General features: G+C 50.5%; 101 protein-coding genes and 1 tRNA gene (2 of these 102 only partly in view). 43 read left to right on the forward strand and 59 right to left on the reverse strand.

The genetic code is table 11. The features are described from left to right. Nucleotides 1–483: the start of a serine hydrolase domain-containing protein gene (locus C8E01_RS06235; protein WP_243409454.1), read on the reverse strand. 672 nt of this gene lie to the left of the window's left edge; the window shows 483 of its 1155 coding nt (coding positions 1–483); the start codon lies at nt 481–483; its stop codon lies beyond the left edge, outside the window. Between the two features lie 142 nt (nt 484–625). Here C8E01_RS06235 and C8E01_RS06240 point away from each other — a divergent pair, with 142 nt between their 5' ends. The 3 genes from C8E01_RS06240 to C8E01_RS06250 all read left to right on the forward strand — a co-directional run bounded on the left by C8E01_RS06240 (nt 626) and on the right by C8E01_RS06250 (nt 5420). Then, on the forward strand, nt 626–1597 hold the full coding sequence (locus tag C8E01_RS06240; RefSeq protein WP_116542495.1) for an aldo/keto reductase: 972 nt from the start codon (nt 626–628) through the stop codon (nt 1595–1597). Between the two features lie 452 nt (nt 1598–2049). Next, nucleotides 2050–2346, forward strand: coding sequence for a GIY-YIG nuclease family protein (locus C8E01_RS06245; protein WP_116542496.1), 297 nt, complete (start codon nt 2050–2052; stop codon nt 2344–2346). 521 nt (nt 2347–2867) lie between these two features. Further along, nucleotides 2868–5420 carry a family 20 glycosylhydrolase gene (locus C8E01_RS06250; protein WP_116542497.1) on the forward strand — a complete coding sequence of 851 codons (2553 nt, stop codon included), beginning with the start codon at nt 2868–2870 and terminating at the stop codon, nt 5418–5420. 266 nt (nt 5421–5686) lie between these two features. Here the strand turns inward: C8E01_RS06250 and C8E01_RS06255 are convergent, their stop codons facing one another. The 8 genes from C8E01_RS06255 to C8E01_RS06290 form a co-directional block, all read right to left on the reverse strand. Continuing rightward, the gene (locus tag C8E01_RS06255; RefSeq protein WP_116542498.1) at nt 5687–6346 is read right to left on the reverse strand and encodes an SOS response-associated peptidase; all 660 of its coding nucleotides are present in this window, start codon (nt 6344–6346) and stop codon (nt 5687–5689) included. Nucleotides 6347–6464: 118 nt separating this feature from the next. Continuing rightward, nucleotides 6465–7055 carry a DUF1989 domain-containing protein gene (locus C8E01_RS06260; protein ID WP_116542499.1) on the reverse strand — a complete coding sequence of 197 codons (591 nt, stop codon included), beginning with the start codon at nt 7053–7055 and terminating at the stop codon, nt 6465–6467. A 29-nt stretch (nt 7056–7084) separates the two neighbouring features. Beyond that, entirely contained in the window at nt 7085–7795 is a 711-nt protein-coding gene (gene gntA / locus C8E01_RS06265) for a guanitoxin biosynthesis heme-dependent pre-guanitoxin N-hydroxylase GntA (RefSeq protein WP_116542500.1), read from the reverse strand. A 381-nt stretch (nt 7796–8176) separates the two neighbouring features. Beyond that, nucleotides 8177–8773, reverse strand: a complete 597-nt coding sequence (locus C8E01_RS06270; protein ID WP_133242733.1) for a hypothetical protein — start codon at nt 8771–8773, stop codon at nt 8177–8179. A 44-nt stretch (nt 8774–8817) separates the two neighbouring features. Then, nucleotides 8818–10302, reverse strand: a complete 1485-nt coding sequence (locus tag C8E01_RS06275; RefSeq protein ID WP_116542502.1) for a class I SAM-dependent DNA methyltransferase — start codon at nt 10300–10302, stop codon at nt 8818–8820. A 16-nt stretch (nt 10303–10318) separates the two neighbouring features. Then, the gene (locus C8E01_RS06280; RefSeq protein WP_116542503.1) at nt 10319–11938 is read right to left on the reverse strand and encodes a hypothetical protein; all 1620 of its coding nucleotides are present in this window, start codon (nt 11936–11938) and stop codon (nt 10319–10321) included. A 23-nt stretch (nt 11939–11961) separates the two neighbouring features. Beyond that, nucleotides 11962–13287, reverse strand: a complete 1326-nt coding sequence (locus tag C8E01_RS06285; RefSeq protein WP_116542504.1) for a restriction endonuclease subunit S — start codon at nt 13285–13287, stop codon at nt 11962–11964. A 1-nt stretch (nt 13288) separates the two neighbouring features. Then, on the reverse strand, nt 13289–16069 hold the full coding sequence (locus C8E01_RS06290; RefSeq protein ID WP_116542505.1) for a type I restriction endonuclease subunit R: 2781 nt from the start codon (nt 16067–16069) through the stop codon (nt 13289–13291). Nucleotides 16070–16227: 158 nt separating this feature from the next. On the opposite strand from C8E01_RS06290, the gene C8E01_RS06295 reads away from it, so the two are divergent. Together C8E01_RS06295 and C8E01_RS06300 are read left to right on the forward strand one after the other, a co-directional pair. Further along, nucleotides 16228–16425 carry a hypothetical protein gene (locus C8E01_RS06295; RefSeq protein WP_116542506.1) on the forward strand — a complete coding sequence of 66 codons (198 nt, stop codon included), beginning with the start codon at nt 16228–16230 and terminating at the stop codon, nt 16423–16425. A 116-nt stretch (nt 16426–16541) separates the two neighbouring features. Further along, the gene (locus C8E01_RS06300) at nt 16542–17057 is read left to right on the forward strand and encodes a RidA family protein (RefSeq protein ID WP_116542686.1); all 516 of its coding nucleotides are present in this window, start codon (nt 16542–16544) and stop codon (nt 17055–17057) included. A 376-nt stretch (nt 17058–17433) separates the two neighbouring features. On the opposite strand, the gene C8E01_RS06305 is transcribed toward C8E01_RS06300, so the two are convergent. Continuing rightward, nucleotides 17434–18249 (reverse strand): hypothetical protein, encoded by an 816-nt coding sequence (locus C8E01_RS06305; protein WP_116542507.1) that lies wholly within the window; start codon nt 18247–18249, stop codon nt 17434–17436. Between the two features lie 371 nt (nt 18250–18620). On the opposite strand from C8E01_RS06305, the gene C8E01_RS06310 reads away from it, so the two are divergent. Further along, nucleotides 18621–19298, forward strand: a complete 678-nt coding sequence (locus tag C8E01_RS06310) for a hypothetical protein (protein ID WP_116542508.1) — start codon at nt 18621–18623, stop codon at nt 19296–19298. A gap of 77 nt (nt 19299–19375) precedes the next feature. Here C8E01_RS06310 and C8E01_RS06315 read toward each other — a convergent pair whose 3' ends face one another. Together C8E01_RS06315 and C8E01_RS06320 are read right to left on the reverse strand one after the other, a co-directional pair. Then, a complete protein-coding gene (locus C8E01_RS06315) occupies nt 19376–20371 on the reverse strand; it encodes a DUF2382 domain-containing protein (protein ID WP_116542509.1) in 996 nt (331 codons plus the stop codon). A 102-nt stretch (nt 20372–20473) separates the two neighbouring features. After that, on the reverse strand, nt 20474–21145 hold the full coding sequence (locus C8E01_RS06320; protein WP_116542510.1) for an OmpA family protein: 672 nt from the start codon (nt 21143–21145) through the stop codon (nt 20474–20476). Nucleotides 21146–21800: 655 nt separating this feature from the next. Between C8E01_RS06320 and C8E01_RS06325 the strand changes: the two genes are divergently transcribed. From C8E01_RS06325 to C8E01_RS06345, 5 genes are all read left to right on the forward strand, one after another. Next, nucleotides 21801–22631, forward strand: a complete 831-nt coding sequence (locus C8E01_RS06325; RefSeq protein ID WP_116542511.1) for an SDR family NAD(P)-dependent oxidoreductase — start codon at nt 21801–21803, stop codon at nt 22629–22631. A gap of 51 nt (nt 22632–22682) precedes the next feature. Beyond that, complete coding sequence (locus tag C8E01_RS06330) at nt 22683–23351, forward strand: NAD(P)H-binding protein (protein ID WP_116542512.1); 669 nt, start codon at nt 22683–22685, stop codon at nt 23349–23351. A gap of 1192 nt (nt 23352–24543) precedes the next feature. Beyond that, nucleotides 24544–27735 carry a SusC/RagA family TonB-linked outer membrane protein gene (locus tag C8E01_RS06335; protein WP_116542513.1) on the forward strand — a complete coding sequence of 1064 codons (3192 nt, stop codon included), beginning with the start codon at nt 24544–24546 and terminating at the stop codon, nt 27733–27735. A gap of 69 nt (nt 27736–27804) precedes the next feature. Then, nucleotides 27805–29247, forward strand: a complete 1443-nt coding sequence (locus tag C8E01_RS06340; RefSeq protein WP_116542514.1) for a SusD/RagB family nutrient-binding outer membrane lipoprotein — start codon at nt 27805–27807, stop codon at nt 29245–29247. A gap of 91 nt (nt 29248–29338) precedes the next feature. After that, entirely contained in the window at nt 29339–30862 is a 1524-nt protein-coding gene (locus tag C8E01_RS06345) for a calcineurin-like phosphoesterase C-terminal domain-containing protein (protein WP_116542515.1), read from the forward strand. A gap of 40 nt (nt 30863–30902) precedes the next feature. On the opposite strand, the gene C8E01_RS06350 is transcribed toward C8E01_RS06345, so the two are convergent. The 3 genes from C8E01_RS06350 to C8E01_RS06360 form a co-directional block, all read right to left on the reverse strand. Then, entirely contained in the window at nt 30903–32726 is a 1824-nt protein-coding gene (locus C8E01_RS06350; protein WP_116542516.1) for a M64 family metallopeptidase, read from the reverse strand. Beyond that, nucleotides 32723–33118, reverse strand: a complete 396-nt coding sequence (locus tag C8E01_RS06355) for a hypothetical protein (RefSeq protein WP_116542517.1) — start codon at nt 33116–33118, stop codon at nt 32723–32725. Before C8E01_RS06355 ends, C8E01_RS06350 begins: the two co-directional genes overlap by 4 nt. A 141-nt stretch (nt 33119–33259) precedes the next feature. After that, on the reverse strand, nt 33260–33910 hold the full coding sequence (locus C8E01_RS06360; RefSeq protein ID WP_116542518.1) for an SIMPL domain-containing protein: 651 nt from the start codon (nt 33908–33910) through the stop codon (nt 33260–33262). 182 nt (nt 33911–34092) lie between these two features. On the opposite strand from C8E01_RS06360, the gene C8E01_RS06365 reads away from it, so the two are divergent. Beyond that, complete coding sequence (locus tag C8E01_RS06365; RefSeq protein WP_116542519.1) at nt 34093–34935, forward strand: endonuclease/exonuclease/phosphatase family protein; 843 nt, start codon at nt 34093–34095, stop codon at nt 34933–34935. Here the strand turns inward: C8E01_RS06365 and C8E01_RS06370 are convergent. The 3 genes from C8E01_RS06370 to C8E01_RS06380 all read right to left on the reverse strand — a co-directional run bounded on the left by C8E01_RS06370 (nt 34925) and on the right by C8E01_RS06380 (nt 40654). Further along, a complete protein-coding gene (locus C8E01_RS06370; RefSeq protein ID WP_165820576.1) occupies nt 34925–36205 on the reverse strand; it encodes a serine hydrolase domain-containing protein in 1281 nt (426 codons plus the stop codon). The two genes, C8E01_RS06365 and C8E01_RS06370, sit on opposite strands and share 11 nt — an antisense overlap. Before the next feature lie 786 nt (nt 36206–36991). After that, nucleotides 36992–38509 (reverse strand): DUF5723 family protein, encoded by a 1518-nt coding sequence (locus tag C8E01_RS06375; RefSeq protein WP_116542521.1) that lies wholly within the window; start codon nt 38507–38509, stop codon nt 36992–36994. Between the two features lie 258 nt (nt 38510–38767). After that, entirely contained in the window at nt 38768–40654 is a 1887-nt protein-coding gene (locus tag C8E01_RS06380; RefSeq protein ID WP_116542522.1) for a gamma-glutamyltransferase family protein, read from the reverse strand. Nucleotides 40655–40882: 228 nt separating this feature from the next. On the opposite strand from C8E01_RS06380, the gene C8E01_RS06385 reads away from it, so the two are divergent. The 5 genes from C8E01_RS06385 to C8E01_RS06405 all read left to right on the forward strand — a co-directional run bounded on the left by C8E01_RS06385 (nt 40883) and on the right by C8E01_RS06405 (nt 47109). Then, entirely contained in the window at nt 40883–42475 is a 1593-nt protein-coding gene (locus C8E01_RS06385; protein WP_116542523.1) for an AAA family ATPase, read from the forward strand. Continuing rightward, nucleotides 42463–43425 carry a hypothetical protein gene (locus tag C8E01_RS06390; protein ID WP_116542524.1) on the forward strand — a complete coding sequence of 321 codons (963 nt, stop codon included), beginning with the start codon at nt 42463–42465 and terminating at the stop codon, nt 43423–43425. Before C8E01_RS06385 ends, C8E01_RS06390 begins: the two co-directional genes overlap by 13 nt. Before the next feature lie 352 nt (nt 43426–43777). Beyond that, a complete protein-coding gene (locus tag C8E01_RS06395) occupies nt 43778–45187 on the forward strand; it encodes a DUF58 domain-containing protein (RefSeq protein ID WP_116542525.1) in 1410 nt (469 codons plus the stop codon). Next, nucleotides 45180–45755 (forward strand): hypothetical protein, encoded by a 576-nt coding sequence (locus C8E01_RS06400; protein ID WP_116542526.1) that lies wholly within the window; start codon nt 45180–45182, stop codon nt 45753–45755. The genes C8E01_RS06395 and C8E01_RS06400 overlap by 8 nt, the downstream gene beginning before the upstream one ends. Beyond that, on the forward strand, nt 45742–47109 hold the full coding sequence (locus C8E01_RS06405; protein WP_165820578.1) for an AMP-binding protein: 1368 nt from the start codon (nt 45742–45744) through the stop codon (nt 47107–47109). The genes C8E01_RS06400 and C8E01_RS06405 overlap by 14 nt, the downstream gene beginning before the upstream one ends. Here C8E01_RS06405 and C8E01_RS06410 read toward each other — a convergent pair. Continuing rightward, nucleotides 47070–48089 (reverse strand): AAA family ATPase, encoded by a 1020-nt coding sequence (locus tag C8E01_RS06410; protein ID WP_116542528.1) that lies wholly within the window; start codon nt 48087–48089, stop codon nt 47070–47072. The two genes, C8E01_RS06405 and C8E01_RS06410, sit on opposite strands and share 40 nt — an antisense overlap. A 742-nt stretch (nt 48090–48831) precedes the next feature. On the opposite strand from C8E01_RS06410, the gene C8E01_RS06415 reads away from it, so the two are divergent. After that, a complete protein-coding gene (locus C8E01_RS06415; RefSeq protein WP_116542529.1) occupies nt 48832–50007 on the forward strand; it encodes a pyridoxal phosphate-dependent aminotransferase in 1176 nt (391 codons plus the stop codon). Then, nucleotides 50004–51983 (forward strand): prephenate dehydrogenase, encoded by a 1980-nt coding sequence (locus C8E01_RS22100; RefSeq protein WP_116542530.1) that lies wholly within the window; start codon nt 50004–50006, stop codon nt 51981–51983. The genes C8E01_RS06415 and C8E01_RS22100 overlap by 4 nt, the downstream gene beginning before the upstream one ends. A gap of 207 nt (nt 51984–52190) precedes the next feature. Here the strand turns inward: C8E01_RS22100 and C8E01_RS06425 are convergent, their stop codons facing one another. The 5 genes from C8E01_RS06425 to C8E01_RS06445 form a co-directional block, all read right to left on the reverse strand. After that, on the reverse strand, nt 52191–53438 hold the full coding sequence (locus tag C8E01_RS06425; RefSeq protein ID WP_116542531.1) for a sulfate adenylyltransferase subunit 1: 1248 nt from the start codon (nt 53436–53438) through the stop codon (nt 52191–52193). 3 nt (nt 53439–53441) lie between these two features. Then, the gene (cysD, locus tag C8E01_RS06430; protein ID WP_116542532.1) at nt 53442–54347 is read right to left on the reverse strand and encodes a sulfate adenylyltransferase subunit CysD; all 906 of its coding nucleotides are present in this window, start codon (nt 54345–54347) and stop codon (nt 53442–53444) included. Between the two features lies 1 nt (nt 54348). Then, nucleotides 54349–55071 (reverse strand): phosphoadenylyl-sulfate reductase, encoded by a 723-nt coding sequence (locus tag C8E01_RS06435; protein WP_116542533.1) that lies wholly within the window; start codon nt 55069–55071, stop codon nt 54349–54351. Then, the gene (locus C8E01_RS06440) at nt 55037–55327 is read right to left on the reverse strand and encodes a DUF2061 domain-containing protein (protein WP_116542534.1); all 291 of its coding nucleotides are present in this window, start codon (nt 55325–55327) and stop codon (nt 55037–55039) included. Before C8E01_RS06440 ends, C8E01_RS06435 begins: the two co-directional genes overlap by 35 nt. An 84-nt stretch (nt 55328–55411) precedes the next feature. Beyond that, nucleotides 55412–55852, reverse strand: coding sequence for an RrF2 family transcriptional regulator (locus tag C8E01_RS06445; protein WP_116542535.1), 441 nt, complete (start codon nt 55850–55852; stop codon nt 55412–55414). Between the two features lie 213 nt (nt 55853–56065). Here C8E01_RS06445 and C8E01_RS06450 point away from each other — a divergent pair, with 213 nt between their 5' ends. Further along, on the forward strand, nt 56066–56743 hold the full coding sequence (locus tag C8E01_RS06450; protein WP_116542536.1) for a site-2 protease family protein: 678 nt from the start codon (nt 56066–56068) through the stop codon (nt 56741–56743). Between the two features lie 17 nt (nt 56744–56760). On the opposite strand, the gene C8E01_RS06455 is transcribed toward C8E01_RS06450, so the two are convergent. From C8E01_RS06455 to C8E01_RS06485, 7 genes are all read right to left on the reverse strand, one after another. After that, nucleotides 56761–57639 carry a universal stress protein gene (locus tag C8E01_RS06455; RefSeq protein WP_116542537.1) on the reverse strand — a complete coding sequence of 293 codons (879 nt, stop codon included), beginning with the start codon at nt 57637–57639 and terminating at the stop codon, nt 56761–56763. Further along, nucleotides 57636–59303: a BCCT family transporter gene (locus C8E01_RS06460; RefSeq protein ID WP_116542538.1), complete on the reverse strand. Its 1668-nt coding sequence runs from the start codon at nt 59301–59303 to the stop codon at nt 57636–57638. The genes C8E01_RS06455 and C8E01_RS06460 overlap by 4 nt, the downstream gene beginning before the upstream one ends. Before the next feature lie 20 nt (nt 59304–59323). Further along, the gene (locus C8E01_RS06465) at nt 59324–60472 is read right to left on the reverse strand and encodes a hypothetical protein (RefSeq protein WP_165820579.1); all 1149 of its coding nucleotides are present in this window, start codon (nt 60470–60472) and stop codon (nt 59324–59326) included. A 133-nt stretch (nt 60473–60605) separates the two neighbouring features. Then, nucleotides 60606–61046 (reverse strand): hypothetical protein, encoded by a 441-nt coding sequence (locus C8E01_RS06470; protein WP_133242734.1) that lies wholly within the window; start codon nt 61044–61046, stop codon nt 60606–60608. Nucleotides 61047–61272: 226 nt separating this feature from the next. Next, entirely contained in the window at nt 61273–61680 is a 408-nt protein-coding gene (gene uraH, locus C8E01_RS06475; protein WP_116542540.1) for a hydroxyisourate hydrolase, read from the reverse strand. A gap of 15 nt (nt 61681–61695) precedes the next feature. After that, nucleotides 61696–62241, reverse strand: a complete 546-nt coding sequence (locus tag C8E01_RS06480; RefSeq protein WP_116542688.1) for a heme-binding protein — start codon at nt 62239–62241, stop codon at nt 61696–61698. A 63-nt stretch (nt 62242–62304) separates the two neighbouring features. Further along, on the reverse strand, nt 62305–62874 hold the full coding sequence (locus C8E01_RS06485; protein WP_116542541.1) for a Crp/Fnr family transcriptional regulator: 570 nt from the start codon (nt 62872–62874) through the stop codon (nt 62305–62307). Between the two features lie 334 nt (nt 62875–63208). Here C8E01_RS06485 and C8E01_RS06490 point away from each other — a divergent pair, with 334 nt between their 5' ends. Beyond that, nucleotides 63209–63742 (forward strand): cysteine hydrolase family protein, encoded by a 534-nt coding sequence (locus C8E01_RS06490; protein WP_207774873.1) that lies wholly within the window; start codon nt 63209–63211, stop codon nt 63740–63742. Between the two features lie 60 nt (nt 63743–63802). On the opposite strand, the gene C8E01_RS06495 is transcribed toward C8E01_RS06490, so the two are convergent. Beyond that, entirely contained in the window at nt 63803–64912 is a 1110-nt protein-coding gene (locus tag C8E01_RS06495) for an LLM class flavin-dependent oxidoreductase (protein WP_116542543.1), read from the reverse strand. A 369-nt stretch (nt 64913–65281) separates the two neighbouring features. Here C8E01_RS06495 and C8E01_RS06500 point away from each other — a divergent pair, with 369 nt between their 5' ends. Beyond that, on the forward strand, nt 65282–66154 hold the full coding sequence (locus C8E01_RS06500) for a helix-turn-helix domain-containing protein (protein WP_116542544.1): 873 nt from the start codon (nt 65282–65284) through the stop codon (nt 66152–66154). A gap of 68 nt (nt 66155–66222) precedes the next feature. On the opposite strand, the gene C8E01_RS06505 is transcribed toward C8E01_RS06500, so the two are convergent. Further along, nucleotides 66223–66294: transfer RNA gene (locus C8E01_RS06505), tRNA-Glu, on the reverse strand. 138 nt (nt 66295–66432) lie between these two features. Beyond that, nucleotides 66433–67296 carry an SDR family oxidoreductase gene (locus C8E01_RS06510; protein ID WP_116542545.1) on the reverse strand — a complete coding sequence of 288 codons (864 nt, stop codon included), beginning with the start codon at nt 67294–67296 and terminating at the stop codon, nt 66433–66435. Nucleotides 67297–67481: 185 nt separating this feature from the next. On the opposite strand from C8E01_RS06510, the gene C8E01_RS06515 reads away from it, so the two are divergent. Continuing rightward, the gene (locus C8E01_RS06515; protein ID WP_116542546.1) at nt 67482–68804 is read left to right on the forward strand and encodes a type IX secretion system plug protein; all 1323 of its coding nucleotides are present in this window, start codon (nt 67482–67484) and stop codon (nt 68802–68804) included. 273 nt (nt 68805–69077) lie between these two features. Here the strand turns inward: C8E01_RS06515 and ychF are convergent, their stop codons facing one another. Together ychF and C8E01_RS06525 are read right to left on the reverse strand one after the other, a co-directional pair. After that, nucleotides 69078–70175, reverse strand: coding sequence for a redox-regulated ATPase YchF (gene ychF, locus C8E01_RS06520; protein ID WP_116542547.1), 1098 nt, complete (start codon nt 70173–70175; stop codon nt 69078–69080). 132 nt (nt 70176–70307) lie between these two features. Next, nucleotides 70308–70664, reverse strand: a complete 357-nt coding sequence (locus C8E01_RS06525; RefSeq protein ID WP_116542548.1) for a DUF3276 family protein — start codon at nt 70662–70664, stop codon at nt 70308–70310. 148 nt (nt 70665–70812) lie between these two features. Between C8E01_RS06525 and C8E01_RS06530 the strand changes: the two genes are divergently transcribed. Together C8E01_RS06530 and C8E01_RS06535 are read left to right on the forward strand one after the other, a co-directional pair. Next, nucleotides 70813–71223 (forward strand): septal ring lytic transglycosylase RlpA family protein, encoded by a 411-nt coding sequence (locus tag C8E01_RS06530; protein ID WP_116542549.1) that lies wholly within the window; start codon nt 70813–70815, stop codon nt 71221–71223. Between the two features lie 13 nt (nt 71224–71236). Next, on the forward strand, nt 71237–72148 hold the full coding sequence (locus C8E01_RS06535; protein ID WP_116542550.1) for a DUF58 domain-containing protein: 912 nt from the start codon (nt 71237–71239) through the stop codon (nt 72146–72148). A 1-nt stretch (nt 72149) separates the two neighbouring features. Here the strand turns inward: C8E01_RS06535 and C8E01_RS06540 are convergent, their stop codons facing one another. The 4 genes from C8E01_RS06540 to pyrE form a co-directional block, all read right to left on the reverse strand. Continuing rightward, the gene (locus C8E01_RS06540) at nt 72150–72782 is read right to left on the reverse strand and encodes a DNA-3-methyladenine glycosylase family protein (protein WP_116542551.1); all 633 of its coding nucleotides are present in this window, start codon (nt 72780–72782) and stop codon (nt 72150–72152) included. A 34-nt stretch (nt 72783–72816) separates the two neighbouring features. After that, nucleotides 72817–73857, reverse strand: coding sequence for a threonine aldolase family protein (locus C8E01_RS06545; protein WP_116542552.1), 1041 nt, complete (start codon nt 73855–73857; stop codon nt 72817–72819). Between the two features lie 369 nt (nt 73858–74226). Then, nucleotides 74227–74724 (reverse strand): metallophosphoesterase family protein, encoded by a 498-nt coding sequence (locus C8E01_RS06555; protein ID WP_116542553.1) that lies wholly within the window; start codon nt 74722–74724, stop codon nt 74227–74229. A 78-nt stretch (nt 74725–74802) separates the two neighbouring features. Next, the gene (gene pyrE, locus C8E01_RS06560) at nt 74803–75441 is read right to left on the reverse strand and encodes an orotate phosphoribosyltransferase (protein WP_116542689.1); all 639 of its coding nucleotides are present in this window, start codon (nt 75439–75441) and stop codon (nt 74803–74805) included. Nucleotides 75442–75550: 109 nt separating this feature from the next. On the opposite strand from pyrE, the gene C8E01_RS06565 reads away from it, so the two are divergent. Next, nucleotides 75551–76231, forward strand: coding sequence for an NUDIX hydrolase (locus C8E01_RS06565; protein WP_116542554.1), 681 nt, complete (start codon nt 75551–75553; stop codon nt 76229–76231). Here the strand turns inward: C8E01_RS06565 and coaD are convergent. From coaD to C8E01_RS06580, 3 genes are all read right to left on the reverse strand, one after another. Then, the gene (gene coaD, locus C8E01_RS06570) at nt 76185–76664 is read right to left on the reverse strand and encodes a pantetheine-phosphate adenylyltransferase (RefSeq protein ID WP_116542555.1); all 480 of its coding nucleotides are present in this window, start codon (nt 76662–76664) and stop codon (nt 76185–76187) included. The two genes, C8E01_RS06565 and coaD, sit on opposite strands and share 47 nt — an antisense overlap. 188 nt (nt 76665–76852) lie before the next feature. Further along, nucleotides 76853–77740, reverse strand: a complete 888-nt coding sequence (locus tag C8E01_RS06575) for a DUF3822 family protein (protein ID WP_116542556.1) — start codon at nt 77738–77740, stop codon at nt 76853–76855. A 65-nt stretch (nt 77741–77805) separates the two neighbouring features. Then, nucleotides 77806–78294: an NUDIX domain-containing protein gene (locus C8E01_RS06580; RefSeq protein ID WP_116542557.1), complete on the reverse strand. Its 489-nt coding sequence runs from the start codon at nt 78292–78294 to the stop codon at nt 77806–77808. Between the two features lie 37 nt (nt 78295–78331). On the opposite strand from C8E01_RS06580, the gene C8E01_RS06585 reads away from it, so the two are divergent. The 3 genes from C8E01_RS06585 (at nt 78332) to C8E01_RS06595 (ending at nt 80841) form a co-directional block, all read left to right on the forward strand. Continuing rightward, nucleotides 78332–78787: a PaaI family thioesterase gene (locus C8E01_RS06585; RefSeq protein ID WP_116542558.1), complete on the forward strand. Its 456-nt coding sequence runs from the start codon at nt 78332–78334 to the stop codon at nt 78785–78787. Between the two features lie 121 nt (nt 78788–78908). Next, a complete protein-coding gene (locus tag C8E01_RS06590; protein ID WP_116542559.1) occupies nt 78909–80315 on the forward strand; it encodes an ATP-dependent DNA helicase in 1407 nt (468 codons plus the stop codon). Between the two features lie 79 nt (nt 80316–80394). Next, a complete protein-coding gene (locus tag C8E01_RS06595) occupies nt 80395–80841 on the forward strand; it encodes a DUF1573 domain-containing protein (protein ID WP_116542560.1) in 447 nt (148 codons plus the stop codon). 77 nt (nt 80842–80918) lie between these two features. Here the strand turns inward: C8E01_RS06595 and C8E01_RS06600 are convergent, their stop codons facing one another. The 7 genes from C8E01_RS06600 to C8E01_RS06630 form a co-directional block, all read right to left on the reverse strand. Then, entirely contained in the window at nt 80919–81296 is a 378-nt protein-coding gene (locus C8E01_RS06600) for a DUF423 domain-containing protein (protein ID WP_229733880.1), read from the reverse strand. 55 nt (nt 81297–81351) lie between these two features. Next, nucleotides 81352–82269, reverse strand: coding sequence for a glycerophosphodiester phosphodiesterase family protein (locus C8E01_RS06605; RefSeq protein WP_116542562.1), 918 nt, complete (start codon nt 82267–82269; stop codon nt 81352–81354). 110 nt (nt 82270–82379) lie between these two features. Further along, nucleotides 82380–82835 carry a DUF2750 domain-containing protein gene (locus tag C8E01_RS06610; protein WP_116542563.1) on the reverse strand — a complete coding sequence of 152 codons (456 nt, stop codon included), beginning with the start codon at nt 82833–82835 and terminating at the stop codon, nt 82380–82382. A gap of 42 nt (nt 82836–82877) precedes the next feature. Further along, nucleotides 82878–83564, reverse strand: coding sequence for a YggS family pyridoxal phosphate-dependent enzyme (locus C8E01_RS06615; RefSeq protein ID WP_116542564.1), 687 nt, complete (start codon nt 83562–83564; stop codon nt 82878–82880). A gap of 182 nt (nt 83565–83746) precedes the next feature. After that, the gene (locus C8E01_RS06620; protein ID WP_165820580.1) at nt 83747–84799 is read right to left on the reverse strand and encodes a vWA domain-containing protein; all 1053 of its coding nucleotides are present in this window, start codon (nt 84797–84799) and stop codon (nt 83747–83749) included. Next, complete coding sequence (locus C8E01_RS06625; protein WP_133242735.1) at nt 84780–85691, reverse strand: hypothetical protein; 912 nt, start codon at nt 85689–85691, stop codon at nt 84780–84782. Before C8E01_RS06625 ends, C8E01_RS06620 begins: the two co-directional genes overlap by 20 nt. Then, on the reverse strand, nt 85684–86565 hold the full coding sequence (locus C8E01_RS06630; RefSeq protein WP_116542566.1) for a DUF58 domain-containing protein: 882 nt from the start codon (nt 86563–86565) through the stop codon (nt 85684–85686). The genes C8E01_RS06625 and C8E01_RS06630 overlap by 8 nt, the downstream gene beginning before the upstream one ends. 59 nt (nt 86566–86624) lie before the next feature. Between C8E01_RS06630 and C8E01_RS06635 the strand changes: the two genes are divergently transcribed. Beyond that, on the forward strand, nt 86625–87029 hold the full coding sequence (locus C8E01_RS06635) for a DUF4296 domain-containing protein (protein ID WP_243409455.1): 405 nt from the start codon (nt 86625–86627) through the stop codon (nt 87027–87029). Between the two features lies 1 nt (nt 87030). Here C8E01_RS06635 and C8E01_RS06640 read toward each other — a convergent pair whose 3' ends face one another. Further along, the gene (locus tag C8E01_RS06640) at nt 87031–87387 is read right to left on the reverse strand and encodes a tRNA-binding protein (RefSeq protein WP_116542691.1); all 357 of its coding nucleotides are present in this window, start codon (nt 87385–87387) and stop codon (nt 87031–87033) included. A gap of 184 nt (nt 87388–87571) precedes the next feature. Between C8E01_RS06640 and C8E01_RS06645 the strand changes: the two genes are divergently transcribed. Next, nucleotides 87572–89113 (forward strand): FAD-dependent oxidoreductase, encoded by a 1542-nt coding sequence (locus C8E01_RS06645; protein ID WP_116542568.1) that lies wholly within the window; start codon nt 87572–87574, stop codon nt 89111–89113. A gap of 71 nt (nt 89114–89184) precedes the next feature. Here the strand turns inward: C8E01_RS06645 and C8E01_RS06650 are convergent, their stop codons facing one another. The 4 genes from C8E01_RS06650 to egtB all read right to left on the reverse strand — a co-directional run bounded on the left by C8E01_RS06650 (nt 89185) and on the right by egtB (nt 93682). Further along, nucleotides 89185–89772, reverse strand: a complete 588-nt coding sequence (locus tag C8E01_RS06650; RefSeq protein WP_116542569.1) for a DUF922 domain-containing protein — start codon at nt 89770–89772, stop codon at nt 89185–89187. Between the two features lie 72 nt (nt 89773–89844). Then, nucleotides 89845–91185 (reverse strand): MATE family efflux transporter, encoded by a 1341-nt coding sequence (locus tag C8E01_RS06655; protein WP_116542570.1) that lies wholly within the window; start codon nt 91183–91185, stop codon nt 89845–89847. A gap of 219 nt (nt 91186–91404) precedes the next feature. Then, complete coding sequence (gene egtD, locus C8E01_RS06660; protein WP_116542571.1) at nt 91405–92412, reverse strand: L-histidine N(alpha)-methyltransferase; 1008 nt, start codon at nt 92410–92412, stop codon at nt 91405–91407. 4 nt (nt 92413–92416) lie between these two features. Beyond that, nucleotides 92417–93682, reverse strand: coding sequence for an ergothioneine biosynthesis protein EgtB (gene egtB / locus C8E01_RS06665; RefSeq protein WP_116542572.1), 1266 nt, complete (start codon nt 93680–93682; stop codon nt 92417–92419). Nucleotides 93683–93820: 138 nt separating this feature from the next. Here egtB and C8E01_RS06670 point away from each other — a divergent pair, with 138 nt between their 5' ends. After that, nucleotides 93821–94900, forward strand: coding sequence for an o-succinylbenzoate synthase (locus tag C8E01_RS06670; protein WP_116542573.1), 1080 nt, complete (start codon nt 93821–93823; stop codon nt 94898–94900). 103 nt (nt 94901–95003) lie between these two features. On the opposite strand, the gene C8E01_RS06675 is transcribed toward C8E01_RS06670, so the two are convergent. The 3 genes from C8E01_RS06675 to topA form a co-directional block, all read right to left on the reverse strand. Beyond that, nucleotides 95004–97793 carry a TonB-dependent receptor gene (locus C8E01_RS06675; protein ID WP_243409456.1) on the reverse strand — a complete coding sequence of 930 codons (2790 nt, stop codon included), beginning with the start codon at nt 97791–97793 and terminating at the stop codon, nt 95004–95006. A 307-nt stretch (nt 97794–98100) separates the two neighbouring features. Further along, nucleotides 98101–98799 carry an SIR2 family NAD-dependent protein deacylase gene (locus C8E01_RS06680; RefSeq protein ID WP_116542574.1) on the reverse strand — a complete coding sequence of 233 codons (699 nt, stop codon included), beginning with the start codon at nt 98797–98799 and terminating at the stop codon, nt 98101–98103. Nucleotides 98800–98975: 176 nt separating this feature from the next. After that, nucleotides 98976–101408 (reverse strand): type I DNA topoisomerase, encoded by a 2433-nt coding sequence (gene topA, locus C8E01_RS06685; protein WP_116542575.1) that lies wholly within the window; start codon nt 101406–101408, stop codon nt 98976–98978. Between the two features lie 167 nt (nt 101409–101575). On the opposite strand from topA, the gene C8E01_RS06690 reads away from it, so the two are divergent. From C8E01_RS06690 to C8E01_RS06740, 11 genes are all read left to right on the forward strand, one after another. Continuing rightward, a complete protein-coding gene (locus C8E01_RS06690) occupies nt 101576–102064 on the forward strand; it encodes a SixA phosphatase family protein (protein WP_116542576.1) in 489 nt (162 codons plus the stop codon). 94 nt (nt 102065–102158) lie between these two features. Continuing rightward, complete coding sequence (locus C8E01_RS06695) at nt 102159–102905, forward strand: ParA family protein (protein WP_116542577.1); 747 nt, start codon at nt 102159–102161, stop codon at nt 102903–102905. 132 nt (nt 102906–103037) lie between these two features. Continuing rightward, complete coding sequence (locus C8E01_RS06700; RefSeq protein WP_116542578.1) at nt 103038–107606, forward strand: HAMP domain-containing protein; 4569 nt, start codon at nt 103038–103040, stop codon at nt 107604–107606. Nucleotides 107607–107620: 14 nt separating this feature from the next. Beyond that, nucleotides 107621–108220 carry a chemotaxis protein CheW gene (locus tag C8E01_RS06705; RefSeq protein WP_116542579.1) on the forward strand — a complete coding sequence of 200 codons (600 nt, stop codon included), beginning with the start codon at nt 107621–107623 and terminating at the stop codon, nt 108218–108220. Nucleotides 108221–108255: 35 nt separating this feature from the next. Continuing rightward, nucleotides 108256–108618, forward strand: coding sequence for a response regulator (locus C8E01_RS06710; protein WP_116542580.1), 363 nt, complete (start codon nt 108256–108258; stop codon nt 108616–108618). Between the two features lie 54 nt (nt 108619–108672). After that, entirely contained in the window at nt 108673–109797 is a 1125-nt protein-coding gene (locus tag C8E01_RS06715; RefSeq protein ID WP_116542581.1) for a chemotaxis protein CheB, read from the forward strand. Further along, nucleotides 109794–111428, forward strand: a complete 1635-nt coding sequence (locus C8E01_RS06720) for a chemotaxis protein CheA (RefSeq protein ID WP_116542582.1) — start codon at nt 109794–109796, stop codon at nt 111426–111428. The genes C8E01_RS06715 and C8E01_RS06720 overlap by 4 nt, the downstream gene beginning before the upstream one ends. A gap of 12 nt (nt 111429–111440) precedes the next feature. Beyond that, on the forward strand, nt 111441–112088 hold the full coding sequence (locus C8E01_RS06725) for a chemotaxis protein CheC (protein WP_243409457.1): 648 nt from the start codon (nt 111441–111443) through the stop codon (nt 112086–112088). Nucleotides 112089–112322: 234 nt separating this feature from the next. After that, complete coding sequence (speE, locus tag C8E01_RS06730) at nt 112323–113651, forward strand: polyamine aminopropyltransferase (RefSeq protein ID WP_116542583.1); 1329 nt, start codon at nt 112323–112325, stop codon at nt 113649–113651. Further along, complete coding sequence (locus C8E01_RS06735) at nt 113623–114714, forward strand: agmatinase family protein (RefSeq protein ID WP_116542584.1); 1092 nt, start codon at nt 113623–113625, stop codon at nt 114712–114714. Before speE ends, C8E01_RS06735 begins: the two co-directional genes overlap by 29 nt. A 71-nt stretch (nt 114715–114785) precedes the next feature. Further along, nucleotides 114786–115118, forward strand: a complete 333-nt coding sequence (locus C8E01_RS06740; protein WP_116542585.1) for a phage holin family protein — start codon at nt 114786–114788, stop codon at nt 115116–115118. A 71-nt stretch (nt 115119–115189) separates the two neighbouring features. On the opposite strand, the gene C8E01_RS06745 is transcribed toward C8E01_RS06740, so the two are convergent. Next, nucleotides 115190–115343, reverse strand: partial view of a four-helix bundle copper-binding protein gene (locus C8E01_RS06745; RefSeq protein WP_116542586.1) — the end only. 179 nt of this gene lie beyond the right edge of the window; the window shows 154 of its 333 coding nt (coding positions 180–333); its start codon lies beyond the right edge, outside the window; its stop codon occupies nt 115190–115192.

Here is a 115343-nt window from a genome sequence, read left to right on the forward strand (position 1 = left end):
CCAGTTCGGGTTTTTGGCAGGGTCGATGGTGTCGAGTGTAAAATAACCCTGGCTGTCGTTGATGCTGGAGGTATGCGACAGCATCATCCGCAAGGTGATGACTTTATTCGGGTATTTTGGATTCCGCACCTGAAAGCCTACGAGCTTACTCACATCCTCATCCAAAGAAAGCTTGCCCGCTTCCACCAATTGCATCAGGGAGGTCACGGTAAAGGACTTGGAGATGGACGCGATCCTGAAAATGTCGTTGTTCGTGAGTGGCGTCTGGCTTTCAACATCCTTTAGTCCGAAGGACCTGGCATACACAATTTCCCCCTTCCTGACCACGGCCACTGACAGGCCGACCATGTCATGCTGCTGCATCAGGGCCTGTATGTCTGCCTCGGTTTTCCCGTCCTGCGCCTGGCCGGACAGGGTGAAGGCGATCACAGTAAATGTGGTGAGTGTGGCTTTCTTCCAGAGTTTTTTCAGCATCGTTGTCATGGTGTGTAGCTTTTGAGAAGTCCAAGATAAGCATCTCTCCCGGAATATTGTATTTGCCCGATGGATTCAGGCTGAAAGGACGACAACTCTTGTATATTTACTACAGTATGAATGCAGAACATCAAACAAAAAACAGACAGGTATGGAGTACAGAAGATTTGGCCGCACAGGCTGGCAGGTGAGCGAAGTAGGCTACGGGATGTGGGGGATGGCCGGCTGGACCGGTTCGGATGACCAACAGTCAAACCGCTCGTTGAATATGGCCGTGGAAGGCGGCTGCAACTTTTTTGATACCGCCTGGGGCTACGGCAAGGGCAAAAGCGAGCAGATACTCGGCCGTCTGCTCCGGCGCAACCCGGATAAGCGCCTGTATGTGGCCACCAAGATCCCACCCAAAAACATGAAGTGGCCTTCTAAAGCATCCTACAAGCTCGAAGACTGTTTTCCTGCCGATCACATCATCTCCTATACCGAGAAGAGCCTGCAGAACCTGGGAGTGGAGACCATCGACCTGCAGCAGTTTCATGTCTGGGAAGACAGTTGGGCAGAACAGGAAGAATGGCAACGGGCCGTGGAGAAGCTCAAAGCAGTTGGTAAAATTCAGCACATGGGCGTGAGCGTGAACCGATGGGAACCTGACAATGTGCTTCAGACCCTGCGCACCGGCCACATCAGCAGCGTGCAGGTCATTTACAATATTTTCGACCAGGCGCCGGAAGACAGGCTTTTCCCGCTTTGCAGCGAACTGGATATCGCCACCATTGCCCGCGTTCCTTTTGATGAAGGCACCCTGACCGGCACGTTCTCAACTGAAACTACTTTCCCGAAAGACGACTGGCGAAGCACTTACTTTGTGCCCGAAAACCTGAAAGCCAGTGTGGACCATGCCGACCGGCTGAAACCGCTTGTACCAACCGGGATGACGATGGCGGAGATGGCGCTGCGCTTTATTCTGAGTAATCCGGATGTGAGCACCACCATACCCGGTATGCGCAAAGCCCACCACGTGCAGGCCAATCTGCAGGCGAGCGATGGGAAAGGATTGCCAGATGAACTGCTGGCCCAACTCAAATCGCACCGCTGGGACCGCAAGCCGACGGAGTGGTCGCAGTAGGGGTGAGGCACAAATTCGGCTTGTTCTTTTTGTCATCCTGTAAGGATCTTGGTAGATCGTAGCTAAGGCCTAGCCTCTAAGGATAGGGTCTTCTTTTTTGGAACAAGTTTCCCCGAAGCCAGTTCGGGATGTTCCACTTAACAGAATGGCAGTAGTTCTTGACCATGATTTAATAAAGTGGAACTGTCCCCTTGAGGGGACCATAGGGGTGTTGATGGCCGGGGGGATGCAATGCAGGGACTATATTTGATACAATCTGGTCTACTGAAATCCCCTGTCATTCTGTTAAGAAACTTGGTTAAAGGGAGGTTAAGCCTATACTATGAGCTACCAAGATCCTTACAGGATGACAAAAAAAGTAGATACTTGCATAATGACAAAACAAGATCCTTACAGGATGACAATTATAGTGATGACAATTAAAATAGAATGCATCGGCCCTGTAGTAAACAATGAAAAGCCATAACTACTTTGTCTACATCACCACTAACCCAAGCAAGACGGTGCTTTATGTGGGGGTGACAAATGACTTGTTGTATAGGCTTGAGCAACACAAGCAAAACAGAGGCAAGCCTGAAACCTTTTCAGGTCGCTACTTCTGTTACCAGCTTGTCTACTATGAGCGTTATACCTATGTGCAGCATGCTATTGATAGAGAAAAGGAACTAAAGAGCTGGAGTCGTGAAAAGAAAATGGAGTTGATAAAAAGTGAAAATCCATACCTGCGGTTTCTGAAGGCAGATCCTTGATTTACAGCTTCTCAGGCTAGTTACCAAGATCCTTACAGGATGACAAATAAGAAGGTATAGAACAGCCTTAGCATCATATTAGCGTCGTTGTATTCTAATAATATTTGCCTTTAACACGCTGTCATTCTGTTAAGAAACTTGGTTAGAGGGGTGATAAGCCTATGCTAACCGCTACCAGGATCCTTACAGGATGACAAATAAGAAGGTATAGAACAGCCTTAGCATCATATTAGCGTCGTTGTATTCTAATCATATTTGCCTTTAACACGCTGTCATTCTGTTAAGAAACTTGGTTAGAGGGGTGATAAGCCTATGCTATCCGCTACCAGGATCCTTACAGGATGACAAAAGAGAATGTATAAGGTAGGCCTGGCATCATAGGAAATAGATTGACGTAACTCTCTATTAAAAAATCAGTGTCTTCACATTCATCCTGCGCTGTTGCCCTGCCAAAGGTTTAGGTTCTACGCATTTTATGCTATATTTCAGGATAGATTCACACGCCTGTTTATTTAGAGAACATGAGAAAGATCCTGACAATAGTAGTATATACCCTCTTCGTCCTGCTGTATACGAATGCCTTTGCACAGGAAAATAAGTCCCAATTCGACCCAAAAACGCTTCAACTGCAGTATGAAATAACAGACGGCAAGTACGAGAACAAGCCGCAGACACTGGCTATGCTCACCCTCACCAACACTGGAAAAGTGCCTTTGCCGGCGAGCGGCTGGACCCTGTATTTCCATTCCTTTCCTGCCCTCAAGCCCAAAACTGATAATGCACCGGTTAAGGTGGAGCATGTGAACGGCGACCTGCGCTACATAGCGCCGACGGCTGCCTTTAAGGAGCTGGCGCCGGGGGCTTCGCAGCGTATAGAACTTGTTTCGGGCGGGCAGGTCGTGAACGATTCCAGAACACCGCACGGCTTCTATTTGGTCTGGGACCAGGATAAGTCGAAAGGATATGCCACTGCGCAGATCACTGTGAAAAAGCCGGACCAGCCCTGGGTAGACTGGGTGCAGGCGAAGGACATCTATGAGCAAAACAAAATTATCACCAACATACCCGAAGAAAAGTTGACCAAGGTTTTCCCGACGCCGGCTGTCTACCACGAAACAGGAAAGCCTTTTACCATGACCGCCACAGTGCCCATTGTAACGGATGCTGCTTTCATGCGGGAGGCTGATCTGCTGGCAGACCACTTTGGCGATGTGTTCGGAAAGAAGCCGGTGATCAGTATGCTGGGCACAGGCAAAGCGATCCGTTTACAGCAGAAGAAAGGGCTGGGGCCAGAAGCCTACGAACTGCAGGTGAGTCCGCAGGAAGTGGTGATCGCTGCCTCTACGCCAGCAGGCGCCTTTTATGGTACCCAATCGCTGAAGACGCTGATCCCGGCTGAAGCTCTAACTAAAAAACAATCGGCTGTTTCACTGCCTGGCCTGCGCGTTTCGGATGAACCGCGTTTCGGGCACCGGGCCTTTATGATGGATGTGGCCCGCAACTTTCAGACAAAGGAGCAGGTGCTGAAGGTGCTGGACCTGATGGCGCTCTACAAGCTGAACGTGCTGCACTTTCACCTGAACGATGACGAAGGCTGGCGCCTGGAGATTCCGGGTCTGCCGGAACTGACGGAAGTGGGTAGCAAACGCGGCCATACCGTTGACGAAAAAAACCACATGCAGCCGTCGCTGGGCTCCGGTCCGGATGCGGACAAAACCAGCGGCAGCGGACACTATACCAAAGCCGACTACATCGAGATCCTGAAGTATGCCACGGAGCGCCACATCAAGGTCATTCCTGAAATAGAGACACCGGGACACGCCCGGGCCGCCATCAAATCGATGGACGCCCGCTATGCCCGCCTGATGCAGGAGGGGAAACCGGAGGAAGCAAAACGCTACCTGCTCCGCGACCTGAACGACAAATCGGAATACCGGTCTGTGCAGAACTGGAACGATAACGTGATCGACGTGGCGCTACCTTCTACCTATACCTTCCTCGAAAAGGTGGTAGACGAGATGCTGGCGATGTACAAGGAAGCCGGTGCCCCGATCCAGACCATCCACATGGGTGGCGACGAAGTACCGGCAGGGGTGTGGGAGAAATCTCCTGCCGTGCAGGCGCTGCTAGCGGCTAACCCGAAAGTAAAGAGCAAAGATGATCTCTGGGATTACTTCTTTGGTAAGGTGAATGACATGCTGGCCGCCCGTAAGCTATACTTGTCGGGCTGGGAAGAAATAGGCTTAACCAAGGTGAAGCAGAATGGCAAAAGCGTGTATGTGCCCAACCCGGATTTCAAAGGCAAGAACTTTCATGTGGATGTCTGGAACAACCTGTGGGGCGCGGAGGACCTGGCCTACCGCATGGCGAATGCCGGCTATAAAGTCGTGCTCACCAATGCTTCCAACCTATACCTGGACCTGACTTACCAGAAAGCCTACGAAGAGCCTGGCTTGTACTGGGCCGGCTACCTGGATCTGGACAAGCCCTTCTACTTCATCCCGTTTGACTACATGAAGAACCAGAAGGTAGACACCGACAACAAGCCGATCAACCCTGCAGTCTTTAAAGGAAAAGAACAGCTGACTGCCTATGGCCGAACGAACATTGTGGGTCTGCAGGCGCCGCTTTGGTCGGAGATGATAAAAACCCCGGAGCGGCTGGAGTACATGCTGCTGCCGAAGCTATTGGGATTGGCCGAGAGAGCCTGGGCACCTGATCCCGCCTGGGCCACCGAGTCCGATGCTGCCAAAGGGGAAGCTGCTTACAACCAAGCCTGGTCTGCCTTTGTGAACGTGCTGGGCAAGCGGGAGCTCCCACGATTGAGCCATTATGCAGGCGGTTTCCAGTACCGTATCCCTACTGCCGGAGCGGTGGTAGAAAATGGAAAAGTATTGGCGAATGTGCAGCTGCCGGGCTTCACCATCCGCTATACCACCGACGGTTCGGAGCCAACCGAAAAGAGCAAGGTATACACCGGCCCGATCAGCGAGAAAGGGGAGATCAAACTCAAGGTGTTTGCACCTTCAGGACGATCCGGCCGCGTGGTGACGGTTGGGAATAAAGCGAGTTGAGAGTTGGCTAGAAGTGTGGGCTTCCACTAACGAAACTACTCTCTGTATAAATCAGAGCCCGCTCAGTTTAGCTGAGCGGGCTTTAGTTTTTCTTTCTCTTGATAAAGATTCTCGGAGTTGGTTACAGACAGATTAAAACCTCTCTTGTCATTCTGTAAAGAATCTTGTTTGAAATAGAGGGCCCCTTCCCCCGGAGGTTAAGCCTATACTATTCGCTACCAAGATCCTTTCAGGATGACAAAAAGGAGAGGGAAACGCCCCTGTGGCTACAGGGAGTTCAGTATTTCCGGTACGTTGTTTTGGGCAGCGTTTACCAGGGGAGACACCGGATAGGCTTTCATTGCCTTTGAATCGTAGGGCTTGAGCAGCGATAGCAGCTCTTCCTGCGATTCATGTGCATCCAGCCAGAGTTCTTCTGCTTCCGGTGAAAGGATGACCGGCATGCGGTCGTGGATCGGCTTCACCAGGTCATTTGCCTCGGTTGTAATGATGGTGTAGGTATGCAGAATTTCCCCTGTGCTTTTATCCAGCCATTCATCCCAGAGACCGGCAAAGCTGAACGTATCTTCGTCTTTCAAAAGGATGCGGTAGGGCACCTTGCCCTGTTCCGTTTTCTGCCATTCAAAAAAACCATCTGCCGGCACCAGGCAGCGCTTCGAGTCCAGCAGTTTGCGGAAGGAGGGTTTTTCACCGAGGGTTTCGGCCCGGGCATTGATCGCGCGCTTCACCGCTTTGGCATCTTTCGCCCAGAAAGGCTGCAGCCCCCAGGAAAAGAACTGGATGACGTCCGGCTGCTCGTTCGTCACGACAGGCAGGTTCTGCGAAGGTGCTGCATTGTAATGGGAATCCTTCAGGCTTTTCGCCAACAGTTTCGCCGCTTTCGAGTTTCCCTTTGGTTTAGCTAGTACCGAGTATCTGCCGCACATGGTAAATAGGGTAGTTAGTATGACTTTAACTTTTACGATGGCTAAGTTAGAACAGGTGCAGCTATTTTGCTGCTTTTGTTACCTATCATGTCAGCAGTTTAAATGCTTACAGGTCGCATTAGCTTTGCGCCCTGATGATCTCATACTGTATGGGTTTGAAACTGTAGTTATTGGACTGCTCAGCAGAACAGGCCGTGAGCCCGACGATCAAATCCATTTTGGCTTCCAGCAGCACATAGTCACCCGCCTTGCTTGTAGGTGGTGCCACCGTTAATTTACCGTCAGCTGCAAACTGCACATTCATAAAGATGTTAAAGGCCGTCGGCACATCATCGGGCTCCAGGCCAAACGCTGCCAGGTTGGTGTAGAGGTTCTCAAAACAACTCGGGTGGTACTCAGGGTTCTGGTACATGATCTGAAACGTTTCCGGACTGCAGGGAGCCAACAGGAAATCGTTGCGGCCGTTCGTGTCTTCTAGTATTTCCATCATCTTGCGGCTTCGGTTGCTCCACAAGTGGTGGCCTTTGGTGATCAGAATGGTTTCTTCAAAGTCCAGCGTTTTCCCCGCTGACAACTTCTCGCGCTTGTCTTCGGCGTTGAAGAGTACCATATCGCTTACCTGCTCTCCCTGTGGATCGATCACCTTCAGTTTGTCTCCTTTGTTCAGTTTAAAGGCGGCGCCAGTTTGCCTGGCAATTGTTTCTATCATGTTGTTCGTTCTTTGTTTTGATCGCGTTATTATAGTTTACCTGCCAGGAAAGGGCACTTCCAACTGTCATCTACGTGGCGGCCACTGTACTGCGGCGCTTCCAAGCCCTCGCCGAAGTCGTTCAGCATCGGGTTTATAGTTCCGTCATAGGCGGCATCCCGCTCGCGTATTACTTTTTTCATGTTGTCATACACGCCTTTTTCGCGCAGCTGCTCAAACTGCCGGTGCAGGTTAAAGGCCATGGCGGTGTAGCCCAATGCCCTGGCTTTGCGGCTGGCATTGGGGTGTAGGCCCACCACAAAAAAAGCGGTGCCGTTATAGCTGAAGCTGAAGTTCGTATCATTTGGGTTGCTGCTCACCTCAGGGTCCCATGGAGCGGGACTGTCGTCGCTGTCGTGCAGGAGCTGCAGCTGTGCCCACAGGTTGTTCTCAAATGCCAGCTCGTCTGTAGGCTCCTCTTCTCTGAAAAAAGCCACCATGGTCATGTACTCGCTTTCGGATGCCAGGGTCTCGGCTATGTAGTGTTTCAGGTCGAGGCCCAACTGCCTGGTTGTTTCGGCTGTGGCCATCCGGTCATACACCCCGATGCGGAGCTGCTTTGAGTTGAGGGCAGCCTTGGCACCCACACAAGGATATTCTGTATCGCTTACTTTATCGGAAATGCTATTGTATAGGTCTTGGAGAGGTGCGCTGTCGGTGGTTTCCAGTTCTTCTGGTGTATAATATGTTTTGGTAAGCATGAAGTTCAAATAAAAGTGATAAAAAGAGGCTGTCCCTTTTCCAGGAGTAGCGCCTTCTAGTCAAAACAGCAGTAGCAGCGGGATGTTTGGGAAAAGCCTATTTCTGAGTCTACAAGGCTGTTGCCAGCCCATAAAATTGTCCTTTTCATCCAATCTGAGCTATAGCTGTTTTGGCATCATACTGACAGGTATGATAGGTGTGTATACTCGGATGGGCTTAAAAAGGTGCTATTTTAATGGCTGAATTTGGTGAAGGGAGGACGTTGAATGCCAGGGAAGTGTAGGACAATAGTCTAGCAGTATTATTACAGTAAAAAATGAAGAGCCTCTCCATTCCGGAGAGGCTCTTCATTTTTTACTGCTTCTGTAACTTACCTAAGCTTAATTTCGGCACATAAGGTTAGCTAAGCTACAAGTAATCGATGCTGTGTTTATACTTCTAAGAATTTCACCTTGTGAAAAACCTTCAACAGAATTACACATAATGTTCATAGTGAAAGTTGTACCAGGCATAGCTATCTTGAGTGACTTGGACTCTGAAGAGCTATTTACTGCATAATAGGTTTGGAAGCCATTGATATTAACTTTATAGATTGCAGCACACCCATTCCTTTTTACCAAAGTAGGAGAGAGGCCAGTTTCATCTAATAAAGAGTTGAAACTGCTTATCTCTAACTCATTGCTAGTATTTGGGCAACGTGTGAGCGTAGCTGCAAAGTCATAAAAATTATTAGTCTTTTTTTCTAATCTTCTAAGAGCAGCCTGATCATTAGAGTCATCTCTTTTAGCTTGAGAAATATCGTCTTTTAACTGATTTATTTTCCTAAAATATCGCTCACAATCAACTTCGCTAACATTGTTTGAAAATGTGCGAATCAAGCTGTTTAACTCATACTCTAAGTCATTTGCACTATTGCTTTTTAGTGTAAAGCTGGCAAGTAAGGAGATCAGGAATAGAAAGGGGATTATTTTCTTCACGTACAATTATTTAAAATTTTGTTAAAAAAATATCTTTAATAAAATTACTTCTCCAACGCCACTAAAATCGTTCTGAAACTCTCCAATCCCGCTTCCAGATTCTCAATGATATCCTCAGCCAGCACATCCGGGTCAGGCAGATTATCCAGGTCAGCCAGTGACTTGTCTTTTAGCCAGGTGATGTCGAGGCTTGTTTTGTCACGGGCGATGATCTCGTCGTAGCTGAACTTGCGCCAACGGCCTTCAGGGTTGGTTTCGGAGTTATAGGTTTCGGTGCGCTTGTGACGGTTCTCGGGGTTATACAGCGTAATAAAATCTCGGAGGTCTTCCAGCTTCAGCGGGTTCTTTTTCAGGGTATGGTGCACGTTGGTGCGGTAGTCGTATACCCAAATCTCTTTCGTCCACGGGTCTTTACTGCTTGGTTTGTTGTCGAAGAAAACCACGTTGGCTTTCACACCCTGCGCATAGAATATACCTGTTGGCAGACGCAGGATGGTATGCACATCGGTCGTGTCGAGCAGGCGCTTGCGCACGGTTTCACCGGCACCGCCCTCGAACAGTACGTTGTCGGGTAGCACGACGGCGGCCATACCTGTGGTTTTGAGTATGCTACGGATGTGCTGCAGGAAGTTGAGCTGCTTGTTGCTCGTGGTGGCCCAGAAATCCTGACGGTTATAGGTCAGGTCTTCTTTCTCCTGCTCGCCTTCGGCATTGGTAAAGGTCTGGCTGCTTTTTTTGCCAAACGGCGGATTGGCCAGCACATAGTCGTAGCGTATACCTGTATCGGCAATCAGGGCATCGGCAGGGGAGATGAAGTTATCGCTGTCGATGTCGCCGATGTTGTGCAGGAACAGGTTCATCAGCGCAAGACGACGGGTGCTAGCTACAATCTCGTTGCCAAAGAAGGTGTTATACTTCAGGAACTGCCGTTGCTCCCGATCCAGTTGATGGTGCTCCACCAGGTAATCGTAAGCTGCCAGGAAGAAACCACCTGTACCGCAAGCTGGATCGGCAATGGTCTTCATCGGCTGCGGGTTCACGCACTCTACCATAGCTTTGATCAAAGCGCGCGGGGTGAAGTACTGACCGGCACCGCTCTTGGTATCTTCGGCGTTCTTTTCGAGCAAACCTTCGTAAATGTCGCCTTTGTCTTTCACGCCCATCATTAGCCACTGCTCGTTGTTGATCATGGCGATGATCTTGGAGAGCTTGGCCGGGTCCTGAATTTTGTTCTGGCTCTTGGTAAAGATTTGCCCCAGTATACCTTTCTCTTTGCCGAGCTCGCGCAGCATGATGGTATAGTGCGCCTCCAGTTCGGCACCTTTCAGGTCCACAAGGCTCTCCCAAGTATAGGCGGCAGGTATAGGCAACTTCCTGTTGTAAGGCGGCTTGGTATACTCGTCGGCCATCTTAAGGAAGAGGAGGTAGGTAAGCTGTTCTAAATAATCGCCGTAGCCCACGCCGTCGTCGCGGAGGGTGTTGCAAAAGGACCAGACTTTAGAAACTATAGCGGAGTTGTTGTTACTCATTTTAGGATATTTGAATTTAGTACTTATCTGACAAAGTCTTTTTTGTCATATCAAAGTGTTGGTAGTAGAGAGGAATGTCAAATTTGTTTCGCAAATGGCTCATGTAATCTTTTATTGGTTCATCAGCTTCGTGCTGCGATACGATGATAAGCTCTTTTGCTAATGCTTTATTTGGGAAATACGAATACTCTAGTATCTGACCAATGGCCTCTCTAATGCAAGCTTTAATGGAACTATAGGTTTTAATTTCATAGAAAATGAGATCAGAATTATCCTGAACTACAATATCTATTCTATTACTACCTGTGCCAGCCGGGTGCTCAGCTTTCACATTCTTCTTGCCATAAACAGACCTTAAATGTGTAGACAGGTAATTGCTTATTTTTTTATGATAAAGCTCTATTTCAACAGTTCTGGGAGCTCGCTTCGAGAGAGTGCTGTAATTAGGGTCAGTATTGTCAGATCTTACTTCGGCTTCGGTTGGTTTTTGGAATTCAAATGGCTTTAATACCTGAGGTGCTTGGTATTTGGGGCTATTATTTAAAAAGGTGTATCGTTTTACTTTATACAATGGATTCTTTGGATCAATTTCTATAAACTCATCATACAACACAGCATCTTTTGGTTTAAATCGCACATTGAATAAGTTTACGCCTTTCCAATTTGAGAAGCCTCTTTCATTAGCACCAGAAGCTTTTATTTGGTCCTCCATTTCCTTCAGCCAACCCAAGCGTTTGTATTCTTTTTTGATTTGCTCGGATTCTGCTATACTAATTATTTCTGCGTTTTTCAGCTCACCCACCCAGTAACGTTTTTTTGTCTGCTTATTAATTGTGTAAAGCTGAATGTCAAAAGATCTCCCTGCGTAGGTATCATAATCTGATCTTAACGGTTCCAAAAAACCATAATGGTAATCATCGATTAGTTTACTAAAATCTAATAGCCATTCTTCATGTCCATAACCGTGGTTTCCTTCGTGTGACTGACCATCATAGCTTTTTCCTTCTGGTCCAGACGGCATCACCCATCCTTTACTGTTCCAAGTAAGGCGTGCAAGGCGTTTATTGGCGTTTGCTTCGATAGCCTGAAGTACACCTTGGTAAGTCTCTTCGTGATCTTTGATAAACTTGGCGGTAGCCGCAATTAAGGTATCCCAATTATGTTTTGATAGATCACTTAATGGTATTACTTCTACATATTTCCACCACCCATTAGTATTGACTAGTTTTTGTTTACAGATTTCTTTTTGCCTGTCCGTTAGATCAGAGTTGCCTGAGTTCTGATAGTCTAGTTTTACTATCACTATTTTTAAATCGGAGTCTATACCTAGGGTAAAGTATACATCTTTGTTGCTGGCATTTTTCCTGATGATTCGTGCCCAGGTATAGGGTTTTATCGTGACATTTGATTTACCTCTAACAGGCCTTTGAAACCATGCTTTTTTGAATGAATCGACTTCGTAGTCTGGAAGTGTTTTTTCAATTTCTTTTGCCCAATAGCCAGTTTTAGACCATACACCATTTACCAATTGATTCTTGGCTGCAACATGCAATGGATTTTCATTGTCATGCTCTTTGTAAGCTATCTTCTCAAAGTGCTCAAAGTCTTGGAGTGAAAAGAATGATGGTGTTTGCATGGTTATCTGAAGGTTTAAACTTGTTACTTCTCAAAACTAATCTGAAACTGGCCCACTTTACTTGACTCATTCTGAATCTGCTCGATGGTGGTTTTTGCTATACCTATTGTTACCAACTTCCCCTCAAACGCTTGCTTCAAAATACTCTGACGTAGCGTTTCGGCTTGTTGCAGGCTGTGGCTGATAGTTTCCTCCATTTTATCGCACACACTTAAGCGGCTTTCTAAATCCTGAATTACTTTAGATTGTTGATCTATAGAGCAAAGAGGGAAAACAAATTTTTTAATTGAAGCAATACCAATATTAGCTTGAGTGGTTTCTACAATATATTTTCTTATTTCTTTAGTTATTTTAGGAGATAAAGTATATAGGTATAGATACTTGGAAAGCACTAGCTTTGGATTAGGCTTTACAATTGCACATGAGTAAGACACCAGAAATTTCTTGTCATAATCTATTAAGATATTTTTTCCTATCGTTCCATATCGTGGGAATATAATATCTCCTTTTTCAGGTTTTATTTTGCGTGATAAATTCTGGTAATCTTCATCAGAGATATATTTAGCCTTATCAAATGAAATTTTAAAATCATTTGTAAAGTCTTTTGTCGATACATAAGGAATACCTGATGGTAAGTTTTTAGGCATTTTATGGTCAATGTCTCCAATCTTATTACATACATCAGCCATAGTTACCCACTTCCACCCCTCAGGCAATTCACCATCATTCACTTCAGCATTAGTAAATTTCCCTTCAAAAGCCCATCTCAAAACGGCTTGGCGGTATACTTTGAGTTGCTGGCGGGCGGTTTCTAATTGCTCTTTGCCTTTGTCTAACTCGCTGAAAAGCTCCTCTATTTTGGCAACGATCTCCTGCTGCTCAGATAGGGGAGGGAGGGTTACATTTAATTCTTTTAGTATAGTTTGGCTAATATTAGGCTGGGCTCCGCCTATACTTTGTTTTAGTAAATCTGGCTTGCTAAAATACAGGTAGTAGTAAAGGTATTTTAATGCGACTTTATCATTTTCATAGATTCCGCACACAGCTTGATTAGTAGCAGCTTCTATACCTAAAAAAGCTAGCTTACCAATTGTTGCTCCGTAAAGCGCAATTAGCAGTGTACCTTTTGGAAAAATCTTAGCACTCGAGTTTTTAATTGCCTCTTGTGTAATCTTCTCTTCAGTATCAAATATAACCCCTCGATTTAATTCACCTGATTTGACCCAGGGAATATCCCCGTTATAAAATTTTGCTTCTTTTCTACTAGGAGTTCCTCCACTTGTAGTCTTAACAATCTCCCCCAACTTCTTTACTTCCCAATGCTGGGGAATCGTATTCTTATTAATCATACTACGCTGCTAACTCCTCGTTTAATTCATTCATAATTTCGTCGGTCTTTTCACCGAACAAAGCCCACATTTTACCCAGTCCCCCATGGGCATTAAAAGGGCTCAGATCAAAGTCATCCGGCTCTATCCGGAAGCTGCTGGCTACATACTCTTTGATCATGCGCAGCCACTGCATTTGCTCTTCTGAGAACTTCAGCACGCCCGCCTGCTTCCGGAACACCCAGTCCTGAAAATTGCGATCCACGGTGCGGTCATACGCTGTCAGGGTGTCGTCCAGTCCGCTTACCCGCCTGATCAAGCCAACCAAGGCCATCATTTCATTCTTCGGTTGTCCGTTTACTTTCTCCAGCTGCTCATAAGCACGCCAGACGGTGAGCGGAGCCATACCTGGTTTGTCGGTCTTAATGCGCTCCACCAGTTCTTTTATCATTTTATAAGTGAGCTCGCGGCGCTGGTAGGGCTGTCCATAGAAAAGCTGCAGTGCTGTGATCTCGGTCTTGTGTTCCTCTATCCAGGCCCTGAAGTCGCTCAATAGTTTTTCGGCGTCGGCCATATTGTCTTCCACCCAACCAATATTCACCAGTTCGTCCGGGTTGATGTGGTCGATAATCTGTTCATACTTGCGGCGAATGTCCACCACAAAGTCGCGCACCTCGTAGTCATCAAACAAGGCCACAGCCTGGTTAATGATCTGCTGGTGCCGCTCCTGTATAGCCGCCTCGATGGTGGCCGGCGCTGCGCCCTTGTGCTGTGCTTGTATCTCCTGTGTTATACCTTGCAGCGTGTCCGGGTCATGGGCATGCAGAAGCTGCTTCACCACCTGGTTCAAGGTATAGCCGCCAGTCTTCTCGGCGAAGGCCATTTTCTCCTTTTCGTTAATCTGCTTGTCGAGCCGGATCAAGCGGTTGGCCAGCGTGCTCAGCATGGCTTCGTCGGTATTGCCCATGGCTATACCTTCTAGCACCTGCTTCAGCCAGAGGCCCGGCTTCTTCTCCAGCGGTCGGCTGTCGGTCTTACGACTCTTCTCCACGCCAATCGCGTCGATGATCACAAAATGGTCTTTGGTGAACCTGGCGGTCGGCGTGCCAGTGGCTTTCAGTTCCTCCAGACTGCAGGTGCGCGTGCCACGGCCTTTCATCTGCTCGTAATAGCTGCGACTTTTCACGTCGCGCATAAAGAGCAGCACCTCCAGCGGCCGTATGTCGGTGCCGGTGGCAATCATATCCACGGTTACAGCCACACGTGGGTAATAGCTGTTGCGGAACTGCTGCAGCACGCTCTTCGGGTCTTCCTCGCTGCGGTAGGTTATCTTTTTGCAGAACTTGTTCTCCTCAGCAAACTCCTCCCGCACAATGTGGATGATATCATCGGCATGACTGTCACTTTTGGCAAAGATCAGCATTTTAGGCACTTCAAACTTGCCCTCCGCATCCACACGGTCCGGGAACATGGCTGGCAGGTTGTCCTTCACGGCACGCACGATTAATCGAATCTGGTTCACGTTCACCACCTTGTCGTCGAGCTGTCGGTTGTTGTATTCTACTTCTTCGTCCAGCTGGTTCCAGAATTCTTTTCGGGTCAGCTTTTCTCGTGAGCTTACATACTCGCCCAAATCAATTCTAGCGCCTTCCTGCGTCACCTTAGTCACAATCTCGAACACATTGTAAGGCACCAGCACACCGTCTTCCACGGCTTTCAGGTAGCCATAGTCGCAAACCAGGTTTCTGTCAAAATAGCCAAAGGTACGGTTATCAGGCGTAGCGGTCAGGCCAATTTGGAAAGCGTCGAAATAATCGAGCACCTGCTTCCATAGGTTATAAATGCTGCGGTGGCATTCGTCTATCACCACGAAGTCGAAGAACTCCATCGGTATAGCCGCATTGTACACCACCGGCATCGGTTCTTTGGGCTGCCACTTGTCTTCGTTCGGGTTTTCTTCTTCGTCCTTCTCGTCGAGCGGCGTGCCTTTCAGAATGGAGTAAAGTCGCTGGATGGTGCTGATGTATACCTCACTGTCACTCGGCACAAAAGAACTGCTTAGCCGTGTAACGCCATACAACTCCGGGAAGAGGCGGTTATCGTCCTGCGGTTCATACTTTTTAAACTCCTGCTCAGCCTGCTCGCCCAGGTTTTTGGTGTCTACCAGGAACAATACCCGCTTCGCTTTGGCGAACTTGAGCAGACGGTAAATGAACGAGATAGCCGTAAAGGTTTTGCCAGAGCCCGTCGCCATTTGAATAAGCGCTTTGGGACGGCTCTCCCGGAATGATTGTTCCAGGTTGGTGATCGCCTGCACCTGGCAGTCGCGCAGGTTATCGGTCGGCAAGCCAGGTATATCGAAGAATCGCGCACGCAGCGTCTTGTCTTCCTTCAGCCACTTCTGAAAAGTCTCGGGACGGTGGAAAGTAAAAACAGGGCGGGAGCGGGGCTTTGGGTCGCGGTGATCGGTAAAGCGGGTGATCGCGCCCGTACTCTCATACACAAAAGGCAGCGGACCGTTGTTAATGTGCTTCAGCTTGGCCTTGGCGTAATCCGAAGACTGGTCTTCGTGCACCGTCAGTTTCACACCTTCTTCCTCGCGTTTGGCCTCAATAATACCAACCGGCTTCTTGTCCACGAACAGCACATAATCGGCTGGCCCTACATCCGTCTGCCACTCCCGAATGGCTATACCTGTGCTCACGCTCAGGTTAAAGGCCTTCTTATCCTGGATCACCCAGCCGGAAGCTTCCAGTAATTGGTCGATTCGGTCACGGGCAATCTGTTCGGGTGTTTGGTTCATAGGCTGAAGCGGAACGTAGGCTAAATTTGTGTTGTAACGCTAAGGTGCTTTAAATATATAGCAATTTTATGATTTTGTTGTAAAAGGAAGAAAAATATAGTAGTGTTGCTTTAAGTATTTATGTATTACTTCTGGATTAGAATCATTAACCAAATGATATGCAAAAGCAAACACACAGTTTACCTGCCTTGATCTCTTTCTTTATACCGGGATTAGGTCAGCTCATCAAAGGCCATATTCTGAAGGGAATATTTATCTGGATCTTCGGCGGGATTCTGACTTTCTTTTTCTGGTGGACGATTATCATACCGTTCATCCTCTGGGCCTGGAATGTGTACGACGCGTATAATTCTTAATCCGTTAAGTCATTGCATAACACGTCCAGATTTCTCCTATCGTCGAAATGACAGGGCGGGGGTGACAATACTGTGCTATGAAATTGAAGTTTGAAATGATAACTTACCTTACAGGTATGAAAACACTACTGCTGATCCTGATGTTCTTTACCACTTTCGTGGCTTTTGCGCAGTCTCCGGAAGATAAGTTAGCCCAATTAAACATCCAGCTGCCGCAAGTGTCGGCCGCTGGTGGCAGTTTTGTTGACGCTGTACGAGTTGGAAATCTGATCTACCTGTCGGGCAAAGGTCCGCGTACCAGCAACGGGGAGTACATAACCGGCAAGCTGGGACAGGACCTGACCTTGGAGCAGGGGTATGAGGCGGCAAGGTTGATTGCCCTGCTGCAACTGGCGGTACTGAAAAGAGAGCTGGGGGACCTGAAGCGGGTCAAGCGTATCGTGAAAGTGAATGGGTATGTGAATTCGGCCGCGACCTTTTACGACCAGCCGAAAGTGATCAACGGGTATTCTGAGGTGATGATCGCAGTTTTTGGAGACATGGGCAAACATGCGCGGACTGCCATAGGTACTAATGCGCTTCCGTTTAACATGGCAGTGGAAGTAGAGATGATCGTGGAAGTAGCGCAATAGACTGATTTCACGCTTAAGGTTATATTAAATCGGCTATTGTTTTGTAAAACCTTCTGTAAACTAGCTAGTTAACTATAGTAGTGCAACGGGCTATGTTGCTATTGTTTTACCCATAACCAGGACCGCCTATGACTCCGAATACCGCACTTGCTTTGCTATTGGTAGGCTCAGTTGCTTATTTCTTTATCGAGTTGATGATCGATTAAGGAAGCTTAGAGCTTTTAGCAATTACTACTTAATCAGGGGTAAATGACAGCTGAATAGCGGTCGTTTTAGTGACTGCCCAATCTGTCAGGTATAAAATCAAATACGGCTGCTTTTGCCCATACGAGCAGTTGAAACTTCTATTTAGCTTTTTTGCTGTAAGGTAGCCAGTCTAATGGTCTGTCTGTACCTGCTCCCGTACCGCTTTCCCATACCTGAAAAACACCAGTACCACCATTAACGCTACCACCCCCAAACAGACCCAGGCCGTTGTGATGATCTGCGGACTTTCCGCTGCATTGAGCTCACGGTGTTTTAGGATGATGCCGTAGAGTGCCCAGATGCCCACCAGTCCGATGAAAGGGTTGGTGCGGGTATAGACCACAAATACTACAATCAACGTGGCAGCTACGATCATGATCATGGTCCAGAGTCCTTCGCTCAGGCCAAAGCCGTCCCAGCCTAAACCCACCAGGGCAGAACTGATGTTGGCAACCGTGGCGATGATGATCCAGCCAAAGTACAGGCTTAGTGGCACCTGCGTAAACCAGCGGGAAGCGGCCGAGCGGTTAGGGTCAAAAATATTCAGACGCAGGTGGATCAGCAGCAGCGTGATCAGCTGGATCAGGATCAGCAACACCGAGAGCAACAGCCGCTCGTTTACCCAGGCAATAGTCCAGGCGCCGGTGGCCAGGTTGTTGAGCATGAACAGAAAACCGAGCCGCTTCAGGTCTGCGTTGGCCACGTGCAAGGCTGGCTCCTTGAATGCTTTGACGAGGTGGTAGATGCAGAAAGCGGAAAGCGCCAGGTAGATGATGCCCCAGATAGAAAAGGTGATACCCGCCGGGGTGAAGAGCGCCGGATATTTGGTGGAAACTTCGCCGATGGTCTGGCTATTGAAAAGCTCCAGCTGCGTGAGCTGCGAGGGCACCAGGTGCAGCAGGAAAAACACGGTGTTCAGGATGGCAAGCGTCTTGATATTTTTCATAGTCCGGCGTGCGTTATTTCGGGAATGTTTTATCTACGCAAAAGACTGAAACTTAACCAAAAGCTCCCTGGAATGTTCGGTGATCGTGTGCCGATACCCATCCTTATCCTGACCCATTTGCACCGGCCTGCCGTCGCGGTTCCAGCCGAAGTCTTTGATCGATACTTATTCCATCAGAAAAGGGATAAAGATTCGGGTTGATGTAGCTGCACTATGGTCTGAGAAAAGAAAAATAACAGCAGCTGTACTGACTTGTTTTGGTACGATGGGTAAAATGCTATATTTGCCGGATACTCGCTGGCTATACCTTGGTTTTGAGATGAAACAAGCCGGATCTGCACGCAGCGGGTGTAACTCAAAGATCATACTTTATGAAAAATTTTAGCTGGCTGCTGGTGGCAGTCCTGGGCCTGTCGGGTTGTATGGGCACGAAGAAATACGCTTCGTTTGTGGAGCAACGCGTGCAGACAGAGCAGGTAGCCGCGCCGCAGCACGATGCGCTGGTGGTAAATGCCCAGGCCGCCGCACAACCCGGCCATCAATACAAACAGCTGGAGCGCTCTTTTATACCTGCGCTGGTGTACTGGGGCTGGAACTCGACCATCTCCTGCGAGCTCGATCCGGGTATGGCGGCAGCCGCTGTGCGCAGCGGTATGTACCAGGCAGCAGACAAGCTCAACCTACAGGATCGCTTAGGGGGCAGGCAGCTGGTAGTGGATATACGGCAGACGCCCGGCCAGTTTATGTATGAGAACAAAGGCAATGTGATCTTCCTGATTTTTGCGCACATTACCTCCGCTCAGGAATCGATTACCCCGCGGCCTACGGACCTGGTGCTGCACTACCAACTGCTCGAAAACGGCGCTGTGGTAGCCAGTGGCGAGGGATTGGTAAAGAACACACAAGAGCCACTGCGCAACCTCTGGAAGTCGTCGAAGAAATTTACCTGGCTATACCTGGACCAGTTTGAACTCGAAGCCGGTCGCATGGGGGAGGAGTCGCTGAAAGACATCCTGCTGCAACTGGAGGGTGACCTGAGCCGTTTGTAGTCGGCAGGGTTTCGAAGGCATCATACCAGGCATAAAAAATCCCCTCTGTTACAGCAGAGGGGATTTTTGTTTATAGCTTATGGCCTGCGCGGATCATTCGGGTCGTTTGGTCGACGCGGACTGTTCGGATCGTTCGGATCAGTTGGCCGTCGCGGATCGTTCGGGTCTGTGCTCGTTCTGCGCGGGTTATTCGGGTCCAGTTTGTCAATGTCCACCTCCGTGTTTCGAACTGTGTCGCGGATGGTTTCGTCGTGCTCCGTTACCTCTTTGTGCAGGTTGATCTCTTCTACCACACGGGCTTCTTTGTTCACCACGGCCTCTTCGCCTCGCTCGGTTATGTTGAGTTCACCTTCCTTGGCATTGGCCAGGTCGGCATCTGTCGCAGGACGGTTAACCGGTCTGCGCTCCACGTCCACATGCTCTTCGCGCAGTTTAATATGCTCTTCCACGGGACGCTCCACAATGCGGGTCCGGATGTTGGTGGCTCCGGTTTCTACTTCCCGCTTACCGACTTCCAGATCCTCTTTGATGATCGGAATTGTCTGATCGTCATCCTTTACATTAGAGGTGTTGGGTCTGTTGCGGTAGAACTTGTCTTCATCGTAGGCAGGATCGTTGTAGAAATCATCCTTATCACGGGTGCCACGGCCTGCCACAGCAGCGCCGGCTGCGGCACCGGCGGCTCCCATTGTTCCGAAGACATTGCGCACAGTCGTTTCAGTTTCGCGTGTCAGGCTGCCTTTTTCGTACACGGGTAATGCGTTCAGTTGGTCCGCTGTGATATTTGGTAAGATCACATCGTCATCAGCATCCTGCAACTCGGCTACCCCGATCGGTATAAGTACGTGGCGTGGTTCCAGATCGAGGAAGTTGCCTTCGAGGTCCAGCACGATGTAGCGCACCTTGCGGGTCTGCGGATCGAACAGGAGTTCTTCCACTTCGCCGATGGTGTTGCCCTGCGGGTCTTTCACAGTCCAGCCTTTGATGTTAGGCTCTCCTTCAGCTATCTGGAAGTCACTACCGCCCAACTCCTGCAGGCGGTTTCTATCATTATAATTTTCGTTTGTGTTCATCGTCGTAATTAGTTAATAATCTATAAGTTGGCATTATGCTACTAGGTTATACGCGGGTTCGGGACACGTGTATAATTTCCCTGTGTCCGGTGCAGGAGCGGCTTAATTGCCGCGCCTTGCCACGATCTCCACGCGTCTGTTCTGCTGGCGCCCCTCGGCCGTCTGGTTAGAGGCAACCGGGTCAGCTTCACCCACCGGATGCACCGAAATGCGGTCCTGGCTGATGTTGCCGTTTTGGGTAAGCCAGTTGCGCACGGCCTCTGCCCGCTCTTCGGCCAGTTGCTCGTTGTAATTTTTACTGGCACGTGCGTCGGTATAGCCGTAGATGCGCACCTGCCCATCGCTGTAGCGCTGGTTCAGCGACTGTGCCACTTGCTGTAGCTTGGGCGTAGCCGCAGAGCGGATCTCCTTCGAATCGGTATCGAACAGGATGGTTTCGTCAAGGCTGTAGATCGCATAATCTTCATTGCCTCTCACGGTCACATCCCTGTCTGTGATTTCCTGGTAAGTGGCCACCGGCGCATTGCGGTCGATCGCATTCCAGTCTGCGTCGGTTGTCATGCGGCGATCTGTGTCCATACCGCCGGTTGTGCCACCGGTCGTAGCACCGGCTGTGGTGGCAGTGGTCGTATCTGTGTCCATGTCACGGTCCACATCGGTGTCATCGTCACATCCACGAAGTAAGAATATGATAGCCAGCAAGGCCAGAAGACCCAGGAGTAACCATATCCACCAGGGTCTGTTTTGTTTTGGTTCAACGTTTAAGTCAGCCATTTTTCAGTTGTTTTATTTTGTTTAAAAAAGATTTAGATCAACATCGCGCCAGCTTTAAAAAAACTAAGACGCAATAGAAAGATTACGATTTACCTATACACTTAGTTATCAATAAGGAAATCTTAGCTAGAAAAAGTCTAATCTAGGAGCGGTAAATTGCTTGTTATTGCGTCCCTGACCCATGCAAAATCCCAGTTGTCTGATGTGGGTCTTTGATGACTGATTGGGTTGATCTCCGGAATCCTTTTTTGCATGCTCTTTCGGATTTTCAAATCCGAAAGTATACCTGTTGGGAATTTCCTAATCCCCGCATACCAGCAGGACGCAACCGGCACACGGGGATCAGGAAATTCCCTGCTATTGGGGGTAGGGCCCTGTACAAAGCTTCGGGATTATAATTCCCGAAGAGTTTTCAATGTCCCGAAGAGCTTCTGTAAGTTTCAGAGCGCTTGTGATGATTGTCTAATTCAAGCTTTCACCTCGAGGTAAAGTTCTAAGACTACGACTTGCCGCCGCAGACGCACGACCACCAATCAGCGCAAAGTTTAAATCAACCGTATAAATCCGCATCCGAATTTCTATACCTGTCGGGAAAACAACAGGTCCACTATACCTGTTCATACCGCAACATTCCGGATGATATAAAAAGTTAAGCATGCAAACAGACCTCAGCGGTAAAACCATCATCATCACGGGCGGCAGTTCCGGCATCGGTGCGGCAGCGGCCCGAAGCTTGCGGCAGAAAGGAGCACAGGTCGTTATTACGGGCCGCTCAGATGAAACCAAAAAACTGGCGGAGGAGATCGGCTGCGATTATTACCTCGTGGACTATACCCGCTTTGCAGAGGTGCGTTCCTTTGCCGATACCTTGCTGGTGAATTACCCCCGCATCGATGTGCTGGTCAACAACGTGGGCGGCATTATTGCGAACAGACGCCTGACCGAAGACGGTCACGAAACCACCCTGCAGGTCAATCATCTGTCGGGTTTTCTGCTCACGCTTCTGCTCCAGGAAAGGCTGGAGACCTCCAAGGCGATCGTGATCAATACTTCCAGTGTGGCCAACACCATGGGCCGCATCGATTTCAACGACCTCGAAAACCAAAAGAACTACAAAAGCATGGCGGCCTACGGTGCGGCAAAGCTCATGAACATCCTGCATGCCATGGAGATCAGCACCCGATTCAAGGGCGTGTGGGCGGCTTCGTTTCATCCGGGTGTCGTCGAGACAAGTTTTGCGCGGGAGGGGAGCGGCCTGATCAAGTGGTTGTATGAAGGCTTGCTGGGCCGTTTTTTTATGATTTCGCCTGAACAGGGAGCCGACACCCTACTTTGGCTGATCAGTACACAGCCGGGCAAAGACTGGCAGGACGGGGAGTACTACTACAAACGCAGGCCCGGCCGCCGGAATAATCAGGTCAGCCCCGAAGTGGCCGCTCAACTATGGGAAGCCTCTGTGCAACTGACCAAAGACCGAAAACAATAGCGCCTGTAACAGGTATAGAAATATAACAACAACCGACAAACAAACCATACTATGAAAACAGCACTCGTAATTGGCGCAACCGGCCTGGTGGGCTCGCAACTGGTACAGCAGCTCCTGGCCGATGACCGCTTTAACAAAGTGATCGTGTTCGGACGCCGCACCTTAGGTATAGCCAACCCCAAACTGGAAGAACACCTGATCGACTTTGACAAGCCCGAAGCCTGGCAGCACCTGGTGAAAGGGGATGTGTTTTTCTCCACGCTGGGCACTACGCTCAAACAGGCAGGTGGTCAGAACGAGCAGTATATGGTCGACTACCACTACCAGTACAAGTTCGCGGAAGCCGCTGCGCAAAACGGTGTTCCGGCCTATGTGCTGGTATCCTCATCAGGCGCCAACAAGGATTCCATGATTTTCTACTCCCGCATGAAAGGTACGCTGGAGGAGAACGTGAAAAAGCTCGACTTCCAAAGCATCAACATCATACAGCCGGGCCTGCTGCACGGTGACCGCAAAGAGAGCCGCACCGGCGAAGAGGTAGCCTACAAGGTGCTCAACTTTTTCGATAAACTCGGTATAGCCGGCAAGTACAAGCCTTACGAAGACAAGGTGGTGGCCCGGGCCATGATCAACGCCGGTATAGCCGCCCAGCCCGGTGTGCATACCTATACCTTAGGCGACATATTTAAGCTGGCAGAAAGAGAGCATTTGAGCCGGTAGTTTTGATAACTGTGATAGAAATGGCGCGAGCGTCTTCGCTCGTGTCTGTTATGGAGGGGCCTTCCCGAGATCGCACTCGGGACAGGCTGGCCCAGGTATAGGTATAGCTTGCTTTGCTTTAAAGCAATTACTATTGTAGGTGTAGCAACTGCTTTTGCAGGTATATCAAATGATATTGCTTTGTAGCTTGCCCTGGCCGGCCTCACTTTTTTCCTTGATGAAAAAAGTAAGCAAAAAAATCAAGACGATTTTAAACTCGCTGACCGCTCAAACACAAAATCGTCAAATGCGCACCTGGCAAAGTTTCTTGTTTCATTGCCAACGTGCAAGTTAGCCTTGCTATACCTGCCAGGGGTTTGTTTGCTTAGAAAGAAACAAAGAAGCTAACACTTTAGGATTTGCAATAGCAGAAATTCCCCTCTTGGGAGGGGCAGGGGTGGGTTAATCGTTCCCTAGATTCCCCGCCTTTGATAAGGAGGGGTAGGGGTGGTTGGACCCGGTACTGCAATGAAACTGCTGAAGCTTCAACACCTATACCTGTGAAATGGCGTCGGCTAATTCCCCTCTGGGGGTAGGGGCCATTACTGTTCGAAACCTGTGAGATACGCAGTTATTAAGTCCGTACGGTCTTTTTTGACAATTAGGAGTGTCCCCTTGAGGGAACCATAGGGGTGTTCCATAGGCCGAAGACCATCTAGTGCAGTAGCAACATAGCTAAACGGCAGCTATTTACACCCCTATGGTCCCCTCAAGGGGACAGTTGCTCTTGCTGTAAATTGGCCTTAATCGCCATGAAAAGCATTTTTTACAGGTTTCGAACAGTAGTGGGTAGGGGCCCTCTTTAAATGGAGGGGCAGGGGTGGGTTCATCATGAACAAGATACATAAGCTACAAAGCTATACCGGTGAATTAGTAACAGCAGAAAGTCCCCCTTTGAAGTCGAAGATCCCGGACTTGTTTCGGGAGGGGCAGGGGGATGACAATTGTGCACATGAAACTACAGCTACATGCTTAAGTTGACTGTATTGGGCCTCCAGCTCTTTAAATCAAACACAGGTATTTTACACATTATTAAAAGGTCAAGATTTTCAAAAACACTTCCCGATTCCTTAACCTTTACATTTCCTTTCCTTAATATTCGGGTAACCTGCCCGGGATAGCTTTGCGATCAGATAAACCAACATCTTTCGCTATGCTAGTAAGAACTTTTACACTATTGAAACGGCAAGTACCCGCTTTACTGCTCCTGCTGCTTTGCTGTCAGGTGGCCGTGGCGCAGTCGCTGTCGGTACAGGGCAAGGTAACCGACGAACAGGGCACAGGCCTGCCGGGTGCCAGTGTGGCCGTAAAGGGTACGACCAACGGAACCATTACCGATGGCAACGGGAATTACAAACTGACTGTCCGCAACCAGGGCGATGTGCTGGTGGTGTCTTTTATCGGGTACCTCGCGCAGGAGCTGCCCATTGGAAACCGGGACTTCATCAACATCCAACTGCAGCCCAACCAGAACCAGCTGAACGAGGTGGTGGTAACCGCCTTGGGTATAGAGCGGGAGGAGAAGGCGCTGGGCTACGCTACCCAAACGGTTAGCGGTGAAAGCCTTACCAACGCGCGCTCCAATAACTTTGCAAGCGCCCTTTCAGGTAAGGTGGCAGGTCTGACACTGGTTTCTCCTGGTTCAGGGCCTGTGAACTCTACACGCATCTCGTTGCGTGGGGATAACTCGCTGGACCCTAACGGCAATAGCGCGCTGATCATACTGGACGGCGTGCCGCTTAACAGCGGATTGACCAGTTCAGGCGTTGACAATGCCTATGGGGCAGGCTCAGGCAATGACATCCCGGTGGACTTTGGCAATGGTATTGCCGATATCAACCCCGACGACATTGAAAGCATCACCGTCCTGAAAGGACCAAGCGCGGCGGCGCTCTATGGCAGCCGTGCCGCCAACGGCGTGCTGCTCATCACTACCAAATCAGGCAATAGCAGGAAAAAAGGCCTGGGCGTGACGCTTAACTCCAACTTCAGCTTTAACGATGTGCTGCAGTGGCCGGACTACCAGTATGAATATGGCCAGGGCACCCATAACCTGAATAAGGAAGGGCAGCCCTACTACTCATATCATGTGTCGGAGGATGGCAATAACACAGGCGGCACCAGCAGTGCCTACGGCCCTAAGTTCGACGGGCAGTACTTCTACCAGTATGACCCTACCCTGCAGGGGCAGTCGGCAGAACGCCAGCTGTGGAGGCCCTATAAGGACAACATCAAAGGCTTTTTCAGAACGGGCTCTACCATCACCAACAGTGTAGCCGTGGATGGTGGCAATGAAAGAGGTTCGGCACGCGCCTCCCTGACGCATTCCAAGAACGAGTGGATCATGCCTAACACCGGGTTTGAGCGCATGACGGCCGCTCTGAGCCTGAACTATAACGTGTCGGATAAGCTGAAACTGAACTCCAAGGTTAACTTCACGCACAAGAAGAGCGATAACCTGCCGGGGACCGGCTACAGCAACCAGTCGATTGCCTACTTCATGATCTTCCAGAACCCGAACGTGGACCTGGCCTGGTATGAGCCGAGATGGAAGCAGGGGAAAGAGCAATTGGAGCAGATACACCCGTTCAGCTCTTACATTGACAACCCTTATGTCATTGCCTACGAGATGACGAACGCGATGAATAACTATTCCACGGTGGGTAACCTCTCGGCCACGTATGAGATCTCCCCGAAATTCGACCTGCTGGTGCGCTCTGCTCTTACGACAAGACAGGAAGATCGGGCGCAGAGGCGTCCGTTCAACACAGCCAACTTCCCGTTCGGTTACTACAAGGAGCAGAGCATCTTCGACTATGAGATCAACAACGACTTCCTGGTAACTTACAAGGAAAAGATCGGCAGCGACATCGATATCAGGACTTCGTTTGGCGGTAACACCCGGCGCCAAAAGTACAGGCTGACTAATGGAGTGCTTGATGGCCTGGTGATACCGGGGGTATACAAGCTCTCCAACGGCCTCAGCAACCCGATGATGACCACCAACCATGCAAACAAGCACGTGAATAGTTTGTATGGTCTGGCCACCTTCTCTTACCAGGACAAGGTATTTGTGGACGTGACGGGCCGTAATGACTGGTCATCCACGCTGCCGGTGCAGAACAACTCCTTTTTCTATCCTTCCATCAACTCCAGCTTTATTTTGAGCGATATCTTTACGCTGCCGCGCCAGGTGTCCTATGCCAAGATGAGGCTTTCCGCGGCAAAAGTGGGTAATGATACAGGCCCCTACAGGACCAGAAAGTACTACGGACAGAGCGACTTCGCGGCGTCCGGCTCGGTACCTACTACACTGCACAACACGGACTTTAAGCCGGAGCTGACCACCAGCTACGAGGCCGGCCTGGAGTACAGGCTGTTCCAGGGGCGCCTGGGCATGGACGTTACCCTCTACCGAAGCTTCACGGAAAACCAAATCCTGGAAATCCCGCTCGACCCCACCACGGGCTATAGCAGGGCGGTGATGAACGCCGGAAAGGTACGTAACCAGGGTATAGAGCTGATGGTGAACGCCACGCCGGTCGAGACAAGCGGTTTCCGCTGGAACACGTCGGTGGTCTGGTCTAAGAACGATAACGAGGTGATGGAACTGGCAGAGGACCTCGGAGCTGATGAGCAGGTGATACACAGAGGTGGTCAGGCTAGCATTATTGCCAGGGTGGGTGGAAGCACAGGCGACATCTACGGCTTCGGTTTTGTAAGAAGCCCTGACGGACAGATCGTGTACGACAAGGCAGGTTTGCCGGCTTATCCGGCTGAGACACAGTACATCGGCAATGCCTATGCTGATTGGAAGGCCGGTTTCAACAATGAATTCTCTTACAAGAACTTCCGGTTCAACGTGTTGCTCGATGGTCAGTACGGCGGCATCATCTATTCTCAGACGCACCATAAGATGGCCGAACAGGGCAAGCTGAAGAGCACGCTGATGGGACGTGAGGATGGTTTCATCATCGGTGACGGCGTAGTGGACAACGGCGACGGCACCTTCTCGCCAAACACGGCAAAAGTAACGCCCCAGGCCTACTACACGCGCTATTATCGACGCGCCAACGTGGAGTCCAACTCATTTGATGCTTCCTTCCTGAAGCTGCGCGAAGTACGCCTGGAGTATAACCTGCCGAAGACGATGCTCGCCAAAACAAGGTTTCTGCAAGGAGCAAGTGTGTCTCTCTACGGCCGCGACCTGGCCATGCTCACCAGCTTCCCGATCTTCGATCCGGAGACGGCTGCGCTGAATGGCGGCACCATCATGCCGGGCGTGGAAATGGGGCAGATGCCTTCTACCAGAACCTTCGGAATGAATGTTACCCTGCAACTTTAATTCAAACTCTTAAAAATAGCCAGGGCCGGCCTGGGGCGCCTCAGGCCGGCTTCCCAAATTTTCAAAGCAATGACAAAACGTATAAATAAAATTCTGACGGTACTGGTTATCCTGAGCTGCTTTAGCTTTTCCTGTACCGACGACTTCGAGGAGGTCAACATCAATCCTAACCTGATCGAAAAGATCAGCCCCGGCACACTGCTCAACCCGATCGTCTATGAGGTGTCGAGCTTTAACGCCACCAGGAGCAATGCCTTCACGTTTGATCTGATGCAGGTATCAGTTCCGTTCCCGAGTGCATCGGGTGGCGTGCACCGTTACGATATAGGTCAGACCGCTGGCAACTCTACCTGGAACACCTATTACCGCTGGCTCGCCAATATTAAGGAAATGCAGGCTGCAGCCGTAGCGGCAGAGGACCCTAACTACGAGGCCATTGCCCTTACCCTGAATGCCTGGGTATACTCGCTGCTGACCGACTCCTTCGGGGATGTACCCATGGAAGAGGCATCGCGTGGTGATGAGAAAATCTTTTACCCTGCCTTCAATACACAGCAAGAGATCTACACAAAGATACTGGCCGACCTGGAGCGGGCGAACACCCTCTACAACACTTCCAGGGGCATGGTGTTTGGCACGGATATTCTCTACGGCAACAACGTGAGCAACTGGCAACGCTTCACAAACTCCCTGCGCCTCCGCCTGCTGCTCAGAGTGTCTAATAAGTCTGAGATGAACGCTGTGACTCATATGGCCGAGATCATCAACAACCCGGGGGCAAACCCGGTGTTCACCAGCAATGAACAGGCGGCTATCCTTAAAATTACCGGCATTCCGCCACTGGTATCGCCATGGGGCCGTGCCGTTGACTTCAGGACAGGCCGCGCTGCCTCTTCCTTCTTCATCGATCACCTGAACGCCCTGAATGATCCGCGCCGACCGAAGTTCTTCGGCGAAGCCACCTCCACTGACGGCAAAACCAAATTAGGCTACAAGGGAATCCCGAGTGGCTTCGACAGCAACAGTGCGCAGTTCGGTTTCTCTCCGTCCAGCCCGAACATTGCCCTTGTGACTGCCCCGATGATCACGGTGCTGATGAGCTATGCCGAGGTAGAATTCATCAAGGCGGAGCTGGCGCAGAAAGGCATTGCCGGCGCCGATGCGCAGGCACACTACGAGAAGGGCGTAAAGGCTGCCATCGCACAGTGGGGCGCCGAAGTTCCGGCTGATTACTTCGAGAACCCGGCCGCTGCTTACGATGGCTCGCTGGAGCGCATCATGCTGCAGAAGTACCTGGCGCTGTACTTCACTGATTATCAGCAGTGGTTTGAGTACCGCCGCACCGGACTGCCCGTGTTGCCTAAAACGGAAGCTATGATGAATAACCAGGAAATGCCGGTGCGTTTCCGCTACCCAGCCAACGTGCAGCAGATGAACAGCGAGAACTATAAAAAAGCCGTGGAGCGTATGGGCGGCGACGACATCAACACCAAAGTTTGGTGGGAAAAGTAATCAACAACCAGCTATGAAAACAGGGAGTCGTTGCCCGCAATGAGCGCGACTCCTTTTATAATTGTAACACCATTTTCAGATTGATCTAACAATGTCTCAGAAAAGAAGAACCTTCCTCAAATCACTCGGCCTGACAGGTATGGGCCTGACACTGGCACCGAATCTCTTACAGGCCAAACCCGCTATACCTGCCCGCGGTAAAGACCTGAGCACCGTGACCCTAAGCGGCAAGGTATACGCCCAGGGCAAAGGGATAGCAGGCGTTTCCGTGACCGATGGCATCAACGTGGTGACGACTGACTCGGCTGGCCGCTACGAACTGCTCAGCAACGCCACCGCTGACTTTGTATACCTGTCCATACCGCGCGGCTACGAGTTTGAAAATGAGAAAAGCATTACCCGCTTTTATAAAAGAATTGTGCCGCAGCGGGGCCGCTTCAAAGCTGATTTTGAGCTGAAGCGCCTGGCGCAGGACGATACGCGGCACAACTTCGTGGTGTGGGCCGATCCGCAGATCATCTCGAAAGAAGACGCCGAGCAGCTTAAGCGAGAGTCAGCGCCAGACCTGAAGCAGCTGATGAGCAGCTACCCACAGGGAACGCTTTTCCATGGTATTGGCTGTGGCGACCTGGTATGGGACAAGTTTGAGCTGTTTGACGATTACCAGGAGGCACTGGCCATTGCCGGTATACCGTTTTTCCAGGTGATCGGCAACCACGACATGAACCTGGATGCCCGCACCGACGAAGGCTCGACCGAAAAATTCAAGGAGCTGTTCGGCCCGACTTACTATTCCTTCAACAGGGGAGAGGTGCACTATGTAGTACTCGACGACGTGTTCTTTATTGGCACGGCCAAGAAGTACATCGGCTACCTGACCGAGCGCCAGCTGGCCTGGCTGGAGCAGGATCTGGCGACGGTGAAGCCAGGATCGACCGTGGTAGTGAGCCTGCACATACCGGCCTATACCCGCCAGCACGAGCGCAACAAAGAGAAAGAGCCATCCCTGGGCGGCGTGGTGTCGAATCGCAAAGAGCTGTACCGTCTGCTGCAGCCTTACAAGGCGCACCTCATGTCGGGCCATACGCACTTCAACGAGAAGGTGTTTGAAGGCGACAACATCATCGAGCACGTGCACGGTACAGTGTGCGGCGCCTGGTGGACGGGCCCGATCTGTTACGACGGCACACCGGGCGGCTACGGTGTGTATGAAGTAAAGGGCAGCGAACTGCAGTGGTACTACAAGTCGACGGGCCTGCCGAAGGAGCACCAGTTGCGGGTATACCCGGTGGGAGCCGTAGCCGGGAAGCCGGAGCACGTGGCGGTAAACGTCTGGAACTGGGACCCGAACTGGAAAGTGGAGTGGCTGGAGGATGGCAGGCGCATGGGAGAGATGACCCGCGAAACCGCCCTGGACCCACTATCAATAGAACTACATGAGGGCGCCGCTAAGCCCTCCAGGCACAAGTGGGTGGAGCCACAACCGACCGATCACCTGTTTTTTGCCAGGCCGTCTGCGGGGGATTCCGTTTTTGTAGTGCAGGTGAAGGACCGCTTCGGGAATGTGTACCGGGATGAACTGAAACTCGCCAAACTGGAAAGCGCCGTGCACTAGCTATAGTATGTGATTCGCTATTCGCTATCTGGTTGCTGTATTACTGCAGTAACAGCTTCCGGTCTACATGCCCTTTTTCGGTGATCAGCCTGAGCAGGTAGATGCCTTTGGGCTGCTTACTCAGATCAAGTTGCTCTTTCAGCTTACCTGAAAGGGTGTACAGCTGCTGACTCAATACGAGTTTGCCAGTCGGGTTGTATACCTGCAGGGCGGCTTCGGTGGTGCCGGTCAGTTGAGCTGTAAGCTGCACCGTGGTGCTGGCCGGGTTCGGGAACAACTGGATGCCTGTTGCCACTTCGGCTTCGTTTGTATTGGTGCAAACACTCACCGTCAGCTCCTTTTCAACCGTCTGGGAGCAACCGTTCATGGTGTAGGTATAGCTGACGCGGTGAGTGCCTGGTCCGGCCTCTGCGGCGTTGAACAGGCCATTCGCGACATGGTCCCCGCTATACGTTCCGCCCGCCGGGGAACCGCCCGTTAGCAGGAAGTCGGTGGAGGAGGAGCATACCTGCTGGAAAGCTGCTAAGCTGACCGTCGGAACCTGGTATACGGTGATTGTTTTGGTGGCACTGGCACTACAGCCGTTCTCGGTGTAGGTATAGGTCAGTTTATGCGTTCCAATGCCGGCCAGGGCTGGATCGAAGGTGCCCTTTTGGTCCATGCCGTTGCCTAACCAAAAACCTCCTGCCGGGCTAAAATCGCTTAAGGTATAGGGAGCCTGATTCAGACAGGCTCTTTCATCCAGGCCTGCCTTCACCTGCGGAATAGCCTGCACCTGCACGTCGAGGTAAGAATTGGGGGAGTGGCCGTTGAAGTTCTGCGCCGCCACCCCGATTCGTCCGCTCGTCTGCCCGATGCGTACGGTGACCATGGTGGTACCTTGCCCCTGTATGATCTGATAACCATCGGGCACGGTCCAGGTATAGGCTCCGGCGCCGCTTACCGGGCTGATGCTGTAGTTCACAGCATCCTGCTGCGCACATAGCTTGGTAGGGCCGCTGATCTGACCGGGCTTGTCGGGTAAGGCCACCTGGTCCATCAGACTGGCGATTCGTTTGGTAATGGCGTCGTTGCAGACCATGCAGAAGTGAATGACCTCATGTATTGTAGAGAGGTAGCGCATGTTACAGCGCTGGTGTGGCCGGTACCAGGTCGGAGACTCTTCGTAGGGGTAAATGCCCACCCCCGTATTGTTGAGCCACTGCTTCCATTTAACGGTTTCAGAAGAGGAAGTCTGCGTCATGTTAGGTCGTTCACGGGCGTACTGCGAACCGGCCCAGTATTCATCGGCCAGGTTAGCGAAGGAGTGCCCGATCTCGTGTATGGCGATCTCTTTTGATTGTACGTTGGTCGAACTGGTGGCATAGGTGCCGCCCGAGCCACCATAGTAGGTACTGTTCACGAGCACGAACACCTGGTCGTATTCCGGGAAATTATTGGCCAGCACCGCCGAAATAGCCATGTTATTGGTGGGCACCAGTAGCCGGTGGATGCCGCCATAGTCAAATGTGGAGCCGAAGTAATTGTCTACTTTAGCGACCGGGTGATTGCTATTTCCTTCGTCATTGGCCGTTCCGGGGTGACTGGCCCCGCTCTGTTTAGAAGGAACTTTGATAGCGAACACGTTGAAGAAACCCTTGTTCTCCCGGAAAGGCGGTTTGGAAAAAATTCCGTCCACGGTGCCCTTTACGTCCTCCATGTACTTGCCGAGCTCGTTTGCCTGGTAGCCGTCCGCGAGAAACACAAAATTGATGTACTTGTCGGATGGTCCGTTGTAGAGGATCGTGTCGACCTCAAATTTTTGTGCCTGGGCGAGCAGCACGCTGCAAAGCACCAGCCATACAGTAATCAGTAGCCTTTTCATAGCGTTAGTCTCGCGATTTCTTTAGGTTGTTTGTCTTCCTGTAACTGTTCGATGAGCAACTGGCTCGTACCCGGGTAATAAGGTGCCCTGAGGGTGAAGGCAGCCTGCTGCAGCTGAAAGGTCTTCTTCTGGAGCTCACCTGACTCGGAGGCATATTCAAGTGTGTTCGCCAACGGGTCAGGTATAGTGGTGGTAAAAAGCACCTGACCGGCTGTGCTCAGAAAGGAGCAGACCAAAGCACCTGGCCCGTGCTCTTCGTAGGGGTGCGCGAGGTTTTTCATTCTGCCCTCCGTCACGGTCTTGTTCAGCAACTTCACCAAGCTTTCCTTTGTCAGACTGTCCCGTTTAAGCTCCAGATCCAGAAAAATGATTTGTGCAGCTGCGCTGGGCATGGCTTGTCCCCCGGTTCTTTCTGCCTCTGTCGTTAATCCTGAAGTGTTGCTTACCTGGCAGGATGATAAGACGGTGATTATTAATGGTATAAGTATAGGTAGTCGCATCAAAATAAAGCTTAGGTATAAGGCACGATCAGCTTACCCGATCCGCCAGGTGATGGTCACGGTCTCGGCTACATCGATGTCATCGGGCTCGAAGTCAGGAGCAGGGGCGGAGGCTTCCATCAGCACCTCGCTGTCGTAAAAGGCATAGTCGTGCTGCTGGGAGCGGATGGTCAGTTCACGGTAGGAATAGTCAATATCGAGGATCTCGCGCAACTCCACCTCAGTGGCTTTGGCGATCAGGGCGGCATTCTCTTTGGCTTTGGCAATAGCCTGCAGGATCAGCTGCTGCTGATGTCCGCTGGCATCTTTTACACCAAATGAAATGCTGAAGTCGAGGTTGTCCAGCTGCCGGGCGATCTGGCTGAGCAGTTTGTTGATGAGTGCCTTGTCGAGCGGCAGCTCCAGCTCCAGGCGGTGCGTGGCACTGTAGCCGAGAAAGTCAGACTTCTCTGTTTTTCGGTTCCACTGGGTTTCTTTTCGAACCCCAAAATCCTTGGTCTTGAGCCTGGTCCGTTCTATACCTTCCGCTTCGATAAGGACGCGCAAGTCCTCCACTTTGGCGTTAAGCGAATCAATCGTTTTATCGTATTCCCATTCCTGCGCCACCGCACTGAAAGAAAGGAGCATGATGTCGGGGGTAACAGAAAGCTTACCGCGCCCCGTAATCTGTAGTTTGCGTTTCATAGCACAGGCCTGATTCAGGTTGAATGATGCTACAATATATAGAATAAACCGAATAATTCGAAAATTTCAATCTTTTATGCCGTGAAGTGACATTTGCAGATAGGCTATACCTGTAAAGGGTGGGTGAATATCTTTAGGGTATACTGGCAGATGACTATATTTACGAAGCAATACCTGAACCTATGTGCTATTTCAATCCAATTCTGATCTTTCTGGCTTGCCTCCTGCTGTTAACTGCCTGTGTGGCTCCATCACTGCAAAGCGCTGGCAACAGCCAACCCGAAACCGCTTCACCGCAATTGCGCGTGATGAGCTACAACATTCACCACGCCAATCCACCAGGTAGAAAAGGGGTGATTGACCTGGAGGCGATCGCTGAAGTGATACGAAAGGAAGCGGTGGATCTGGTGGCTTTGCAGGAAGTGGATGTCCGTCAGCCGCGTTCGGGTAACGTGCACCAGGCGCAGGCGCTGGCAGAAATGCTCGGGATGCACCATTATTTTGCAAAGGCCATTGATTTTGGGGGAGGGGAGTATGGTGTCGCGATCCTGTCGCGGTACCCGCTTTCAGACACCATTAAAGTAGAGCTGCCGAAAGAGGATAGTCCGAACGCAGAAGGCCGTGTGCTGGCGCTTGCCACCGTGCAATTAACGGAAGGGCAGCATATCCGCTTCGGTAGCACCCACCTCGACATACAGAGCAGTGCCAACCGCCAGCAGCAGGTAGAAACCATCAACGCCGCCGCCGCAGACGAACTGCCTTTCATCCTGGCCGGCGACCTCAACGACTACCCCGACAGTCCAGCTATCAAAGCGCTTGACCAGGTGTTCCAGCGCACCTGCCTGACGAATTGCGAAGCTACCTTTCCGCAGGACGAGCCCGACCGCATCATCGATTACATCGCTGTGACGCATGCCTCCAAGTTAAAGGTAGAGTCGCATCGCGTAGTGCCTGAAAGCTATGCCTCAGACCACCGGCCGGTCGTGGCGGTGTTTGAGCTCCCGACTGCCTCTGTTAGTCGTTAGAGGCCAGCTGCTCCGTACCGGAAGGCCAGTTTTCCATGGAGAGAATCTTCTGCTTGAGGGCATCGCTTACCTCGTCTGCGATCTGGTTAGGGGACCGGTTGTAGCGGGTATTGGCCAGCACCACAAAGCTGTACTCGTCGTTGACCCTGGACAGTACGGCCGTTGTGCCGGGCAGGGAGCCGAAGTGCGTCCAGGTATCACCTCCGAAATAGGTGGTCTGCAGCAGGTTCTCTCCGATCAGATCAGGTATAACCGGGTTGCGATCGATCAGGGCCATGAAGCGCATCAGGTCGCCTGTGCTGGAAAGCCAGCCGCCATGGGCATCCATGCGTGTCATGTTATAGGCGTAGGGGCTGTGCTCTCTTTGATAATATTTCACCTCGTTCAGGACCTTTTCCGCTTCCGAGTCGCCTGCGATGCGCATCCCGAAAACCTTGGCCGGCTGCAAAATGTCTTCCTGTATGTAGGCCTGGTAAGATTTGCCTGTCACTTTTTCGATCACCCTGCCCAGGATGCTGTACCCCAGGTTGGAGTAAGCGTTTGTCAGACCGGGGTGGTGACCGAGCGCCTGGTGCTGTAGCTGATCCGTAATGATCTCCCTGGCCGTGGCAGCATGCTCGACCAGCATCGGATCGCCTCCCTTGGTAGTCCAGCCGGCAGTATGCGTGAGCAGGTGGTAGACGGTGATCAGTTCAATGTTCGGGTCGGCCGCTGGTGCCGGAAACTCGTCTGCCAGGATGCCCTCCGGACCAAACACTTTGTCTGCCAGCGTCAGCTTGCCATCCTGAATCAGTTTGAGAATGCCAGCACTCGTAATGGGTTTGGACAAGCTGGCGATCCGGAAAAGGCTCAGGTCACTCACAAGTTCATTGCTCTCCTTATCGGCATACCCGTAACTTCTGACAAAGACCGGCTCACCGTTTCGGGTAATGGAGACAGAAAGGCCCGGTACGTCATAGCGCTGCATGATCGCATGGAGCGTCTCGTCGAAATCTATAAAAGCCGAGCCGGGCACCGCCTCCTGCTGCACTACACTTCCATCTGCTGCCACTACATTGTAATAGATACCTCGTTTTGCCACAGCGCTTTCGGCGCTGCTAGATGATGAATTGGAGTTGGTGCTATGAGTTGCGGCAGGAGAGAGGTACACCAGTCCACCCGTGGTGGATGTAATGGCCGTCATCTGCTTCGAATTGCTTTCGCTGAAATGAGAGAAAGAGAACTTGCCAGCTTCCAGTAGCTTGTTCTTGAAATCAACAGGTCCTTCCATAATAACCTGACATGCCAACATACTACACAGAAGCAGCGCGGCACTTAGCCTTCTGTACATACTGTAAAGGGTAATAGGTACTAAAATCGTAAAAAGGCGGCGGCACCAGGTATAGCTTATACCTTGGCTATTGCCGTTTTTTCATAGTGCAGGTATAGCGGGCAGTTGAATCTGTTCCGGTTGGAAGTAGATTCTGAGGCTAATATAATTTGCGAGAGGTTCTGAAACAAAAAAAATTAAAAACCGTATTTGCACTAATTTTATATTTTAGGTCGATATAGTAATGTATAATTGTATTAGTTCCATAGTATTCGTAAACTTTTATCTCGAAATTTAAGGTTGTTTTTAATAAATACTTGTGACTTTCTAAGGGATAGTAAACTGAATATACTTCACTTCTATGGCCTGCTATAACTTGCGATGAGGTTAGGTGTTGATTATGAGTAGCTTGTGTTATGAAGGATTAGAGGAAGTTTGATATATATAGAAAATCAAACGAAACGATTGGATTATATGTAGGGGGCCGAAATGACGTGCCATCCATTTTTTTAAAATCTGCTGCTTAAAATTTACCTGTTTTCAATTAGAAGCCTAAGTTGCCAGATGCGTCAGGGCTACTTAAAGGTGTTGGGCAAATCAGCCAGGTGTTGCATCGGTATCAGGCGAGGTATAGAGTCAGGTATCAGGAACGGAATGGATAGGCTATACCTGGGTTGAGAAACAAAAACCCCGTAACTGGTCTGGTTACGGGGTTTAGGAAAGGCTTTTGTAGTATAATCAAGCTGCTTACTGTGCCGTGGTGCTTACCTTCTTCTCTTTCGGGTTGCGATTCAGGAGTGGCAGCAGCGACACGCCCACATAGGCATTGGCGCCATAAGGCTTGCCCAGGTTAAAGGCACCGCCAATGTTGTCGGAACCGATGTAGAAATTCAGGAAGCGCACCATCGCTCCCACAGTCAGCACGGAGTAGTTGTTTTGCAGGGCAAGCGGCATGGCAAGTTCAAACTTCCGGAATTCAGCACGCGGGGTAATGGCAAACAGCGAGTTCTGGCGCATCCCGATCGCATTGCGGCCGCGCACGCCTTGTATCAGGGTGGCGTTTGCGTAGAGGTTGCGCGTCAGTCGATAATCCACGTTGATGTGCAAGGCAGTTGGAAGGGCTGCGCGGAAAGATGTCGTCTTTTCACTTTCGCTCACGTCCAGTTGCTCGTTCAGGTAGTCCAGCATTTCCTCTGTGGTCTCTGCATCGCCGAAATCAGTCAGGTTGATTTCCTTGTTTGTGCGCTGCACGTCATAGGCCCATACCAGGTCCGGGTTGTTGTAGTTGATGCTGCCCACATCCATCAGGGCAACCCCTACCCGGTACTTATACTTGTTCTGCTCCACGTTGGTCAGCACCTGCCCATTGCGGGTGATCTGGTAATCCGGGTTGTTGGTGCGGTACTCATACGTAAAGCCCAGGTCAGCGCCCCAGCCATTGCCGGCGCTTTTGCTTCCGAATAGCAGGCCCAGCAGGTCTCCGCTTTCGGCTGCGTCAAACTCCGGCATAGCGGCGTAGCCATAGCGGGCATGCACTTTGTCGAGTTGCACCACGTATTCGGCATCTCCGGTGACATCATTCGTTCTCTCCTCAGCCTGCAGGTCAGTGTCTTCCAGGTTCAGGTATGCGGCCGAGCCACCGTTCAAGCGCTTCAGCGTCAGGCCAGCCTTCACGAAATGCGGTCCCTGGTCCAGCACGACACGGGCGTAGCTCAGGCCAAACTCCGAGAACACATTGGCATTGAGGTTCATGTTGTTGCCGGTATAGCGCTTGTACAGGTAGCTGTTGTCTTCGCCGTCTGCCACTTTGTACAGACGCGCCACTTCTTCTGACAGGTTGTTGGCCTGCGCTGCGGCGCGTACACGGGTTGTTACGGCAATGCTGTGCAGGGGGCTCAACTGTACCATCAGGGCAGGACCTCTGAAGTCTGCACCTGCCATCACGAGCTTCTGCTTCCCATTGAGGTTCTCCTGTATGTACTCGCTCTTGAACTCCTCGCCCTGCCGTGCCAGCTTGAACAGCGACATCGGCGCATCGTAGCGCAGGTAATTGTTGGTGGCCCCAAATTCAGCTGAAAACAGGCTCAGGAAGAATTTATGGCGGGAATCAGCGATGGCGGATGGATTGGTATAGAGGCTGTTGGTGCCTGCATAGTTGCTGTTGGCTATACCTAGCTGCTGTGCCTGTGCTGATAGTGGTAAGAAGGGCGATGCCAGCAGGCCAAGGCATAGCCCGAATTTTAATGCGTAAACTTTTCGATTCATGCAATGTGAATAAGAGTGAGTAAATAGAAAAAGGTAAGCTGTAGATCATAGCCTGGAAAGGCATTCGGACATAAAACACGTTACTAAATGCAAAGGGCAAGGGCACAGATAATCATCAAAAAAACAATATTTTGCATTCAGAGGCGGCAAAAGTAGCATTATGGATCGGTTGCGCCAATACCTACATATGGGTATTTAGTAAAAAAAAGCCCCTTCGATCTGAAGGGGCTTTGTAGTGGATGATGAGTTTGCTATACCTTACCAGGCGATGCCGTAGTCTTCGCCGTGGTTGCTGGAGCCTCCCCAGAAGCTGCCGTGCTTCCAGTCGAAGAAGACGGCGTTGATCGGTCCGCTGGTGCGGCCACCGAAACTCAAGGTATAGCCCATCTTCTTCAGCTCATTCCGCACCGACTCCGGTGTGCTTTCATGTAGAAGGATGTGGCCTGGCTTTGGCTTGCGGTCGTCGATCTTCGTGCCGCCGAGCGAGAGCCAGAGTTGGTTGGTGTTGAAGTTGGCCGCTTCGGCCGCCTGCTGCACGTTCATATTAAACTCCACCACGTTGAGGAAAAACTGCAGCATGTTCTGGTCCTGCGTATCGCCGCCCTGCACGGCAAAGGACAGGAACGGTTTGCCGTCTTTCAGTGCCATGGAAGGCGTGAGGGTTACCCGCGGACGCTTGCCCGGCTCCACCACGTTAAAAGGATTGAGCTCCGCATCGAGCACGAAACTCTGCATGCGCTGGCTCATACCGATGCCTGTGTTACCCGCGATCGTAGCCGGCAGCCAGCCGCCACTTGGCGTGATGGAAACGATCCAACCCTCTTTGTCAGCCGACTCAATAGTGGTGGTGCCGCGCCACAGTCGGTCCTGGTACTCAGCATCCTCTTGCAATGACCCTGTGCGCTGGTCGTGGGTGGGGGCAAAGTTGCGGCGCACGGTGTCCGGCTCGTAACCTCTTTTCTTCAGCATTTTCAGGTAGGGGTTCTTGCGGCCTTCAAAGGGGTAGGGATCACCCGGGCCAATGTTGGCGTCGTTCTTCTCGTAGCGGATCAGGCTGGCCCGCTGCTTCGCATACGCCTTGCTGAGCAATCCTTTCATCGGCTCTTCCGGTTTAAAGTAAGGGTCACCGTAGTAGAAGTCGCGGTCTGCGAAGGAAAGGTTCATGGCCTGGTACAAGGTATGGATGTAACGGGTGCTGTTGTAGCCCATGTCTTTCAGGTCAAAGTTCTCGAGGATGTTGAGCGCCTGCAGCATGGCTGGACCCTGCGTCCATTGTTGCAGCTTGTATACCTCCACGCCTTTGTAGTTCACCATCATCGGCTCTTCCTCGATCGGCTTCCAATTGGCCAGGTCCTGCATCGTGATCAGGCCACCCTGCTCTTTGGATCCCCGCACAAACTCCTCGGCAATATCGCCCTTGTAGAAGCGGTCGTAGGCGGCCATGATAGCCTCTTTACGGTTTTTGCCCTGCTTCAGGGCGGCTCTTTCGGCCTCTACTAACTTAGTGAGTGTCTGCAGCAGATCATTCTGCACAAAGATCTCGCCGGCGTAAGGGGCCTCGCGTTCTTCGCCCAGGTGCGTCAGGAACACCTTTTTACTGTAAGGCCACTGCTTGATCAGTTCTTTGTTTCGTTCGATACTGTTAGCCGTCTGCGCCTCAATCGGGTACCCCGCTGCCATTTCCATGGCCGGCGCCAGTACCTCCTCCAGGCTCAGGGTGCCGTAGTTGGCCAGCATGTGCATCAGTCCGCCTGCTGTGCCGGGCGTGGTTGCTGCCAGTGGACCATTCTCTGGCGGGAAGTTATAGCCCTTGCCTTTGAAAAACTTGGCAGTTGCACCCGTTGGGGCGACACCCAGGGCGTTAATTGCGATCACCTTTTTGGTTTTGGGGTTGTAGATGAGCGCCTGCGTTTCGCCGCCCCAGCTCAGTACGTCCCACATGGTGCAGGTGGCCGCCAGCATGGTACAAGCGGCATCCACGGCATTGCCGCCTTTCTGGAAGGTCATGGCACCGGCAGTGGCGGCAAGTGGTTTGCCGGTAATGGCTACCCAGTTTTTGCCGTGCAGCACCGGTTTCTGGGTCTGCTGTGCCGCCGCCGGAAACAGGGGCAAGGCTAGCAGACAAAGGGATATGAGTCTTTTCATTTGTTAAGGTTTAGGAGATCAATTTAGTGATTTTCAGCAAGCAGCCCAATGTTGATGGGAGCATTTGTACGATTTACAAGGTATAGTATGGCAACCTAGGTATAGTTTCGCTAAATAATCAGGTAATACTATATTTCCGGCAAAACGGCTGGTAAATAGAGAGAAAATTTGCAGCTTAGCAGGAGAGATATTCTACCCACGTGCCAAAGCTAACCTATCAGCCAGCTAATGAATACAATAGTCAACAAAGCCCTCGGCTTCTTCCAGAAAGTGCCTTCCGCACCCACCAACCCACAGGATGTTTCTGAGTTTGCCGCTTTCGATATAAAGGATCTGTATGCCAGTGAAGACGGTAATGAAAACGGACAGCTCCAACTGGGTTTGGACGAGAAACTGCGCCAAGCTTATTTCTGGATCACGAACTCAGCCATCATCAGTCCCTTTTACGACATAGAATATGAGGACGGCGAGTCGAAGCGCTTTGTATTCGGGGATAGCAAAGTAGAAGTGACATTGCCGCAGGGACAAAGCTACTCCAGCTTCGTGCTGATACCTTTGTTAACACTGGCCGTACGCGGGAAGTGCCTGATTGTAGGTGGTCCAGGTCGCGGTAAGACAGCCACTTCCATTTTGATGGGTTTGCTGGCCGGCTATTCTAAAACCGACGTGCTCCGGGCCATCCAGCACGGACAGCCGCAGATGACGATCTCCGATTTGCTGGGCCATCCGCTGCCTGCTGACATGGTAAAGGCAGAGAAGACCTCTGACATCCGGATCGCCTGGCGCAAGTGGCTGGGCATGCGGGTGAAGATCATCGACGAGTATAACCGCATTCCGACACGTACCCAGTCAGCCTTGCTCACGGTGCTATCCGATAACTATGCCGAGATATTCGACCAGATATTTGAGTGTCCGCAGGCAGCCTGGTACCTCACCGCGAACGATGATGCCGGCGGTGGCACCTACCAGGTGATCGAAGCGCTGAAAGACAGGATCGACATTGTGATCCGGGCCTTCCACTTCAACACACGCTTCATCGAGGACCTGCAGAAGAGGATTGAGCTCAACTACAAACCGGAGTCCATGATCCCGGAGGAGATCATCTTCACAGAAGAGGAGATGGACCAGATCCATGAGCAGATCAGAGGTGTAACGATTGCCCCGCCGCTTCGCAAAAGGTTGGAGTTCTTCTGTCGCCAGTTCGAATTCTTCGAGTCATCATCCGACAAGTTGGAGTACATGACCAAAGACACCGCCAAACTCTCGGGTCTGGACTTCAGAACACTCTTCAGAAAAGAAACCGGCAAGGATCATGTGAAGGACTTGGGCTCACAGACCAAAAACGGTGTTTCGGTGCGGAAGATCATGACCCTGCTCATCTATGCCAAAGCGCTGGCCTATTTCAGAGGCAACAAGCAGGTGGAGTTGGAGGACATCCGGCAGATCCTGCCATTCGTGCTCCACGACTCGCTGGTGCCGCACCTGGAATCACCCTATTTTGACCAGGCCGGCAATGAAAGCTACCGCGTAGACCGGATCGTGTGGTTGCGCAAGCTCTTCGACCTGTCTTGTGAGGAATACATGAGTCAGGACATGGACACCGAGGACCCGGTGGAGTATTTCGATGCGCAGTTCAGACAAGGGCTTGAGAATGTGTCGAAGAAGGAGGTGGACAGAAGGTTGCTGGAGATTGAAAAGCAGCTGCACAAATGGTCGCAGGAGAAGAAGCTGTACGGCTATCGCCATGATGACATTCTGAAGCTGAAGTACTTCCACCAGAGGTATACCAACTACAGACGCTGGTTGCAATGGAAAAAATAAGCTACACGCCCCTGATCCAGCACCTGCAGGAAAACGGGGTGCTTTACAACCAGCTGTACCAGGAGAACGAACTGAAGTATGGTCCCATTGACAGAGCCGTGCTGAGCCGGTGGATGGTGCAGACGGTGGAGCCTATCGTGCGTGCCGTGGATGCGCTATACCCGGATCACCTGCCGCAGACTTTCAGGGCCTGCTATACCTATACCTTGCAGTTGCTCGGCAACAAGGCTGGCATCGTGCATGAAGAAGAGTACCAGGCCGCCTGGCGCTTATGCGTGAAGGTGCCCTCTCTGGTCGGGCTATACCCTGGCAGATTGCTCTCGGCCATCAACGCGGCGTTGGACTCTATCAGAGCCCACCAGCCGGAGCAGGTGATGCAATGGATCGCTGCTATGGAAGGTACTATCGGGTATGTGCCCGCGCTGGAAGAGTTTCTGGCCCTGGGCAGGATTAATGCCTGGCTGGTAGGTATGGCGCACCTGCGGGAAAGGGCACAGCAGGAGTTCTCAAAACTCAGGGACGTACTGAAGCAGGCGCTGCTAGGTGCCTTTCCGAACTTAAATTTAGGCTCTGCTTTTGAGCAGGAATGGCCGGAGAAGGCTGCCCCTCAATTTATTGGAGCACCTGGCGGCTACGTGGGCTATGGCGGTACTTTCGCATCACCGCCTAGAGTGACGCAGCTCGGCAATCAGCTGCTGGCAAGCGACGGGGAGCAGGCGTATGCTTTCTTTGCCGATGCCTTTGGCAGTGTCTTGTTGCCCGATGTGCCGGTGCAGCCCAAAGCTGTACTGAAGCGCTCCAACCTGCAGGGGCTGGAAGCTTATAAAGCCCGGTTCGGGAAGCAGGCAATACCATTTGATGATGTGATTTCCGCTGTTTTACTGCCTTCTACTTTGGTGCTTACCCGGGCGAGTTCTCACCATTTATTTGTATACGGATGGACGCGATAGCTACAAAGCTTGATCTGGAAACAGTGCTACAGCACTGGAAGAATAGCTGGCAGCAGGCCAAGCGAGTCTGGAGTCCTTTTATAAAATTACGTGAGCCGGTCTGGTGCTCGACTTCTGCGCAAGCCGTACAGGAAGGACTGACCGGCAGCTTTGCCATGATCAGGTTGAACGATCACCGGATCGTGATCGATCTGGAGAAAGTGCTGCAGGAGGACGTAGCTGATTATGCGGTCGAAATTCTGGCGCATGAGATCGGCCATCACATTTACACCCCGGCCAATCTGCACGAAAACGCCGTGCTGCTTTCCCGCACAGGTGGTGCCTGGCGGACATCGAAGACCGGGCTCCCTTTGTGGCCAACCTGTATGCGGACCTGCTCATCAATGACACCCTGCAGCGCAAAAAGAGCCTGCAGATGGCAGCGGTCTACCAGAAAATTAACCAGCAGGGTGCCTCCACTTCCAAGTTATGGCAGTTCTACATGCGCACCTTCGAGTACCTCTGGAAGCTGGATCGGGGCGCATTGGGAGCAAAGCCGAAGAAACATGATCCCATGATCGATGCAGATGCCTCGCTGGCCGCTTCCCTGATCAGAAGCTATGCCAAAAACTGGCTGGAAGGTGCCGGAAGGTTCGCCGCGCTGCTCTATCCATACATGATAAAAGACAAAGAATACGAGAAAGCCAGGAAGGTCTTTATGATCTACCTGGACGCTGAATACGCCGGTGAGGGGGGCGGGATGATCGCTGGTCTGGTGGAGATCGATGAAGAAGGATTGTCCAGCATCATTGACCCTCGGGTGGAGGCTGCGAAGCGGGGCGGAAACCAGGAGGCTTCAGGAGATACTTTCGGACGGGTAGAAGCAGGCGGGGAAGGACCACGGCAACGCTACCTGAATCCCGGCCGCTACATCGATCTATTCAAGCAGATCAATCCCATAGTAGACGAACAGGAACTGATCAATAACTATTACCGCGAGATCGCCCTGCCACATTTGGTGTCTTTTCCCCTGGAAGCCGCCAATCCGGTATCGCTCAGTTTACCAGAAGGTACTGAAAGCTGGGACATCAGTGACCCAATGGATGAAATTGATTGGATCGAATCGGCAGTCGGCTCGCCTGAGATATTCCCAGGCTACAATACCGTGAAAAGAATTTACGGGTCTGACATAGATGATGCGGAAACCAAAAAGCCACTAGACGTGTACATCGGCATCGACTGCTCTGGCTCGATGGGGAATCCAAGGCAGCGTTTTTCCTGGCCTGTACTGGCAGCCACCGTCATTGGTTTGTCTGCTCTTAGAGCAGGGGCGAAGGTGATGGGCTGCCTGTCCGGTGAGCCGGGCAGTTTCATGGAAACAGACGACTTCCGCTCCTCTGATGTTGAGGTGCTCACGGTGCTGACTTCATACCTGGGGACGGGCTATGCTTACGGTGTGCCCCGCCTGGAAACCCCTTTTGGACAGCCCGCTAAAGACAAGGCGCATGTGGTGATCGTGACGGACGACGACATTTTCCGGATGCTGGGTGCCGTCAACGAAACCACCAACATCAGCAACTGGGTGACGATGGAAAAGGCGCTTGCCCATGCCGGTGGCGTTGGTACGCTGGTGCTGCATTCTCAGCCCACATGGCATCAGGAAGAAGTGCAACGTTTGAAGAAAATGGGCTGGCACGTTTACTATGTAACCAACGAGCAGCAACTGCTTGAATTCGCTTCTGAATTTTCTCAGAACCATTACAGCGTGAGAACGGATGATTGACATCTATACCTTGTTTTACCATTTGAAGAGCTGCCCGGAATACTTTTTTAAGTGTCCGCCGCTGAATCGTGGGGCGGTGCCGCATACCGAGGTGCTGCTCAAGGACATGTACAGAAAAGTGCATGGTGACTTTAGCGTACAGGATGCAGCGCTTCCCACGTTGGTCAATCTCTGGCAGTATGATGAAAACCACCTGATCGCCATGCAGGTGGGATGCTGGTTTTTTCATCACCCTTTCTTTGCGGGCAAACCGGACTGGGTCCTGGGTATAGATGATTTTCTGAATGATGAACTGCAGTCCCTGAGTCCATATGTGCAGGCGCGGGAGTGGGTGGAGGAAGAAGACCGGGTCGAAGAATTTATCCGGTTGGCCCTGAGAAGGTGCAAGGTTATACCTGCCGGTGAGTCGGCGCTGGAGGCAGCGGACAGGCTGGAAGCGCTGGATACCTTGAAGCGCCAGGATGTGCTGCGCGGTTCGCAGGCCTCCTATGACAGGATACGGGAAATCAGGCGTAAAATGGCTGAACAAAAGGCGCGTGAAGCAGCAAACGTGTATGGCAGAGAATAAGAAACCCAGCATTGGGCTGAATGACAAGGAGCGTTTCCCGCTGCTGCCTGACCTGTCTTTTCTACAGCAGTTGCGGCAAGATGAATTCGCGCCCCGATATAACTTCCAGAGCGGCGACAGGCTGGAAGCGGCACACCTGGAAAAGGTAAAAGCCTACGCCCATAAAATCTCGAACACCAAGGCATTCTGGAAAGTCGGAGAGCAGCCAGATTGGCTGGAGGATTACCTCAACTGGTGCATCGATACAGTTCCTTTTTACAAAGACAGAACACGCTCTTTTGCTGAGCAACCCACCATTAGCAGAAGTGACTTGCGTGCCGCTCCCTGGGATTTTGTCTCGAAGGATGCTCCGCTGGAGGAACTGCTCGTGTACCAGACCTCCGGCACCACAGGTCCGGCCATGGACGTGCTCTTTGACCCGGTGTCGCAGGCCTGCTGGATTCCGCAGCTGCAGTCCATTTTGCAGCAGTACGGTATTACCCTCGACGCTGCGCCAGACAAGGTCGCCATCGCCCTGATCTGCTCCCAGCAGGAAACCCTTACCTACGCTTCCCTCTCGACTTACCTGAACGGGGCAGGTGTGCTGAAAATCAACCTGAATCCTGCTGACTGGAAAGATCTGAATGATCGCTTGCTATACCTCCAAAAGTATGATCCGCAGGTGCTCACAGGCGACCCTTTTGCTTTTCTGGACTTACTCAAATTGCAGCCTGTCATTCGTCCGAAGGTGCTGGTGTCATCCGCCATGAAACTTACCGCCGGTATAGGTCGAAAGCTGGAGGATTATTTCGGTTGCCCGGTGCTGGATATTTATTCCCTGACTGAATGCCGGATGGTTGCTGTTGCGGAAGGAGACAGGTATAGAGCGATTCGGCCGGAGTTATACCTGGAGGTGTTTGACAAACACCAGGACGTGGCATTGCCTTATGGCGAGAGGGGAGAGTTGGTGATCACGGGTGGTAACAATCCTTTTCTGCCTTTGATCAGGTATAGGACAGGCGACTTTTGCAGCATCGAGATGGAGAATGGTGTACCTTACCTGGTCGGATTGGAGGCCCGCCTGCCGGTACCTTTCTATACCCTTGCTGGTGAACTCGTGAACAACATTGAGATATCACGCGCGATGATGCCATTGCCGCTGGCTGGCTTCACGCTTCACCAGGACAAAAGCTACCGACTCACCTTCACCGGCTGGAGCGACGAAGCGATTGCACCTGCTGTGCAGGATGTGCTGCAGCGGATTTTCAAAACAGGTATAGCCGTTGATGTAGAGGTTCACCCTGTTCAGGCGATGCGACATAGCAAGGTCGTGAACTATAGCAGTGCTTTTGCGCTGGAAGATGCAGGCGTATAATGCACCAGTAGCTGATGATCAATCAGGGCGACCGTCCGCTCAAAACGTTGCTGCCAGTCGCCGCTTATTTCATGATAGGCTATACCATAGCGCTGCAAGGTAGCCCGGTGCGACATATCCAGCAAATTGCGGTCTACCTCGCTGAGCCTGGTGCCGTCCTGCACATGGGGCACGTCATTCTGCAGGTATAGGTAGAGCTGCCCCTTGTTGCAGGTATAGATCTCAGGAGGCAAATCCAGCTGTTCTCCAAACATAAAGCTGGCGTAGGATTGTGTGATGTGCACATCCGTATCGATGAACAGCAGGGGCGAGTCTGAAACAGCACTGGAAGCTAGACGGTGAGCATGTTCCTGGGCCACGGCATACAGGTCGTTAAGCTCGAACTCGTTGGAATCCTCAATCAGGTCACGGCCTGCCTCCAGCACAAAGCCAGCACCATAATGTTTAGCTAAAAGTTGCGTGAGCGTCGTCTTGCCGGTAGATTCTGTGCCGAGCAGAATGACTTTTTGCTGGTAATAGGATTTTACGGCATCCGGCAAGTAGTGCCAATTTGCCACAGGATTGTTTCGGATAGCGGACGCAGAGATCGGTAAATGACGGCGGCCTTGGTCAAAAGTTATATGTTGAATGCCCATGAACTCTGCCACATAGTTGCCATAGGGCTCCGAGGTGATGACCAACGTGCAGTCTGGCACCAGCTCCCTGAACTTACGGGACCAGATGGCCGAGATCGCTCTGGAAGATTCCGATGAATTGGGGTATTCACTTTCCAGGTAATCAAATACCCTGATCTCTAAACGGCTTTCTTCGCTAAATGTGTGCTCTATCCAGCTTTGCCTTATTTTCGCAGGTATAGTTTCCAGGTCACTGCAGCACACCAGCACAGTGAGAAACCCACACTGCGTCAGAGCGAATTCGATCATCGCCTGATGCCCTTTATGGAAAGGAAGAAACTTGCCGAACACAAAAGCTTTTACCATGTAAGTGCCTGAAGACTTGAGCAGGAAAGTTACAAGCTAGCCTTCAAAATGTAAAATCTTCCCGCTGAATTAGTCTGGCCAATAACACTGGGCCTTCTCATGCTACACTCTATGTCATCCTGTAAGGATCTTGGTAAAGAGGGCTCCTGCCCCCACCAGTTGCTTTGGCTTGAACTCCCGGGTTAAGGGCACCTCAGTTACAACCAGGTTTCTTAACAGAAACAGAATTATAGGTGAGTTTGCACATGTTTTACTATATCATAACGGCTCTGGCCTCAAAGGGACAATTCCCTCCGTTGATAATCAGCTTCAATCTTACAGAAACGCTTATTTAGCAGGTTTCAAACAGCATTGAATCAGTACGCTTTAAAAATATTTTCAGCTCTAATTTTTTGTTTGTAAGTAATATATCAGATATTAGCCAGCAGAAATGAACACGACAGCTCAACATATCTCCTATTTTAGCTATTACTATTTTACTTTATGTAAATAAGGGTGGCGATGCTATAGGTTGACAAACAGCTATAAATCAGAGGCCTCCCGATCGGAGGCTTTTTTTTATGTAAATACATGACAGCGAAACGGGACAGCTACCATACTTTTTACTATTACTACTTCTATCGCAAGAAGCAGGCGGGACATGTATGGTAAAAAGCAAGCTTTGTTTTTCACTCACAAAGAGTCCCCATCCGGCGGACTCTTTTTTTATTTAAAGCAATTCAAAAGCATCTAAAACAAGCAGATGATAAACATAGCAAACAGATACGGGAATGTGCAGGAGTATTACTTCTCCCATAAGCTGCGGGAGGTCGCCCAGCTTAACGCAGCCGGTAGGAGCATTATCAACCTGGGTATAGGCAGTCCCGACATGGCTCCGCCACAAGAGGCGGTCGAGGCGCTTTGCGCTGCCGCCCAGCAAGACAGCGGACATGGCTACCAGAACTACAAAGGAACACCGGCACTCCGGCAAGCCTTTAGTGACTGGTATGCCAACTTCTATGCGGTCACCCTGGACCCGGAAACAGAGGTGCTGCCGCTGATGGGTTCAAAGGAGGGCATCACCTACATTTCCAACGCCTACCTCAATGAAGGGGATGAGGTGCTCGTGCCCAATCCGGGTTATCCGGCCTATGCCGCTGCAACCAGGGTGGCAGGTGGTGTGGTGCGGCACTATGACTTGCGGGAAGAGTCGGGCTGGTTGCCTGATCTGGAGGACTTGCATCGGCAGGACCTGCGCAAGGTGAAGCTTATGTGGGTGAACTACCCGCATATGCCTACCGGGGCAAAGGCATCCAAAGCAGCCCTGTCGCAACTGGTGGACTTTGCGGAGCGCAACGACATTCTGCTTTGCCACGACAATCCCTACAGTTTTATCCTCAACGACAAACCTGAAAGCATTTTATCGGTCAAGGGTGTTTCGGAGCATGTGCTGGAACTGAACTCTTTGAGTAAATCCCATAACATGGCTGGTTGGCGTGTCGGTATGCTGGCAGGGCATAGCAAGCATATTTCCAATGTGCTGATCGCAAAGAGCAACGTCGACTCAGGTATGTTCCTGGGTATACAGCAGGCCGCCATTGAGGCTTTGAAACAGCCCCAGGAGTGGTATGACAAACTGAATGCGCGCTATGCTGAACGAAGGACTTTTGCCTGGCAACTGTTAGACGCGCTCGATTGCACTTACAGCACCGAGCAGGTGGGTTTGTTTGTGTGGGGGCGCACGCGTGGGGATGTAGCTGTGGGGCAGTTGGTGGATGAACTCCTCTACGAAGCGGGTGTCTTTATCACGCCCGGTTTCATTTTCGGATCAAACGGGGACCGATACATCCGGGTATCGCTGTGTGCTGACACAGATCAGTTGCAGACAGCTCTGGAAAGAATAAAAGCATTTAAGAAAACTAAAATCAAATTAACATGATCGTAGGTATAGTAGGCATCGGATTGATAGGGGGCTCCATGGCCCTGGACCTCAGGCAACGTGGTTTTGCGACCAAAATAATCGGATCAGACAATAACCCGGAGCATATCCGGATAGCAAAAAGTACCGGCATCCTGCAGGAAGAGGGCAGCTTGGAGGAGCTGGCCGGCAGCTGTGAGCTGATCATCGTCGCGACGCCGGTAGATGTATCTTCGGACATCGTGCTGGCCCTTTTAGACCAGATTAAGGACGGTACCGTTGTGCTGGACGTGGGCTCTACGAAAGAGCATATCTGCAAGGCAGTCGCGAGCCACCCCCGCAGAAAGCAATTTGTGGCCTGCCACCCGATTGCAGGAACTGAAAATACCGGTCCGGGAGCGGCACACCACAAGCTCTTCGACCAAAAAGTGAATATCATCTGCAACGCGGAGGCTTCAGGTATAGCAGAAGTCCGAAAAGCTGAGGCCGTATTTGAAGCGCTGAAAATGCAAACGGTGCACATGGAGGCGCGCGAACATGACCGGCACATCGCCTTTGTTTCGCATTTATCCCACATCTCTTCCTTTGCCCTTGGCCTGACGGTGCTGAAGATCGAAAAAGACGAGAAAAGCATCTTCAACATGGCCGGCAGCGGTTTTGCGTCTACCGTGCGACTGGCGAAAAGCTCTCCGGATATGTGGGCGCCTATCTTTAAGCAGAATGCCGGTCATGTATCAGCGGCACTGGATGCTTACATCGAGCAACTGCTCCTCTTCAAAGAATCGATTGACGAGGGACTCAGCTCCGAAACCTATGACATGATCTCGACTTCCAACCAGATCAGCCGCATACTCGATGGCATCGAACTCAAGAACCGACAGAAACCTTTTGCTCCACCACTTACCGGGAAAGACAAGTTGGAGATTGCCCCGATCAACACATGGCTTCCTGACCTGCAAAGGCCCCTGGTGATCAGTGGTCCGTGCAGCGCCGAAACAGAGGAGCAGGTAATTAAAACCTGCCAACAGCTGGCTGCAACAGGCAAGGTGGACGTGCTGCGGGCCGGCATCTGGAAACCGCGCACAAGGCCCAATAACTTTGAAGGTATAGGCACCGTCGGTTTGGAGTGGCTGCGAAAAGCCAAAGAGGCGACAGGGATGAAGATAGCAGTGGAGGTAGCCAATAAGCAGCATGTGGAAGAAGCCCTGAAGTATGGCGTAGACATTCTTTGGATCGGGGCACGCACCACGGTCAACCCCTTCTCGGTGCAGGAAATCGCGGATGCACTACAAGGTATAGATGTGCCGGTTTTGGTGAAGAACCCGATCAACGCCGACCTGGAATTGTGGATCGGGGCGCTGGAGCGTTTGAGCGGGGCAGGTATAACCAAGCTGGGCGCCATTCACCGCGGTTTTGCCAAGTATGGCGAGACAAAGTTCCGCAATGCACCGCAGTGGCAACTGCCCATCGAGCTGAAAAGAAGAATGCCTGACCTGCCCATGATCTGCGACCCGAGCCATATCTGCGGCAACCGGGAGCTGCTGGCTGAAATTTCGCAGCAGGCGATGGACCTGAACTATACCGGCCTGATGCTGGAAAGCCACATTGATCCGGACAAGGCGTGGAGCGACGCCAAGCAGCAGGTGACGCCTGATAGGTTAGCAGAGATAATAGACGGGCTGGTGCTCCGGAACGGCTATAATGGTAAAGTGGGGGTGGACGACACCTTGCATGAGCTTCGCAGCCAGGTAGATCAGTTCGATAGTGAGCTGTTTACCCTGCTGTCACAAAGGATGCAGGTGGTGGAGAGCATCGGCCAGTACAAGAAGGAAAACAGGCTGACTATCTTACAAGCATCCAGGTGGAACGACGTATTGGAGCAATCCTTTAAGCGGGGAGAGAAACTGGGCCTTAGCAGGGATTTCATTGAAAAATATCTGAAAGCCGTGCACCAGGAATCCATCAACCACCAAAGCGCAATCATGAATGCGCAGTAGGAAACAATACTGGCCGTGCTACCTAATTTGTCATTCTGTAAAGAATCTTGGTTGAAGTAAAGGGGGCTTACCCCCGGGTGGTTAAGCCTATACTATTTGCTACCAGGATCCTTACAGGATGACAAAAGAGGAGACTATGAAGCAAAAAAAAGGGATCCAAGCGACTTGTTAGCGACTCAATCCCATTTTTGCATTTGAGAAGGTATGTTACTTGATCAAGCCAACACCCACCGTCGAATTTGTCCCCTCGTCGATGAGGATGAAAGCACCATTTGCTCTGTTTTCAGCGAAAGAGTCGTAAAAGACTTCTTTTGCTGTTTTCAGCTGCACGTCGGCGATCTCGTTTAGCTTCAACTCGCTGACTGTACTGTCAGCACCAAGCGTCACTACTTCTATCAGGTTGGAGAGTGCGCTGACTTTGGCTCTGGAAGTGTTGACCCCATGCTGCAGCAGGTATGTACTGCCGGCCCGGAGCGGCTTTTTGTCCATCCAGCAGATAGTGGCCTCCAACTGTCGGCTTTGCTGCGGCAACTGGCTAAGAGGCACGATCATGTCGCCCCGGCTGATGTCCACGTCGTCCTGCAGCATTACGTTTACAGACTCTTTGGCTTGCGCTGCCTCTATCTCACGGCCAAACTTCTCGATGCGGGCGATGGTGGTTTCCTGTCCGCTTGGCAGCACCACTACCCGTTCGCCCTTGCGCAACAGGCCGCTGGCTACCTTGCCTGCATAGGCTCTGTAGTCATGAAATTCCTCTGACTTAGGTCGCACCACGTACTGCACCGGAAAACGGCTCGGTTCCTCTGACAGGTGCTGCTCCAAAGGTATAGCCTCCAGCAAACTTAGCAGTGGCGCGTCGTTATACCAAGGCATATGTGCCGACTGATGCACCAGGTTTTCGCCGTAGAGCGAGGACACAGGTATAAAGCTGATCTCCTGTCCCGGAAAACGCACCTTTTCGGCGAAGTCCATGAACGCGTTCTTTATTTCCTCGAATGTTGTCTGGTCGTAATCCACCAGGTCCATCTTGTTCACGCACACCACCACATTCGGTATACGCAGCAGACAGGAGATGTAAAAGTGCCGGAAGGTCTGCTCTACAACACCGTTGCGGGCATCTACCAAAATCATGGAAACATTGGCATTGGAAGCGCCCGTCACCATGTTGCGGGTATACTCAAAGTGCCCCGGCGTGTCGGCTATGATGAACTTTCGTTTGGGAGTAGAGAAGTAGATGTGCGCTACATCGATCGTTATACCCTGCTCGCGCTCTGCTATCAATCCGTCGGTGAGCAGCGACAGGTCCACGTAGTCGAGGCCTTTCTTTTTGCTGCTCGCCATGATGGCTTCCAGCTTATCGGTGGTGATCGAGTTGGTCTCGAAAAGGAGCCGGCCGATCAGGGTGCTTTTCCCATCGTCCACACTTCCTGCGGTTGCTATTTTTAGAACGTCCATACCTTAAAAATATCCTGCTTGCTTTCTTTTTTCCATGGCCGCCTCGGAACGCTTATCGTCTATGCGGGCGCCTCTTTCGGATACTGTGGCGCTCAGTATTTCCGCGATGATGTCTTCTATCACAATGGCCGTAGACTCCACGGCGGCGGTGCAAGTCATATCACCAACGGTTCGGAAGCGCACCATGCGGGTGCTCACGGGCTCGTCCTCCGAAACCATCATGAAGCTGGAGTAGGGAAGAATCTGTCCGTCGCGCTCAAAAGTCTCGCGCTCGTGCGAGTAGTAGATGCTGGGTATAGCCAGCTGTTCTTCCCGGATGTAATTCCACACATCCAGCTCCGTCCAGTTGCTGATCGGGAACACGCGCACATTCTCGCCCAGACTGATTCTGCCGTTCAGCATATCGAACAGCTCCGGGCGCTGCTTCTTGGCGTCCCATTGGCCAAAGTCGTTTCTGACTGAGAAGATCCGTTCTTTGGCACGGGCTTTTTCTTCGTCCCGGCGGGCGCCGCCAATGCAGGCGTCGAAGCCAAACTCTTCGATGGCATCCAGCAATGTGACGGTTTGCAGCACGTTGCGGCTGGCGTATTTCCCGGTTTCTTCTACCACCTTCTGCTGGTCGATGCTGTCCTGCACGTAGCGCACGATCAGTTCCAGACCTAGCTCTTCTACCAGTTCATCCCTGAATCGGATGGTCTCTTCGAAATTGTGGCCCGTGTCGACGTGCAGCAGAGGGAAAGGAATTTTGGCCGGGTAGAAGGCTTTCTGAGCGAGCCTTACCAGCGTGATGGAGTCTTTTCCGCCGGAGAACAGGAGGACCGGTTTTTCAAACTGTGCGGCCACCTCCCGCAGGATGTAAATGGCCTCGTCTTCCAGTTCTCTGGGGAATGCCGTGTTGTGAGTAGCCATATTAATTTTTTTGGTTGAAATAATTTGCATGAAGTCCGCACTCTTTCTGGGTTTGTTCCCACCACCACCTGCCAGCACGCGGTTCTTCGCCTGGCTGTATGGCTCGTGTACAGGGGGCACAACCGATGCTGACAAATCCCTGGTCGTGCAGCTTGTTGTAAGGGACATCGTGCTCCTGCAGGTAGGTGATCATCTCGTCGAAAGACCAGTTGATGATCGGGTTGAATTTGATGACCTTGAAAGTCTCGTCCCACTCCAGCAGGTTGAAACTGCTTCGGTTGGCACTTTGGCCTGATCGCAGTCCGGTTACCCAGACAGCCACCCCTTGCAGCGCTCTTGTCAGAGGAAGTACCTTGCGGACATGGCAGCAGGCTTTCCGGCTCTCAACTGAGTCGTAAAAACCGTTTATGCCATCGCTGGCGACGTAAGCCTCTACATCGCTGGCCTGTGGAAAGAAGGGCTCTATTTTGCTTTGATATTTTTGCTCTGTTTCACTCCAGAGGGTGTAGGTTTCCTGGAACAGTCGACCGGTGTCGAGCGAGAAAATCCTGATGGGAAGCTTGCTGGAGAAGATGGCGTGTGTGATGACCTGGTCTTCCTGGCCTAGCGCTGTCGAGAAAGCGAGGCTGCCGGGGAATCGGTTTGCCATCCGGGCCAGTGCTTCGGAGAGCGACGAGTCCGCCAGTTCCTCAAGCAGGGACGGAATCTGATCTTTCAAGTTCATGGGCGTGGTTTTTAATGGTGAATCTTTCCCAGATTCGTTCGTGCACGTAGTAGAGCAGTATTTTGCTGAAAACCTCAATCGAACCGATCGAAAAAGCCATTTTCAGCTCGCCGGTGATGAAGTAAGAAATGACGATGGTATCCAGGGTACCCAGGACGCGCCAGGAAAAAGCCTTGGCGACACTCTTGAATTTACTGTCCTTCTTGGGACCCTGCTTCCTGTTAAAAGTCTTTCGGAGATATTGGTCTAATAGCATAGCGCTGCTTTGAGCACTAAAACTACATAAAACCTACAAACTAAGTAGGGTATTAGGTCAAAAAAAATCTTAAATTTTCTATGTCTAATATTTAAGAGGTTGTTTGTCAGTAGTTTTTGCAATTAGATCGGAGAGGGTTTTATTCTCTACAACTGCTAAAGTCTGATCCCTTACCTGGCACATGATGATGTGCATGTTGCAAGTGGCCTCGTCAGCGCAGTCGGAGCATTTCTCATAATAGTTCAGGCTCACACAAGGGAGCCAGGCAATCGGGCCGTTAAGCAATCGGATGATTTTGGCCAGTGTAATTTCTTCTGGTTTTTTGATAAGGTAATAGCCCCCACCTTTGCCTTTTTTGCTGCCCAGTATACCTGCTTTTTTCAATTCAAGCAGGATGTTTTCGAGAAATTTATGCGAGATATTCTTACTCGATGCGATTTCCTGGATAAGCACAGCTCTCTTATCCTGGTTTTCGGCCAGATAGGTGAGGGCATGAAACGCATACTTTGTCTTCTTCGATAGCATGTACCGTACTTTTATAAAATGCCTGGAGCGATCTGTAGGTATAGATCAGGTTGTGTTACAAAATTAAGAAGTATTTCCACAAGGTGCTGTTTTAACAGGAGATAAAGTAAGGGACTATAAGAAGCTGTATTCCCTTTACGCTGGTGTAGCCTATACCTGTTATACTGCTGACTTAACACAACTCAATTCTCAGTTTCCGTAACAGGTATAGTAATGTTTGGATTTCAGGATATACCGAAGTTTTTGCTGGCCTTCTTTCTTGTGCTGCCGGTAATTTCCTTTCTGCACGAGGCAGGCCATGTGTTTTTCGCCTGGTTGATGGGTGGCAAAAACATTAAAGTAACCGTTGGTACCGGCGATGTGATGTTTCGTGTAGGTATGCTGGAAGTACGGAAGTACTACTTCTGGTATGGCCTCTGTTCTTTTGATAACCTGAAGCGCAACCAGCGCTTCTCCAACATCCTCATCTTTTCGGGTGGCGTGCTCTTTAATGCGCTGTCAGCCTTTGTAGTGATGTACCTGGTGGAAGCTGGTGCCGTGGAGGCGGGCATGCTCACTTACCAGTTCACCTACTTCTCCATGTACTACATCTTCTTTGCACTGCTGCCAATGCCATATCCTGACGGTAACTACAGCGATGGCAAGTTCATACTTGACCTGATCCGAAACCGACCTTTAGCTGAAAATGTCTACCGCATTAACTGGGAAGAGGAAAAAGGGCAGTGGCAGGTGCTGGATAACGACAAGACTATAGTAGCTTCCTTCCACGAGGAGGAGGAAGCACTAGCCCGGGCACACGAACTAGCGCAAAGCAATCGCCCGAGCCGGCTGGTTAACACAAAAAATGGCAAAGAGGTTGAGGTTTTCAACTACCCCAGGGTACCTCTATAAATACTATACTATACCTGTTACTTCCTGATTGCTTCTTCCGCATACACCAGCCACAATGGCACATTAATGTCTGAGTTGTAAATTTCAGTTGGCACGCTTCCCAAGTTCAGCATAGGCAGCGGATTGTTGCCTCTGAGGCCCAGCACCAGCAGGTCGTGGCGGCCTTTCTCCAGTTGAAGGGCGATGCGCTCGCCTATGCTCTTGTTGGCCGCACGCACCAGGGTATAAGGCACCCCGGCAATTTCCTGGTGACGCTTCTGCAGGTCAGCGAATTTCCCCTTTACTACTTCCGTTGCTTTCCCAACAGCCTCCTCTTCCGATATGAGTGGGAAAAACTGTGTCGGGAGCCGGTATACGTGCATGATCTCCAGCTGCAGGCTTAATTGGTCCGCCAGCTCTTTGCTGAGACGGAGTGCGTGTACCGAGGTATCAGAAAAGTCAATCGGCACAAGGACTTTACGAATGTTGAAGCTGGCCGTTTCGGGAAAAACCAGCACGCTGCAGGGAAGTATGCGCAACAACTTTGTACCAAGGGCACCGGTACCTTTGTCGCTCATTTTCTTTCCCAGAAGTGTCAGCTTTATCCCATATCGTTTCACCAAGTCAGCCAATATCACCTCGGTGTTGGGCTCCTCGCTTACCAGTATTTCGTAGTCGGTTGTATTGCCAAATTGTTCCGCAACTATGTCGGCGATGTTGCCTTCTACCTCTTTGCTCAGGTCCACATCCCCGATCATCTCCCGGAAGTCGTCGCCCAACTCAGAGAGCCTGACGTTGTGCACGAAGTATACTTTCCGGACCTGCAGGCGCTCACAGAGGGAGCGGGAGAAGGCAACCAGTTTATCGTCTACGTCGCTCAGGTCGAGGCAGACCATCATGGCATCTATCGTGATCATAGCGTGTCAGGGTTTGGTGATACTGAATTATCTTGTCTGGTCTCATTTGTTTTGGCGGCTTGTTTCTGCGAACGCCTGGCCAGCATTTCGGCCACCAGTTGTTGGTACGCCTTACGCTGCTGAGTCTTTCCGAGTCTTGTTTCTTCCTCGGCCTCCTCACTCAGGCCCCGGTATAGGCTGAAGCACATCAACAAAAGGATGATGGAAAAGGGCAGGCCCGTGATGATAACGGCTGTCTGAAGCGCCTGTAAGCCTCCGCCGATCAAAAGTACCGCCGCGATAGCCCCACCTGCCAACGCCCAGAAAACGCGTATGCCAACCGGTGGGTTAAGTTTGCCGCCAGATGTAAGGCTAACCACTACCAGCGAACCTGAGTCGGAGGAGGTGACAAAGAAGCCGGCTATAAGTATAATGCCTATCACGGAAAGGATCGTTGAGAAAGGCAGTTGCTCGAAGAACACGAATAAAGCGGTAGATATGTCGGCTGCCACAGCCTCGGCTATGGTAGGGTCGCCGTTCAGAATTTCGCGCAGGGCAGTGCTGCCGAAGGCTGTCATCCACAAGAAGCAAAGTAGCGAGGGGGCAATGAGTACGCCCAATATAAATTCCTTTATTGTTCTGCCTTTGGAGACCCGCGCTATGAAAATGCCTACAAACGGAGCCCAGGAAATCCACCACGCCCAGTAGAAGACTGTCCACGAACCTTGCCAGTTCCGGGTGGAATAGGCCTCATTCCAGAACGAGAGCTGCATGAAGTTGCCGATGTAAGAGCCGGTGTTCTGCACGTAGGAACCAAGTATAAATACAGTAGGCCCCAGCACCAGAACGGCGACTAGTATGAATAACGCAACCCGGATGTTCCACTCGCTCAGGATGCGCACTCCTTTATCTACCCCGGATACCACCGAAATGGTGGCAATACCGGTAATTACTGCAATAAGGATGATCTGGGTGGTGATATTGTTCGCAACGGCAGGAAACACGTGGTTTAGCCCGGCAGCCACCTGTTGCACACCCAGCCCCAGCGAAGTTGCCAGACCGAAAAGCGTTGCGATCACAGCCAGAATATCGATCACATGCCCTACCACGCCATGGATGCGCTCTCCCAGGAATGGATAAAAGGCCGAGCGTACGGTGAGGGGTAGGTGTCGGTTGTAGGTAAAGTAAGCCAGCGCCAATGCTACCAGTGCATAAATGGCCCAGGCATGCAGCCCCCAATGCAGGAACGTGAAGTTCATGGCCTGCCGGGCAGCGGCAGGTGTGCCGGGCTCACCGAGGGGAGGCGTCTGGAAGTGATTGATTGGCTCGGCGATGCTCCAGAATAGCAGACCAATGCCCATACCGGCGCTGAACAGCATCGAAAACCAAGCCGAGGTAGTAAATTCCGGCTTGGCGTCCCTGCCACCCAATCTTATTTTACCAAACCGGCTGAAGGCCATGTACAGGCAGTACGCCACAAAGATGTTGACACTGAGTATGAAGAGCCATCCCATGCTAGAGGTAATGGCTGCCTGGGTATCGCTGAAGAACTCCTCTGCGTCCTTTCTGAAAATAAGCACAAGGGCTATGCTTACCACCAGGAACACGATAGATGTCCAGAACACGGGTCCGTTTACGTCCAGTCCAAACGATTTCTTGGTACCATTACTTCCAACTTTACTCATGTATTCTATTTTTTTTAAGGTTAGAAATAGTATCCCATGTTAATGTTAAAGCGCATGTGCCATTTGGTATCACCTGGCGTGCCTGCGGCAAGGGCGTTCGTCCACTCGGGACCTAGCCAGGGGTGATTAAAGCCGAAAGCGGCATCAGAATAGATGTACATAGGACCAACAGTAAAGAGAGCGCCCATTACGTTCATATGTGCGTTTTCGTATCCGCTTATACGTTTATGGTAAAAGCCATAGTTGTTGTAAATGTCTATACTTTGTACGAGCCGGGTATTCAAAGGAATGTGGTAGGCAATACCTGCCGTATAGATTTCTCCTTTGTTGGCCACGTTATAGTTAGCGCCGTATGCGCCCATTTCTAAGAAGTGCGGATCAGTTCCGGAGGCATACTTTGGGTAAAATCGGTAGAGCATGGCCTGCAGTTTGATGTTCCAGGGACTTTGGTAGGGCTTGTGTTCGTAGTGGATGGCCCCGGCATAGCGGGTGCCGTTACGCTCGGTGTCGAGGTTGTAGAGCAGTCCGCCCTGCAGCGAAAAGCCCAGTTCGTGAGCCAGGCTGTCACCAAGTCGGCGGATTACCTTAAAGTCGAGCTGGTTATTTTCTTTGTTACGCCCGGTAACATCGTAGGAATAGCGGTTGGGGCTAGGATCTGTGAGAGCAAATACAAACTCCTCTGCGCTTTTGTAATAAGCCGCCTGCCATTGCCAGCGGCCGGAGTCGTGTATGTACTTGACACCCATGTCGTGGTCATCCTCGAAACCGACGTAATAAGTGACGTTGAAGAACCAGTTGTTGGAATTGTATTGCTGGATACCGAAAGGCACCTGGTTCAGCCCGACCTGCAGCTGTGATCTATCATCGAAGTCGTACTGAAACCAGCCCTGCTTGAGAAAGGAGCCGCCAAAGGCTTGTGAGTAGTGCCGAAATTCGGCGTTTAGCTTGATGCCTTTATACTCGGCCTCGGCATTGATGCGGAACATATCAAAGCCGAAATCACCGCCCCGTTCCAACTGGTCCACTTTCCAGGTGGAGAGGTTATAGTTAAAACGCACGGCACCGCCCAGCTTCAGATAAGACTTCTCCTCAGGTTTCTCTTCCGGGTATTGTGCGTGACACACCGTACTGAACAGGAGGAGAACGGAGAGAAAGAATATTGTCTGCATAGGCGTCGCACCGGGAATCTAATCAATCCTTCTTGTTGGACGGCTGCAAAGCGGAAATGTTACTTATGCCAGGGAAAGTTCACATTGTCAGATTGTTGAGGTACGGCATAATGTGGTGCTAGTATGCGTTTGGCTACCTTTCAAGTACCACTTCTTCCATTTTCGTCACTACTAAGCCATCTTTCTTGTCTTCCTCTACTTTCACGAGAATGGTGCTGTTTCCGGAAAAGCTTACCGTATAAGGTACTTTATTTGGGTGGTCCTGGCCGATGAAGAGCTTTCCACCGTCCATCCAAACCGGCAGTGTTACTTGGTGCTGTCCCTGGCCATCGACGATGATGAGTTTATTGTTTTCTGTGAACTCGTACGTCTTTTCACCTCTGTCGTAGCGTTCCTGTTCCCGTTCAGTTTCCTGGTTCGCGATTTTCTCCGTGTCAGTTTTGGATATTACGTTCCATTTGCCCAGCAGTCTGTCGTCCAAAGGGTTCTGCCCTGATTCATCTTTGCCCTTGCAGGACACAGACAGGAGACACATTAGCAGAATCAGCGGGAGTGTGAGATTTCTTATTAGCATAAGTGTTTGTTTAGAGTTAAGTATAAAATATTAATGAAAGCATAGAGGGGGTATCCGGTGTAGGGGCTATACCTGCCAGTACAGATTTTCGGAAAATGGCAAGCCAATGACTTAATCCCCGAAGGGAGTAAGTGCAACTGGTCAATGAATCTGGTTATAAATAAATTCAAACAAGGTATAGGCGGGCTATTCCCGTGTCCGCTCGGTACCTATACCTGCAGCGTGGTTAGTTTCCCCTGTAAGTGGCGTAACCATAAGGTGACAGGGTGATGGGAACGTGGTAGTGATCGTTGTCTTTGATCTGGAAAACCACCTCAATGAAAGGGTAGAAGCTTTCCGTTTTTTTGTTTTTGAAATAATCAGCCACTAAAAAGCGAAGTCTGTAAATGCCTTTGTTTGAATTTTTGGTACTGAGGAATTCCTTGATGCGCCCATTTTCATCAGTGATCTTCTCATCTACCTGCTTCCATACCTGGGTCTTTTCATCTAATTTCTCCAGCTTAACCGGAACACCTTTGGCTGGCATGCCCGTAGCAACATCCAAAATATGACTCGATAACTGGTAGGTGGTGGTCTGGGCAGAAGCAACGTTTGCTGCCAGCACAAACAAGAGTGCTAAAACTAAATTTCTCATGGTGTATGTATTGATTTAATGTATAAGTATGGCTGCGTTTTGCACGGCCGCAGCTGTTGCAATGTTGTGATCATTTTCAGGTCCACCACCGCCGGCTATACCTATGCCCCCAATAACTTGTCCTTTGTACCAGATGGGGCAGCCACCTCCCAGTAGCAGTAACTCCGGAAGGTTGGCCAGGTTTTGGGTATCGGGATTCGCGCTAGCGTTACGTGCCAGCTGCAGGGTAGGCGTTTTCGTGGAAAGCGCGGTATAGGCCTTTCTTCTTGCCGCTTCGGTGTTGTGGGGCCCTACGCCATTGCCGCGAGCCAGTATGATTATTTGTCCTGAGGCGTCCAGCACGGCAACACTCACCTCTTTGTTCAAAGATTTGGCAGCTGCCTGCGCCCGGTTTGTCAGTTCCAGGGCTGCCTCCAGTGTGAGCTGTTGTGTTTCAGCGGTATATGTTGGCTGCGCTTGATAGTGGCTGCCTGCTGGTGTATGGCTTTCGGGTTTACTGGTTTGTGCCGAAGAGAGCAGCGGAAGGAAAAGAAGTATAAGCAGTTGTAGTTTATAAAGCATCGTTGTCTTTTTTACAAAACTACCGGTGCTCCGGGTGTAAAGCATTGCCCTAGGTCAACGTTTTCAGAGTTTGGCTTTTACTCTGCTTAAGGTGGAAGGGGAGAGGCCCAGGTAAGAGGCTGCCATTTTGTTGGAAACGCGCAACAGAAAATCAGGTTGATGCTGGATGACCCACTGTACTTTTTCCAGTGCATCAAACCCTTGAAAACCGTAAATGCGCTTCTGGGCAGTGATAAAACCCAGCTCCAGGATCTGCCGGTAGATGAATGCGAATTGGGGCAAAGTGTCAACCAACTGATAGAAGTTCTTTCTGGAGATCCTGAGCAGCTCGGACCTTTCGATGGTCTGCATGTATTCGCGGGCGGGCGTCTGTTCAATCAAGCTGGGCAGGGCAGTTCCGAATCCTCCTTCGAAAGCGAAGAACCTGGTTGTTTCAATCCCTTCTTTGTTGATGGTAAAGAGCCGGATGCAGCCTTTGTTTACAAAGTAATAGTGCTGGCATACGTCGCTATAACGCAGCAGAAGTTCGTTGCGCTTCGTTTTCACCTGCTCAAAGTGGGAGCAGATCAATTTCAGGGAGGCATCGCTGATACTTGTTCTGCTTTTAATATAAGCTTCTAGAAGGCTATACATGGTGTTGGCGGGAGTTCTTCGGTCTGGGAGTATGCGTGACTAAGTTGTGTATTCAGGCTTTACCTTGGGATAAACCGATAACCGGCTTAATGGTTATAAAAAGTTTTGAGTAGACCTACTAAAGGTGCGTTTTCTACAAGGTCGATTAGGCATATAAGTGATATCAAAAGTACCCTGGAATTTGAATGCCTTAATAATACCACATCAAAACTGTTTCTATTTATCAAATTGATAGGTCTCTGTTATGTTATGGTACAAGCGCTGCATTCGCTGTGTGGTAATTTTGCAGTATCATTTAGCTTAATAACATAGAAACATTATGAGTAAGAAAGCATTGCTTGTCATAGACATACAGAACGACTATTTTGAAAACGGAGCATGGGAACTGGAAGGACCGGTAGAAGCGAGTTTAAATACACGTAAGGTCATCGATCACTTCAGAAAGAATGATCTGCCGATAGCACATATCCAGCATTTTGCAGCCGATGTTAACATGCCTTTCTTTCAGCCAGATACAACGGGCGTAGAGATCCATGAAAATGTAAAACCACTGGAAGGCGAAAAGCTTGTTCAAAAGTATTACCCTAATAGCTTCAGAGACACCGACTTATTGGACTATCTGAAAGCCAATGACGTGACGGAAGTGGTGGTGACAGGTATGATGACGCACATGTGTGTGGATGCTACGACTAGAGCTGCAAAAGACTTCGGATTTGAGTGTACGGTTATAGGTGATGCCTGTGCTTCACGCGATCAGGAGATCAACGGAAAAGTAGTGCGAGCAGCTGACGTTCATCATGCCTTTTTAGGTGCTCTTTCATTCTTCTACGCCACAGTTCAGAATGCAGACAAATTCGTGGCTGCTTAATTCCAAGAGTCATTAAAAGTAAAAAAACCTCCTGCCATTAATTTGGCAGGAGGTTTTTTCTTAAGGCATCTGGTACGCATCGGCGATTAGTTCGGCTGAGCGGATTATACCCTTCGGTGCGTGTCCCAAATTCACAACCATCAGTTCGTCTGCTCCCGATCGTTTCTGTATTTCATCCAGGCTCTTGGCAACTGTTTCACCTGTGCCGTAGTACATTCTGTGTCTCCAGCCTTCCATGATCTGTCTTTCCTGCGCCGAGTAGGGGTATTTGGCAAGATCTTCAGGAGAAGGCATCAAATAAGATAGTCCCTGCATCATGCGCATCATGCTGTGCGCAAAACTCTCGGTTTGCAACAGTGCTTCTTTTTCAGTCTCGGCAGCATAAACACCAAAGCATGCCAGGGTATGTGGTTTGTCGAGCACTTCCGAAGGCTGGAAATTCTTTCTGTACAGGTCAAATGCCATCAGCAGGTTTTCAGGAGCCAACTGGGCTGCAAAAGCAAATGGCAATCCCCTTTTTCCTGCCAATTGGGCCGAATAACCCGAAGATCCCAGCAACCACACGGATGGGCGGTTCAAGGAACGTGGTATCCCGTTTTGACGATCCTGCCCTAGACCTGGAACTGCCCATACCTTATCTTTGTAGGGGTCATCTTCAGGAAAGTCGTCATCCAAAAAGTGGAACAATTCCTCCAGTTGTTCGGTGTAATTTTCTGCTCCGATAGCAAGGCCTCTTCGCAGCGCTGTAGCTGTATAGCTATCAGTTCCTGGGGCACGCCCAATTCCAAGGTCTATCCTGCCTGGGGCCATCGCCTCCAGCATCCCAAACTGCTCTGCAACTACTAGCGGCGGAAAGTTTGGCAGCATCATTCCGCCTGCACCAAGACGAATCTGCTTGGTTTCTCCGATTAACCGGGAGAGCATGACAGCTGGTGAAGTAACGGAAATGGCCGGCATGGAATGATGCTCCGCTACCCAATAGCGGGCGAATCCCCGGCGGTCAGCAAGTTTTGCCAGCTCGATACTGTTTTGTAAAGTTTCTATGGCAGAATAGCCTTGTCCTGTTACGGCAAAATCGAGCAGCGACAATGGGACAGGGGCATTTCCTTTTTTGGTTAATGGTTGTAATGCGGTTTTTTTATCTTCTTTTGGTGTCTTATTATCCGTCATATCTTTTGTCAATTCTTATAGCATCAATAAATCTGTTGCAAAATTACCCATGCAGAAGAATTGAGCTTGTATCAGGAATGTCCTGAATACTACCATTTTGATAAGGCCTTTACCGAACCGCAGTTAATTTAATCTAACCCGTAGCTGCATTCCTTTTAGACCAATCCGTATCTGAAGAAGGATGTCAACAGTTACAACCAAGGGACAAAGGAATGAATAGGAGAGAGGTGCATGGATTGGAAAGTGTTCATTTTTTGTACATTGCATGATAGGATAACCTTGGGATCAAGGTATAGGCTCTCTTGGTTGTAGCATTTTTTTAAAACAGAATCTGCTATTTTAAAGCTAAGGTTGAGCAGTGTTAAGCGTATGGAAACCCTTAAGTTTTTAAAGACGGAATGTGGAGTAGAGGTGCTCCTGAACGTACTGCACTTTACGAGTGCTGACAGCGACTATTTAAGGAAAGTACCGTTTAATACTGATTTTTTTGAGGTCGTTTTCTTTAAAAAAGCCAAGGGCAGACTCTTTCTGAATGATCACCAGATCGAATTGACTGGCAACAGCGTTGTCTTCCTATCTCCATACCAGAAAAGGCAGTGGCATTTCGAAGAGGGCAAACAGGATTTTACCATACTTCTTTTCCAGGAGGATTTTCTGAACGATTTCTTTGCTGATAAGCTGTTTGCATACCGCTTGCTATATTTCTACCAGCTGGACTATCCGTTGAAAATGGAGGTCAGAAAAGAAACTGTACAAAGCTTCTGCACGCTGCTAACCGAGATTAAATCAGAACTTGTGCATCCCAAGGCCGACAGCGGACACATCATACGGTCCCTGCTCTATTATATTCTGCAGAAGCTGAACAGGGAATATGCAGTAGTTAACCAACTGAAAATGGAAAGGGACAATGACCATTATGCTTTTCAATTCAAGCGGTTGGTTGAACTAAATATAAAGCAAAAACAGCGGGTAAGCGACTATGCCGATCTGCTGGGAATCACGCGTGTTTCTCTCAATAGAGCAGTAAAGGAACAGTTCAATGTAACGGCCAAACACCTGCTCAAGCAAAGACTGCTGCTTGAAATAAAGAACTACCTTTTTCATTCAAAGCTTACCCTCAGTGAGATTGCCTATGAGCTTAACTTTCCCGAGCCCAATCACCTGATGCGTTTTTTCAAAGCCCAGACCGGGATGACTGCAGGAGAATTTCTACAGTCAAATGGTCAAGAAGCCTCTTTATAACTGTAACCTTTCCTGAAGGCCAGCCACAAAAAAAAGAGCCGCTTCAGTTTTACCTGAAGCGGCGTTTGTAGTCCGTAGGGGAATCGAACCCCTGTTGCCAGAATGAAAATCTGGAGTCCTAACCCCTAGACGAACGGACCATTCTGTCGTATTGTGATGCAAATATAGGGGGTAGCTTTTATTTTGCAAACGGTGCTGACACTTTTTAATGAACAAAAAGCCCATTTCTGGCTAACTGGTTCATTTATAACCACTAAATTTTGTTCCTTTTCGCCAGATCAGGTACTCAACTGAGGTTCCAATTCGAAATATGCCTCTAAATTAAGCTGGCCAACTGCCGGGGCAACACAGTCTACTTTGCTTACAGCTGTCATAAAAGCGAGTTTATCATACAGGCTCCTGCTTAGCAGGCGCACAAATGGCAGTAGTGTATCCACGTAGTCGAAGGGAATCTCCGCCACACGCCCTGAATAACCTGCCGCATCACAAACCAATTGCGCCAGCTCCTGTCGGGTGTAGGTAACAGGCCCACCCAAATCGAGCGACTGGCTGGGATTTCCGATACAGGAAATGGCGATGCGCGCTACGTCACCATCATATATCGGGTTGGTGAGTTTATCGCCCTGACCGAGTTGCCCGATGTGGCCTCTGCGAGCCATGGCAGACATTTCTTCGAACACTGAGAATAAAGCAACCGGTTTCAGAATGGTGTAGGTAAGTGAGCTGCGGCGCAGCGCTTTTTCAAAATCGGCATGCGCCTTGAAATAAGCCAACCGTGGAAACTGACCTGCTCCGTAAGCAGATACATAAATGAACTGCTTCACGCCAGCCTTTTCGGCCTCTTTCAGTAAATGTAGATTAGCTTCATAATTTACATCATGAAAAGAACCGCTTCCTTTATGACGGAGACTTAAATTCTTCCCAAGAGCCGAAATCACGACGTCGACGCCCGCGCAGCAGCCTTCCAATGATTGCGGTTTCGTTGCATCTGCGAGCACAAGCTCTTCCGGATCCGGGAAAAGCGACTGTGCCTTTTTTAAATTGCGCGCCAGTACACGCACTTCAAACCCCTGCTGTTTTAGCTCCCAGAAAATATGCCTCCCCAGGTGCCCCGTAGCGCCGGCCAGTAGAACTTTAGTCATAATGAAGGGCTGTTAAATTTGCGTTAATCCATATACGTGATAAATGTTTAATTTGCAGTGTATTAAAGGAAAAATACAATGCTCCACTACGCGATTCCTATAGCTTTGTTCAAAAATTCCTATCTTCGGATAAACTTTATACTGGTGGACGCATGCATTAGCCCACTATTATCTGAAAGATCAATATGATGCACTTAAGTAAGTTTAGCAATGCCTTGGTGCTCGCTGCTATTTGCCTGGGATTGTCGGCCTGTGTCCCGCTGGAGCAACAGGGTTACGCCACTACGGGCAGTTCAGCACAACAGCCGGTTCGATACGAAGACTTTGTGTACGACACCAGTATACGCTCGGTGCAGTGCTACCGGGGCACAGGAGGTCCTGAAGCCGTGCTGGAGCCCGCCGTTATCTCCATAGGGCAGGAGCAGCCCATTCTGCTGGAGTTTGACCGCCTGAATGCCGGTCCGCAGCGTCTAGTGGCCAAACTTGTGCATTGTAACGCCGATTGGACCCCTTCCGGTCTGAATGATGCGCAGTATCTGAACGACTTCAACGAGTTCTTTATTACAGACGTGCAGAACTCGATCAACACCCGGGTGCCTTATGTGCACTACCGTTTTCGGGTGCCGCGTGTGAAGCTCAGCGGAAATTATGTGTTGCAGGTTAGTGAGGAGGGAGGCAATCTGCTGCTGACAAGGCGTATACTGGTGTACCAAAACTTAGTAGCGGTAACTGCCAAACTAGGTGCACCAACCGGTCCTGAAGGCAGGGCCGCCCGTCAGCCGGTCGAGTTCAATGTATTTTACAAAGACTACGCACTGGTGAATCCGGCGCAGGAGGTAAAAGCGGTGATGCGCCAGAACCACCGCTGGGACAATGCCAAGGTATACCCGAAACCTGCCTTTGTGCGTGACGATCAGCGCCGTCTGGAGTATGTGTTCTTCGAAGCAAAGGATCACTTTCTGGGTTTGAGCGAGTTTCGCGCGTTTGATTCACGCAGTATTCGTTTCAAAGGGCTGGGTATAGAGCAGATCAACCTGGAAGCCTCTCCTGTGCATATACTGCTGCAGCCGGAGCGTATACGGGCGGGAGCAGCCTACAGCCAGGATCCTGACGCAGACGGCAAAATGTTGTTTGGCAACAGGGAGTATGGCAACTCTATTGTGAATGCGGACTACACCTGGGTTGATTTTGAATTGAAGACGGGAGAGGAGCAGGGCGAAGTGTATATTCAAGGTGGCTTGAATGATTGGCAGTTAAACGACGAAAGCCGAATGCGCTATGACCAGGAGCAGCAAGCCTACAGAGGCAGGCTGTTGCTAAAGCAGGGGTACTATAATTATTACTATGCGCTGAAGTCAGCTAAAGGCCAGCCTGCCGATGCCAGCTATTTTGAGGGAAGTCACTTTGCCACTGGCAATACTTATGATATCCTGATCTACTACCGCCCACCGGGCTCTCGTGCTGATCTATTGATCGGATATGAGGAGATATTGTTCAACAACAGGTAAAGCTGCTGTATAAATACCCAGTTATGGGTATTTCGTAAACCATAAAGCTGCTATACCTTTGAGTATGGCAATAAACTGATATGATCTGAAGTTAGTCTACTATAAGCCCGTCTTTTGTGATTAACTTCAGTGACTATCAGCCTTCCTTGGATTGGCTATACTATTTTGTAATCAGAAATCGGTTTGTTCTTATAGTTTAAGTTTAGAGTTAATACAAACAGAAAAAGGCGGGAGTAATTCCGCCTTTTTCTGTTTGATGGTATAGCTTATACCTTAAACGTTGAATCGGAAGTGCATAATATCACCGTCCTGTACCACGTAGTCCTTGCCTTCCACCGCCATTTTACCGGCTTCCTTTATCTTCGCTTCGGTCTTGTATTCCTGGTAATCCTTTAGCTTGATCACCTCTGCGCGAATAAAACCCTTCTCGAAGTCAGAGTGGATGACACCCGCTGCAGCAGGGGCTTTCCAGCCTTTTCCGATGGTCCAGGCGCGGACTTCTTTCACACCGGCTGTAAAGTAGGTGATCAGGTTGAGCAGGTCGTAAGAGGCACGGATCAGTTTGTTCAGGCCAGACTCTTTCAAGCCATACTCTGCCAGGAACATTTCTTTTTCTTCGGGATCAGTTAGTTCTGCAATCTGCGCTTCGATGGAGGCTGAGATCAAAACGACCTGTGCATTCTCGTTTTTCACGTGCTCTTCCAAGGCTCGAGAAAATTCGTTGCCTTCCAGCATTGAGTTCTCGTCTACGTTGGCGGCATAAATCACCGGCTTGTCCGTGAGGAGGTTGAGCTCGCTAACTGTTTCTTTGTCTTCTTCGGTTGCTTCGAGACTGCGTGCGTTCAGGCCCTGCTCAAGGTGGTTCTTGTATTTCTCCAGAATGGCCAGCTCTTTTTTGGCTTTCGCATCACCGGCTTTGGCGGAGCGCTGTACCTTCTGCAGCATTTTATCAATCGACTCCAGGTCTTTTAATTGAAGCTCCGTATCGATGATCTCTTTGTCAGATATCGGATCTACTTTGCCCGCTACGTGTACGATGTTCGGATCTTCGAAGCAACGCACTACGTGAATGATGGCGTCTACCTCCCGGATGTTGGCCAGAAACTTGTTGCCTAGCCCTTCGCCTTTGCTGGCACCTTTTACCAGGCCGGCAATGTCCACAAACTCGATCACCGTTGGTAGCACGCGCTGCGGGTTTACCAACTCCTCCAGGATCTGGAGACGCTCATCTGGCACCGTGATTACGCCCACGTTTGGCTCGATGGTACAGAAAGGGTAGTTGGCAGATTCTGCCTTGGCATTCGAAATAGCGTTGAACAAAGTGGACTTGCCCACGTTTGGCAGTCCTACGATTCCGCATCTTAGTCCCATTTATCTTTATCTTGTTTTATATCAGGGTGCAAAGGTACGAAATTTCGGCAAGTATAGGGTAGGGGCCGGATGTATAAAAAAAGCCCGTGCTGATAACACGGGCTCTCGGTCGCTAAACTAAAAACGGGGATATTATTCCCACTTAAGTTCTTCATCAAAAGATACCTCGGCACTAGCCACCGGCACCGGTCTCAACTCAGCTTCGGCTGGGTTTTCGAGAGCGGCAAGCGCCTCTTCTGTCAAAAGTTCGGATTTAACGTGATCGATTGTGCCCTGTAAAGCTTCCATGAACTTCACGAAGTCCTCTTTGTAAAGGAAGATCTTGTGCTTCTCGTACGAGAATTCATCATCCTTGAACTTGCGCTTGCTCTCTGTGATGGTCACATAGAAGTCATTTGAGCGAGTTGATTTCACATCAAAGAAATACGTTCTCTTCCCTGCTCTCACCCTTTGGGAATAAATTTCTGCTTTGTCGTTGTTCTCTTCCACCGTGTTATAGACGTTAAATTCAACTTTCTGAACCTAAAGCTAACATATTGTTCTGATATATAAAAATTTTTGAATTTAAAATTTAGTGCTCTTGCAGCCCTGCAGAGAATTAATTCTATATTTGCCACCGGACCAAATATAGTATAGTATGAATTTGTTTTCACTTATACTGGTATTTCTCTTTTCATTCAACTCCGGCACGGCACTGTACTCTGCTGACGGGAAGGCTTCTTACTACGCCGACCGCATGCACGGACACCGAACGGCAAATGGCGAGCGCTACGACAAAATGCAGTTGACTGCTGCCCATGCCACCTTGCCGTTCAACACCTTTATACAGGTGACCAATGTGCGCAACGGCAAGACCGTAGTGGTGCGCATCAACGATCGGATGGCACCTAGCCGGCACCGGATCATAGACTTATCGAGGGCTGCAGCACAGCAGATCGGGCTGATCCGGGAGGGAGTTGCCCCGGTACAACTGCAGGAAGTTGCGGATGATGGGCAACCCGAAATGACCACCGTCGTTTCTGAGATAAAGCCGACCGGCAAGAAATAAGCCCTATACCTGTATGAAAAAGCCACTCACCCTAGCCGATGTTCAGAAATTTGAGAATATGGAATTTCTGGCAAAGCAGCTGGTGGAGGGCTTTATTACGGGGCTGCACCAGTCGCCCTACCATGGCTTTTCGGTGGAGTTTTCGGAGCACCGCCTTTACAACAGCGGCGAGAGCATCCGCCACATAGACTGGAAGGTATACGCCCGCACCGACAAGCTGTTTGTAAAGCGCTTTGAGGAAGAGACGAACCTGCGCTGCCACATCCTGCTCGATGTTTCCCCTTCCATGTACTACCCGGTGGAGAATCGCGGGAAACTGACTTTCAGTATACTTTGTGCGGCCGCACTGGCCACGTTGCTTCGGAAGCAGCGCGATGCCGTGGGTCTGGTGACCTTTGCCGACACTATACGCCAGCAAACGCCCGTGCGGTCTACGGCTTCGCACCTGCATACCCTGTTATTATTGCTCCAAAAGCAACTGGAAGAGGCACCCACCCGTGCACAAACTGATGTAGCGTCCGTCATCCATCAAATCGCCCAGCAGATACCCAAGCGCTCGCTGGTGGTGATCCTGAGTGATATGCTGGGTCAGCACGAGAACAGCGACGCCATTTTTGCAGCCCTGCAGCACCTCAAGCACCAGAAGCACGAAGTGCTGATCTTCCACGTGATGGACCGCCGCACCGAAGAGGAATTTGACTTTGCCGAACGCCCTTATGTGTTTGTGGATGTGGAGACAGGACAGGAACTGAAGCTGCAGCCATCGCAGGTGAAGGAGCACTACCGTAACGCCGTGGCCAACTATAAGCGCGAACTGGAACTGAAATGCGGCCAGTACAAGATCGACTTCGTGCCCGTAGATATCAGCGAACCGTTTGACAAGGTGCTGTACAGCTACCTGGTGAAGCGGGCGAAAGTGCGGTAGTTTAGTCCGGCGAATTATCCAGCGACTGCCATAGGTATTTGCAGGCCACGGTACGGTAGGGTCGCCAGTTTTCAGCAATATCGAGCATCCTTGCCTTGAGCGCCCTGCCGTTTTCTTCCAAACCGTAATGACGTTTCATGGCGTTCTGTATACCTAAATCATCTACCGGCAACACATCAGACCGTTCTAAAGCAAACATCAGCAGCATCTCTACCGTCCAACGCCCAACGCCTTTGATCTGCGTCAGGTGCTGGATCAGGGCTTCGTCTTCCATAACATCGATCACGCTGTGCTCTAGATTCCCACCTTGTGCAAAAGCTGCTACATTGCGCACATAGCCAATTTTCTGAAATGAAAGCCCTGCACTTCTCAGGGTTTCATCCGGCGTTTCGAGTACCAGGTGAGGATGCGGGTAGCTGTCCGGAAAGAGACCTTTGAAGCGCGCAAAGATAGTGGCCGCCGCTTTGGTGCTGAGCTGCTGCGACACGATGGCGCTGAGCATTTTAAAGTAAATGTCCTCTGACCGTGAAGATTCCAGCGGCTTTCCATTTCGTATAATACCTGCCAGTACCGGATCACTTGAAAGCACGGCCATCACTTCAGAAGTCATGTAATCTGGGTATTGCTCACTCATGCCTTTAGCTTTAAAAAAGAAGGTATAACCGAAGCTATACCTCCACCTGCTGTTTGTTCAATTTTTGCAATACTCCGAGCACATGCTGCAACATTTCCTCGCTCACATCCAGGTGCGTCACAAAGCGTATCATCTGCGGTCCGAAACTGCCAGCCCGGATGTTTTGCTCGGCCAGGAGGGCAACGAAATCTGTGTCCTTATACCTGTCATTCAATTTCAGGATAACAATATTGGTCTCTACCGGCATTACATAATCCACATAATCCGCTTCACGCAGCACCTGCTCTATGACTTTGGCTTTGCGGTGGTCTTCCGCCAGGCGCGCTACATGGTGATCGAGCGCATAGATGCCAGCCGCTGCCAGGTAACCGCCCTGGCGTATACCGCCACCCAGCACTTTGCGGATGCGACGCGACTTTTTGATAAATGCTTTGGTGCCGAGCAGCAGCGAGCCCACTGGCGCACCCAGGCCTTTGGAAAGGCAGATCGAGATGCTGTCGAAGTACTTGCCGTATTCCTGTGGGTTCTCTCCAGAAGCTACCAACGCATTGAAAACACGCGCACCATCCAGGTGCAGGGCAATGCCGTAGCGCTTGCATACCTCAGAAATGGCCGCGATCTCAGGCAAGGTATAGTAGGAACCACCCCCTTTGTTGCAAGTATTCTCGAGTGCTACCAGACGGGTAGGAGGGTAGTGGATGTTATCCGGACGAATGTGCGCCTCTACCTGAGCAGGCGTCATTTTACCGCGTTCACCGTGCACCAGTGCCACCGATGCTCCGGAGTTAAACATGATGCCGCCTCCTTCATACTGGTAAATGTGCGCCGTAATGTCGCAGATCACCTCCGTCATCGGCTCGGTGTGTGCTTTGATGGCGATCTGGTTCGTCATGGTACCGGAAGGACAGAAAAGGCCTGCTTCCATCCCAAACAGGGCAGCGGCTTTCTGCTCGAGGGCATTTATGGTCGGGTCTTCTTCGTACACGTCGTCGCCTACCTGAGCGGCAAACATGGCCTGCAGCATATCAGGAGTGGGCTTGGTAACGGTATCCGAGCGTAGGTCTGTTATGTTCATATCGAATTTGATGCTAGAAATACTTTACTTTGTAAAAATAATAACTTACTTTTGCCCTTCAAATTTAAATTTTGCAACGATGGGAGTTACTAGACTTAAAAGAAAAGACCGTAAGAATAAGGCAAGAGCAAACAACAAGGTTGCCAGAATTAAGCAATTGCTTTTGACACCAGTTATCAAGAACGTGGACATGGACGAGCTGCGTGCTCAGTTCGGTGAAGCGCCAAAGAACAAGAAGGAAGAAGAAGCTTCTGCTGAGTAGTCTTTTACGGCAAAGTAAAACCATCTGCCTGCCAACGCTGTGAAAGCTGCGGGTGGCGGGTTTTCCGAAGACTTCAAAGTGTGCTTGCACCAGCAGGCACGCTTTTTTTATGCCCTTTTGCCCAGCTCGATCACCTGCAGGTCGCGCACCTTTCCCGCTTCTATTGAGAAGCGCACCATCGTGCGCACCTTGTGAAAGCCGTGCATACCAGCCGCCCCCGGATTGATGTGCAACAGGTTGTTCAGGCTTTTGTCAGGCATTACTTTCAGGATGTGCGAGTGACCGGTGATGAAAAGGCCCGGCGGGTTTGCCCTGATCTGATCTCGGATATCCGGATGGTATTTGCCCGGGTAGCCCCCGATATGCGTCATGAGCACGTCCAGCCCGTTGGCCTCGAAGCGCAGTACCTTTGGGTATAGCACCCGGATGTCCTGCCCGTCGATGTTGCCGTACACGCCCCGAAGGGGGGCCACCTCGCTGAGACGCTCCGCCACCCGGGCAGTGCCGAAATCACCGGCGTGCCAGATCTCGTCCCGGTCGCCCAGCAGGCGCAGGATCTGATCGTCTACGTAGTCGTGCGTGTCAGAGAGGAGGCCTATTTTCATGCTATACCTTTAAAAAAGTCTTTTGATCGCTGGTAGAATTCCTTTGTCCTTTGTCAAAAGCCCTTTTGTCTTGTACAATTATACCTTCCAGGTTTCCGGTGACTGGCGCCATTCAGCCAGCGTTGGCATGGCCGATTCCGGGATGTACCCGTTTTGCATGGCCGCTTCCGTCAGCGCCTGGTAATCGCTCAGGGAGTGCAGCGGTATACCTGCCTCTTTAAAATTGTTTTCTGCCACCGTAAAACCATACGTGAAAATGGCTGCCATACCGATCACATTGCCGCCCGCTGAACGTACGGCCTCGGCTGCCTTCAGCGAACTTCCGCCTGTCGAGATCAAATCTTCCACCATCACCACTTTCTGACCCGAAATTAATTTGCCTTCAATCTGGTTGGCCATACCATGACTTTTTGGTTGCGGCCGTACATACAGAAAGGGCATTTCGAGCAGATCGGCCACGAGTACACCCTGCGCTATACCTGCCGTGGCCACGCCTGCAATGGCTTCGGCCTCCGGAAAGTTTTGCCGGATCATGTCTGCCAACTGCTGCTTGATGTAGCTCCGGATGTAGGGGAAGGATAACGTTACGCGGTTGTCGCAGTAAATGGGCGAATTCCAGCCGGAGCTCCATTTAAAAGGCTGCTCTGGTCTCAATTTCACGGCCTCGGTTTCCAGCAGGAAAGAGGCTACCTGGTGTGCTGTCGTCTGATTATCCATGGCCGAATTTAAGAAATATTTCCCCTTTTTGGCGACCTGTATTTTCTTTACAGCGAAATATTGATTGATTTGTGTAAATTTCAAGCCTGATATACGAGCACCTTTCCCTATGAACGTTTTCATTAACGATATTCCGCTTATCATCAAAAAGTCAAACGAGAAGGTATACCGTCATCACTACGACCTGGTGCTCGATGCTGACAACCATTTTACGTCTAAGGATCTGGTGGGGGATGTGATGATCAAACGGGCTGACGCACAATTAATTGACCGTATAATCAGGTTGATGGAAGTGAAGAAGCTGAAAAAGCTGAATTCACTTACGCTGGTAGCCAATAAGAAAAAGCAACTGATCGAGCACCTGAAGGACCAGTTCAAGATCGTGAAGGCCGGTGGCGGACTGGTGCTGAAAGACGGCAAGATCCTGATGATTTACCGCCTGGGTGTATGGGATCTGCCAAAAGGGAAGCTGGATAAAGGCGAGAAGTCGCAGGATGGAGCTATACGGGAGGTAGAAGAGGAGTGCAACATAACGGTACAGGTGTTGCGCAAACTCCCGAAAACCTGGCATTCCTATGCCTATAAGGGCAAAAAGATCCTCAAGAAGACGAGTTGGTACCTGATGCAATGCAGCGACGACAGCCTGATGAAACCTCAAGCCGAGGAGTTTATTGAAGAAGTGCGTTGGATGACGCCTGAAGAGGCCATGGAAGTGTTACCAAAAGCCTATACCTCCATCGCTTTTATTGTGCGGGAATATCTCCAATCTCTGAAATCTGGAAAGGTATAAAATCATCCACGTTTCCTCCGAAACGGTGAATCTCACGGATGATGGTGGAACTGATGGCCGCCAGAGCCGGTGAGGTGATCAGGAAAACAGTCTCCAGTTCCGGGTTAATGTGACGGTTAGCCTGGGCGATCGTATTTTCATATTCGAAGTCAGTCGTATTGCGCAGTCCGCGCAGTAAAAATGTAGCCCCCACTTCCCGCGCAAACTCTGCCGTCAGCCCTTTGTAAGGCTGCGCCTGTATGTTAGGCTGGTCCTTAAACACCCCATTGATCACCTCCACCATTTTGTCTACCGGAATGTAGCGCTGCTTGCTGCTGTTATTCCCTATGGCAATGATGATCTCATCAAACATCTTGGAACCACGCAACACCACATCCAGGTGGCCATTGGTAAATGGGTCAAACGATCCGGGAAATATAGCGGTTCTTTTCATTTTTGATTGAGTGATTTAGCGAATGAGTGAGTTGGTTGATGGTTGAAAGGCTAAATTGTTATAGGGCTTATCTTAAAGCAAGTTGAATTACAGTGCATGGAGGTTGCTTCATGAAGGGTACGATTGCACAGCGGGTCAATGCTTAAGAATACTAACAATTCAACCATCAACAATTTAAATAATTTATACTACTCACAAAAATGTAAGCTGAACAGTTCGAAATAGCGGTGTTCGAATAGGTCATCGAACTTGTAGCTGTAGCCTACGTCAGTAGGGCGTTTGCCGAAGCGTACCTGCCGGATGTATTTTTTGAGTATGTTGAAGAGGCTGGAATCCGGGGTGATGTCGCCCCAGGCCGTAATGGTTTCCTGCTCCGGGTTCATCTTCTGCTCCTGCATCACAAAAATAACGAAGTAGATAAAGTCTTCGGGGCTCAGGTAATGGAACACGTTACAGAACTGCAGCCCATTTTCGTCTATCACGAGCACGGTTACATAATTACGCTCGACATAGAGGTGCATGGTGCGGCCCGCCTTGCGGTCTGACTGGTGTAGCAGGCTTTTGATCAGTGCGCTGGTCTGGTGCGTGAACCGAACAGGGCGCTCCGGGAAAAGGCTTTGGGCCATGCGGTAGAGTACACCATCGATGGCGAAAATATTCACTGCATCCAATCCGAACGTGCGGTTGTAGAGGATGACATGCTGCTGTGGGTCGAGGTTGCTATGCAGCCGCAGGTAGTCTTCCTGATGCGCCGGATCAAAGAGCGTTTCCGGTACGAGGGTAAAGAACTGGTTGCTGACACTGACGCGAATGTCGAGCCAGCGTTGCTCCTGCAGGATGGGGCTTTGGTCGGCAATAAGGCGCAACTGCTCGGCTATCTGAAGCGGCGTAAATACTGTGATAAGCTCGTAATCCTCGAGGGCCACAAACTTGTTGCGCTCTACATCTACTACGGCTAGGCGCATGGCTTTTGAGCTGACAGCAATATAGAGATTACAATTGCCTGCCTGCGAAAGCTTAAAAGCCTCATCCTGTAGTTGGTAGGATAGCCGAAAGTGCGTGTTAATGGTCGTCAAGGTATAGGAGCTCCGGTTGATAGTATATTGCGCTATGCAAGTATACTAAAAATCTAGTAAAAGGATCATGCCTGCACAAAGCGATGTGGCAGGCCGAACAGATCGTCCAGCGAAAACAGGTAATGGAGTATGCTGTGTTTGTCAGCCAAAGGAATCTGGCGTATTTCTTCGAGGCTCAGAAAAGCGACTTCTTCGATCAGTTGCTGTTCCGCACTTGCCTCTGGATCTATACCTCTTACCAGTTCGCCACCTATCACTTCCAGCTCAAAGAACAGCTCTACAGCCTGAAGCGGCTTCTCCAGGAATTCATTTACAAACAGGAAGCGCTTCACTTTTGTATGCAAACCAGTTTCTTCCAGCACTTCGCGCACCAGGCAGGCTTCCACGGTTTCGCCGTACTGCAGCCCGCCGCCGGGCGGTGCCCAGAAAGCGACATTGTTAAGCGTTGGCTGGTGGCGCACAAGTAGGAGTTTATTGTCCTGCAGGCAAATGCCGCACACGCGCAGCCTTACTTTACCGGCATAGGCGGCGGCATTGGGGTTTAGTGTGTTCATGTTTGCGATAGCGGGGTATAGGTGGTAAATTTACAAAATGATTCAGACCTACAACCCCGATTTTCGGGCGGATATAAAAGAAAAACTGGAGCGCCAGGAGTTTATGAAGCTCATGGGCTTTGAAGTAACCAAAATAGAAGTGGGCAGGGTAGAGGGCGAACTGCTGCTGGAACAGAAGCACAAGCAGCACAAGGGCTTCGCGCACGGCGGCGTTATCGCGACGCTAGCCGATATTGTGGCGGGCTTTGCCGCCGTAAGTCTGGTGCCGAAGGGGCACCACGTAGTAACAGCCGAGATCAAAGTGTCCTACTTCCATCCGGGTGTGGGCGACAAGCTGCTTGCCAAGGGCTATGTGCTGAAGCAGGGACGTAAACTTAATTTCTGTGAAGCCGAGGTATACGTGGTAAAAGATGCCCAGGAGCCCCTTCTGATTGCTAAAGCCAGCGCCTCCATGGCCAACATTGCACCAAGTGAGTTAAAAGTTGAGAGTTAAAAGTTTAAAGTGAGAGGTATAAGATCTATCCTATGCGAATGATCCATGCTTTATTTTTCCATCTTTAAAATGAAACACTTCTAACTTTTAACTCATAACTTTCAACTCTTAACTCCTAAAAATGCGTCCAGTAGAGGCACTTAGAACAAGTTTTCCGTTTGAGCCTACCCAGGATCAGGCGCGGCTTTTTGCCAAGCTTGACGAATTTATATCGGACACCGAAGCCGAAAAATCTGTGTTCTTGCTTAAAGGCTACGCCGGTACAGGTAAAACAACCGTGGTTACCTCGCTGGTGAAGATTCTCCGCACCTTTGGGTATAAGTATGTGTTGCTGGCCCCGACAGGCCGTGCTGCCAAGGTGATGGCCTCGTACAGCGGCCGCAAAGCGTTTACCATCCACAAAAAGATATACCGGCAAACGGCTAACCCTTATTCCGAAGGACTGGCCTTCACCCGCATGCCCAACAAAGCGGACAAGACCTTTTACATCGTAGACGAGTCATCCATGATCTCGGACGACACTGGCTTTGGGCAAAATGGTTTGCTGCGGGACCTGATGGGCTACGTGTTTGAGAACAAGAGCAACAAACTACTCTTGATCGGTGATACGGCCCAGTTGCCCCCGGTTAACCAGGCACTTAGTCCGGCACTTAACGCAGATTACTTAAAGCAAAACTTCCGTTGCCAGGTACACGAGCTGGAACTACGCCAGGTCATGCGACAGGCGGAGGCCTCGGGCATACTGATGAATGCCACGCAGCTGCGTGACCAATTGCTAAGCGATAAGCCTGAGATAAAACTGCACACCAAAGGCTGGCGCGACATTTACCGCATGACGGGCGAAAAGCTTGAAGACGGCCTGCGCTACGCTTACGACAAGTTTGGGGTTGAGAACTCCATTGTGATTTGCCGCTCCAACAAGTCCGCTAACCTGTACAATCAACACATCCGGCGCCAGATATTTTTCTCGGAGGACGAGATCGGCGTGGGGGATTACCTGATGATCGTGCGAAATAACTACTTCTGGTTGCCAAAGGAGTCTAACATCGGCTTTATGGCCAATGGCGACTTTGTCGAGATCACCAAAATCATCCGGTATGAGGACATGTACGACCTCCGCTTTGCCGATGTGCGCGTGCGATTCGTTGACTATCCGGAAGAGGATGAACTGGAAGTGAAAATCATGCTCGACACCTTGTATACCGATGCGCCGGCCTTGCCAGCCGACCAGAACAAGAAGCTGTATGATGCGGTGCTGCAGGATTACGCAGACATCAAAAACAAACGGGAGCGCTCCAAAGAGATGAAGCAAAACCCCTACCTGAATGCGCTGCAGGTAAAGTTTGCTTATGCCCTGACCTGCCATAAAGCGCAGGGTGGCCAGTGGAAAGCCGTATTTGTCGATCAGGGATTCTTGAAGGATGATATGGTGAACGAGGAATTTGCGCGCTGGCTTTATACGGCGCTCACCCGTTCGTCGGAAGAGTTATACCTGCTGAACTTTAGCAAGCAACTATTGGTTGACTGATATATTCAGATGGTCTGCCAAAACGTTAGAACATAACAACAGACAAATCGTAACAGCAATAGCAAAACCCTTTATACGTATGAAAAAGTTAATCCTGTCTTTTGCAATGGCAGCACTGGTAGCCGGTGGTGCCGTAGCACAGCAAGGCCCTGCCAAGCAAACGGCCGCTCCACAGGCACAGGCCAAATCAGGTCCTGCCATCACGTTTGAGTCAACCGAGCACAACTTTGGTGAGATCGCGCAAGGCGATGTGGTAGAACATACCTTTACCTTTACCAACACGGGTACACAGCCGCTTGTGATTGATCGCGTGGATGTTACTTGCGGGTGCACATCACCTGACTGGACCAAAGAGGCGGTGATGCCAGGCAAGACTGGTTATGTGAAGGCCAAGTACAACAGCGCTGGTCGCATGGGCCAGCAGAAGAAAGCCATCACGATTCACTCGAATACAGGTGAGCCAACGTACGTTTACATCGTAACCAACATCAAAGAGAAGCCGGCTTCTGCCGCTAAAACACAGTAAGTGGCTATACATTCCCAAAAGAGAAAGGCTCCCGGCAAATAACCGGGAGCCTTTCTCTTTTGTATAATTCCTATACCTTAAAGCGCTTTCAGGATGGCGTAGAACAGGGCGGCCCAACCCACAATCATAGCAGTTCCACCGATTGGGGTAATGGCACCCATCCAGGTCACGCCCGTCAGGATCAAGGTATAGAGTGAGCCCGAGAAGATGATGATGCCGATCAGGAAGGCCCAGGCGGCAATCTGCAGGGCTGGGTGCTCCACTTTAAACAGCAGCAGCCCCACTGCCAGCAGGGCCAGTGTATGGTACATCTGGTATTTCACAGCGGTCTCAAAGGTCTCGACACGGTTGGTGGCGCGCAGCATGGGGGCCAGGGCATGCGCCCCGAAGGCGCCGATCATCACGCTAAGTGCGCCCAGGGCACTGGCTATTAAGAGTATGGCTTTTTGAGTCACGGGTAAAGTGTATTTTGGTTTGACAAACGCTAATTTCCGACATTAATCAGCCATTTCATAATTCCAGGTACAAGTTGGGGTAATCCGAAATTAGCCCGTCCACGCCCATGTCTTTTAATCGCTGCATCACCTGCAATTCATTGATCGTCCAGGGAACTACCTTCATGCCTTTTGCATGGCAATCTTTGATTAACTTTGGCGTGACGAGCCTGTAATAGGGGCTGTAGATGTCAGGTATAAAACCCAGCGCTTCCAGGTTCTTGTCAAGCCCCTTCACGTTTTCAACCAGGAGCGAAGTTTTCATATGCGGGTAGTGCTGGCGCAGTACCTGCAGCGTGCGCACGTCAAACGACTGGATGATGACCCACCCGGCTATACCTTTCGCTTCGATCACGCCCATGAGCAATTCCACAAATTCCTCGGGAGCAGGGTGCAGCTTGCCGTCACCGCTAGGCTTTGATTTCGTCTCGATGTTGTAGTTTACTTGCGGCAAGTCATTCTGCTGCAGGTGGGTCTGCACTGAGTCGATCAGGTCGGAGAGGAGGGGTTTGTAAACAGCAAGCTTCTCCTGCTGCGGAAACTTGTTGTAAAATTTGGAGCCCGCATTGAATGTTTTGATAGTGGCATAGTCCATCTGGTAAAGCACATACTTACGCTTGTCGGCAGCTGGTATTTCACTGCCATCAGGCAGTAGGTCGTGCTCGTGGTTGATGTAGGGATCGTGGGATAGCACCACCTGCTTATCTTTGGTAATGTGCGTGTCCATCTCCAAAGTAGTCACCCCCAGCTCCAATGCCCGGATCATGGCCGGAATGGTGTTCTCCGGCATCAGGCCGCGGGCACCCCGGTGGCCTTCCAAATCGAAAGCGGGCAGGTGGCGGACTGTGCTGTCAGGTATGGCGCCTTGTTGTGCAGGCATGGTGCAAGAGCTTAGCAGGTATAGGAAAGGGGCAAAAAGCAGGTTTTTGTGCATGCGGGTATTTTTGCAGCAAGATAGGCGAAACCACAGGCAAGGCTATGCCTTATTCCCGTTAAGAAATCGTTAAATCTTATACCTGTCTCTCGCCTTCTTCCCGCAGCAGCTTATTCGTCTTCGCCTTCCAGCGCTTCGATCACCTGCTCTTCAAATTCATCCTGGCTGTCGTACTGTGTAAACTCCAGGGTCTTGCCTTTTTCTTTCAGCTCGTGCACCACATCCAGTGCCACTACCAGCGGCTCCATCTCACGACCTATCAATCTGGCGTCCCAATCCGGGCCGAGCAGCAATTGATCGCCATACATGCCCACGCACCAGTTTTCCAAAAACTCAACCAGTGTGATGGACTCCGGCTTGTACTCTTTCCAGTCGTCTTCGGCACAGGTTTTGGCGCCTTCTGCATTGGACCAGAAGAGGATCACCTCTGCATCTTCAAATTCAGCAGAACTGGAAGTAGCCCAGGTTTCGTCATGTGTCAGACCCCAGACGCTTTCTGTGTCAACAATGCGTTGGATGAATTTTCTGTAATTGGCCTCCATGTTCTCGTTGGTATTTTCTTGCATGGTGATGGTTGGTTTAGCGTGAAAAGATGGTGTAAGGTATGATTATTTGTTGTAATTGCGAGCTCCAAATATGCCGCTGCCTACGCGTATAAGAGTACTTCCTTCAGCTACAGCCAGTTCCCAGTCAGAGGTCATGCCCATTGAGATTTCTTTGAAGTCGTCGTTGGCGGCAAAGAATGTTTCTTTCAGCTTTTCGAAGTATCCCCTCAGTGTTCTGAATTCTCCGCGAAGTTTCTCCTCGTCATCGGTATTGGTGGCGATGCCCATTACTCCGGTAATACGGATGAAGTGCATGTTACGGTACTCGTCGCTTTGCAGCAGGGCAACGGCCTCATCGTAGCTCATGCCATACTTGGTTACCTCGTCGGCAATGTCGAACTGCAACATGCAGTTGACAGGCAGAGTGCGGTTGAACTGTTCGGCCCTCTTATTGACCTCCACCAGCAGCTTCAGGCTGTCCACAGACTGTATGGTGTCGATGAATTGTGCGATCTGTTTTACCTTATTGGTCTGCAGGTGCCCGATCAGATGCCAGGCGATGTCGTGCGGCAAAGCATCCCGTTTTTCCAGCAATTCCTGCACTTTGTTTTCTCCGAAAATGCGATGCCCTGCATCATAGGCTTCCATGATCATTTCGGGGGAATGTGTTTTGGAAACAGCTACCAGGCGACAGGGGGTGCCACGCAGTATCTCATCAAAAAAACGAATATTATCAGCAATGTCAGACATAGTTTTATGTTTGTGTTCAGTATATTTCCAGTACTCATATGATTCAGGTATATACCATTCGTCATTCCTGTTTAAAGAGCTGCTACAAGGAATAGCAAAAAAGCCTCCCCCAAACCTCATAACTTTCTCACCATCTAACTCCCAAATTCCCAAACTCCTCAATTCCCAAACTCTCAAACTCACTAGTCTTCCAGCACATTGGTCACGAAGGTGTTTTTCAGGAGCATCCAGATCACAAGTAATAGCAACGCCCACTTCAGGTATACCTGGTAGTAGTCGTAGGTGTCGCGGAAACGCTTTTCCCTTACCTCCGTTTTCTCGTACTGGTCGATGTTCAGGAAAACCTCCTGCAAACCTTCGCGTGAGTCGGCTCTGAAAAACTGGCCATCGCCAGTCTGCGATATTTCGCGCAGGCTTTTTTCGTCTAACTGCGTTTCGACTAACAAGGTTTTGCCATTGGCATCCACATCGTAGGGCACCAGGCCGTCTTTTCCTATCCCGATCGTGTATACCTTGATCTGGTGCGCATAGGCCAGGCGGGCCGCCATGTTCGGATCCAGGCTACCGGCCGTGTTCTCACCGTCGCTGATCAGAATGGCTACTTTACTCTTGGCATTGGAGTCGCGCATGCGGTTGATGGCCACGGCAAGTGCGCTGCCAATGGCCGTACCGTCGTTTGGGATCATCCCGTTTTCGATGGAGCGAATGCTCTCGCGAAGCAGTTCGTAATCGGTGGTAAGTGGAGCCAGGGAATAGGCATCGCCGGCAAAAACCACCAAGCCGATGCGGTCGGCCACGCGACCGTTTATGAAGTTGATGGCGACGTCTTTGGCTGCTTCCAGACGGCTTGGCTTAATGTCCTGCAGCTCCATGGAGCCCGATATATCCATGACCAGCACAATGTCTATACCTTCGGCCGTTTGCTCTACCTGTTCGTTTATACGCTGTGGCCGGGCCAGGGCCAGCAGCACCAGCATCACAAACAGCATGAATACCACTTCCGGTACAAAGCGGAGCAGGCTCGACCATTGCCAGCGCACGGTTCCTTCGAACATGGCCATGTCCAGCTTGCTGCGAGATTTGAGGCGGAGCAAGCCTTTGAGCAGGAATAGGAGGGGCACCACCGGCAGGGCATACAGCACCAGCGGGTATACCCAATCGAAAGAGCGCATTGTACTCAGGCTAAACCACTCTAGGCTCAGCCAGTCCAGCATGTCAGGGCTTATTTCTAGCATTTCCTGTTATTTCGCGGTGGGTTTTGTAGCGGCTGCGGGCAAAGCGGCGCAGCATGCTCAGGGCCTGGTTTGTTTCCTGGTCGGGCTCGGCCGTAATGTTGCCGTAAATGGCTTTGTCGCACAGGCGCAGCGCCACGTTCACTTGTTCGTCGTCGTTGTAGTACTCCACAATCTCCTTTGTGGTAAAGGAGTTAATGGCGCTGCGCTCGAGTTTGGTCAGGTAGTTTTTCCAAAGCGCCACGGCTTTCTCCATACTGGTTGGCACACCTGTTTTCACGAAGCGGTCCACGTGGGAGTTATACCTGGAGTTGAAGTACAGGTGGTCCTTACGAAGGCGGTAGAGTTGGTATTTGATTTTGATCGTTTGCCCGAACACCAGCCACACCAGCGCGATAAAAGCCGCAATGGTTACGATCCAGAGCACCAGAATAGGCCAGTCGAAACGTTCCTCCACCTGCGCCAGGGTTGTCTGTGTGCGCAGTTGAAGCGGAGTGGAGACGTCCTGCACCAACTGGCGCAACACTACTGACCGCTTTGGCGACACGACTTGCAAGGTATCTTTGCCTTGCAGCACAATGGCCGGCAGTTCAAGCGACTGTATTGGTGTAGTGTCGAAGGTGCGCAAGGTATAGACGGTGCTGTCTGTGCTGATGCCTGCGCGGGTGTTGGTCGGATAATATTCCTGCCGCACCAGTTCAAAGGGGTCAAAGTTAAAGCTGGAGTCGGGCAGTATAACTTCCTGGGCTGCTGGGTGCCGGTGCACAAGTGTATAGCGCACGAGCTCTCCGATATACACAGAGTCTTTGCTGAAGCCACCGACTGGCGGAAGCAACTGCTGCGCCTGCGTGCCAATGGAGATCAAGCAAAAGAATATAAGCAGAGTTTTACGCACTTTTCTTGGAAGTTCGGTTGCGGAGGCGGAAAAGGTTTACCAGCTGCATGACGTAGTCTTCATTGGCCTGTATGGCCAGGTAGTTCGCCTGGTATTTCTGGCAGATCCTGATCACTCTGTCCTGGTTCTGTTTGTACTGGGCAAAATAATGTTCCTTGAATTCTGCGCCTGAAGTGTTGAGCCAGATGGTTTTCCCGGTTTCTTTATCCACGACAGGCACAATGCCCAGGCTCGGCATGTTACGCTCACGCAGATCGAGCAGCTGAATCACGATCAGGTCGTGGCGCTTTGCCAGCATGGCCAGTTCCCTTTCGTAGTTGACGTCAATGAAATCGGAGATCAGTAGAATAATACTACGACGCTTCACAATGTCCAGGGTAAGCTTTATACCAGCGGCAAGGTTCGTCTTCACTGATTTGGGCTTCAGTTCACTCAGCGCCTTGATCAGGGTATACGCCTGCTCTATACCTTTGGCAGGCTTGATGTATTTCTCTTTCTGATCACTGAAGCAAATGATGCCGATCTGGCTCTGTTGTCGGGCGGCAGCGAGGGCGAGCACCCCGCATATTTCTTTCCCTACATCCAGTTTGTGCTGGCGGCCCGTTCCCACGGTTTGCGAAGCGCTTACATCCAGCATCAGAAAAACGGACTGCTCTTTTTCTTCCCGATAGGTTTTCACGAAAGTACCCTGCCCTTTAGCCGACACGTGCCAGTCAATAGAACGCACATCGTCACCGTACTGGTAGGCGCGCACGTCATCAAACTCCAGCCCCGTTCCTTTGAAAACGGAGTGGAAGTCGCCCTGCATCTGGGTGTTGATGGCTTTGCGTATGCGTATCTCGTACTTGCGCAGCTTTTGAACAAGTTCCTTCATAGGGTAGGGGCTTTGCCTCAGATTTTAAAATTAGGACATATTCCCGTAATATTACATTCGTGAAACGAATTTTATACCTACTTTCCTTTGTCGTGCTGGCTGGTTGTGGCCAAAGCGCCGAAAAGCGACCTGCTGACCTGTTGCCTGAGCAGAAGATGGTGCAGATACTGGCGGATGTGCACATTGCCGAAGCGCGCATCGAAAACCACGTCCTGTACCCGGATACCGCGCTGATGGTCTTCAACAAAGAGCAAATGCAGATTCTGTCCCAGCATGGGGTAGATGAGGAGGAGTTCCGCAAAACTTACCGTTACTATCTGAACAACCTCCCGCAGATGGACAAACTCTACGAGATCATACTGGATACGCTGAGTGTGCGTGAGGCGAAACTCCGCTCCACTGACACCACGGGCGCCCTGCCGGGTCGCCGACCCATGCCGGAGGGGATGAAGGAGTCTTTCTAACTTAAATCAGTTTACTGCCATTGGGTACCAGTCCGGAGGGCTGTGCTAACACAATGTCTCCGTTCTCGTCAGCAAACCCTGTCACCAGCACCTCTGACATGTATTTCCCGATCTGCTTGTTACCCAGGTTGGTCACACACAGCACCTGCTTACCAGGCAGTTCGCTCAAGGTATAGTGCTTCGTAATCTGAGCACTCGATCTTTTCATGCCCAGCGGACCCAGGTCAACCAGCAGTTTGTAAGCTGGTTTTCGTGCTTCCGGGAATTCAGTGGCCTCTACGATTGTGCCCACCCGGATGTCTGTCTGTTCAAAATGTTGCCATGATATGGTTGGCATGGCCTCTGTGGATGTATGCATGTTGGTGTTCGCTTTTCCCTCCCAAGTTAAGGATTCTGCTTTAAAATACGTCTTGTAGCGCCTTGCTATTGGCTTCTTCAGTAACATTAGGCCTATACCCGCGTATCCTATGCAACTGGCTTTCTTACTGTTAAAAAAGCTAAAAGTATAAGTAAGCCGAAGCTATTGCAAAACCTTAAAAACTATGAAAAGAGAATCTGGAGCTAGTTTACCCGTGTGGGTCGAAAATATAGCGATGCCCGTTACGCAACCCCTTCACGACAATATTAAATGTGATGTCTGCATTGTCGGTGCAGGTATAGCAGGTGTCACCACGGCCTACCTTTTGGCAAAAGAGGGACGTGACGTTGTCTTGCTGGAGGCCAAGGAAGTGGGAGGTGGCGAAACAAGCCGCACGACGGCTCATTTGTCCAATGCGCTGGATGAGCGCTTTGACGAACTGATCCGCCTCCATGGAGAGGACGGTGCCCGCCTGGCTGCCCAAAGCCACGGAAAGGCAATCGACAAGATCGAAGAAATTATAAAGGATGAAAAAATAGACTGCGATTTTGCACGGGTAGATGGTTATCTCTTCGCTTCAGACAATCAGCAGCAGGATGACCTGATGAAGGAACTGGAGGCGCTGCAGAAAATTGGCTGGATGGATGTGGTACTGCGTAAGCACAGTCCGCTGAGCACGCTGACGGACTTTCCATCTCTGCAATACCCCAACCAGGCGCACTTTCACGTCCTGAAATACCTGTCTGCTCTGGCTAATGCTTTTATCAACGCAGGGGGACGCATCTACACCAAAACCAAGGTAGAGCGCTTTGACACGGGTCCGGTAGTGACGGTTGTTTCGAAAGAGGGCCATGCAGTAGCAGCCAATCACTTGGTGGTGACGACCAACACGCCGATCAATGATATGGTGACGATGCACACGAAACAGGCGCCTTACCGGACCTACGCCATTGGACTTGCGGTACGGCAGGGCGATGTACCCGACGCGCTTTATTGGGACATGGAAGATCCTTATCATTATGTCCGTCTGCTGAAAGGCAAAACAGGCGGGGAGAATGCAGAGGAGCTTGACCTGCTGATCGTAGGGGGGGAGGATCACAAAACCGGGCAGGGCGATCACCTGAGTGAGCGATTCGACGCGCTCGAGCGATGGACCCGCAAGCATTTCCCGATGGCCAAGGAAGTGGTCTACCGCTGGTCAGGCCAGGTGTTGGAGCCAGTTGACGGGCTTGGTTTCATAGGACGCAATCCGGGTGATTCTGAAAATGTATACATCGCCACAGGCGATTCGGGCCACGGTATGACGCATGGCACTATTGCCGGTATGCTGATCACCGACCTGATACAGGGTAAACCAAATCCGTGGGAAAAGCTCTACGACCCTAGCCGTAAGAACAGCAAATCGGTGGGAGAATTTTTGAAAGAAAATATCAACGTGGCCGCTCAATTCAAAGATTTTGTGACGCCCGGAGAGGTGAAGGACCCTATGGAAGTGACGCCGGGAACGGGCAAAATCATGCGCAAAGGTATAAGTAAAGTGGCCGTGTACTGCGACCAGGATGGCGTGCGGCACCAATGTTCAGCAGTGTGTACGCACTTGGGATGCGTGGTGCACTGGAACGAAGTAGAAAGCTCCTGGGATTGTCCTTGCCACGGCTCCCGTTTCGATCCATTCGGTAGGGTAATTACCGGTCCGGCAACCAAAGACCTGGGGCCGGCAGAATAAACACCTGCCCAAAGCTCACAAAAAAGCCCTGCTTTGCAACTTAGCAAAGCAGGGCTTTTCTGATTGATGTGTTATTTCCAGGCGTCGAGTTCTTTCAGACGCTGTGATATGCGTTCATTCCAATCCTGCTGTACCTGTGCATCGAGTCCATGGCGGGATACTTTGTCGAAATGATCCTGCTCGGCTTTCCACGCCTTGAATGCGTTGCCAACAGTGGTGTTGAGGTTGGTTTTCAGGTTGCCGCAAGACATTCCAAGTTCTTTCAACTCTCTACGTAATAGGCGGGCATGCACCTCTGTGAGATCGAAATGCAGTTGCTCGTGTGCCAACAGCTTCTCTGACTTTTTGTTCTTAGACCAGGACTCACCCGGCAGGAACACGCACTTTACCTCGTAGTAAAACTTATTGTCTTTGCAACGTGCATCTACGGCCAGGTTAGCGGCAGTAAGGGCATGGTGCGGATTGTCAGACTCAGGAGTGCCCCTGAAATCTTCCCAGTTCAGTTTCCGGTTTGCAGACCATGCCAGCTGTTCATTATTAGAAACGCTGAGGTGTGCTGTGTTCGGAACATAAATAACAGACTCCGGCGAACCGGCTGGGGTGGAATGCGGCAATAGCAAGCCCACCAGTAGGCTAAGGAGTAGAGTAATGATAAACATCGGCTAAAAGTTTAAAAAGTCTCTATCGGGGCAACAGTGTCACATGTAAATAGGTGCCACTATTGCATTATTTTATTTGCTAAGCCTGCTGCTTAGCATTTTAAAGCGCCAAAATAGGAGTATAGCGGCGACAGATAAACCAACTAACAAACCGGTCCAGACGCCGTGCACGCCGAAATCGAGTTTAAAGCAGAGGATATACCCAACCGGCAGGCCAATCACCCAATAAGCGACCAGCGAGATAAGCCCAGGTATACGTACATCTTCCAGACCCCGCAGCGCGCCTAGTCCAACTACCTGCACTCCATCCGAAATCTGGAACAGTGCCGCGATGATCAGCAGGGTAGAGGCAAGTTCGATCACAACTTGATCGTCCAGGTAGAGGGAAGGTATAAAATTTTTCCCAGCAATCATAAGAAGTCCGCTGATCATCATGAACAAGACCCCCATTACAAAGCTACTGGTGCCGGCCACCTGCATGGCTCTGTAATTACGGAGTCCTTTCTGGTTTCCCACCCGGATAGTAGCCGCCGCAGCGATACCGCTCGCCATCATATAGGTAACCGAGGCTACGTTAATGGCGATTTGGTGTGCGGCCAGTTCCCGTGCGCCCAGCCACCCGATCATGATGGCAGAGAAGCTGAAGGCGCCCATTTCGAACACCATTTGCCCGGAGATGGGAAGACCCAGCCGAAAGATGTGGTACATGTGTACAAAAGACAGGTGCCGGAAGGTGAGGAAACGGTGGAAGGCAGCGAAGCGCTTGGCATAAAGCACATAACCACCCATCATCAGGGCCATGATGATGCGCGAGATCAAAGTAGCCCAACCCGCACCTACCAATCCCATGGGCTCAAATCCCAGCTTACCATAAATAAAAATGTAATTGAGCACCACGTTTAGGCCATTGGCTATAACAGATATATACATAGCCTGCTTGGTGAGGGAGAGCCCTTCTGCAAACTGGCGAAAAGCCTGAAACACCATCAGCGGCACCATAGACAGGAACAGGATATTGATATAAGGAATGGCCTGTCTGACCACTTCTTCCGGTTGGTTTAGCCAGGTGATGTAAGGAGAAAAAAAGTACCCGGCTATGAAGAGGAGGATGCCCAGCAGCAGATTGGAGAACAAGCCATTAAGCAATAGCAGCGAGATGCGGGTATAGTTGCGCCGGCCATCTGCTGCGGCAATCAAAGGCGTGATGCTGTACGAGACACCCAGCCCAAATACCAGCGTGATGGTGAAAATACTGTTGCCAAGCGATGCCGCCGCCAAAGGTACAGTACCGATCTGCCCTACCATCATACTGTCGACGACACTCACCATAATATGCCCCAGCTGACTTAACACAACAGGGTATGCCAGCATGAAATTTTTACGGAAGTGCTCTTTGTATTCTAATGATATCATCGGGTGTCAGGAAAAGGACTGCAAAATTAGCGCTTTTTCCTTTGCCCGACACCAGTGCGGTGGCTTTTGTACCTTATTTAGATCAGATCAGGAAGCTTCTCTTAGGCTGCGTAACTTTGCCAGAATGGCTTTTGCCGGAATCGGGAGCAAGACCAGCGCAGCTGTTAGAATGATCTTTTTGTTATCCATGAGCGAGTTGGTAAAAGTATAAGAGCGTAATTAAACGGCTTTAAAAAGCATGTCAGCAAAGTGGCCTTCTGCGTCAAGATAGGAAGTGACGAGTTCAAAACCGGCCGTGCTTCCCATTTCTTTGGCTTGCTGTAATGTGTACTTATGTGAATTTTCCGTGTGAACTGCTTCCCAGGCTGCAAAGGTATAACGCGTTTGCGTGGCTTCCAGGTATACCTCTTGCGCCCGCTGACTAACCAAAAAGCTTTTCATAACGCCCAACTGTGGGTCGTATAATGCAAAGTGCTTGAATGCATCCAGGTCGAAGTTTCCGCCCAGCTCCCGGTTGATACGATCCAGTAAGTTCAGGTTAAAAGCGGCGGTTATTCCGCTTGCATCGTTGTAGGCAGCCAGAATAGTATCCGGATCTTTGGATAAGTCCACACCCAATAGAAAGAGGTCGCCTGGATGAAGGTGCTGCCTGATCTGGCTGACAAACTCCAGGCCTTCTTCGCGCTCAAAATTGCCAATGTTAGAACCCAGAAACAGGACGACCTTTCGCTCTGTTAAGTGCTGTTCGAGCCATTGCAGTCCGGTAACGTACTCCGCCACGACCGCTTGCACATGCATGTCCGGATGCTCCTGCTGCAGATTTTTGCTGAGTTCCTTCATCGCAGCTCCAGATATATCCATCGGTACGTAGTCAAAGGGCTTTTCTTGACTGACCAGTTCCTGCAGCAAAAGCTTCGTCTTCATGGCATCTCCGGCACCCAGATCGACGAGGTGAAAAAAACCGCCGGCTGCAAAAGCCTTTGCCATAGCTGATCGGTGCTGCCGTATCAAACTAAACTCGGCGCGCGTCAGGTAATACTCGGGCAACGCCATGATCTCCTGGAAAAGCCGACTCCCTGTGGCGTCGTAAAAATAGCGGGATGACAATTTTTTCGGATGCTGGCTTAAGCCTTCCGCCACGTCTTTGGCGAATGCAGCACGATCCTGGCTGCCGTCGGTTTTGCGCGAGAGGTCAATCAATGTATTGGAGGTTGTTTGTAATAGCATAGTATTATTGTGCCAGTCTGATTCCGGTGAACTGCCAGCGTTTGTCAGGGTGAAAGAAGTTACGGTAAGTGGTTCTGATGTGGCGCTCAGGCGTGGCGCAGGAACCTCCGCGCAATACCATCTGGTTGATCATGAACTTGCCATTGTATTCGCCAAGCGCCCCGGCGGCGGTTGAGAAACCGGGATAGGGGTGATAAGCACTGTAGGTCCATTCCCAGGCATCACCATAGAGTTGCTGCATACCCAGACTTTGTGTGGCCACCGTGGGTTCATAGATTCCAGACTCCTGAAAGTTTCCTGCTTTGGGCTGGTATACCTGTGTGGTGGCTTCCCATTCAAACTCAGTCAGTAGCCGTTTTCCGGACCAGGCAGCATAGGCCTGTGCTTCGTAAAAGCTGATATGGCTAACAGGCTTGTGTAAGTCCAGTTTCTCCAATCCTTGCAAGGTATACTGGTACCAGTCACCGTCCTGTTCCAGCCAATACAGGGGAGCTTTCAAATTGTTGTTGCGTACCATGGCCAGGCCTTCATCCAGCCAGAATCGAAAGTCGCTATACCCGCCGTCCTGCATAAACTCCAGGTACTCGGCATTTGTCACCAGTCGGTTCATAACGCTGAAGTCAGCGAGCAACACCTCGTGCACGCCTAACTCATTGTCAAAGCAAAAGCCCTCTCCCTGAAACCCAATGCGGTAAATGCCGCCAGGCACCTCCAGAAACTTCGGTTTCCCTGGATATTTAGATGATAAGGCTGTACTGGCTTCGGCATAGGCCGGTAAGAGGGGATTGGTGCTGAGAATGTATTTGATGTCGGTGATCAGTAGCTCCTGGTGCTGCTGTTCGTGCTGTAGGCCCAGCTCGAGCACGGGAAGCAGCTCTTCGAGTTGGTCATCGCTCACGGTTAGCAGCAGTTCACCCATTTTCTCGTTCACATGCCTGCGATACGCATAAACATCCCGCAGAGGAGGGCGTGTAAGCGTACTTCTTTCTGCCCGCTGCACGCGGTTGCCCACCGAGTTGTAATAGGAGTTGAACAGGTAAGCATAGTTGGGGTGAAACACCTTGTAGTTTTTCAGGTATGGCCCTAACACAAACTGTTCAAAAAACCAAGTCGTATGCGCCATATGCCATTTAGGTGGACTCACGTCTATCATCGGCTGCACCACGGTATCTTCCGGCTCCAGGGGAGAACAGATCTTTTCAGTTTGGGTCCGAATCTGTTTGAATCGCTCAATTATGGTCTGGCTGATGGTGGCGGTAATCGTAGTCATAGTGTGTAGAGATCAGGAAGCGGTATAGAAGCAGGTATATTCGAAGTATTAGAGTGCTGCAAACTGTCGTATTAACTCTTTTTCTACGTACTTTGTTTACGACAAGCCGATTTTAGGAATTCTAAATTTTACGCCGATATGCCATTATTGCTGTCCGTTACGCCTCATCAGCTTCAGTTTAAATTCGATGCGCGCACCTCACGCGGTGCTATGCGCGTGCACCAGGTATACTACTTCGAGCTTCACGATTCGGAAAACCCGAAGGTTACTGGCGTGGGCGAATGTGCACCGCTTCCGGGTCTGAGCATCGACGCACGCCCTGAACTGGAAGCTAAACTCAGTCAATTGGCAGCAGCTGTGAATGAGCAGCATTTGGCTGTAGATGAATTGCAGCAGATGCTAAAGTCTGCCGAATTGCGTGATTGGCCGGCCATCCGGTTTGCGCTCGAAACAGCCCTATTGGATTTGAAACAGGGAGGAAGGAAAATCCTATATACCAGCGAGTTCAGCCAGGGCACGGCAGGTATACCTATTAACGGCCTGATCTGGATGGGAGAGAAGGACTTCATGCAGGAACAAATCAGGAAAAAACTGGCGGAGGGCTATACCTGTCTGAAACTGAAGATCGGCAGCCTGGATTTTGCCACAGAACTCGACTTACTGCACCAGATCCGGGAAGTTGCCGGGCCGGAAGACCTGACCATACGGGTGGATGCCAACGGTGCCTTCGCGCCCGACGAGGCCTTCCGCAAACTGGAACGACTGGCCAGGTATAACCTGCACTCCATAGAGCAACCCATCCGACAAGGGCAACCCGAACAGATGCAGCAGCTCTGTGCCTACACCCCCGTTCCGATCGCGCTCGACGAGGAATTGATCGGTGTACAGGAAACAGCTCTACAAATGGAGCTACTGGATTTTGTAAAGCCACAATACATCATCCTGAAGCCAACCCTGGTAGGCGGCCTACAAGCGAGTGCGGATTGGATCAGGCTGGCAGAAGAACGCGGCATCGACTGGTGGATGACTTCGGCTCTGGAGTCGAATATCGGACTAAACGCAATCAGCCAGTTTACGGCTGGGAAGGACATTAGTATCCCGCAGGGTCTTGGCACCGGGCAGTTATACCATAACAACATTGCATCTCCACTGCAAATAAGAAAAGGCTGGCTATGGTACAGCAATGGGGCATGGGGCGAGCTGCAGAAACCGGTTTAACTTATACCTATACCTATACCTATACTTTTCTGGGTACTGCCTTAAAACAAAAAGAGGCCTGCATAACTTGCAGGCCTCTTTTAAATAAAGACTGGTAAATGGCTTAGTTCGAACCCGGACGACCGCCGCGGTACATACCCGGGCCACGCTGCAAGTTCTCTTCAGTGGCCGGGGCTCCTTTGTAGCTGCGGATGTTGTAAGAGAAGGTCAGCATGAAGAAGCGCTGCAGCACAGTAGACTGCACGTCTTCTACATAAGATTCTGTCACATTGCGGCGAATGCTCACGTTCTGGTTCATCAGGTCGTTCACGCTCAGGCTAATTTCGCCCTGCTTGTCTTTGAAAATCTTCTTGCCCAGACTCATGTTCCAAAGGAGGAAACTGTTATCCACGCCTGCTGAGAGACCAGAGTTGTACTGGTGGTTCAGCTCAGTGCGGTAAACCAGGTCTTTCCAGAGTATCCAGTTGTAACGGAGACTCGTGTTTTGGTTGAAGAAATTGTTGTTCTGGGTAGTGCGCAGTGTATTCGATACAATGTTGTAGCTCGAGAAGGTAGACACCGTAAAGTCAATTTTCTCACTGATGTTACTGCTGATGTTAAAACCGGCGCCCAGGTTCGTGTTGTTAGAATAGTTTACCTGCTCGTCAATCATACCTGGAATTCTGGAGTAACCCACCGAGCCGTTCACGTTAAAGTTTGAACTGATGAAGTTGAGCGGCTGTCCGTAGTTGAAGAAAGAGCGCACATTGTAAAAACCGTCCATGTTCACAGGGCGGCTCAGGCGCGCACCTGGTCGGAACTCATACCCTTCGGCTATACCCTCCGGCACATTGGTTGTATACACGCTGTTGGCTACGTAATTGTTGGTCATGGTACCGAACATACCGATAAAGAACACGCGGTTGGTTTCAGCATTGAAGTTACGGTAACGCGCGTTGAAGCGCGTCTGGTAATCCTGATCCAGATCTGCGTTACCGATACGAGCCTGCAGCGGGTTAGAGATGTCCAGCACTTCCTGTAGCTGCTCCACAGATGGTGCGTTGGTGTTGGTTCTCAGGTTGAGCGTCAGGTTCTGCGACTGAGAGAACTTGTACTCATACTCTGCAGAAGGCAGGAAATTGTTGAATTTGCGCTTCAGGGGATCGAGGTCAACCGGGAACTGGCTGTCAGTGTCTAGGGTGGCGAACTCGTATCGGGCATTCAACTGCAACCTGGCCTTGTCGTTACGGTACTGGTAGCTTGGGCCCACACTTTGCGAGAGGTAATCGCTCTTGAATGTGCTGCTCAATGGCATGTTGAAATCAGCATATTCACCGGCAGTTTCTACGTAGTCATACGTTCTGCGGTCCGAGTCACGCATCTGGTTGCCGATGTTGTATTCGAACTGCAGGCGTGATTTCTCACCTAAACGCTGCGAGTAGTTCGTGCCTCCTGACCAGCTGAAGTTTGTACGATCCAGACGGATGTACTGGTCACGCAGTACGTTTCGGTCAGGATTCTCAAAGTTCTGGGTTTGCTCATACTGGAAACCATCACCGTCCACATTGTTGATGCTGGTGTTGAAGTTGGTTGTCAGAATGCGGCCCGAGTCGCCGAAGCGCTTCGAGTAGAGGATGTTGTTGTTGAAGTTAAAGGACGTATTGTCTGAGCTAGAACGGTTCAAAGACTCTGACAATGTACCATTCAAATCAAAAGTACGTGCATTTCTGCCGGTGAAGCCTTCATCGTTCTGTACGCGCAGACTTGGCGTTACGAGCAGGCGGTTGTTCTCGTTGATGTTATACTGCAGGCGCATGTTCAGGCGATGGCCGTCTTCACGGTCTCTGTTGTTGGCGTCTTCCGTATACTGCAGCCCTGCCTCGTCAGACACGAAATCGCGGAAGCGGTACTGGTCGTTCACAATGTCACGGTTAGAATAGTTGTAGTTGGCGCTCACATCCATCTTCTTACCCCACTTGTCTTGGTAGTTTATACCGAAATTGTTTGTGTTGATGATGCCTATCGGGGAGCCACCGCCCCAGCCGCCTCTACGGCCGCGCATACCACCACCCGGTGTTTCGCCGATCGAGAAGTCGAACATGTTGATGTTATTGGTCAGACCGGTTACCGTGATGCGGCGGTCATTGTTGAAGTAGTTGATGGCTGCACCAGCCATGTAGCGGTCATCGGTGCCGTAACCTGCCGAGATCTTGCCGGTATAGCCTTGCCGACGGTCTTTTCTGGTGATGAAGTTAATGGTCTTCAGCCGGTTGCCATCCTCGAAACCACTGAATGCCGCCTGGTCGCTCTGCGCATCAAAAATTTGCACATTCTCGATCATGTCGGATGAGATGTTGCGCATGGCTGAGGTCACGTCTTCGCCGGTATAGCGTTTTCCGTCGATCATCACCTGGCGCACTTCCTCGCCCTGTGCCTGTATGCGGCCGTCCTGCACCTGCACACCTGGCATTTTGGTTACCAGATCTTCCGCGCTGGCGTCTGGCGCTGTTTTAAAGGCCTTGGCATTAAACTGCGATGTGTCACCCTTCTGCTCGCCGAGCGGGGCACGTCCGATAATCTGTACTTCACCCAGGCGGGTGTTTTGCTCCTGCATGCTCAATACACCCAGGTTGATTGGGGCCTGTGCTACCTGTACCGATCTGGTTAGCAGGTCGTAACCCAGGTAACGAACTTCCAGAGTATAACTCCCGGAAGGCACTCGCTCAAAACGGAAGGCGCCCTGCACATCGGTCGAGGTAGTCAGAATCGCCTCGCTGGCGGCACGTTTCATAACCACGCTGGCACCCGGCAGGCCGCTCTTGTCTGTAGCGCTCTGCACTGTGCCGGTAACCGTCTGTGCGTATATTTGTGAAAAGCCGATCAGCATGACCAGCAGAGAGAATAACTTTCTCATTCTAGATGTTGTGTAGTAGTGGGACTTTAGTGTACTGCTTTATTGGGGTAATGCTTAATCAGGGTGACTCCCGTGAAGGATCACCCTTTACTGAAACCTTTAGAGCATGCGTTAGCTGTGAAGGTTTAACCATCAATCAAAAATATTTCCGGGGAATTATCCGATAGGGGGAGAAAGAGGATCTTTCAGGATGAAACATCCTCCAGGATTGGATGTGAGCAACCCGGCCTCCCCATCTGAAAAGAGTGACTTGCGCAAAGCCTGTACGCTGATTTTGAACCAGGAGCCTGGCGTGGCAGGTATTGCCTTACAGATATTTTTCCAGAAGCAATGTTTTGACTTTGTGCATACCTGTGCTTGCCTTTTCTTCGAACAGGTGCAGGCTGGGGCGAGAACGCACATAGGGAAGGTTGGGGTCTACGACCAGGATGGGCGCATCATCAGGTACCAGATCTACCAGTCCGGCAGCAGGATATACGACCAGCGAGGTACCTACCACCAGAAAGATGTCGGCTCGCATGGTTTCTTCCATTGCCTGCTCCATCATGGGCACCGGTTCTCCGAACCACACTATGTTGGGCCGCAGCTGCGACCCTCGTTCGCATTTATCACCCAGGTTCAACTGCCAGCCTTCCATCGGGTAAATTAATTTAGGATCGAGGGTGCTGCGACTTTCAAAAAGCTTCCCATGCAGGTGGATGACATCGGTAGAGCCAGCACGCTCGTGCAGGTCATCCACGTTTTGTGTGATGATCTTGACATCGAAGTCCTGCTCCAGCTCAACTAGAATTTTGTGACCTGTATTGGGTTGCACGCTGTGCGCGTTTTTCCGGCGCTGGTTATAGAAATCCAGCACCAGCTCCGGGTTTTTGCGCCATCCCTGCGGGGAGGCTACTTCCATCACATCGTGCCCTTCCCAAAGTCCGTTTGCGTCACGGAAGGTGGCAATGCCGCTTTCTGCACTTATACCTGCCCCTGAGAGCACAACGAGTTTTTTCTTTGCCATCTGGAGTTGTTTCGTTTGTTTTAAATACTGCCTGCAACCCGATCAGGTTTGATCTGCGCCTCACCAAAGCCGATACGTTATACCTATACCTATACCTATACCTATACTTGTGGACTTAACTACTGGTATAGGTATAACGCAAAAAAGCCGCTCGGTTTGGAGCGGCTTTTTTAATATTATTTCTTCTTTGGTGCGACGGCTTTCTTTGCTGCCGGTTTTTTCGTTGCTGGTTTCTTGGCTGCTGTCTTTTTAGCTGCTGGTTTCTTCTCGGCTGTAGCGGTTTCCGTTTTTTTCTTGAATCCGCCGCGGCCTTTCTTTTCCGGGGTCTGCTCCGCCAGATCCAAACACTCCTGCAGGGTCAGTTCAGCCGGCTCTTTGCCTTTCGGTATTTTTACGTTCTTCTTGCCTACCACAATGTAAGGGCCATACCTGCCGTTAAGCACCTGTACCTCCGGGTTCTCCGGGAACGATTTGATCAGTTTCTCTGCATCTGCCTTGCGCTTGGCCTCGATCAGGGCAACTGCCTCCTCGGCCGTTACCGTCATCGGGTCCATTGTCTTGGGTAGCGAGTAGAACTTGCTGGCATGACTGATGTAAGGGCCGAAACGACCAATGGCAGCCTTCATTTCTTTGTCTTCATACATACCTACAATGCGGGGCAGTTTGAACAAGTCCAGTGCGTCTTCCAGCGTCAGGCTTTCAAGAAACTGGCCTTTGCGTAAACTGGCATAAACCGGCTTCTCACCGGTTTCTGTGTTTTCCTCACCCAATTGCACATAAGGTCCAAAACGACCCAGCTTGGCTATAATTTTCTGTCCAGACACAGGATCTATCCCTACCTCACGCGCACCGGATACGTCAGCACGGTTGATGTTCTCGCTGTTTTCGATGCGCTTATGAAATTTCTCATAGAAATTCTCCAGCATCTGTTCCCATTCCTGCTGCCCTTGTGCGATCTCGTCAAACTCAGCCTCCACACGTGCGGTGAAAGAATAGTCGATTACATTCGGGAAATGCTCGACCAGGAAGTCGTTCACTACCATAGCCATATCCGTTGGAAAGAGCTTGTTTTTCTCAGCACCCGTTATTTCGGTTTTGGTCTGTGCAGTTATCTGGTCACTTTTCAGGGTGAGCACGTTAAATTTACGCTCTTTGCCTTCCCGACTGTCTTTCTCCACATAGCCACGTTTCTGAACCGTGGAGATAGTAGGTGCGTAAGTCGATGGTCGGCCGATACCCATTTCTTCCAGTTTCTTTACCAGGCTGGCTTCCGTATACCTTGGTGCCGGGCGAGAGTAGCGCTGGGTTGCCTGCATCTGGCGCAAACCAAGTGTCTGGCCAATGCTCAGGGGCGGCAGCATGCCTTTCACATCTTCATCACTGCCTTCTTCGTCGTCTTTCGACTCGATGTATACCTTCAGGAATCCTTCAAACTTAATCACCTCACCGGTAGCTACCAGTTTGTCAGGCTGTGTGGAAATGTCAATCGTGGCCGTCGTCTTTTCGATCTCAGCATCCGCCATCTGGGAGGCAATTGCACGCTTCCAGATCAGCTCGTACAGGCGCTGCTCGTTGCGGTCGCTGCTGGCAGTCAACTGCGTAAAATCAGTTGGGCGAATGGCTTCGTGCGCTTCCTGTGCTCCAGATGATTTGGTTTTGAAGCGACGAGTCTTCACGTACTTCTCTCCGAAGGAGTTGCGGATAGCATTTGATGCCCCTTGTATTGCCTCATCCGACAGGTTGAGGGAGTCGGTACGCATGTAGGAGATCTTACCGGCTTCGTACAGGCGCTGCGCTACCGTCATGGTCTGGGCTACTGAGAAGTAGAGCTTGCGGCTGGCCTCCTGCTGTAGAGTAGAGGTCGTGAAGGGAGGAGCAGGGCTGCGCTTGAGTGGTTTGGTCTCGAGGTTGCCAATGGTATAGATTGCTCCGATGCAGCGCTGCAGAAATGCCTGCGCCTCATCTTCTGTTTTGAATTTTGTTGGAAGTTCTGCTTCCAGAGTCTTGCCCTGCACATCAAACTGTGCAGTAATCCGGAAAGTCGGCTCGGCGTTGAATTTCTCAATCTCGCGCTCACGCTCCACCACCAGGCGTACGGCCACAGATTGTACCCGTCCGGCGGAAAGACCGGTCTTGATCTTTTTCCAGAGCACTGGCGATAGCTCGAAACCCACCAGGCGGTCAAGCACACGGCGGGCCTGCTGCGCGTTTACCAGGTCCATGTCGATGCCACGCGGGGAGCTAATGGCGTTCAGGATGGCGTTTTTGGTAATTTCCCGGAAAACGATGCGGCGAGTTTTCGCAACGTTCAAGTCCAGGGCTTCGGTCAGGTGCCACGAAATAGCTTCCCCCTCGCGGTCATCGTCCGATGCGAGCCATACGGTTTCCGCTTCCTTGGCTAGTTTTTTTAACTGTGATACTACTTCCTTTTTGTCGCTCGATATCACGTAAGTTGGTTTAAACTTATTTTTGATATCGATAGCGTTGTTGTCTTTAGGCAGGTCCCGCACATGGCCGAAACTCGATTTCACTACAAAATCTTTTCCCAGATATCCTTCAATCGTTTTGGCCTTGGCCGGTGACTCGACTATGACTAGATTTTTTATCATCCTTTATATTTAGGGGCGATTCGTTTGAATTTTGCCCAAAGTTCAAATTTTTTTTCAAACATATACAACCTGAAATTGATAACATAGGTTTAACATGGCTACATTGTTTTGGTAAACAGGCTGTTTTTAGTAGCTTAACTCTCTATACGGACCCTTTTTATATTTATATGCAACGACTGTTAGTCATTTGCCGCCATGCAGAGTCAAATGATCCTTTCCCGCTCCAACCTGACTTTGAGCGGGAACTTACAAAAAATGGGCAGCATCAGGCTCGTATTACCGGAAAATGGCTCCGCGACACGTTCCAGAAAGTGGATGCGATCTTAAGCAGTCCGGCCCCCAGGGCCGGTATGACCGCCCGATTGGTAGCTGAGAAACTTTATTTTGATGAAGAGCAGATCGAGTACGTACCGGACTTCTACAACGCGCGGGAGAGTGTGCTGATTAATGTGCTGGGGAAACTGCCTGACCATGTCACACGGGTAGTGCTGGTGGGTCATAACCCTGGTATAACAAGTCTGACCCGCACGATTTCAGCCCAGCATGTAGGCTACCTCGACCCCGCAGGCGCCTACGCAATTAAACTGGACCTGGCCACCTGGCAGGAACTACACGTCAAGAATGGAACACTGGAATCGCATTTTGCGCAGCCTTGAAGCCGTAGATGGCCCTGTGACATAATTTGTCAATTATTTTTGATAGCTTTAGAACAATTAAATTCGCACCTATACCTGATCATCAAACAGCCGGATGAAAACCAAAATAGTAGCCGTTATTAACCAAAAAGGCGGCACAGGCAAAACCACCACCACCATTAACCTGGGCAGCGCATTAAGCAAATTAGGGCATAAGGTACTCCTGGTTGATCTCGACCCGCAAAGTAATTTATCGTACAGCCTCGCTGTTTCCTCGCCCGACCATACGCTGGCCGAAGCCTTTTTAGGCACTCATTCCATAAAAGATATTTTGGTCGAGAAAGACGGCCTATGGGTAGCACCGGGTTCGAATGAGCTGGTAGATGTGGAGATATCGCTTGTATCGCAGCCGGACCGGGAGCAGTTCCTTAAAATTATGCTTCAGCAGCTGAAAGGCTTTGATTATGTGCTGATTGACTGTCCACCCTCACTTTCGGTACTCACCCTGAATGCGCTGACAGCTGCCCATGAAGTGCTTATACCTTTGCAAATGGAAGTGCTCACCCTGCAGGGCCTGGACCAGATCATGCAAACCATCTCGAAAGTAAAAAAAGCTTTTAACCCGAAACTTAAAATCAAAGGAATCGTAGTGGTTATGTTTGATGTGCGGCGCAAGTTGAGCCAGGAGGTGCTCGCCTATCTTCAGGAAAACGTGAAAGAAAAGATTTTCGACAGTCAGATCAGGCTGAATGTGAAATTGGCCGAAGCGCCTTCATTTGGTAGAAGTGTACTCGATTATGACAGCTCCTCGAATGGGGCGAAAGACTATACTGCACTTGCCGTTGAATTCAGTCAAGTATAACATGTGTTTGCAAACAATCGCAATTTTTTAAGTAAATTGCATAACATTCCCTTTGTACTGTTCAGCCGGTCAGCTATAACTGATGCTGACGAAGGGCCGAACAGATGACAAACCCCATACAACCCTAAACATATGGCCTTAGGTAAAAATTTGAAGCTGAGCAAAGACAAGCTCATCAGTGACGTAGACACCAGCCAACCAGAGAAGACGACTCCGTCGCGCTCGAAAGCGAAACAGCAGACTCCTGCTGCCACTACGACGGTGGAGGAGAAACAGGAGACGCCTCAATTGGAACAGGACAGCGCAACTACTGCTGCTCCGGCAGCTAAGACTGATACTGCCGACACTCCTGCCAAGAAAGATGCTGGTGCCAGTGCGCTTTCGGTTAAAAGTGCGCCTAACGGAAAGCAAAACCGCAAACAGGTGCTGCCCTCCAGCCCGGAATACATTGGGGAACAGCTTAATAAAGTGCTTTATGCCCTTGACGCCTTTAAAAAGGGGGATATCTCGGTTCGTCTGACCAAACAGAACGACGATATCTTCGCTGAGATCGCTGAAGCCTACAACTCGATGGTGGAAATGATCGGTGGTGTAGGTGGCGAGGTGTCCCGTATCTCGAAAGTGGCCGGTGTGGAGGGTAACCTGAAAGCCCGTGCCTCGGCTGAGAACGCTTCCGGTTTCTGGAAGGACATGATCAATAACATCAACGGTTTGGTGGATTCTATCGCGGTTCCGGTACTTGAAGTGGGTAAAGTACTGAAGAACATTTCGCGTGGTAACCTGGACGAGACATTCCAAATCCCGGTATCGGGTGACTTCAAGGTCATGGCCGAGACCATCAACCGTACGATTGACAACCTGAACCTGTTTGCAGGTGAGGTAACCCGTGTGGCGCTTGAAGTGGGTACCGAGGGTAAACTGGGTGGTCAGGCATCGGTGCCAAACGTGGCCGGTGTTTGGAAAGACCTGACAGACAATGTAAACACGATGGCCAGCAACCTGACCTCGCAGGTACGTGACATTTCGAGTGTGGCGACTGCGGTGGCGAAAGGTAACCTGGCTCAGAAAATATCAGTGGATGTACGCGGTGAGTTTGCCCAACTGAAGGACAACATGAACCAGATGGTGGACTCGCTTAACATCTTCGCCGACGAGGTGACCCGTGTGGCAAGAGAGGTGGGAACAGAGGGACGCCTTGGTGGTCAGGCGAAAGTGCCTAACGTAGGAGGGGTTTGGAAGGACCTGACTGATAATGTGAATACGATGGCCAGCAACCTAACGTCGCAAATGCGAGACATTGCAAACGTATCTACCGCGGTGGCGAAAGGAGACCTGACTCAAAAAATAACAGTGAATGTGCGGGGTGAGATGGCCGAGTTGAAAGACATCATCAACCAGATGGTGGACTCGCTCAACATCTTCGCCGGTGAGGTAACCCGTGTTGCCCGTGAAGTGGGAACAGAAGGTAAACTAGGCGGGCAGGCAGCTGTACCGAATGTTGAAGGTACCTGGAAAGAACTGACCGACAACGTGAACCTGATGGCTGGCAACCTGACCCTGCAGGTACGTGACATCGCCGAGGTAGCAACCGCGGTAGCGAAAGGTGACCTGACCCAGAAAGTGTCTGTGGACGTGAAAGGGGAGTTGGGTGACCTGAAAGATATTCTGAATGAAATGGTGGACCGACTGAATGTGTTTGGCGCGGAAGTAACCCGTGTGGCACGTGAGGTAGGTACCGAAGGTATACTGGGTGGACAGGCCAACGTGCCAAATGTAGCCGGCATCTGGAAAGAGCTTACGGATAACGTGAACTACATGGCCTCCAACCTGACGCTCCAGGTACGTGACATTGCCAATGTGGCGACTGCGGTAGCGAAAGGTGACCTAAGCCAGAAAATCACAGTGAACGTGAAAGGCGAACTAGCCGACCTGAAAGAGAACCTTAACCAGATGGTGGACTCACTCAACATCTTTGCTGACGAGGTAACTCGTGTGGCAAGAGAGGTGGGTACGGAAGGTCGCCTAGGCGGCCAGGCATCGGTGCCGAATGTGGGCGGTGTTTGGAAAGATCTCACGGATAACGTGAATACCATGGCCTCCAACTTAACACTTCAGGTACGTGACATTGCCAATGTAGCCACCGCAGTAGCGAAAGGCGACTTGGCGCAGAAAGTGTCTGTGGATGTGAAGGGTGAGCTCGGTGAACTAAAGGAAAACATTAACCGCATGGTGGACTCCCTAAACATCTTCGCCGGTGAGGTAACCCGTGTGGCCCTTGAAGTGGGTACCGAGGGTAAACTAGGCGGACAGGCCAACGTGCCTAACGTGGCCGGTGTATGGAAAGACTTAACTGATAATGTAAATACCATGGCCTCCAACCTGACAACCCAGGTACGAGGTATAGCAAAAGTAGCCACCGCGGTAGCGAAAGGCGACTTGAGCCAGAAAATCACGGTTGAGGCGAGAGGTGAGATCCTTGATCTTAAAGAAAACCTGAACCAAATGGTGGACTCACTCAACATCTTCGGTGACGAAGTAACGAGAGTGGCCCGCGAGGTAGGTACGGAAGGTAAACTAGGCGGACAGGCCAATGTGCCAAATGTAGCCGGAACCTGGAAAGACCTGACGGATAACGTGAACTACATGGCATCCAACCTGACTTCTCAGGTACGTGACATTGCCAAAGTTGCGACTGCTGTTGCGAAAGGTGACCTGAGCCAGAAAATCACGGTGGAAGCCCGCGGTGAGATCTTGGACCTGAAGGAGAACCTGAACCAGATGGTGGACTCACTCAACATCTTCGCGGACGAGGTAACGAGAGTTGCCCGCGAAGTGGGTACGGAAGGACGACTAGGTGGTCAGGCCAATGTACCAAAAGTACGTGGTACCTGGAAAGAGTTGACAGACAACGTGAACACCATGGCCAGTAACCTGACCCTACAGGTACGCGACATTGCTAAAGTTGCCACTGCTGTTGCGAAAGGTGACTTGACGCAGAAAGTGTCTGTGGATGTGAAGGGTGAGCTGGGCGAGTTGAAGGAAAACATCAACCGCATGGTGGACTCCCTGAACATCTTCGCCGGTGAGGTAACCCGTGTGGCCCTTGAAGTGGGTACAGAAGGTAAACTGGGTGGCCAGGCCAACGTGCCGAACGTAGGCGGTACCTGGAAAGACCTAACCGATAATGTAAACACCATGGCCTCCAACCTGACAACCCAGGTACGAGGAATAGTACGCGTAGTAACTGCGGTATCAAAAGGTGACCTGACGCAGAAACTGACCCTCGAAGCAAGAGGCGAGGTAGCAGAACTGGCCGATACCATCAACACCATGGTGGTAGACCTGAACCGCTTAGCGGGTGAGGTTAGCCGTGTGGCAAGAGTAGCCGGTGTGGAAGGAAAACTGACCGAGCGTGCCACACTGCAAGGTGTAGGTGGTAGCTGGAAAGAACTGGTAGACACCCTTAACGATCTATTAGAGTCCATTGTAACGCCGGTACTGGAAGTATCCCGCGTGGTGCGTGCCATTTCTGAGGGTGATTTGACCCAGAAAGTAGAGGCCCATACCGCTGGTGATATCCTGGACATGGCCAATGCCCTGAACCTGGCTGTTGACAACCTGAACGCCCTTTTGGGTGAGATCAACGACTCTTCGCTGGTAGTAGGAAGCTCTTCCGAGGAAATGGCCGACAAAGGTCTTGAAATGAACCGCGTAACGCTGGATGTGGCGCTTGCCATGCAGCAAATGGCGGAGGGTGCCCAGAATCAGGCTCTTAAGACAGACCAGGCTTTCAAACTGATAGAAGAAATCATGAAGACCACGAAAGACACGGCCAACCGTGCGGAAGTGGTGAACAAATCAGCTTTGCTGGGTGAGGAAACCTCCCAATTGGGTCTGAAGACAGTGGCAGAAGTGGTGAAGAACATGGAAGAGATCTCCAGTTCTGCTTCACTTACCTCTAAGACGATTGAAGTACTAAGCGCCCGTTCGCAAGAGATATCCAAATCACTTGGTGTGATCACTGACATTGCAGCGCAGACAAACCTGCTTGCTCTAAACGCTGCTATTGAGGCGGCCCGCGCAGGTGAGGCAGGACGTGGTTTCGCGGTAGTAGCCGAAGAGATTCGTAAGCTAGCCGAAGGATCACGCAAGTCAGCGAGTGAAATTGCCACACTGGTTGAGGATGTGAAAAAAGATACGGCCTCTGCCGCGATGGCGATTTCGACGATGGAAGGCCGCGTATTGAAAGGAAAGAATGCGACATTTGAAGCATCAGGCGCCTTTAAGAACATTGCAGCTTCAAGCGGCGAAACACTCCGTACCGCGCAGGACATCCTGACAGCGACCGAGGTGCAGAAGTCGTCGATCGGAGACGTTGTGAAATACGTGGAAGAAGTGGTAGCCATTGCCGAGCAAACAGCCTCGGGTACGCAGCAGGTAGCCAGTACAGCTAAGCAGCTGTCTACTTCGATGCAGGAACTGACTTCATCTTCGCAGAACCTGAACGACATTGCCGCTGACCTGCAAATCAGTATCTCTGCCTTCAAACTGGTGGATGGCAACCTGGTATTTAATCACAGCCCGAATAACCGCCGTCTGGCTTCTATGCCTACAAAGCCTAAGCAGAAGCAATTGGCTGGTAATGCGCGTCTGAGCTCCGTTAGCTCCAGAAATAAGAACAGCGAGGACAGCAGTAAATAAATCGTTCCGGACTGATGAAAGATAAGACTAACAAAAAAGAAGGGCCTTCAGCAGCCGAAGCCGTTGCAGCCAGACCGGATAATTCGGCTGAAACTGCGGTGGATTCTGCGAAAGAGAGCCCTGCCAAGCCTCAGGCGGTGAAGGAAGAGATGATTCACCTGATCGTCTTTAAGCTTGGTGCGGAGGAATATGGCATCAAAATAGACCAGGTTAAAGAGGTAACGGTAACTCCAAATGTAACACGTATGCCGCGTACGCCTGATTTTATCAAAGGTGTGGCCAATATTCGTGGTGATATTATCGCTATCATGAATCTGGAGGAGCGTTTTGGCATACGCTCTGTTCCATTGGCGAGTGACGTGAATCCGCATATTACTTATACCTTGGTGATAGAAGCCAAAGAGTACAGTATAGGTGTGATCGTGCGCGAGGTGCCGCAGTCGCTGAACCTTTCTATGACCAAGATTGATAAGACACCTTCGTTTTTGCAGGACATCAACATCCACGAAAATTTCATCGAGGGTATTGCCAAGGTAAATAACCGCCTGATCATTGTGCTGGACATGTACAAAATACTGACCCAGGACGAAATCAGGGAGTTGAAAAATAATTAAAGCAATTCATTCAAATTGAAGCTATACTTTAAAGTATGAAAAGAATTCTGATTGTAGATGACTCCTTCTACATGCGCACAATGCTCAAAAACATGCTCACAGACGCAGGTTATGAGATAGTTGGTGAGGCTCCAAACGGGCAGACAGCACTGGAACTGGCTAAAGAAACCAATCCGGACCTGATTACCCTCGACGTGATCTTGCCAGACAATACAGGACTTGACGTACTGAAAGGTATAAAAGCAGATCAGCCAGACATGAAGATCGTGATTGTGAGCGCCGTAGGGCAGGAGGTAATAGTGAATGAAGCGCTGGAGTACGGAGCCCTCTCTTACATTGTAAAACCTTTTTCAGAGGAAAAGGTGCTGGAAGTCGTTAAGAAGGCGCTGGGAGAATAGTTTTATTCTGACTTTAGGAGTACTCATTGTTGGCAGTAGGAAAGGAGTCGTACTTTGAAAGGACAGAATAACAGGCTGAAAGTATTGGTTGCTGACGGGTCAAGTCATGCCCGTCTGGTGCTTGAAAGCATCCTTAGCTGTTCCCCTGATCTGGAGGTAATTGGCCTGGCTTCTAATGGAGCACAGTTGCTGGAAACTCTACGTCAGCAGAAGGCGGATGTCATACTTGCTTCAGTAGATCTTCGGAAAAACGAGCATTTGCTCGTCTTCAAGCAAATTTTCAGCGAATGCCCCACCCCGATCGTGATGCTGGTGGAGAAAGACCAACTTAATCTGGAGCTTCTCAAGGAAGCAATCGATCTGGGCGTTTATGGGGTAATATTGAAACCAGGACCTTCGTCAAGACCTGCCTACAGGAATATGTCGGAGGAAATATGCCGGAAAGTGACTGCGGTTCGGGAGTCAGAATACTGGGATCCTAATAAACGTTTGAGCATGCTGCGGGAAGAAACACAAATTTTTACCCCGGCAGAGCAGAAGGAGCCACGGAATGTGACGGCCGACACCATTATTGTGGTGGGTGCATCAACAGGCGGTACGCAGGCAGTAGAGCAGATTATCCGGCAACTGGATCCGAAGCTGAAGGCTTCTGTTTTAGTAGCCATACACCTGCCACCGAAGTTCACGCACAGCTATACACGCAGACTAAAAGGTATGACGGACCTGACAGTGATAGAGGGGCGTACAGGCTTGGTGCCAAAACCAGGCAAAGTAATAATAGCCCCCGGAGGCAGAAATATGATCGTGCACACTGTGATGGGAAACGCCTCCAGTCTTAAGATTGGCTTTAGTGAGGACGTTGATGCCGGAGATGATTTGCCTTCGGTTGACCAACTGATGATGGCGGTGGCACAGACTGGCGTGCCACGCGTGATCGGTGTGATTTTGACAGGTATGGGCAAAGACGGGACAGCAGGAGTATTGGCCATCGCACAGCGTAAAGGCGGGCATGTAATAGCACAGGATGAGGCCTCGTCGGCCATTTTTGGAATGGCAAAATCAGCTATAGATAGCGGTAACACCGACAAAGTGCTGCCTTTGTCAGAAATAGGCCCATATCTGAACCAGTATGTGGCGACTAGACAGCAGCAAGTCAGTACAACTGACGTGAATTCATGAAATCGAGAGAGCAGGAGTATAAAGAAATATTTATAGCAGAAGCGCTGGAGTATTACGACGCCCTTAACAGGCTCATCAGCGAACTGGAAAAAAAACCGCAGGACGATCAGGTGCTGGCGGAAATATTCCGTATGCTCCATAACTTGAAGGCGAACGCGAAAGCGATCGGTTACCTGCAGATCTCTGATGTATCGCATAAACTTGAAACAGCCTTTGGCCTGATCCGCAACAAGGAGCTGAGTTTTAGTGATGAAGTGGTGGGTGTTCTTTTTGACGGAATCGACCTGCTTGGCGAGCTCATCAAAAGCATCGACAGCGAGCGGCAGGTAGAGATTGATCCGGTTCTGATCCGAAACCTGGATATCATTGTGGATAGCCTTTCGGATAGTACGGTGGAGTTGGCCAAGGTGCAGAAGTTCAGTACCTCCCGCAACCTGACGCTGTCTGACCTGATCTATATTCAGGTAAAGAAGCTGGACCACCTGATGAACCTGGTGGGGGAGCTGATCATTGACCGGGACCGCATTCTCTCCCTGAGTCGTGAATTGGATAATGATGAACTAAAGAGCGTGAGCTCACACCTGTACCGAATTACAGAGGAACTGCAGTACAGTGTAATGGACGCGCGTCTGGTTAGCATCGGCACTTTGTTCAACAAATTCCCGAGGGTAGTACGCGATATCTCAACTGCAGAGAAAAAGGAAATAGACCTGGAGCTTAGTGGTCAGGATATTCAGATAGACCGCAACATTCTTCAGATCATGACTGACTCGTTGCTTCACCTCATGCGCAATGCGATCACGCACGGCATTGAAAAGCCTGAACAGCGCGCAAAGGCAGGTAAACCGAAAGCTGGTTCGCTTCAGTTGTCTGCCCGCAGTGACCGTGAAAGCGTGATTATCAGTCTGTCGGACGATGGGAAAGGTATAGATATTGAGAAGGTTAAAAAAGCTGCGGTGGCCCGGCAGTTGGTGCCAGCAGACGTAGCGGATGGGCTGCCAGATTCTGATGTGTATTCTTTCCTGTTTGAGCCTGGTTTTTCGTTGGCAAAGGAAGTGACAGAATTCTCTGGTCGGGGTGTAGGATTGGACGTTGTGAAGAATGCGATCGACTCAATAGGCGGCCGCATACGTATAGAGTCTGAAAAGGGAAAAGGAACCTCCTTCATTCTACAGCTACCAACTTCCATTGCGGTTAAAGGAGCCCTTTTGTTTGAGATAGACAGTATTTTTTATGCCATCCCGCTGATTCATACTGATTCTGTTGTGGCAATGGACAAAGACGAACTCCACGAAGTAGGAGAAGTACTTGTTGCCGACATCAAGGGCGAGACAGTAACGGTTGTATACCTGGACGAGCTCCTGAATGTAGCGGAAAGCCAGATGCGACTGGGGGATAAAACACGATTAAAAGGTCAGGTGCAGAACATCATCATTGTTTCGTACAACAACCGCAAGCTCGGCCTGATTGTAGACAAGCTTTATCGCCAGCAGGACATAGTGGTAAAACCGCTAAGCAAACCGCTGGACAGCATTGATATATATGGCGGTGTCACGCTTCTTGGTACAGGCAAAGTGTGCCTGGTGCTGGATGTGCCTGCCATAACCAAATACTTTGTGAACAGAAGATGAGGAACTGAGGCGATGGATAACATAACTATTAACACGATGGACATGATGGATACGCATGTAACCGAGTTGGAAAAGGATATTATCAAGGAGATCCTGAATATAGGACTGGCTCGCGCCGCCGATTCTTTCGCTACAATCGCCAAAGACAAGGTAATGCTCAAGGTGCCCGATGTGCAGTTGATCGAAGTGAAGGACCTTATTTCACTCATAGCGAAATATGAAAACTCTCACTTTATAATTCAGTCTGATATAAAAGGTGACTTTAATGGTGCTACGCTCATGCTCTTCTCTGATGAGCACATAGCCCTGCTCTCCAACGTTTGCCTCAGCATGCTGAACGTGCAGAAGGGGGAACTGAACGTCATGCAGGAGTCGCTGCTACTTGAAATCAGCAATATCATTACAGGTGCACTGGTAACGCAGTTGGCAAATATTCTAAAGAGTAATATTTACGGCTCACCGCCTAAAGCGCCTAAGAGCCATATTGCGAATTCATTGAAGGACATCCTGGTGCAGCACCCACTTTTCCAGCCGCTCGTGTTCACTGTCATCACAAAGTTTCAGCACAACTCAAAAGACATAGAACTGCCACTGCTTCTGTTCTTCGACTCAAGTACACTACTGAAGATGCTCGAAATCATCAGAACTTTTAAGGTATAAGCAGCCGATCATATTCCTGGCCTATAATTTTTTTAAATAGAATAACTGACGAGCTATACCTGTCTGGTTCACCCCGGCAGGTATAGCTCGTTCACTTTTTGGGCCTTCTGCTTATTATTTAGACCCAGTCAGCCGATTGCTTCGTACTAGCCTTACTAAAGGGCATAGTTTGATTATAGCGTCAGTTTTCGTTTTTTTGCATTCTTTATTTTCAAGAAACCACACAGTTAATTAATGAACGCCTTAGGAAGACACATTTTAGTTGAATTTTACGATTGCTCTCCTGAACTGATGAACGATGTGATACACATCGAAAACAGCATGGTAGCCGCCGCCGAAACAGCCGGAGCCACCGTCATCAACAGTACGTTCCATCATTTCTCTCCTTATGGTGTATCGGGAGTGGTGGTGATTCAGGAAAGCCACCTGGCCATCCATACCTGGCCTGAGTATGGCTATGCAGCCGTAGACCTGTTCACCTGTGGCGATTCTGTAGACCCATGGGTTTCGTATACCTACCTGAAAGAGGCATTCGAGTCTGGCCATGGTTCTTCCATGGAGTTGCGTCGCGGTCAATTGAGTCTCCTGAAGCGCAATGACTTCAACCTGGAAACACTTCGTGATGCCTCTGCCAAGACAATAGAAGCGGATGGTTCCATTACACGGGATGTATGGTTCACAGAGCGTGACGAGAACATCGCGCTGTCCCTGAAGCATACTGGAAATCAGCTTTACAAAAAAGATTCTGAATACCAGCGCGTGGAAATTTACGAAACACTCGCATATGGCAACATGCTCACGCTGGATGGCATGGTAATGTGCACGCAAAAAGATGAGTACGTCTACCACGAGATGATCACCCATGTACCAATGTTCAGCAACCGCGCTGCGAAGCGTGCGCTGGTGATCGGTGGAGGTGACGGCGGCACCGTGCGTGAATTGCTGCGCCACGAACAACTGGAGGAGGTTACCCTTGTTGAGATTGACGAGTTGGTGATTGAAGCCTGTAAACTGCACCTGCCTGAGACAGCGGTTGCATTTGACAATCCGCGCCTGAACCTGCTGGTGGAAGATGGTATCAAATATATTAAAGAGTGCGCAGACGAGCACTACGACCTGATCATTGTGGACTCAGCCGATCCGGTTGGACCAGGTGAAGGCTTGTTTACTGCAGCATTCTACAAAGAGGTATACCGCTGCCTGACCAAAGACGGAGTGATGATCACGCAGAGTGAGTCACCGCGCTTCAACTCGGCTGTGTTCGTAGAGATTTACGACACCTACAAGAAGATATTCGGGCAGGACAAGGTACACTGCTACCTGGCTGCTATACCTACATACCCGACCGGTACCTGGAGTTTCTCATACTCAGCAAAAGGCAGTGCCAGCCCGCTACAGTTCGACAAGGAAGCTGCTGCTGCATTTTCCAGGAAGGAGGGACTTAAATATTACAATGAAGCAGTGCATATGGCTGCCTTCGCGCTTCCTAACTTTGTGAAGGAGCTTTTGAACACTAAACCTGATAACGTAACTGATGAGTACTCAGCAGAACCAACCAACTAATAGCAAGCAACAGAAGATCGCGGCATTTGACCCTAACGGCGTGGGTGACGTGAATGGGGGCCTTTTTGGTTTGCCCTTTACTATCGAAGAATCTGAAGTTGTGCTTATACCTGTGCCTTGGGAGGTAACGGTTTCTTACAGCGCCGGCACAGCGGCTGGTCCGCAGGCTATTAAAGACGCCTCTCCACAGCTCGACCTATTTGAGCCTGCCATCAAAGACGCCTGGAAAATAGGCATAGCCATGGAAGACATCTCGGAAGATTGGGCTGCTGTGAGCGTTAACCTGCGTCAGCGGGCGGAGAATTATATTAACTGGCTGGAAGAAGGAAGCCCCGAGGCAGACAGAGCAGAGTTTGAGAACCTGCCCACCGAAGTAACTGAAAAAGGCGAAGAGCTGCTGCAGTGGCTGAAGTCAAAAGCGAACAGCTACCTGGATCAGGGCAAACTGGTTGGTGTAGTGGGCGGCGACCACAGTACGCCGCTTGGGCTGATGCATGCCCTGGCAGATCGGCACGAGGAGTATGGCATACTGCAGGTAGATGCGCACGCTGATTTAAGGGATGCCTACGAAGGCTTTAAATATTCCCATGCCTCCATCATGTTCAATGCACTGCAGCTGCCGCAGGTCAAAAAACTGGTGCAGGTAGGTATTCGCGACATTTGTCAGGCGGAAGCGGAACTTGCCAATCAGTCGAACGGGCGGGTGGCTATATTCTATGACAGCGTGTTGAAAGAGAACATGTACGAAGGTGACAGCTGGAAAAAAGAGTGCAAGAAGATCATCGCCCAATTGCCTCAAAAGGTATACATCAGCTTTGATATCGACGGGCTGGATCCGAAACTTTGCCCTGCTACAGGCACACCGGTGCCCGGTGGTTTGGAGTTTGAGGAAGCCGTATACCTGATCAAAGCACTTGTGAGATCAGGTCGTGAGATCATTGGCTTTGATTTGTGCGAGGTAGCACCAGGCGAAAGCGAGTGGAATGGCAATGTGGGCGCCCGTTTGCTTTACAAACTGTGCAACTGGATGGCTGTGTCACAAAAGCGCCTGGAGGTACAGTAATCTTACCTTTATTCCCGGTTTGCCGTATAGCGTGGTAGGAATAATATACTATCACTATATATCGAAACAAAATGGGAATTATCATTAAGATTTTACTGACTGGTGTAGCCGCGCTTATAGCTGCCTACATTCTGCCAGGTGTGCAGATCGAGGGCTTTATATCGGCTTTGATTTTGGCAGTTGTATTGGCGCTGCTCAACGCTGTGGTTCGACCTATCCTAGTCATCCTGACTATACCTGTCACTGTGCTGACACTCGGTTTGTTCCTGCTCGTGATAAACGCGCTGATCATCCTTTTGGCCGACTACCTGATAGGAGGTTTTGATGTAGATGGTTTTCTCTGGGCACTGATATTCAGTTTAGTGCTTTCGCTTATAGAAGCAGTACTGGATATGATTTTTTAATTTATTACCCTATAGAAACAGAAAAGTCCCTGGCTCATACCAGGGACTTTTCTGTTTTCAGACCTTATTTCTTAACGCGACATCCAGGCCTCGCAAGCCTCAGCACACTCACGGCAGGCGTCAGCACATTTCTGGCAGTGGTCATGGTCGTGCTTGCGACATTCTTCTTCGCACAAGCGGCAAATCTCAATACACTCCTTCATCACATGCTTGGCATGGGCTGAG

This window comes from Pontibacter virosus (assembly GCF_003096355.1).
Taxonomy (GTDB): Bacteria; Bacteroidota; Bacteroidia; order Cytophagales; family Hymenobacteraceae; genus Pontibacter; species Pontibacter virosus.

Excerpts from the sequence above, each read along its gene's own strand:
- C8E01_RS06240 (WP_116542495.1), top strand. The coding sequence starts at position 626 with ATGGAGTACAGAAGATTTGGCCGCACAGGCTGGCAGGTGAGCGAAGTA.
- C8E01_RS06245 (WP_116542496.1), top strand. The coding sequence starts at position 2,050 with ATGAAAAGCCATAACTACTTTGTCTACATCACCACTAACCCAAGCAAG.
- C8E01_RS06250 (WP_116542497.1), top strand. The coding sequence starts at position 2,868 with ATGAGAAAGATCCTGACAATAGTAGTATATACCCTCTTCGTCCTGCTG.
- C8E01_RS06255 (WP_116542498.1), bottom strand. The coding sequence starts at position 6,346 with ATGTGCGGCAGATACTCGGTACTAGCTAAACCAAAGGGAAACTCGAAA.
- C8E01_RS06260 (WP_116542499.1), bottom strand. The coding sequence starts at position 7,055 with ATGATAGAAACAATTGCCAGGCAAACTGGCGCCGCCTTTAAACTGAAC.
- gntA (WP_116542500.1), bottom strand. The coding sequence starts at position 7,795 with ATGCTTACCAAAACATATTATACACCAGAAGAACTGGAAACCACCGAC.
- C8E01_RS06275 (WP_116542502.1), bottom strand. The coding sequence starts at position 10,302 with ATGAGTAACAACAACTCCGCTATAGTTTCTAAAGTCTGGTCCTTTTGC.
- C8E01_RS06280 (WP_116542503.1), bottom strand. The coding sequence starts at position 11,938 with ATGCAAACACCATCATTCTTTTCACTCCAAGACTTTGAGCACTTTGAG.
- C8E01_RS06285 (WP_116542504.1), bottom strand. The coding sequence starts at position 13,287 with ATGATTAATAAGAATACGATTCCCCAGCATTGGGAAGTAAAGAAGTTG.
- C8E01_RS06290 (WP_116542505.1), bottom strand. The coding sequence starts at position 16,069 with ATGAACCAAACACCCGAACAGATTGCCCGTGACCGAATCGACCAATTA.
- C8E01_RS06295 (WP_116542506.1), top strand. The coding sequence starts at position 16,228 with ATGCAAAAGCAAACACACAGTTTACCTGCCTTGATCTCTTTCTTTATA.
- C8E01_RS06300 (WP_116542686.1), top strand. The coding sequence starts at position 16,542 with ATGAAAACACTACTGCTGATCCTGATGTTCTTTACCACTTTCGTGGCT.
- C8E01_RS06305 (WP_116542507.1), bottom strand. The coding sequence starts at position 18,249 with ATGAAAAATATCAAGACGCTTGCCATCCTGAACACCGTGTTTTTCCTG.
- C8E01_RS06310 (WP_116542508.1), top strand. The coding sequence starts at position 18,621 with ATGAAAAATTTTAGCTGGCTGCTGGTGGCAGTCCTGGGCCTGTCGGGT.
- C8E01_RS06315 (WP_116542509.1), bottom strand. The coding sequence starts at position 20,371 with ATGAACACAAACGAAAATTATAATGATAGAAACCGCCTGCAGGAGTTG.
- C8E01_RS06320 (WP_116542510.1), bottom strand. The coding sequence starts at position 21,145 with ATGGCTGACTTAAACGTTGAACCAAAACAAAACAGACCCTGGTGGATA.
- C8E01_RS06325 (WP_116542511.1), top strand. The coding sequence starts at position 21,801 with ATGCAAACAGACCTCAGCGGTAAAACCATCATCATCACGGGCGGCAGT.
- C8E01_RS06330 (WP_116542512.1), top strand. The coding sequence starts at position 22,683 with ATGAAAACAGCACTCGTAATTGGCGCAACCGGCCTGGTGGGCTCGCAA.
- C8E01_RS06335 (WP_116542513.1), top strand. The coding sequence starts at position 24,544 with ATGCTAGTAAGAACTTTTACACTATTGAAACGGCAAGTACCCGCTTTA.
- C8E01_RS06340 (WP_116542514.1), top strand. The coding sequence starts at position 27,805 with ATGACAAAACGTATAAATAAAATTCTGACGGTACTGGTTATCCTGAGC.
- C8E01_RS06345 (WP_116542515.1), top strand. The coding sequence starts at position 29,339 with ATGTCTCAGAAAAGAAGAACCTTCCTCAAATCACTCGGCCTGACAGGT.
- C8E01_RS06350 (WP_116542516.1), bottom strand. The coding sequence starts at position 32,726 with ATGAAAAGGCTACTGATTACTGTATGGCTGGTGCTTTGCAGCGTGCTG.
- C8E01_RS06355 (WP_116542517.1), bottom strand. The coding sequence starts at position 33,118 with ATGCCCAGCGCAGCTGCACAAATCATTTTTCTGGATCTGGAGCTTAAA.
- C8E01_RS06360 (WP_116542518.1), bottom strand. The coding sequence starts at position 33,910 with ATGAAACGCAAACTACAGATTACGGGGCGCGGTAAGCTTTCTGTTACC.
- C8E01_RS06365 (WP_116542519.1), top strand. The coding sequence starts at position 34,093 with ATGTGCTATTTCAATCCAATTCTGATCTTTCTGGCTTGCCTCCTGCTG.
- C8E01_RS06370 (WP_165820576.1), bottom strand. The coding sequence starts at position 36,205 with ATGGAAGGACCTGTTGATTTCAAGAACAAGCTACTGGAAGCTGGCAAG.
- C8E01_RS06375 (WP_116542521.1), bottom strand. The coding sequence starts at position 38,509 with ATGAATCGAAAAGTTTACGCATTAAAATTCGGGCTATGCCTTGGCCTG.
- C8E01_RS06380 (WP_116542522.1), bottom strand. The coding sequence starts at position 40,654 with ATGAAAAGACTCATATCCCTTTGTCTGCTAGCCTTGCCCCTGTTTCCG.
- C8E01_RS06385 (WP_116542523.1), top strand. The coding sequence starts at position 40,883 with ATGAATACAATAGTCAACAAAGCCCTCGGCTTCTTCCAGAAAGTGCCT.
- C8E01_RS06390 (WP_116542524.1), top strand. The coding sequence starts at position 42,463 with ATGGAAAAAATAAGCTACACGCCCCTGATCCAGCACCTGCAGGAAAAC.
- C8E01_RS06400 (WP_116542526.1), top strand. The coding sequence starts at position 45,180 with ATGATTGACATCTATACCTTGTTTTACCATTTGAAGAGCTGCCCGGAA.
- C8E01_RS06405 (WP_165820578.1), top strand. The coding sequence starts at position 45,742 with ATGGCAGAGAATAAGAAACCCAGCATTGGGCTGAATGACAAGGAGCGT.
- C8E01_RS06410 (WP_116542528.1), bottom strand. The coding sequence starts at position 48,089 with ATGGTAAAAGCTTTTGTGTTCGGCAAGTTTCTTCCTTTCCATAAAGGG.
- C8E01_RS06415 (WP_116542529.1), top strand. The coding sequence starts at position 48,832 with ATGATAAACATAGCAAACAGATACGGGAATGTGCAGGAGTATTACTTC.
- C8E01_RS22100 (WP_116542530.1), top strand. The coding sequence starts at position 50,004 with ATGATCGTAGGTATAGTAGGCATCGGATTGATAGGGGGCTCCATGGCC.
- C8E01_RS06425 (WP_116542531.1), bottom strand. The coding sequence starts at position 53,438 with ATGGACGTTCTAAAAATAGCAACCGCAGGAAGTGTGGACGATGGGAAA.
- cysD (WP_116542532.1), bottom strand. The coding sequence starts at position 54,347 with ATGGCTACTCACAACACGGCATTCCCCAGAGAACTGGAAGACGAGGCC.
- C8E01_RS06435 (WP_116542533.1), bottom strand. The coding sequence starts at position 55,071 with ATGAACTTGAAAGATCAGATTCCGTCCCTGCTTGAGGAACTGGCGGAC.
- C8E01_RS06440 (WP_116542534.1), bottom strand. The coding sequence starts at position 55,327 with ATGCTATTAGACCAATATCTCCGAAAGACTTTTAACAGGAAGCAGGGT.
- C8E01_RS06445 (WP_116542535.1), bottom strand. The coding sequence starts at position 55,852 with ATGCTATCGAAGAAGACAAAGTATGCGTTTCATGCCCTCACCTATCTG.
- C8E01_RS06450 (WP_116542536.1), top strand. The coding sequence starts at position 56,066 with ATGTTTGGATTTCAGGATATACCGAAGTTTTTGCTGGCCTTCTTTCTT.
- C8E01_RS06455 (WP_116542537.1), bottom strand. The coding sequence starts at position 57,639 with ATGATCACGATAGATGCCATGATGGTCTGCCTCGACCTGAGCGACGTA.
- C8E01_RS06460 (WP_116542538.1), bottom strand. The coding sequence starts at position 59,303 with ATGAGTAAAGTTGGAAGTAATGGTACCAAGAAATCGTTTGGACTGGAC.
- C8E01_RS06465 (WP_165820579.1), bottom strand. The coding sequence starts at position 60,472 with ATGCAGACAATATTCTTTCTCTCCGTTCTCCTCCTGTTCAGTACGGTG.
- C8E01_RS06470 (WP_133242734.1), bottom strand. The coding sequence starts at position 61,046 with ATGCTAATAAGAAATCTCACACTCCCGCTGATTCTGCTAATGTGTCTC.
- uraH (WP_116542540.1), bottom strand. The coding sequence starts at position 61,680 with ATGAGAAATTTAGTTTTAGCACTCTTGTTTGTGCTGGCAGCAAACGTT.
- C8E01_RS06480 (WP_116542688.1), bottom strand. The coding sequence starts at position 62,241 with ATGCTTTATAAACTACAACTGCTTATACTTCTTTTCCTTCCGCTGCTC.
- C8E01_RS06485 (WP_116542541.1), bottom strand. The coding sequence starts at position 62,874 with ATGTATAGCCTTCTAGAAGCTTATATTAAAAGCAGAACAAGTATCAGC.
- C8E01_RS06495 (WP_116542543.1), bottom strand. The coding sequence starts at position 64,912 with ATGACGGATAATAAGACACCAAAAGAAGATAAAAAAACCGCATTACAA.
- C8E01_RS06500 (WP_116542544.1), top strand. The coding sequence starts at position 65,282 with ATGGAAACCCTTAAGTTTTTAAAGACGGAATGTGGAGTAGAGGTGCTC.
- C8E01_RS06510 (WP_116542545.1), bottom strand. The coding sequence starts at position 67,296 with ATGACTAAAGTTCTACTGGCCGGCGCTACGGGGCACCTGGGGAGGCAT.
- C8E01_RS06515 (WP_116542546.1), top strand. The coding sequence starts at position 67,482 with ATGATGCACTTAAGTAAGTTTAGCAATGCCTTGGTGCTCGCTGCTATT.
- ychF (WP_116542547.1), bottom strand. The coding sequence starts at position 70,175 with ATGGGACTAAGATGCGGAATCGTAGGACTGCCAAACGTGGGCAAGTCC.
- C8E01_RS06530 (WP_116542549.1), top strand. The coding sequence starts at position 70,813 with ATGAATTTGTTTTCACTTATACTGGTATTTCTCTTTTCATTCAACTCC.
- C8E01_RS06535 (WP_116542550.1), top strand. The coding sequence starts at position 71,237 with ATGAAAAAGCCACTCACCCTAGCCGATGTTCAGAAATTTGAGAATATG.
- C8E01_RS06540 (WP_116542551.1), bottom strand. The coding sequence starts at position 72,782 with ATGAGTGAGCAATACCCAGATTACATGACTTCTGAAGTGATGGCCGTG.
- C8E01_RS06545 (WP_116542552.1), bottom strand. The coding sequence starts at position 73,857 with ATGAACATAACAGACCTACGCTCGGATACCGTTACCAAGCCCACTCCT.
- C8E01_RS06555 (WP_116542553.1), bottom strand. The coding sequence starts at position 74,724 with ATGAAAATAGGCCTCCTCTCTGACACGCACGACTACGTAGACGATCAG.
- pyrE (WP_116542689.1), bottom strand. The coding sequence starts at position 75,441 with ATGGATAATCAGACGACAGCACACCAGGTAGCCTCTTTCCTGCTGGAA.
- C8E01_RS06565 (WP_116542554.1), top strand. The coding sequence starts at position 75,551 with ATGAACGTTTTCATTAACGATATTCCGCTTATCATCAAAAAGTCAAAC.
- coaD (WP_116542555.1), bottom strand. The coding sequence starts at position 76,664 with ATGAAAAGAACCGCTATATTTCCCGGATCGTTTGACCCATTTACCAAT.
- C8E01_RS06580 (WP_116542557.1), bottom strand. The coding sequence starts at position 78,294 with ATGAACACACTAAACCCCAATGCCGCCGCCTATGCCGGTAAAGTAAGG.
- C8E01_RS06585 (WP_116542558.1), top strand. The coding sequence starts at position 78,332 with ATGATTCAGACCTACAACCCCGATTTTCGGGCGGATATAAAAGAAAAA.
- C8E01_RS06590 (WP_116542559.1), top strand. The coding sequence starts at position 78,909 with ATGCGTCCAGTAGAGGCACTTAGAACAAGTTTTCCGTTTGAGCCTACC.
- C8E01_RS06595 (WP_116542560.1), top strand. The coding sequence starts at position 80,395 with ATGAAAAAGTTAATCCTGTCTTTTGCAATGGCAGCACTGGTAGCCGGT.
- C8E01_RS06605 (WP_116542562.1), bottom strand. The coding sequence starts at position 82,269 with ATGCACAAAAACCTGCTTTTTGCCCCTTTCCTATACCTGCTAAGCTCT.
- C8E01_RS06610 (WP_116542563.1), bottom strand. The coding sequence starts at position 82,835 with ATGCAAGAAAATACCAACGAGAACATGGAGGCCAATTACAGAAAATTC.
- C8E01_RS06615 (WP_116542564.1), bottom strand. The coding sequence starts at position 83,564 with ATGTCTGACATTGCTGATAATATTCGTTTTTTTGATGAGATACTGCGT.
- C8E01_RS06620 (WP_165820580.1), bottom strand. The coding sequence starts at position 84,799 with ATGCTAGAAATAAGCCCTGACATGCTGGACTGGCTGAGCCTAGAGTGG.
- C8E01_RS06630 (WP_116542566.1), bottom strand. The coding sequence starts at position 86,565 with ATGAAGGAACTTGTTCAAAAGCTGCGCAAGTACGAGATACGCATACGC.
- C8E01_RS06640 (WP_116542691.1), bottom strand. The coding sequence starts at position 87,387 with ATGCATACATCCACAGAGGCCATGCCAACCATATCATGGCAACATTTT.
- C8E01_RS06645 (WP_116542568.1), top strand. The coding sequence starts at position 87,572 with ATGAAAAGAGAATCTGGAGCTAGTTTACCCGTGTGGGTCGAAAATATA.
- C8E01_RS06650 (WP_116542569.1), bottom strand. The coding sequence starts at position 89,772 with ATGTTTATCATTACTCTACTCCTTAGCCTACTGGTGGGCTTGCTATTG.
- C8E01_RS06655 (WP_116542570.1), bottom strand. The coding sequence starts at position 91,185 with ATGATATCATTAGAATACAAAGAGCACTTCCGTAAAAATTTCATGCTG.
- egtD (WP_116542571.1), bottom strand. The coding sequence starts at position 92,412 with ATGCTATTACAAACAACCTCCAATACATTGATTGACCTCTCGCGCAAA.
- egtB (WP_116542572.1), bottom strand. The coding sequence starts at position 93,682 with ATGACTACGATTACCGCCACCATCAGCCAGACCATAATTGAGCGATTC.
- C8E01_RS06670 (WP_116542573.1), top strand. The coding sequence starts at position 93,821 with ATGCCATTATTGCTGTCCGTTACGCCTCATCAGCTTCAGTTTAAATTC.
- C8E01_RS06675 (WP_243409456.1), bottom strand. The coding sequence starts at position 97,793 with ATGAGAAAGTTATTCTCTCTGCTGGTCATGCTGATCGGCTTTTCACAA.
- C8E01_RS06680 (WP_116542574.1), bottom strand. The coding sequence starts at position 98,799 with ATGGCAAAGAAAAAACTCGTTGTGCTCTCAGGGGCAGGTATAAGTGCA.
- topA (WP_116542575.1), bottom strand. The coding sequence starts at position 101,408 with ATGATAAAAAATCTAGTCATAGTCGAGTCACCGGCCAAGGCCAAAACG.
- C8E01_RS06690 (WP_116542576.1), top strand. The coding sequence starts at position 101,576 with ATGCAACGACTGTTAGTCATTTGCCGCCATGCAGAGTCAAATGATCCT.
- C8E01_RS06695 (WP_116542577.1), top strand. The coding sequence starts at position 102,159 with ATGAAAACCAAAATAGTAGCCGTTATTAACCAAAAAGGCGGCACAGGC.
- C8E01_RS06700 (WP_116542578.1), top strand. The coding sequence starts at position 103,038 with ATGGCCTTAGGTAAAAATTTGAAGCTGAGCAAAGACAAGCTCATCAGT.
- C8E01_RS06705 (WP_116542579.1), top strand. The coding sequence starts at position 107,621 with ATGAAAGATAAGACTAACAAAAAAGAAGGGCCTTCAGCAGCCGAAGCC.
- C8E01_RS06710 (WP_116542580.1), top strand. The coding sequence starts at position 108,256 with ATGAAAAGAATTCTGATTGTAGATGACTCCTTCTACATGCGCACAATG.
- C8E01_RS06720 (WP_116542582.1), top strand. The coding sequence starts at position 109,794 with ATGAAATCGAGAGAGCAGGAGTATAAAGAAATATTTATAGCAGAAGCG.
- C8E01_RS06725 (WP_243409457.1), top strand. The coding sequence starts at position 111,441 with ATGGATAACATAACTATTAACACGATGGACATGATGGATACGCATGTA.
- speE (WP_116542583.1), top strand. The coding sequence starts at position 112,323 with ATGAACGCCTTAGGAAGACACATTTTAGTTGAATTTTACGATTGCTCT.
- C8E01_RS06735 (WP_116542584.1), top strand. The coding sequence starts at position 113,623 with ATGAGTACTCAGCAGAACCAACCAACTAATAGCAAGCAACAGAAGATC.
- C8E01_RS06740 (WP_116542585.1), top strand. The coding sequence starts at position 114,786 with ATGGGAATTATCATTAAGATTTTACTGACTGGTGTAGCCGCGCTTATA.